A 114696-nucleotide genomic window follows, 5' to 3' on the forward strand; every position below is an offset into this window, starting at 1 on the left:
TGGCCAACTGTATGTCACGCGCTTCCTGAACAATGCTTTTCTCGCTCATTGCTAGGCCCTTTTCTTACGGGCTACGTCATCAGGCTGGCTGATTTCGTTAAGCAAGCGAGTGGAAAGAAGAATACCGGTATGGATCTGTTGAAGATCGTCCACACGGGACTCCTGCGTCAGACGCGTTATTGTCTGTGAATCATTGAAACGGAACTGGCAAACCAGTTGATTCGTTTCAGCCAGTTTAACCATCTGCGGGAGGGTTAAGCCGCCCAGCATGGTTGCCATTTCTTCGTTAATACCCAGACGAAACATCGCGGACGCCTTGTCCTGACTAATCAAACGCTGCGCGAGCAGTAAATACGACAAATTGATGTCATAGATATGTTTTAGCAACTCGGATGTATGCATTGTTCCCATCCCGAATAACCAACTATTATTTTTATGCGGAAAGACCGCACCCCGTGATGTCGCCGGGAAATCACCCGGTATAAAAAAGAAAAGGCTAAATGCATAGTTGAATTTAGGTTTGTATTCACTGAAACCGTAAGAGAGAAACCGCGAATGCGTCTCTTACATGATTTATCATTTCTTACAAATAACTAAGATTTTTCCTAATTCGACGCAAACTCTACTCGTCAGTTTTGCCACATACAATCCAGCTACCCTCAAATTTAAAAAAAATGTGATCTGCGTCACACAATTTAAGTGAATATGACCCATAAATCCATCAGTATGACTTGTAATTTGCTCACTTATTAGCCAATTGGAACTGTTTTGTATTCTTAAATGACGAATACTCATGCAGATGGCTTAAAAGAACTGGCACGTTACATGCTTGCTCTGTCATGAACCTCTGTCTGAAACATTCACGCCAGTTGACTCTGCGTAAAACATTTTTCTTACCGTGAAAAAACAGAGAGTTATGAGGGCAGTCTCAAAACACTGTTTCACACTGAAATTATTAGAAATGACTTTGTAACGCTTAAGAAGGATTAAACATTGAAAACATGCATTTGTGTGATGTTCGTTAAGTTGTTAATTTTTTTCATTTAGGCGCATTTTTCAGTTATTCTTCTTATAAGAATAATTAATGAATAATTATGATAAGCTTCACACTAATGTCGCATTCAGCTCTTGCAGAAGTGGAGATTTCGCGGTAAAGGTGGTTAAACGCTGTCTTTCAGACATCTAAGGAGTGCGCCATGAGTTACTCCCATCTTCTTGTTTCCGTAGCAGTTTCTCCCGAAAGCCATCAGCTCGTCGCCAGAGCCGTTTCCATTGCCAGGCCCCACAATGCCCGCATCAGCCTTATTACACTGGCCGCAGAGCCTGAGATGTATAATCAGCTGGCTGCCCCCATGCTGGAGGATATTCGTGAGGTTCTGCAGGAAGAAACGCAGCAATTTCTGCGTGAATTAGTGGAAAAGGCACAATATCCGGTTTATGAGACAATTATTGCGACCGGGGAGCTTAACGCCCATATTCTCGACATGTGTCACAAACAAAATATTGATTTAGTGATTTGCGGGAATCATAACCACAGCTTTTTTTCGCGCGCAGCCTGCGCGGCGAAATCTATTGTCGCATCAAGCCAGGTCGATGTTCTGTTAGTGCCGCTTGGGGGGAATTAACCCCCCAGCGGAAAATCAGGCAAGTTTAGGGAAGGTCGCGATCTTTTTTTGCAGATCGCCTTCATGGCTTTGCGGAGCGATGTCCCGGAGATCCTGAATAAAACGCGCCTGCCAGTGGTTAATGTCGTTCTTCCGGATCGTCTCCATCATGTCGGCATGGCGGGAAATACGTTCCGTGAGCGGCATTGTCAGGGCACGATTCAGCGCGTTAGCCACGTCATCCCTGTCGTAAGGGTTAACAATAAGCGCAGACGTGAGCTCATTTGCAGCCCCGGCAAACTGGGAAAGCACCAGAACCCCCGGGTCGGCAGGATCCTGGGCCGCCACATACTCTTTCGCCACCAGGTTCATCCCGTCGCGCAGCGGCGTGACCAGCCCAACGTCCGCATAGCGGAAAACCTTCATCAGGATCTTACGGTCAAAGTGCTGATTCAGGTAAAAGAGCGGCGTCCAGCCCAGCTGGCCGTAGCGGCCATTTATGCGCCCTGCCTCTGTTTCCAGCTGGTGGCGAATATCCTGATAGGCCTGAACCTCACCGCGCGACGTCGGCGCGATCTGGGTATAGCGGATTTTACCGTGGTGCTGCGGATATTTATCCAGCAGCGTTTCATACGCCAGGAAGCGTTCCGGCAGCCCTTTGGAATAATCAAGGCGCTCAACCGAGAAGATATTTTTCACGTGCTTAAGTTCATTCTTAAGCTGCGCAAGCTTCGGCGGCAGCGGACCTGAGGCCTGCTCCGCGATCTCGTCTGGTTCAATTCCTATTGGATACACCTCAGTGTGGAAGGTTTTGCCCCAGGCCGTGTGAGTTTTTCCGCCTTTTGTCACCAGACGGGCTTTCCCTGAGACGGAGTCAAGGAATGCCAGGCGGTCATTTTCCGTCTGGAAGCCAAGCAAATCGTAGTCACACAGCGCCTCCAGCAGCTCTTCATGCGGCGGCAGCGCGGTAAAAATTTCCGGCGTCGGAAAAGGAATGTGCAGGAAGAAGCCAATCCGGTTATTCACCCCCCTCTTTCGCAGCTCTCTCGCGAAGGGTAGCAGGTGATAATCGTGGATCCATAAAATATCGTCTTCTTCTATTAATGGCAGCAGTTTATCCGCCAGCAGCGCATTCACGCGCGAGTAGCCTTCGAAGGATTCACGCTGGAATTTGACCAGGTCAAGACGATAGTGAAACGCAGGCCACAGGACGGCATTCGAGAACTGCGAGTAATACTCGTCATAGTCTTTCTCTTTTAATGCAAATGAAGCCCACGTAATGTTTCCGCGCGTCACCTTTTTAAGCGGCTTCTCTTCTTCACTGATTTCCCCACTCCAGCCAAACCACAGCCCGCCAGCGGCTTTCAAGGCACCTAACACCCCTACCGCCAGGCCACCTGCACTGGCTTTTTTGTCATCAGGCGGTGCGATTCGGTTAGAGACGACGACTAAGCGACCCATAATGGTTTCCCCCTTTGCTTTGCGCTATTTGTTGTTGTTGCTGGTTAGCGATGTCAGATATCCACTGCCAGACGCTGGCGACATCCGCCAGTCGCCATTCGGCAACGGTGTCACCAGGCCCCACCTTGACGGCGATACCTCCGGCCTGATTCACCACGCGAAACCCGGCCTCATCGGTCAGGTCATCCCCTAAGAAAACAGGCGTCCGGCCCTTAAATGGTGCCTCCGCCATAAATGCGGCGATGGCTGCACCTTTATTAATCCCCTTCGGTTTTAACTCGACTACGCATTTGCCCGGCTGCAGCGCCAGCTGTGGATGCGCATCCGCAACCGTATGAGCAAGCGCGAGCACGGCATCTTCGTGCTGCGGCGCCTGACGATAATGCAGGGCAAAGGCCATGCCTTTGGCTTCCAGCTCGGTGCCGGGCAGTACGGCCAGCGCTGCAGAGAGCTGCTTATGCAGCGTTTGCGTGAGTGCGTCGGGGAGTGAAACAATATGCGTGTGATCATGGATGTCGCGGCGCTCCGCTCCGTGTACACCGGCCAGCGGAAAGTGGTAAGGACTGGCGAGCATATCCAGCTCGGCCATTGAGCGCCCTGATATCAATGCCAGTGCTCCCTCGTTCATGAGCGAGAGCTGATGCAAATCCTGTAACACCGCCTCCGGAATAGACACCTGATCGGGGTGCGGTTTTATCCCGGCGAGCGTGCCGTCGAGATCAAAAAAGAAAGCATAATGTCCGGGCAGTACAGGCGGTGCGGTTAACATGTCAGCCACCCTTTTCCTCCTTACGGTTTACGAGAGGTAAACGCCTTTACCTCTGTCATAGCCATGTAAGTATAGACAGTGTGACGTGGCTCGCCATTTGACAACCGCCCCGCCAGTTTTACTGGCGGGGCGGTTCAGGGGTCAACTATGGTTATAAGTTGAGCAATAAAAGACGGAAAAAAGGGTTACACGGTACGCTTCGCTTTTTGCTTGTAACGGTCGAAAATCACCGCTGCCAGCAGGATCAGGCCACGTACCACGTACTGAGAGAACGGCGAAATATTCAGCAGGTTCATGGCGTTCTCCACCGTGCCTAAAATCAGGATACCGGCCACAACATATGAGATTTTTCCGATGCCTCCCTTGAGGGAAACGCCCCCTAAAACGCAGGCCGAAATGACGATCAGCTCATAACCGATAGAGGTCATCGGCTGGCCGCTGGTCATACGCGAAGCAAGAATAATCCCCGCGGCGGCAGAAACCAGCCCTGAGAGCACAAAGATAATAATCTTGGTTCGCACCACCGGTACCCCTGCCAGGCGTGCCGCCTCTTCATTACCGCCGATCGCCAGCGTGTTACGGCCAAAGGTGGTTCGGTTAAGCAGGAAGCCGAACAGGATCAGGCAGGCCACGGTCAGCCAGATAGGCGCGGGCAGACCCAGCCAGTTGGCGTAACCCAGGGTAAAGAAGCGCTCGTCTTCAATCCCCACGGCTTTACCGTCGGAGATGATGTAGGCCAGCCCGCGGACAATTTGCATTGTCGCAAGCGTGGTTATCAGGGCGTTAATCTTCAGGCGAGCGATAACAAAACCGTTCACCAGACCGCTGATGACGCCGAGCAGCAGTCCGGCCAGGACGCCAATCCACAGGCTCTCCGTCATGTTGATTACCACGGCCGTCGTGACGCCCGCACAGGCAATCACCGACGCCACCGACAGGTCAAAATCGCCGGAGGCCAGACAGAACAGCATACCGCAGGCCACCATCCCGGACATGGAAATAGCCAGCCCCAGCCCCTTCATATTAATGAAGGTGGCAAAATTAGGGACGAAAATAGCACAGGCGAGGAACAGCGCGGCAAAGACGACCAGCATGCCGTACTGATCCCAGATACGCCCAAAACTCAGCGCCGATTTCGATTTCGGCGCCCCGGATGTAGTAACAGAGGACATCATTAACTCCTTACTCAGGCGACAGCCTGGCTGACTTTAGGCATGGCGAGGTTCAACGCCTGTTGTTCATTCGCCTGTTCATGAAGTAATTCACCGGCAATTTCGCCTTCACGCATCACCACAATGCGGTCGGCCACGCCAAGCACCTCCGGCAGATCGCTGGAGGCGAAGAGCACCGCCACGCCGCGCTTTGCCAGTTCATAGATCACGTTATAGATCTCGTGTTTCGCCCCCACATCGATACCGCGCGTCGGCTCGTCCAGCAAAATCACCTTCATATCCTCTGACAGCCAGCGGCCTAAAATGGCTTTCTGCTGATTTCCGCCGGAAAGATTCATGATCAGCTGTTCCGGACCCGGCGTTTTTATATTCAGCGAGCGAATATGGTGGTCGGCGTTGCTCGACTCCCAGCTATCGTTTATCAGGCAGCCAGCGCGAATAAACTTGCGGCGAGCGGAAATATTGATGTTGTCGCGTACCGAATGCACCGGAATGATCCCCTCTGCTTTACGGTCTTCCGGGCAGAGCATCATGCCCGCCCCGATCGCGTGGGCCGGTTTCTGAATATCTACCCGTTCGCCGTCAATGGAGACCTGGCCATCGGTAATACGGGTACCGCCGAACAGACCTTTCATCAATTCGCTGCGCCCCGCCCCCACCAGACCAAACAGGCCGACGATTTCACCGCTGCGAACGGATAACGAAATCGGTGTTCTGACGCCCGGCGCTTTGACGTTATCCAGGCGCAGGCGTTCCGGGCCGTACGGGCGCGGCTGCCAGTGATAAATATCGCCCAGATCGCGTCCGACCATTGCCTGAACCAGCTGGTCATGGTTCACCTGCGCCATGTCGGTAAAGGTGCGCACATAGCGTCCATCTTTAAACACGGTGATGGCATCGCTCAGGGCAAAAATCTCTTCCATTCGGTGCGAAACGTACAGGATCGTACGGCCTTCCTGACGCAATTCGCGGATCACGCGGAACAGATTTTCGATTTCACGCTTAGAGAGCGAACTGGTGGGTTCATCAAAGGCAATAATTCTGGCGTTACGCGCCAGCGCCTTGGCAATTTCAACCATCTGCCACTGGCCGATGGAGAGATATTTCAGCGGCGTCTGGGGATCGACGTCCAGACCCAGGTGTTTAAGCTGCAGCCCCGCTTCATAATTAAGTAGCGAACGATTCACCACGCCGCCTTTATGCGGGAGCTGTCCTAGATAGATATTTTCCGCCACGGTCATCTCGGGAATGAGGTGCAGCTCCTGGTAGATGATCGCCACCCCGGCATTGAGCGCCGCCGTGGTATCGGCAAACGCCATCTCTTCGCCGCGAATGGCCAGCGTGCCGGTCGTGGGCGCGTAGTTGCCGCTGAGGATCTTCAACAGCGTGGATTTACCCGCGCCGTTTTCCCCCATCAGGGCGTGAACCTGGCCGGCATAGCAGTCGAAGCTGATATCGGTCAGCGCGTTAACACCGGGGAAGGTTTTCCCGATGCCGCGAAAAGAGAGATACGGATCAGACTGTCGCATAACGTCTCCGTGATTCCTGTAGTGTGTACGTCTGGCCCCTCGCGATGCGTGAGGGGCACAATCACAGCGTATTACTTACCGCCCAGTCCTTTTTTCGCCAGCTCCTCTTTGAAGTTGTCGCGGGTGATCAGCACCACGTCGGTCACTTCGGTAAATTTCGGCGGTTCGGCCCCTTTGGTGACCCAGTTGTAGAGCATCTCACTGGATTTGTAGCCGTGAACGTCCGGGCTTGGCAGCAGAGAACCGTAGAAACCGGTAGCCTGCGCTTTGGACAGCTCGCTGACGGCGTCAACGCCGTTGATGCCAATCCCGATCACGTCAGGCGCTTTGAAGCCCTGGCCTTCCGTCGCGCGTACCCCGCCCAGCACGGTGTTGTCGTTCATACCGACCACCAGCCAGTGTTTGACCTCCGGATGCTGGACGAGCATAGAGTTCGCGGCGTCGAAAGCGCCTGGGATATCGTTGGATTTGGTTGGGACCTTATAGATCTGTTTTTCCGGGAAGCCGGCTGCTTTTAGCGCATCCATTGAACCGGTAGTACGACGACGTGCGGTGTCCAGCTCGTCAGCCGTGATAGCCATCACCGCGGTCTCTTTGACATCCCAGCCGCGCTTTTGCATCTCTTTATAGAGCTCCTGGCCCTGGCGTTCGCCAATTTTTGTCGCCGCCATCATGACCAGCGGGACGGTATCCATCGGCTTGCCTTTAGCGTTGACGAACTGATCGTCAACCGCGATGACCTTCATGTCATAACCGCGCGCCTTCGCCGCAATCGCCGATCCCAGCTTTGGATCAGGGGTACAGATAACGAAACCTTTTGCACCGCTGGCCGCAAGGCTGTCGATGGCGTTCAGGGTTTTTTCGCCGTCAGGCACGGCGATTTTAATGACTTCAAAACCTAAATCTTTCCCGGCTTTATCTGCGAATTTCCACTCAGTCTGGAACCAGGGCTCTTCGGGCTGTTTTACCAAAAAACCGAGTTTTAAATTCTCAGCGATAGCGGATTGTGACATAACGGCAGCCAGACCGATGGCCGCCAGCGCTTTAGTAAATTTGTGCATGGTAAACTCCAGCTTTAGCATTCTTTTCTGTAGGGAATATGTGCGTGCTTCTAATTTAATCGGACTTAAAACAAGGCATTAGCGCTTACCTCGTCATAAGCGTTATTGCTGGTGATAGTTTTAGCGGGAAATTAATCATCCATAAGAGAGCCCCATCACACCGCAGAATTACAGTAATTGCGTACATAAATTCAGCGAAAAATGACATAAAAAAGGCAGGATTTGTCAGACAAATGGAAGGGGGTTAAGCAGAATTATCCATAAGATTAGCTAAGATATCCCTGATGCCCCTCAGCGGGCAAAACGCAGCTGGCGTTAAAGGGGTTCAACATGTTTTTCATCAAGAATGTACAACGCACCTGTAAAAACGTTATTTCGCAGAAATTGATTTAGCGCAGTTTTATTGGCACATCATATATTCGAAACGATTAAACCGTATTTCTCTTTTTCTCGGAGTAATATTCCAACTTAACATCCCCGAAAGAGTAACAGTGTGCCTTAACGGTAAAAACCCTTGATTATTAGCTTATTAAGTCACATTCAATTCATGGCGAGCTAATTGTATTTATGTACTATATTAAACTTTGTAATGTATGGTAAATACAGTCTGATTAAGAGTTTTCTTAGACTCAAGACAAGGGTATGCTTATTTATATCGAACACAGGAAGTGTATTTCGGTCGACTTCGGTCACGGCAGAATGTGTATTTCTGCTTTTTTCTTCGTATTTGCCTGGCGCTCAGGTTAAGCAACGGACATCACGTCCCACAGTCAATAAGGATATGAGTATGGCTACCCAAACGATGATGCAAAAACTTAACGCGCAGATGAACCTTGAGTTCTACGCCTCGAATCTGCACCTACACTTAAGTGCATGGTGTGCCGAGAATAGCCTCACGGGATCTGCCACATTCTTTCGCTCTCAGGCGCAAAGTAACGTCACTCATATGATGCGTGTCTTTAACTTCCTGAAAGCCGCAGGGGCAAATCCTGTCGTTAAAGCTCTTGATGGGATCAACGAGAACTACTCTTGCCTGGAAGAACTGTTTCAGAAAACGCTTGAAGAGTATGAACAACGCTGCAGCACCCTCAGCAAACTGGCCGATGAAGCCAAAGCGCAGCAGGACATTACGACGCTCAGATTCTTACGCGATATGGATAAAGAGCAGCAGCAGGATGGCCTTCTGCTGAAGACGCTGGCGGATGAGATCCATAATGCCCAGCAGGCGGGTTTATGTCCTGAGCAAACCGACCGTCATCTGCTCGACATCGTGGCGGTGCAGCACCACTGAGTTTTTGGCCTGCTCCCATCCGGAGGAGCAGGCTCCCTTCACGTCTCCAACCTTCTGCTTTTGCTGAAATTTAACAAATCAGATCTGGCTCCCAATGATTAACCACACAACGTGTGATGATTTATTTAGTTACATAATCATTGACGAGGGAGCATCATGGTCACCATTGAGTTTGTTGTCATTCTCCTCTGCCTGCTAACGGGTACGCGTTTCGGCGGAATGGGGCTTGGGTTAATCAGCGGTATTGGTCTTTTTATTTTATGTTTTGTCTTTGGTCTGCAACCGGGTAAACCGCCGGTTGACGTTATGCTGACCATTCTTGCGGTAATTGGCTGTGCGGCTACGCTGCAGACTGCGGGCGGCCTCAACGTCATGATGCAGTTTGCTGAACGTCTGCTGCGCAAACACCCGCAGCACATCACCCTGCTCGCCCCTTTCACCACCTGGATGCTGACCTTTCTGTGCGGCACCGGGCATGTGGTCTACACCATGTTCCCCATCATTGCGGATATCGCCCTGAAGAAAGGGATCCGCCCGGAGCGCCCTATGGCCGTGGCATCGGTCGCGTCGCAGATGGCGATCACGGCCTCCCCCGTTTCCGTTGCCGTCGTGTCGCTGGTGTCCATCCTGGCGGCCCAGCATGGGATCGGCCACGCGTGGGGGATCCTGGAAATTCTCGCCGTGTCTGTTCCCGCTTCGCTTTTCGGCGTAGCCATTGCGGCCCTGTGGAGCTTACGCCGTGGGAAAGATCTGGCTGACGACATAGAGTTTCAGGAAAAGCTGAAAGATCCTAAGCAGCGAGAATTTATCTACGGCGGTACGGAGACGTTAATGAATCAACGTTTTCCTAAACAGGCCTACTGGTCCACGTGGATTTTCTTTGCCGGTATTGCCGTGGTCGTTTTGCTGGGGGCATTCCCTGAACTGCGCCCTGCCTTTGAAGTGAAAGGTAAAATGACGGCGCTGTCGATGAACCTTGTCATTCAGATGATGATGTTAATTGCGGGCGCGGTGATGCTGATGGCCTGCAAGGTCAATGCGTCGGCCATTTCCAACGGCGCGGTGTTCAAAGCCGGTATGGTCGCGATCTTCTCGGTGTTCGGCGTGGCGTGGATGAGCGATACCTTTTTTCAGGCACATCTCGAGGAGTTAAAGCTGGCGCTGGAAGGCGTGGTGAAAAGCCACCCGTGGACGTATGCCATTGTACTGTTTCTGGTGTCAAAACTGGTGAACAGCCAGGCGGCGGCGCTGACGGCCGTTGCGCCTATGGGCCTCATGCTGGGCATCGACCCGAAAATGCTGATCGCCTTTTTCCCGGCATCATACGGCTATTTTGTGCTGCCAACCTATCCAAGTGATTTGGCCTGCATCGGCTTTGACCGGTCAGGCACGACCCGCATCGGGAAATTCATAATCAACCACAGCTTCATTTTGCCAGGGCTGATTGGGGTGAGCTGCGCGTGCGCGGCGAGCTACCTGCTGGTCCAGACGTTCTTCTGACAGCATCAAAGGGCGACACGTACCGTCGCCCATTTCCCTGCTTAGTGGGATTCACCCTGCGGCGTGAATCGCAGCTCGATCAGCGCGATGGCTTTCTGGATCGCACGAAGCGTTACCGGATCAGCGGCAGCAGGATGGCTGGCGAAATCGATGTTTTTGAGCTGGGTAGACATCTTCTCGCGCACTTCAACCGGCGCAATCACGTCCAGAACATCAAGGATTTGTTTGATAACCAGCTGACAGGCAACAACGTCAGAGACCAGTTCCTGATCGGCGCTCAGGTTTTGTGACATGGGGCTTTCTCCTTATTTAAAGGCCGCCATATTAGCAAAACACGCCCCCTGACATCTCCCCTTCAACGCCTGCAGGTATAAAAAAACCTGCCGAAGCAGGTTTTTTATCAGAACATGGCGCCCGGCGGCACGTCTTTGAACGTGCGGCAGTAATTGGCCCACATGCTTTTGAGGATTTTGCGCAGTTTCACGATGAGGCTCCATTAACTTGTTATACAACTTTATTGTCAACGTGCCTATAATATGACCATTGTCACAAAAATCAATATTTTTGTGACATGCATCACAATTTTATCCGCATGTGGCCTGACAGCGTTCATCCCGGACCCGTTGCAAAGAGTGAGGGCAGATTGTCCGGCTATTCCAGGCATTGCAGCGGGCATCTGCGGGTACGATAACGTATTTCCATCCACTCAGAGCGAACCATGAAAAGAGTCATTGTAGCCGGCACAATCCTGCTGCTCGCGGGGTGTAGTATTAACCGCCAGGCTGAAGTCAGTAGTCTCGATGCCCCAAACGGCATCGTCCGCCTCGACTACGGCCAGGCAGCGCTGCAAAATGCATATTCCGATGAGTATGTGAATAACGGCACGGCGGCAAAAGCGTGTCAGAGCATGGGGTATGCCACCGCCTCAGCCTATGGTCAGCCCATTAAAACCTGTACCCTGACAAGCGGTTCTCTGTGCCTGAACGAGAGCGTGACTATCCAGTACAAATGTATGGGTTACGCCGTTAATCCTAAGTCAAATAATCCGTGGTATTAATCGAAGCTGCCAGCGTGTGCTGGCAGTTTATTTCATTACGAACAAAAATAATTCTCATTAATACATTATAAAAATCGCCAATGCGTTTTATTCCCATTCGTATTTTGAATAAATAAAATAAAAAATTTACGTTTTGCAAATAATTAAATAACAAATTATAGTGTCGCTCATTGTGAACCAGAAATAATAATCCGGAGCGTCACCATGCTGAAAACTGAAATGATCGACAAGCTCAACGCACAAATGAACCTTGAGCTTTTTTCATCCCTGCTCTACCAGCAGATGAGCGCCTGGTGCAGCTATCACAGCTTCGAAGGTGCGGCCGCGTTTTTGCGTCGTCACGCTCAGGAAGAGATGACCCACATGCAGCGTCTGTTTGATTATCTTACGGATACGGGCAGCCTGCCGCGCATTGAAACCGTGGCTTCACCTTTTGCTGAGTATAATTCTCTCGATGAACTCTTCCGCGCCACCTACGAGCACGAGCAGCTGATCACCCAGAAAATTAACGAACTGGTCCACGCCGCGATGACCAGCCAGGATTATCCAACATTTAATTTCCTGCAGTGGTACGTCGCTGAACAACACGAAGAAGAGAAGCTGTTTAAATCCGTGCTGGATAAATTATCGCTGGTGGGGAAATCCGGTGAAGGTCTTTACTTTATTGATAAAGAACTTTCCACGCTTGATACGCAGAATTAATATCAGCGCGGTGTCGGTTCCCTGCACCGCGTTAATTTACATACACCCCGCACAGCTGGTACAGCGCCAGTCGTGGGGATTCACGGCCTGGTAGAAATAGCGGTAACTGGCCGTCTCCAGCGGAATACCCACCTCGAAGAACAGATCCGTTAACCAGTCGACATTCTCGATGATCCACTCATCTTCCTGTAAGCCTTGCGCAAAGGTTTCATCTTCAGGATCGATAACCGAATAGATCCCCCAGGTGCCCATATCCTTTTCGCAACGGGACTCGGGAAGATTCAGGGGCTGGTTCTGCCAGCTGATTATCCAGTGGCCATGGCACAACAGGTTACCTCCCCGACTCCACGCCGCGGTAAAAGGATTCTCACCTGCCATAAAACCCTCACTTAATTTGATAATTTATACTTATTGTTTACGTTACGCCGGAACGTCGCGCAGCAACATTGCCCTTATGAAGTAGGCAGAGGCCTATAAAGGATCAGAGGGTCATCATTTCGTAAACCATTCATTACACTAGTTGTAACGGTGATTTGACGAACTACGGCTTTTCCCTTACTCTGCGCCGCAGATTTTGTCGCGGTTAAGCATCGTTGTAGAGGAAAGCGTGAAAAACAGAACCCTGGGAAGTATTTTTATCGTCGCCGGAACGACGATTGGCGCAGGAATGCTGGCAATGCCACTGGCGGCCGCGGGCGTGGGATTTGGCATGACCCTGCTGCTGCTGGGAACGCTCTGGGCGCTGATGTGTTACACCGCCCTGCTGCTGCTTGAGGTTTACCAGCACGTCCCCGCTGACACTGGTCTGGGTTCGCTTGCGGCGCGCTATCTGGGACGCTACGGCCAGTGGATAACCGGCTTTAGCATGATGTTCCTGATGTACGCCCTGACCGCCGCCTATATCAGCGGCGCCGGGGAACTCATCGCCTCCAGCGTCAATGACTGGTTTGGCTCTGACATTACCCCGGCGACGGGGGCTATCTTCTTTGCGCTCATCGGCGGCGGCGTGGTCTGCGTGGGGACATCGCTGGTCGATCTGTTTAACCGCTTTCTGTTCAGCGCCAAAATTCTCTTCCTGATTATCATGCTGGTGCTGCTGGCGCCGCACGTGCATAAGGTCAACCTGCTGACGCTGCCGCTGGAAAAAGGGCTGGCGCTTTCCGCGATCCCGGTCATTTTCACCTCGTTTGGCTTCCACGGCAGCGTGCCGAGCATCGTCAGCTATATGAACGGCGATATCCGCAAGCTGCGCCGCGTCTTTGTTATCGGCAGCGCGATCCCGCTGATCGCCTATATTTTCTGGCAGCTGGTGACGCTGGGCAGCATTGACTCCTCAACCTTTATTGGGCTGATGGCGCAACATGCTGGCCTGAACGGTTTTTTGCTGGCGCTGCGCGAAGTCGTCACCTCCCCGCACGTGGAGCTGGCGGTACACCTGTTTGCCGACCTGGCGCTGGCAACCTCGTTCCTGGGCGTGGCGCTCGGCCTGTTTGATTACCTGGCCGACCTGTTCCAGCGTCGCAATACCGCGGCCGGACGGTTGCAGACGGGGGCCATCACCTTCCTGCCGCCGCTCGCTTTTGCGCTGTTTTATCCACGCGGGTTTGTGATGGCGCTGGGGTATGCGGGGGTAGCGCTCTCTATCCTGGCCCTGCTGCTCCCTTCCCTGCTGGCGTGGAAAAGCCGCCAGCAGCATCCTCAGCAAGGGTATCGCGTGGCGGGAGGAAAACCGCTGCTGTGCGTGGTGTTTGGCTGTGGGGTGGTGATTATTCTGGTGCAGATGTTGATTGCAGCCGGGATGCTGCCGGAAGTGGGATAAAAAAGGGTTTAAGGGGAAACTACCCGCTTTCATAGGGAGAGATTCCCCTTTAATCAATCCCTTATATTACGATTATCACCATCTGGAATGCTGTCGTTAAAATTATTGCTTCATTCATCATCACATCCCCATGTGCTCATAAGCTTTGTCACCATAATACCAGGTAAACAATGCCCCCATCCCAAGGAATAAACCTATTAACAGAACCGCCATTATCGTTATAAACCAGCCGGACAGAGTTTTACCGGCTTCATCAACGCTGGCAATGCTTAACATCAGCCCAAAAAACAACATCAGACCGCCAATCCCGCCAGCTTGCCACGGCAACGTATATCTTTTTTCTTCGGGGTAATCGGGTTGGCAGGTCAACCGGGAGGATAGCGCGGCCATGGCAAAATGGTTCTGTGCGGACGCGGCCACAAGCTGATCGCCCTGACCATACATAACCGCATCAGCGGCCAGCGCCAGCATCAGCCACTGATAACCGGCAGAGCGCTCGCCGAGCGAAGCCTCAAGCTCCAGCCTGTCCGGCACCACTTTGTTCTCGTCCAGCACTTCCAGCAGCGGATACTTCTCTGTGCGGGATAACCCGGTATACCAGAGTTGCTTAGGCTTGCTGACGGTTTCTGTCCTCATATAAACGGGCACTTTGATTTCTACGTCTGTGACACCCGTCATCGGCTGATAAAAATAAACCGGTTTTTCTCCTGCTGTTTTGACGTAGTCGTTCGTGAAGAGAAGTGCCGTAACATTTTCCATCTGTTTAGATGCTTCTTCGTCAGAATGCAGATCGACGCAGATAAGCAGCCGTTGAACGACGTAGCTTTTCGACAGATTTATCCATTCCGTGACTTGCGTATAGTCCGGGCATTCAGGTAAAAAAGTGATTTTCTTCGTCGCGATCGCAGAACGTTCAAGCACGCGCAGGAGTTCATCGCTAAAGGATTCATCCCCGCCCCGAACCCACACCAGCGCTTCAATCTGCTGGTACCGAGAAAGTTTCACTGCCATGGGCTCCAGAACGCGGGATACTGCCTGCCCGGCCCTCGTGAAATCGAACGATTCTTCCAGCTCGATTTTCAACGGCATTTTAGCGGCCAGCGGAAACTCTCCCTCAAGTTTCAGCATTCTCAGTGCCAGTTCCTTTGTTGCCTTTGGTGGAGTGAGTACGGACCAGCCACCAAGGGTAATGTTCCCCCTGGCGAAGCTGACAACCTTGTATTCCTGCCGGGCGGCAATCAGCAGCCTCGTTTCCATGTAGTGCCTCATGCCGTGATAAACGACAGACCACATCTGAACGAACCCCGTCAGAAAAACAACCGGAATAACCGCGGACTGGGCAAGAAAATCGAGATCTACATGTTTATTACCCGGCCAGGTGACTGTCCGAACAGCAATACAGATAATCACGACGATCACATATAAGATAAAAACTGCCAGATAGGGGTAGTCTTCTTTAAATTCGTCCTGCTTAGGATACAACCACCAGTTCATCACACAGCCCCCGCAACAGGTAGCGTGGTCCGGATAGCACAACCACACGCCGCTTTACAGCCGTCCACGACCACGCCGCGGCCGTTCATCGTCCAGGTTGGGTGACAATCGTTAATAGGGAACGTGCCTTTATGCTCCGTACACTTCACTTCATCGCCTTTCAGAGCCACAGGCAGGCCCATAAATTGCGCGCCTGACGCCTTAATTACTTTCCCGCCGCTCACCAGTGGGTCATTGAGTCGAATTACGCCGTTCATTAGTATCCTTTCCTTCCTGCATCCATATCGCAACGCATGTGGTCCCAGCCGGTATAGCCTTTTACTTCCGGGACTTCATCGGGGAGGTCCTGATAGTTCGTTTTAAACTGGACAGTGTCTTCTTTTAGACCTTGTTTGGTGATGTAATCCAGCCCCCAGGCAGGACCAGAAGAATTAGGCTTTAGGTGATGTATAGCGCCATCTGACGCGGTATATGTAATCCCAGATCCACCGGGCAGAGTACGCTGGTCATCAAACGGCTTTGACGACATATACAGCCGGTGTTTCGTCTGTAAAAAACCCTGATCGTTGACGACGGTAAAAGAAAGAACATCTTCCTGCTGTGGGGCATTCATTCCATTAAGATCATTTTCACCAGGGGAAAACAGTGCATCATGCCAAGTCTGACCGTAATCTTTCGAAACAAGAAAACCACTTACATCCCAGGTCGGAAGCGCAATGTAACGTTCTGATGGATGCACATATTTTTTGGTAAATATCCGGTAAAACTGACTGACTGGCTCCGTGTGGATACCCCGCTGTGTATCCGTGTACCAGAGTTCACCCTCGCAGTCCCATCCCTTCAGCTCCAGATAACGATGGTCATCGAACCGGTACACCACCTGCGTCGGTGGCTCTTTCGCCTGGCAACCAACTGCCATAAATACAGCTGCAGCTGTCAGACCTGTGCATAATCCTTTCATGCTTTATCGCCCCGCATCCATATCGCACCGCATGTGGTCCCATCCGGTATAACCTTTTACTTCCGGCACTTTATCGGGGAGGTCCTGATAATTGGCCTCACGGCGCATAACCTTTCCTTGTAAACCTTCCTGCGTAAAATAAACCATCCCCCAAGACCACCCTGGGGCATCTGGCGTAATTTCATCCATTTCACCGCTGTCTAAACGATATTTAATCCCCGACCCACCAGGCAAAATGCGCGGGTCATCAAACGGCTTTGACGACATATAAAGCCGGTGTTTGGTCTGCAAAAAACCCTGATCGTTGACGACGGTGAACGAAAGAACATCATCGTACGGTGGCGAAGAATCACCGTTAGGCTCATTTTCTCCAGGAGAGAATGCTGAAGGAAACCAGGTTTGCCCATAATCTTTCGAAATCATGGAGCCGGGAGAATCCCAAGTGGGAATTGCAATATAACGTTCTGAGGGATGAATAAATTTTCGGGTAAATATCCGATAAAATTGACTCACAGGCTCGGTATGAATGCCCCGTTTTGTATCCGTATACCAGAGTTCGCCCTCGCAGTTCCAACCTTTCAGCTCCAGATAGCGATGATCATCAAAACGGTAAACCACCTGTGTTGGCGGTTCTGAAGCCTTACAAGCTGCCGCAAATAAAACAGCAGTAGTAATAATCCCTATACATAACCCTTTCATGTTTATCCTTTAGCTAACTGGCTGTCACTCATAGGCTTTGGCATTTCCCATTGCAGCAGCTTTATTTCCTGAAAATCTCCCGGCCTGACAGTTCCCGTCTCAATATCCATAAGATTACGCGGACGAGGCCGGATACCTGCATAATCGTTTTCCACCCCGAAATCACCTTTTGGTAGAATGTCATCAGGCTTGTTCATGAAAAATTTTGTTGTCACGTTATCTAACTTACCGGTTCGGTAATATTCTTTGGCGAAAGGATAGCCATTCTGCGGGTCACGCCAGTCAGCGCGGTGTAACAGGCTTTCCCAGAATTTACCGGCTTTGTAGTCAAACGACTTACACTGACCAATTGCAAGGTCGAACGCCATCGCGTGCGATGGTGCAAACTCGCTCATGACAATTGACGAATGCTGGCTGTAGCTTACCGGGTCAACTTTTTTCCATTCTTTTTCAAGTTCTTCACGGGTTTTCAGCCAGGTAATGGACAACACAGGGTAATCTTTTGAACCAGTTACTTCCCCGTGAATAACGGTATGCCCCCGGTCAAGGCTTTCCCCCTTCAGCTCATCTGGTGTTAAAACATGCCCAGGCTTCCAGCTAATACGCTGATAACTGTTAAGCATATACATCGCAGAATCCGTGCGCTTAATGGCACTGGCTTTAGCTGAATAGGATATGTAGGCGTCTGGGCTATCCGGGTCGATATAATACGTATACGGCTTGTCACTCGTTTCAGGGTCATTATCAGGATGGTTATCCTGACCCTGTAGTTTGAAAATAAAGGGCTCTGGCAATTCTTCACCGTTTATCACTACGTCATGGGCTCGGTAGCTGGCATTCGGGAGAAACGAATATTTTGCATCCCCATCTTTTCGTTGTGGCAACGCAAAGGGTTTAGTGTCAGGTGCTTTTCCTACTTCGCCATGCTGATAAAAAACTCGCTGGAACAGGTTAGGAATAACACTGGCTATTTTTTGGGGGATACCACCCCAGCCGAACCCCTGCACATTCTCAAGTGACACAACACCATCGTTCGGGCAGAAGTAGTTGTACACTTTGCCGTTGTTGTTCCGACAATATCGATCATCACCCCGCAGCGGGTTATCTGAAGGTTTACGCAACGTACAGGAGGCTTCCAGGGTCAGTAATTCATCCTCGTCTAATTTTCCTCCCCCTTTCCACTGGGTATACATCAGGCTACAGAAATTTTTGAATGTCTTCTGTCTGGCGGCATCCGTCTGTTGGTATCCGGGCTGAATATTTTCAGCCACGCGGGACTCCAGTGAATAAGGGGAATGATTCAGAATGACGCAGTTCACCGGATTCTGTCCTGCCTGTTTTACCAGCATATTTGCCAGCATGGTGATGATGGTCCCCTGGCTGTGCGCCACGATGTTAATAACATCATGTTTAGTTGCCTCTTCGGTTCGGATTTGTAAAATCAAATCAGCGAGGCGCTGGGCAGCAAAAAACTGATAGATTCGGTGGGGGTTTTCATAGATAGGGTGAGTGTAATCCCCGTCATTCATATGCAGTGATGCAAATCCCGCAGCCGCCAGAGCCACACCACCCGCCCCCGGCCCAAGCATGTCGGGAATATTGGTTGTGGCGTTCGCGAAGGTGCCGCCCCCTTTGGCAAAGTTCGCTTCCAGCGCATTACCAAAGTTATCGTTCTGGTACTTATACGCGCCTTTTCCGTCATTACCCAGATCGGCTTTTTTATCAGGGTTATCTTCCTGATAGGCATCGTACGGCAGGTGAGCCTGGTCCTTCAGCTTACCCACTTCATCCCGGTACCGCTTCTGATCTGCAACATAATCCGCATGGGTGACGGGCTTATACCCCCAGTAAAACGGGATAACCGGTGAACGGCCGGGACGGGTGATTCTGTATTCCCCCCATTCATGGGTGTAAAAATCTGTGCGGCCAAGACGTTTACTCAGGCCCGCGATAATGCCCTTCTCCTGATTCTGGTACGCTTCGCCTACATCATTCACGCCGTGGACCAGAATAACGATCCCCGGCATCGGGCGCGGTACGCCCACACGGCAGGTCTGAGCGACTTCCCCCAAATCCCTGTGTACAGGAATATCCCCTTCTGATATTACCCGTGGCGCATACGGGCTTTTCCTCGCTTCCGTCATTACAGTAACTCCATTTTGTAGGTATCCAGGTCATCGGCATCGAGTAACGATGAATGACCGTTGCTGTCCGTAACACCCTCAACCACGTTTCCGGCCGAGCTGGTCAGCCTGAATTTTTTGTTTGCGAGAATTTGCTCCGGGTCGTCTCCGGCGTGCAGCTGATAGCGGAGTTTAAATGCGCCCTTATTGAACGGCGGGACCGTGACCTGCGAGCTTTCCGGACCGTCATACTTCAGGTTGGGTCCTTTCAGTTCGATTCCCGTTGGCGAGAAGATGGTAACCAGTCCGTTCGGACTGACACGGATCCCGCCGCCGCCACAGACCAGCTGTATGCCCTGTTTGGCGCTGCCGTTCAGCTTCCCGGCAGTGCTCGCCATCGTGAAATCTTTCTGCGAGAGCATGTGCATGGCACCACGCTGGGCCTGCGTCGTGATATCCCCGGCACCGGCAATTATCTTGATGCCGAGCTTGCGGACGAACAGCGAGAGTTTTTCCCCCACGGCCAGCGAGAATTTTTTCACCACGTTCACGCTGGCATCCTGTCCTGCTGTTGCGATCAGGTCTTTCCCGGCGGACAGCTGCAGGCTCTGCGGGGTGACGTGTGCGGCACCTTTTTCGGCATACGCCAGAATGCCCGGCCCTGTCAGCTGGTTCATCACCTGAGCCAGCTGGTTTTGCCGATCGGTATCCACATTCCCGGCACCGGCCGTTAAGGCGCTTTGTTGCAGCGTCATCGCCAACGACAATGCTTTTTCCAGCTGCGCGATGGCGGCCGTCATATCCAGCTGTTGGCCCTGCGCGCGGGACTGGGCCTCTGTGGTAATGAGCACCCCTTTGGCGGCACGCAGCGCCATCCAGTCATCGGTGCGGGCCTCCACGCCCTGCCCGCGTTTTTTCCCCGTGGCATCGACCAGGTGGCCGACGCTGACCTGTCCCTTGCCGTGCTCCGTGGAAATCTTGATATGTTCCTCACCCCGGCGATCCTCAAGGCGGATTTTGTTCGAGGCGGCCGTGCGGATCACGTTGCGGGTATCGTTGCGGTTTGTGACCAAATCCGGATGGCTGCCGTCATGCATGACGTGCGCGATATACGGCCTGTCCGGGTCGCCGCCTTCAAAGGCGACTGCCACCTCCGTCCCGTCCAGCAGCGGGAAGTGAAAACCAAACACATCCCCGCCGTACGGTCTGCCCAGACGCATCAGCGCACTTTCAAAGCCGTCACGTTTTTCATCAAGGTCAAAATCAAACTTCACGCGGTAGCGGCCCTGCGCATCGACTCCGGCATACGTGGGATCGCGATTAATGGCCGCCACGCGGCCGGGCACGGTTCCGGCTATCACCGGACGCGGCAGATAGTCCGGACGGTAGCTGTAGCCGTGCATATAAGGAATGCCCTTCAGGATGGCGCGATAGTGCTCCGCGCGGCTGCCGGAGAGCGTCATCGTGGTGACAACGAATCCGGGCTTAAACCCGGCAGGAATATCTCCTGTCAGGTTAAACATCACGCCCGGCAGCAGTTCCGGATCGCTGGTCGTCACCCCCAGCACGCTCTGATTGTTCAGCAGACGCTCATAGCGCAGGCGCGCGTAAAACGTAGCCGTTTCCGCCTCCTGCCCATAAAAGTCGCCTTCACTCAGAAAGTGATCGGCGTAGTGGTACTGTTTGCCGCGGGTTATCCCGTCAGGAATGTCGTTGTCGGTAATGGTTTTATCCGCCTGTGGAGAAAACGGATCGCGATAGTTATAGGTGCGGACCAGCACGTTTTCGGGAATGAGCTGGTAGCGCTCTTCGAGCCCGGTAACGTACTCTTCATGACTGGTCATGCCCGAATTACGGACATATGGCAGCTTTTTATCGCTGAAAACGTAGCGACGGCCCCCGTCACCAAAAATCACCACCGTTTCGGCCGGTACCTTGTCGTGATTTTCAAAGCGAAACCAGATCCCGACTTCGGCCAGCAGGCGGCGGATAAACTGGAGATCGGTTTCTTTCCACTGGATAACCATTTCCCGCAGCGGGTAGCTGAAGCCCAGCTGGTCGAAATCGATGTTGTAACCCTGAAAATGTCCGCTGTCCTTCATTAACTTCGTGACGAGCTCAGGCACCGTCATATCCATGTACACGGCCGAACGGTAATTTCGGTCCATCAGCGCCAGTTCATGCTCCAGCACACATTCATACAGCGTTTCATCGGCGGACGACTTCAGACGGGAAAATGACGTGATTACGCCATTTATCTGCCGCACCGGCAGCCAGGGATCCTGATGATGCCAGCCTGCTCTCGGATTCGGGGCACGCAGAATAAACTCGGCTATCTGGTTAAGGACGTCTTTAACCGCGATGTTCGGTGTTGGGCTGGTAAAGCGAATAGTATAACGGTAAGGTTTACTGAGTTCTTCTTCCCCGCTAAACGAGTGAACATCAGATAAAACGGTTTTATTTCTGGGAAAATAAAGTAAATAACGATTCAGTGTATCCTGATATTGAACCGTGTCTGATTGTCCTGCCATCGTCAATTATCCTTTTGAACAACCGATAAGGTTAATCAAAATATACGCCTGGAGACCGAACATTAAAACCTTATTTCACAGAAAGGGATAAAGAATTTAATTTATTCAACACGCAAATAATCGCAAAATAAACATTCATGAATTAAATGAAAAGATAAAATAAATACCAGAAAGATATATGACAATCCAAGAATACAACTAAGCACTTCGGGGTGTAGAGATCAAAGATATTCGATGAGCAACAATAGACATTCAGCTTATTCACGGTCTGATACGCCTTGCCATATAAGGGGCCTCGACGGCCCCTTATCTCGTTCACAGGTTAAGAACGTATTACCTTCTACTGGTCTTAAGGTGAACGAACAAAGCCACAAAAATGTTTCAGTGCAAACAGCAGCTCTTAAACTTCTTCCCGCTGCCGCAAGGACACGGATCGTTACGCCCGACCTTCGTGCCGTTCACCGTCGGCTTCTTCGCTTCCGGCTGCTGCGGGTTGTTTACCCAGTAGTTATACAGGCGCAGCGCCGCAGGCTGGATGCTTTCGATGCTGGACATGTACTCCTCTTCGGACAGTTCATCCAGCTTCTCGCTGTTCTCTTCCGTCCCGTGCAGGGCAATCACGTCAAGATCGGCCTTCAGGGCTTCCGGCAAGGCTGACCAGTCCGTCAGAGCCACGCCGCGCATATAGCCATAGCACCACTCTTCCACCACGGTATAGCTCTCACCGTCCACGTCGTTATAACCGAACATCGGTTCAAACTGATCCGGGTACTCGCTCAGGCGCTCGGCAATATCGTTCATGTGCTTAAAGCAGAGATCGATAAAACGGTTCATCTCACGATCGTTTTTCCAGCGCGGAATGTACTTCTCGCCACCCCACACCGCCACCAGCCAGGCATCTGGCTCAACGACAACAGGACCGGAAAGCACTGCGGTAAGCATGCCGTCCAGTTCGGACACGTCAATCACGGACGCGTCATCATGACCGTAAGACATTAACGTCTCTTCAAGCCACGCCATTTCGCTTTCATTCAATGGGCCTTCAGTCATCGCTGATACTCCTGCAAAAAAGAAACGATCCTAACACATATCTCACGCCTCTCCGGGCTGAAGTTTAGGTCTTTATTGCTGCAAAAACGTGCAAATCGTGACCTTTGCACAACTTATGGGCTTTATTGTTAACGATATGTGATCTCCGCTGTAATTTCTTCTCCTCCCGCAAGGCGGCATAACGCGGCGCTCTATACTCAAACATGTCGCAAGCTCGTCAATGGGTTAACCATTCTGGCAACGTTTTTGCTTAACGTTCTTCGCGCGCCTCTGCGCAGGGAAATCTCGCCGTAATATGCAGGATGCCGTCTGTATCTTGTTCGTTTAGTGCATTTTGTTCTTGCTCGTGTTTCGGATTGGCTGCGCCGTCGGTCGTTCGGGTTTACGCCGTGTCGCAAAAACCTCTTTGCTAAGGAACATAATAATGTCGCTGAAATTAATCAGAACTCCTCTTTCTCTTGTGTTGGCCGGTTGCCTGGTGACGGCGTTTTCCGCCCGGGCAGATATTGTGATTGGCGTGGCCGGGCCTTTCACGGGTCCCAATGCGACCTATGGCGATCAGTACTGGCATGGCGCAACGCAGGCCGCTGAAGACATTAATGCCGCAGGCGGCATTAACGGCGAGAAGATCAAACTGGTTCAGGGGGATGACGCCTGCGAGCCCAAGCAGGCCGTCGCCGTCGCCAACCGTTTAGTTGACCAGGATAAAGTCAACGCCGTGGTCGGTCATTTCTGCTCCTCTTCCACCATGCCCGCCTCCGAGGTGTACAGCGATGCGGGGATTATCGCCATCACCCCGGGCTCAACTAACCCGCTGATTACCGAACGCGGTATGAGCGACATGTTCCGCATGTGCGGCCGCGACGACCAGCAGGGCCAGGTTGCCAGCGACTTCATCATCGACAAGCTGAAAGCCAAGCGCGTGGTGATTATTCACGACAAAGACACCTATGGTCAGGGTCTGGCTGACGCTACCAAAGCGGCGCTGGCGAAACGCGGGGTTCAGGATGTGATGTACGAAGGGTTATCCCGCGGTGAAAAAGACTTTAACGCGCTGGTCACCAAGATCGGCGCGCAAAAACCGGACGTCGTATTCTTCGGTGGCTGTCACCCGGAAGCCGGTCCGCTGGTTCGCCAGATGCGTGAACAGGGCGTGCAGGCCAAATTCTTCTCCGGTGACTGTATCGTCAACGAGGAGATGGTGACCGCGGCGGGCGGCCCGCAGTACACCAACGGCATTTACATGACCTTCGGTAAAGACCCGCGCCTGATCCCGGACGGTAAAGCGGTAATCGAGAAATTCCGCGCCGGTAAATTCGAGCCGGAAGGTTACACCCTTTACTCCTATGCCTCCGTACAGGCCATTGCCGCGGCCTTCAAGGCCACCGGCGGCAAGGACTCTGCCAAAGCCAGCGAGTGGCTGAAGGCCAATTCCGTCGACACGGTGATGGGCAAAAAAGCCTGGGACAGCAAAGGCGATCTGAAAGTGTCTGACTACGTTGTTTACCAGTGGGACGACAAAGGAAAATATAAGGAAGTGCAGTAACGGGACGGAGTCACGCTCAACGTCGGCGGGCCTGCCCGTCGGCGCGTAATAAACATCAGGCTGCGCGTCTCGCGCGGCCTATAAAACGAGCGCGCTAAGATGAGTACATTCTTCCTGCAACAGTTAATCAATGGCTTAACGCTGGGTTCCGTCTACGGCCTGATCGCCATCGGCTATACCATGGTGTACGGCATTATCGGCATGATTAATTTCGCCCACGGCGAAGTGTATATGATTTCCGCCTATCTCTGCGCCATTGGCCTGGCGCTGCTCTCGTTCTTCGGACTGCAGTCCTTCCCGCTGCTGATCCTCGGGACGCTGGTGTTCACGATTGTGGTCACCGGGGTGTACGGCTGGACCATCGAGCGTATCGCCTACAAGCCGCTGCGTAACTCCACGCGCCTGGCGCCGCTGATCTCCGCCATCGGGATGTCGCTTATCCTGCAAAATTACGCGCAGCTGAGCCAGGGCCCGCGCCAGCAAGGGGTGCCGACCATGCTGGACGGCGTGATTCGCCTGCATCTGGGCGACGGGTTCGTGCAGATAACCTACACCAAAGTGTTTATTCTGTTGGCCTCGTTTGCCGGCATGCTGGTGCTCACCTGGATAATCAATCGTACCCGGCTGGGGCGAATGTGCCGCGCGGTCCAGCAGGATCGTAAGATGGCCTCCATTCTGGGGATTAACACCGACCGGATTATTTCGCTTGTCTTTGTTATCGGCGCGGCGATGGCGGGCCTGGCGGGGGTACTGATCACCATGAACTACGGCACCTTTGATTTCTACGTCGGGTTCGTGATCGGCATTAAAGCCTTTACGGCGGCGGTACTCGGCGGCATCGGCTCCCTCCCTGGCGCCATGCTCGGTGGCCTTATCCTGGGCGTGGCGGAAGCCCAGTTCTCGGGCATGGTGAACTCGGACTATAAAGACGTCTTCTCGTTCGGCCTGCTGGTCATGATCCTTATTTTCCGTCCCCAGGGACTGCTCGGGCGCCCGGTTGTGGCCAAGGTGTGAAGGAGAGAATGATGACATCACACGGCTTTTCACTTAAACGCTGCATGCTGGACGCGATCTTTTCCGGGCTGGTTGCGCTGATTATCTTCGGTCCCATCGCGGGCGTGGTGCTGGACGGGTACAGCTTTACCTTCGCCGGGCAGCGCCTGGCCTGGATGGTTGGCACCGTAATGCTCGGACGTTTTCTGTTGAGCGCCTTTTTAGGTACCGCCGCGGGCGCCCGTTTCCAGGCACGCTTCGAAGCCGATAGCGCAGGCGTATATGTCCGTCCACCGGAATACAAAAGCCGCATGCGCTGGATTATTCCTCTGGTGATTGCTCTTGCGATTTGCTTTCCGTTTGTTGCCACTAAATATGTGCTGACCGTCGCCATTCTCGGGCTGATCTACGTGCTTCTCGGTCTGGGGCTGAACATCGTCGTGGGTCTGGCCGGTCTGCTGGATCTGGGATATGTCGCGTTCTACGCGATTGGGGCGTACGGTCTGGCGCTGGGGTACCAGTATCTCGGCTTAGGCTTCTGGAGCATGCTGCCGCTGGCGGCGATCATGGCCGCCGCCGCAGGCGCCCTGCTCGGTTTCCCGGTACTGCGCATGCACGGTGACTATCTGGCCATCGTCACCCTCGGGTTCGGGGAGATTATTCGCCTGATACTGAACAACTGGCTGACCTTCACCGGCGGACCCAACGGCGTGTCGGCCCCTCCCCCCACTTTTTTCGGCCTGGAATTTGGACGACGCGCGAAAGAAGGCGGCGTGCCCTTCCACGAATTTTTCCACCTGACCTACAACCCGAACATGAAGTTTATTTTTATCTACGCGGTGCTGTTCCTGGTGGTGATGCTGGTGCTCTACATTAAGCACCGCCTGACGCGAATGCCGATTGGTCGGGCGTGGGAAGCGCTGCGTGAAGACGAAATTGCCTGCCGCTCAATGGGGCTGAATCATGTTCTGGTTAAGCTTTCCGCCTTTACGCTGGGCGCGTCGACCGCGGGCATTGCCGGGGTGTTCTTCGCCACCTATCAGGGGTTCGTGAATCCTACCTCGTTTACCTTCTTTGAATCGGCACTGATCCTCGCCATTGTGGTGCTGGGCGGTATGGGCTCTACGCTTGGCGTGGTGCTGGCCGCCTTTGTGCTCACGGTAACGCCGGAACTGCTGCGCAGTTTTGCCGAGTACCGCGTCCTGCTGTTTGGCATGCTGATGGTGGTGATGATGATCTGGCGTCCACGCGGTTTGATCCGCATCAACCGCAGCGGGTTTGCCGTGCGTAAGGGCGTCGCACCATGAACGGAACGATACTACGCGTTGAACATCTGATGATGCACTTCGGCGGGATTAAAGCGCTAAACGACGTCAACCTGGACGTGCAGCGTGGCTCCATTACCGCCCTGATTGGGCCAAACGGGGCGGGAAAAACTACCGTGTTTAACTGCCTGACGGGCTTCTACAGAGCCTCCGGCGGCAACATTTTATTTAATACCCGCCATAAAACGACCAACGTCATTCAGGTCCTCGGGCAAAAATTCCAGCCCGGCGACTGGATTAACCCCGCGCAGCTCGGGCAGCGTCTTTTCTACAAAATGTTCGGCGGAACCCATCTGGTCAACCGTGCCGGGCTGGCGCGCACGTTTCAAAATATCCGTCTTTTTCGCGAGATGTCGGTCGTGGAAAACCTGCTGGTGGCGCAGCATATGCGCGTTAACCGCAATCTGCTTGCCGGGATCCTGAATACGCCGTCCTACCGGCGGGCAGAAAGCGACGCCCTGGACAGAGCCTTCTACTGGCTGGAAGTGGTAGATCTGGTGGAGTACGCCAATCGCCTGGCGGGAGAGATGTCCTACGGCCAGCAGCGGCGACTGGAAATCGCGCGGGCAATGTGTACCGGGCCGGAAATGATCTGTCTGGATGAACCCGCAGCCGGACTGAACCCGGTTGAAACGCATAAGCTGAGCAGCATTATTCGCTTTCTGCGGGATCATCATGACATCACGGTATTGCTGATTGAGCATGATATGGGGATGGTGATGGAGATTTCGGACGACATTATCGTGCTCGACCACGGCGATGTGATTGCCAGAGGAAAACCTGAACAGATCCAGCATGATGAAAAGGTCATTGCCGCCTATCTGGGCACGGACGAAAGCGAGGTCTCCCTATGAGCGAACCGCTGCTGGCATTTCGCGAGGTGGATGTGTTTTACGGCGTCATTCAGGCGCTGAAGCAGGTCTCCCTTGAGGTGAATAAGGGGGAAACCGTGGCGCTGATTGGCGCAAACGGCGCGGGAAAATCGACATTGCTGATGTCCATCTTTGGCCAGCCGCGTATTCGCAGCGGGCAGATCCTTTTCGGCGGTGAAGATATCAGCCATAAATCCACCCACTACGTCGCGTCCGGCGGCATTGCGCAGGCGCCGGAAGGCAGACGAATTTTTCCGGATATGACCGTTGAAGAGAATCTGCTGATGGGGACCATCCCCATCGGCAGCCAGTTTGCGGCTGAAGATATGCAAACCATGTTTGACCTTTTCCCCCGCCTGAAAGAGCGGCGCAAGCAGCGCGCGATGACCATGTCCGGTGGCGAACAGCAGATGCTGGCGATCGCCCGGGCGCTGATGAGCCGTCCGAAGCTGCTGCTGCTGGATGAACCGAGCCTCGGTCTGGCGCCGATTGTGGTGAAACAGATCTTCCAGAATCTGCGCGAGCTGGCCCGTAACGGCATGACTATCTTTCTGGTGGAGCAGAATGCGCATCACGCGCTGAAGCTCTCTGACCGCGGGTATGTGATGGTAAACGGACAGATCAGGTTGACCGGCAGCGGCGAGGAGCTGCTGGGGAATCAGGAGGTGAGGAAGGCGTATTTGGGCGGGGTGTGATTTGATACCTGCCGAATGCGCTTATACAGTGATGGACCATTTCGGCACATACGGAATAGAAGAACTGGAGGATACCTTAGTCGATATCGCCTCTTTATTTAAATTGCTTCCGGCAATTCTTACAGGTTTGCTAGTAAGGAAAGTAGTAAAACGAATCTAATTTATGAGCCTTCAGGGGTAGCGTCGAAGGATTCTTTTGACCCGGAAACGCAAAACCCCTAATCGTAGGATATCCAACTTTCGGGGTTCACTTCATTTCGGTAGTCACACGATAACGTCGTTAAATAAAACTGTCGTCGTCATTGCTGTAGTCGTCATCTACATCGTCGTTCTGCCAGGCGTCGTTATTATTACCGAGCGGATCGTTCTGGTTGAGGAAACGGGTGTCAGAGACGTTATTGAAGTCGCCGTATTGATTACCGACAAACGGTTCACCACCGACGGGTATTATCGGTTCTTCGATGATGTTCACTATCTCTTCCGGCCGCGACTGATGGAACATGCTGGTAAGCATCTCGGCCAGCGCGATGCCACCGGCCACGCCAGCGGCTGTCTGGAGCGCGCCAGCCATAAAACCGCCGCCGCGAGTAGCCGGCGCTGGCGCCCGAGAGTAATCCTGCGCCGGCGGCTGTTGCGGCTGGGCATTCCAGCTGTTTTCAGGCTGCGGGTTATTTTTCCCGCCACCAAACAGGCCGCCGAGGAAACTGCCGCCCGTCGAGGGTTTGCTTTTTTGCGCGGCTAATTCGCTTTCCAGCTCCTGAACCCTGGACTGCAGGCGTTTCAACGCCGCTTCCTGAATCAAAATCGATTGCGCCATATAGTAGGGGGCCGCAGGCTGCTGTCTGACGAATTCAGCGATCTGACGCTCCGCATCTGCATCCCGTTGGCTGTTTTGTTGTCCGGCCTGTTTAAGACGCTCGAAAAGGCCGTTGATAAGCTGCTGTTCTTCATATTGCATGACAATAACCTTCCGCTCTCCGGGGTGGATACCAACCAGTTTATCAGCGGCGGCAACCTGTGTCTGACGAGTGAAATGTTTGTTTAAGATTGGTTGCAGGTTAGCTGAAAATCGCCCTGCTTTCCGGGCTTGATATTAGAGAATTCCGGCTTCCTGGTTTCTGTAGCGCAGGGAATGCTCTCTTTTCCGGTTAGCATGTATTACCTCGGTTATGACTTTATAGACACAGCTCATCGCCACGCTAATTTTGATGATCGTGTGAGGATGGCGAACATGCTCAAACGAGGAATATCGGTTAATCAGGAAGCTCAAAAAATAGTTAACGCCGTTATCAGAGAGTTCATGTCAAAAGTGAACATTGATAATATTCAGGGCATTGCACAAAATTTTACTGGCGTAATGGCTGGTAAATTCATATTCGCTGAGTTAACCGGAGTAAAACTAGGCCTGCCGTATCGTCACGCATTATGACCTCGTTCGCCGCTGGCGTGGTCATCGGAAGCGCTCTCACGATTGGCGCAGAAACATCGAGAGCTATCTATACGGCTAGAAAGCTTGAAAACCAGAACCCTGTACTCTACTACCGACTTAAGAGTATGGGTGATTTAGATCTTCTGTATTTTCTTGTTGAAGAAAAATTGAAACCTTTTCTTGACGCATGCAGCGTAGCAGATGTAAACAAGCATGAATTTAACGAAGTATGTAAATACTTTTTTGGTGGATTATGAACACTCAGGACATTATCAAATTAATAGCATCCAGAATTCTGCGCGGGTTGGGGATGGGAATTGCTTCTGCGGGCCTATTGTCCTGTATTTATTTCTTTTCATTTTCAAAAGACGAATCCCGTTTTATCTGGGGTGCAGCGTCTGGTGCTCTCATTGTCCTTGGTTACTTTATATACCGAATCGCGATACTTAAGGTTTTTGACGAACGTTGAAGACCTCAATTGCTCATACTCCATCAAAAAGCCCACCGATTGGTGGGCTTGATGTTAAAGACTTAGTCTTAACGTCTTCCTGTCATAATAGAATGACGGAATGGCATCAAATAGGATGAAATCAACCGCAACTTTTCGCGTGATCCACATTTGAGTGGTGGTCGCTGGGCAGTAGTGCCCTCTTGTTGTGGCGAAGTTGAATGGCGAAAGATAGGCACAAAAAAACCACCTTTCGGTGGTTTCACGACACTGCTTATTGCTTTGATTATTCTTTGTTTCCCATGGTAGCCGGAGTGGGACTTGAACCCACACAGCGCGAACGCCGAGGGATTTTAAATCCCTTGTGTCTACCGATTCCACCATCCGGCCAGGGAAGAAAGTGGAGGCGCGTTCCGGAGTCGAACCGGACTAGACGGATTTGCAATCCGCTACATAACCGCTTTGCTAACGCGCCGTAAAACTTTTTAAACTGACACCCGCTACTGCGCATGTCTTTAATCTGGAGCGGGAAACGAGACTCGAACTCGCGACCCCGACCTTGGCAAGGTCGTGCTCTACCAACTGAGCTATTCCCGCATGTCATCAAGTAAATGTCTAACCACTTGATTTCATTATCGTCCGGCTGACTGTGCCGCCGTTCGATGCGTTGCATTCTACTGATATGACGTTATGAGTCAACGTTATTTTTTGCATCCCCGGATCGTTTGCTGAAAATTACGGCGATACGATCACTGATCAAGCAAATCCCCTCGGGCAGCGTTCAAATATTGCAGCATTGACCACAGCGTCAGCACTGCCGCTACCCACAGCAGGCCAATTCCCGCCCACTCAACCCAGGCGTTCGGACGCCAGAGCATCCAGACCAGCGCCGCCATCTGCGCCGTCGTTTTCACTTTACCAATCCACGAGACCGCCACGCTGCTGCGTTTTCCCAGTTCCGCCATCCACTCGCGAAGCGCAGAGATAATAATCTCACGGCCAATCATGGTTGCCGCAGGCAGCGTCACCCACCAGGTATGATAGTGCTCGGCCACCAGCACCATGGCAATCGCGACCATCACTTTATCCGCCACCGGATCGAGAAAGGCGCCGAAACGGGTGCTTTGATTCCAGCGGCGCGCCAGATAGCCATCAAACCAGTCTGTTACCGCTGCGATAAGGAAGATCAATGCGCACGCAAAGGGTGCCCAGACAACCGGCAGGTAAAACGCCAGCACAAAGAACGGGATGAGTACAACACGAAAAAGAGTGAGCAACGTAGGGATATTATATTGCATAGTGACGGTAACTATTTGTTGTCAGTAAAATTTAGCTCTATGTTGCTACAGAGCCCTCAATGTTTCAACGAGTAGTAGATCTTTTCTGCCAGCCCTTGCGAAATACCCGGCACTTTTGCAATTTCCTCCATGCTGGCGTTGAGTAATCCTTGCAATCCGCCCATATATTTCAGCAGCATCTGGCGACGTTTTGGCCCCACGCCTTCAATCGTTTCCAGGCTACTGGTATTTTTCACCTTCGCCCGTTTTTTGCGGTGACCGCTGATGGCATGATCGTGTGATTCATCGCGAATATGCTGGATGACGTGAAGCGCCGGTGAATCCGGCGGCAGGCTGAAGCCCTCACCTTCCGGCTCGAAGAACAGTGTCTCCAGCCCGGCCTTACGATCGGCCCCTTTTGCGACACCCAGCAGCAGCGGATGGTTTTTATCCCAGCTGACATCAAGCGATTCAAATACCGCTTTCGCCTGCCCGAGCTGCCCTTTCCCACCGTCAATCAGGATCACATCCGGGATTTTGCTCTCTTCAATGGCTTTACCATAGCGACGACGCAGCACCTGATTCATCGCCGCATAGTCATCGCCCGGCGTGATGCCGGTGATGTTATAGCGACGATACTCGGCGCGCAGCGGGCCGTTAGCATCGAACACCACGCAGGAGGCCACCGTCTGTTCCCCCATCGTATGGCTGATGTCGAAACACTCCATCCTTTTCACTTCCGGCAGCTTAAGCAGCGTTGCCAGGGCCGTTAAACGCTGGTGCACCGTCGACTGCTGCGATAGCTTAGTGGTGAGCGCCGTCGCCGCGTTGGTGCGTGCCAGCTTCAGATAACGCGCACGATCGCCGCGCGGTTTGGTTTGTACATTGACCCGACGCCCCGCCAGCTCAGAGAGCGACTCGCCCAGCAGGGTTTTATCGTCAAGATTAAAATCGAGCAGGATCTCAGAAGGCAGCGTGCGCATCTGGCTCCCCTGCAGATAGAACTGGCCGACAAAGGTTTCCACCACTTCACCCAGTTCGGTACCGCCAGGCACTTTCGGAAAATAGCTGCGGCTGCCGAGCACTTTGCCCTGGCGAATAAACAGCACGTGCACGCAGGCCATCCCGGCGTCAAAGGCTACGCCGATAACGTCGAGATCGTCACCGGTATTCGAGACAAACTGTTTCTCAGTGACTCTGCGCACCGCCTGGATTTGGTCGCGGATCCGTGCGGCCTCTTCGAACTCGAGTGCGGCACTGGCTTTTTCCATCCGCGCGATAAGCTGCGTTAAGACCTGATCGTCTTTTCCAGCTAAGAACAGGCGCACATACTCCACCTGCTGAGCATACTCCTCTTCACTCACCAGCCCGGCTACACACGGCCCCAGGCAGCGACCAATCTGGTACTGAAGGCACGGGCGCGAGCGGTTACGGTAAACGCTGTTTTCACACTGGCGGATTGGGAAGATTTTTTGCAGCAACGCCAGCGTTTCACGCACGGCATAGCCGTTAGGGAACGGCCCGAAATATTCACCCTTTGCATGTTTCGCACCGCGGTGCATGGCGAGGCGCGGATGGGTGTCGCCGCTCAGAAAAATAAACGGGTAGGATTTATCATCACGCAACAGGACGTTATAGCGCGGCTGGTAGAGCTTAATATAGTTGTGCTCTAACAGCAGCGCTTCTGTCTCCGTGTGCGTGACGGTGACATCAATATTCTGAATGAGTGAGACCAGCGCTTCGGTCTTACGGGAGGCCAGGTTGCTGCGAAAATAGCTGGAGAGACGTTTTTTAAGATCTTTTGCCTTCCCCACGTAGATAACCGTACCGCCAGCGTCATACATGCGATAGACGCCAGGCTGGCTGGTTACGGTTTTCAGAAATGTTTTTGAATCGAACACATCACTCACTGACTTAACAACGTCTCCGCATTACACAAACCATGCCGGATGGCCAGATGCGTCAGTTCCACATCACCATGAATGTTCAGTTTACTGAACATACGGTAACGATAGCTGTTGACCGTTTTCGGGCTGAGATTCAGCTGTTCCGAGATCTCATTCACCTTCTGACCTTTAGTGATCATCAGCATAATCTGCAATTCACGCTCGGACAAACTGGCAAACGGTGATTCGGTTTTCTCGGGCTCGATCTGGCTCAGGGCCATCTGCTGTGCGATGTCGGAAGCAATGTAACGCTGTCCTGCATACACGGAACGGATCGCATTGACGACTTCCTGCGGCGCCGCTCCTTTGCTCAGATAGCCCGCTGCGCCCGCCTGCATCACTTTCGCGGGCAGTGGGTTTTCGGTATGCACGGTCAGCATGATGACTTTTGTATCAACAAAAGTACGCGCGATTTTGCGTGTTGCTTCAAGACCACCGATACCGGGCATGTTCATATCCATCAGTACCACATCTGCCGAGTTTGTGCGGCACCATTTTACCGCATCTTCGCCACAGCACGCCTCACCGGCAACTTTAATACCTTTAATATCTTCAAGAATGCGTCGTATCCCTGCGCGCACCAGTTCGTGGTCATCAACAAGAAGGACGTTGATCAAAGGAAATGTCTCCAGAATAGGGATAACGCTACTGAGTGATAATTTGGTTTATATTAACGGTTTTCCTCACAAGATTAAAACGTTAAAAAACCGGCTATTCGATTTTGCTCTCGTTTTTGGAAATTAGGCTGTACAGTCCGTGGAAAGAGAGACCATGCAGTCAGTGCTTTTGCAGCTTTTTTTAAGCATCTGTATTCAAAAAGTTACAAAAAACTTGCAGGCTTTTCCTGCAAAAAAACAGATCTCAAATTTTTGTAACAATAATTAACGGCAAGCGAACCGGGCATAAACAATTAATAGCCTTTAACGGCGGTTAAGTTTACCGGTACGTTCTGTTTACGCAATTAAACCTCCACGTAAAAGTACAAAAAACAACCACTGCATTTTTTGCTTCAGCTTGTGGTATACTCCGCCGCCTTGACTTTCGTCGTCGCGCTTAAGCGCCGTTTAATAATGAGGAAAATAAATGAGCACACCTGAATTTGCCACTGCGGAGAATAACCAGGAACTGGCACAGGAAGTAAACTGCCTGAAAGCATTGCTAACGTTGATGCTGCAGGCGATGGGCCAGGCTGATGCCGGTCGTGTGATCATTAAAATGGAAAAACAAATCGCGGAGATGGAAGACCAGGCTGAATCTGCGGTATTTGCTAACACCGTTAAGCAAATCAAACAAGCCTACCGCCAGTAACAAAAAACGGCTGGATGCAGTGCATTCAGCCGTTCCCTCGTCTGTCACGCAGAACGTATTATCCTGTCAGATCAGCCCCGTTGCCGCCGCGTAACACGCAATCTGGGTTTTGTTAGGCGCATTGAATTTCTTCTGCATATTTTTCTGATGGAAGTTAACGGTATTCTCTGAGATAGAGAGAATGATCGCTATTTCCGCTGACGTCTTCCCTTCCGCAGTCCATTTCAGAATTTCGCGCTCGCGTTTACTGAATTTCATTTCTGGCGGCATGACCATCTCATCTTCAAAACGCGTCAGAGAGGTTAAAGCCATTTGCACCAGCATTTGCAACCGCAGTTCTATTTCCTCACGGGCAAATGGCCCTTCCTTAAGACTCGTACGAGATACTGACAGGAAGCCAAGCGCGTGGTTAGGCAGCATCAGGCACTGCGTTATTCCCGCGCGTAAACCGTGGTCCTGGGCGCTATGCCATAATTCCTGCGCCTCGGCAAATAATGCGTCTGTCCAGGGTAGATGACCCTGGATGAAATTTTCCGCTTTTAAAACCGGATCGATAGCGAAATAGTTCGCGGAATGATATTGCGCCATCCACGGCTTTGGATAAGTAGTCTGCAAAGAGATTTTAGGGCGCGTAAAGGGCACGGGATGCCGCACGCAGAGCGCGTAATAATCGAATTCCAGCGCCTGAGTTTGCCGCTCTAGCTCCTGATATACCTCATCGGTACTCGTCAATTGCTGAAACCGGAGTGAGCAGTCCCGTCGCCAGTTGAAAAAGTCTGAATCCTTCATACTTACTAAATGAAGCCTCTGAAAAGATAATCATTATTATGGTGAATATAAACTAACACATAAAACTTTTTTCTAACTGCAAAATATCGGCAATAGCCCAATTAACTTTAGTATTCATAAGGTTTATCCGAGCAGGGCGGAATAAAAAATCAAAGGACGGCGCCCGTAGGGAGAATAATTTGCTCCAGCCTAAATTTCTGGAGCAAATTAGTGCATAAATGCTACTGCATGAGGAATTTTTCAAGGAACTGACGGGTTCGCGGCTGTTGAGGATTGGCGAACAGACTTTTCGCCGGCCCCTGCTCAACAATCCGACCCTGATCCATGAAGATGGCTCTGTCAGCAACATCGCGTGCAAAGCTCATTTCATGCGTTACGATCACCATCGTCCTTTTTTCCTGCGCCAGCTGGCGAATGGTGTTCAGCACTTCACCCACCAGTTCAGGATCGAGCGCGGAGGTCGGTTCATCAAACAGGATCACGTCAGGACGCATCGCCAGCGCGCGCGCTATCGCCACGCGCTGCTGTTGGCCGCCCGACAGACGGCGCGGATAGCTGGTCTCTTTTCCCGCCAGCCCGACTTTGGCGAGCAGTTCGCGCGCGCGCGCCGTCGCCTCCTCTTTTGGCTCACCTTTAACGATAACCGGCCCTTCGATAATGTTCTCCAGCACCGTACGGTGCGGGAAGAGATTAAAGTTCTGGAAAACGAAACCGACATGCTGACGCAGGCGGCGAATTAAACCTTTCTGCTGGCTGATGGATTTCCCTGTATCAATCGTTATCTCGCCTACCCGGATGGTGCCGCCTTCCGGCTGTTCAAGCAGGTTAATGCTGCGCAGCAGCGTCGTCTTTCCCGAACCGCTCGGTCCGATAATCGCCACCACTTCCCCCTGCTCTACTTCCAGATCGATCCCGTGGAGCACCGTTTGACCGTGGAATTTTTTCACCAGGTTTTTGACGTCGATAGCACTCATTTTGGATCACGCTCCTGGCGGTTAAGCTGGTTTTCGAAGTAGTTTTGCAGAGCAGACAGTACCGTCGCCATCACCCAGTAAATTAGCGAGGCGGCCAGATACATGGTAAAGACTTCAAGCGTGCGCGAAGTAATAAGCTGTGCCTGACGGAAAAGTTCCGGAACCTGAATCGTTGCTGCCAGGGAAGTATCTTTCACCAGGCTAATAAAGCTGTTGCTGAGCGGCGGTAGCGCCACGCGCGCCGCCTGAGGCAGAATGGCCCGGCGCAGCGTCTGCCATGGCGTCATCCCGATACTGGCCGCCGCTTCCCACTGCCCTTTGTCAATGGAGGAGATGGCCGCACGCAGGGTTTCAGAGGTGTACGCCGCGGTATTGAGAGACAGACCAATCATCGCTGCCGGAATCGGATCCAGCTCGATACCAAACTGCGGCAAGCCGTAGTAGATCATAAAGAGCTGGGCGATGAGCGGCGTACCGCGAAACACGGAGATATAAAAACGCGCCAGCCAGCGCACCGGCAGGATGGGCGACATGCGCATTAAGGCCAGCACAAATCCCAGAACCAGCCCAAAGAACATCCCGCCGATACTGAGCTGTAACGTAAATACCGCACCTTTCAGCAGAAACGGCAGAGAATCAATAACCAGTTGAATACTTTCTTGCATTATTATTTTTCGACCTGATTTTTAGACATGAGGATGGTAGGCAAACAGAGCAGGCGCCCCGCCGGTATGGACAAATAAAATCGGCCCTTCATCCTTAAAGCGTTTCTGCGCAATGCCGTCAATCAGTCCGGCCATCGCTTTGCCGGTATAGACCGGATCGAGCAGTATGCCCTCGAGGCGCGCCAGCAGCTTCACCGCTTCCATGCCCTCTTCGTTAGGCGTACCGTAACCCGGCGCAAAATAGTCATCCCAGAGCAGAATATCGGCCTTTGCCTTCAGCTCCAGCTGCTCTGCGACCGCCTGCTGTAACGTAACCACTTTTGGCTTTTGATCCGCGACGCTGCGGGACACCGTCACCCCAATAAGCTCGACGTCCGGCAGCAGTTGTTCGAGCCCCACCGCCAGCCCGGCATGCGTGCCCGCGCTTCCGGACGCGACAACCACGGAGGAGAGGCTCACTGCGCCCTCGCACTGCTGCGCAATTTCCAGCGCACTTTCCACATACCCCAGCGCGCCCAGTGCGTTCGAACCGCCGACAGGAATAACGTAGGGGCGGAACCCCTGCGCTTCCAGACGCGTCGCCAGCTCGTCGAGCTGGGCGGCCGGATCGGTCAACGCATCCACCATTTCTACCTGCACATTAAACAGATCCAGCAGCAGACGGTTACCGTTGGTGAGATAGTTTTCTGCCCGCGTGCCAATCGGGTTTTCCAGCAACGCCACGCAGTGGAGCCCAAGCTTTGCCGCCACGGCCGCCGTCTGGCGAACGTGGTTGGACTGGATGGCCCCGGCGGTAATGAGCGTATCCGCGCCTTCGCGCAGGGCGTCAGCAGCCAGAAACTCCAACTTGCGCAGCTTGTTGCCCCCCATCGCCATCGGCGTCACGTCATCACGCTTAATAAAAATATCGCGCCCTAAATAATCAGAAAATCGCGGCAGGTACTCCAGCGGCGTCGGCGCGCCGATGAACTCCAGGCGGGGAAAGCGCGTTAAATTCTGTAGTGACATGGGTTCTCCGGTAACTCTGACAAAATGTGATATTTTTCATTATGCACGCAGACGCGAAAGAAATAAAAAAGGCGCTTTTAAAAGCGCCTTTTTTTACGGCAGAAACTTATTTCGTGACGTCTGCACCGAACCACTTCTCGGAGAGCGCTTTCAGGCTACCGTCTTTTTGCATGTCAGCAATCGCTGAATCAATCGCTTTAACCAGGTCTTCGTTACCTTTACGAACGGCAACGCCTGATTCCTGACGAGAGAACGCATCACCCGCTACCGCCAGGGTATTGTTGGTTTTCTTCACCAGATCCAGCGCGGCCAGGCGGTCAACCAGAATGGCGTCGATACGGCCCACGCGCAGATCCTGGTATTTCGTCGGGTCATCATCATAGGTGCGGATATCAACGCCCTGCACGTTCTGGCGCAGCCACTCTTCATAGTTAGTACCCAGACCAACACCGACTTTCTTCCCTTTCAGGTCCGCGGCAGTTTTAATTCCGCCTTCGTTGCCTTTCTTCACCAGCGCCTGAATACCGGACACGGTGTACGGCGTAGAGAAGTCATATTTCTTCTTACGCTCGTCAGAAATGGTCACCTGATTGATCACCACATCAATACGTTTGGAATCCAGCGACGCCAGCATACCGTCCCACTTGGTCGGTTTCAGGGACGCTTTCACGCCGAGGTGCTTCGCCAGCTCTTCAGCAAACTCCACTTCAAAACCGGTCAGCTTACCGTCATCGCCCTGGAAGCTGAACGGAGGATAGGTTCCTTCCAGCCCGACCAGCAGCGTACCGCGCTCTTTTACTTTATTCAGCAGGTTTTCTGCGGCGAACGTTTTCACGCTCATGCCCGCAACCAGCGCAACGGCCATAACACCCATCAGCGCCTGACGACCCAGAAGTGCAAATTTCATAAATACCCCGATATAGTGGAATTTTTACGTAGTGTAGAGAAATCGCCTGCAACGTCAAAGGCGACTGCGCTACATCTTATTCTTTTTTAATATATATCAGAAGTTGTTCCGGCGTGGGCTTTCTGCTTTATGGCACCCGGCATTTGTACCTTGTATTGCGCATACTTGCGCAGCGCAATTCGGTAGTTGTTGGTGCTGGTCGCAGGCAGCCACGGCTCAAGATTTTCATCCAGATAACCGGTTTTCAGCAGATCGCGAGAAATATTGTTTACGGTCAGATGTTGCCCAAGGCGGCGCAGGCGAACGACATATTCGCGAACGGTGCCGTGGCTCATCTCCGTTTGTTCAAACAGGAACTGTTTGAAGCCGATAATATCGAAGAAGTCGCTTTGCTCTTTGCAGTGGAGATCCCCACAGAAACGGCAAAGCGCCACCCACTCTTTTTGCTCTTCGAGCCATGCTGCTTCGTCCATCAACGTGTCGAGACGCGAAATCGCAATCTTATTGACGATTTCGCCCCGGCGAACCAGCGTGATACGATCGAGTAACTTGTTACAGTGGGCGCAATGCGTCTGGCTGTGTTTAAAGTCTTTCAGGTAGCGGCTTAAAGGCCGTCTTTTAGATTGCTGCACCGTCATGATAACTCCTGGTTGTCAATACGTTGTGCGGCATTTTTAAGGTGAATCAATCACCTATAACTTACCCAGCTTGGTTCGTAAGCGTTTAATGGCCTGGCTGTGCAGCTGGCTCACCCGCGACTCTCCCACCTCCAGAACAGCGCCAATCTCTTTGAGGTTAAGCTCTTCCTGGTAATAAAGGGTCAATACCAGCTGTTCGCGTTCAGGCAGAGCTTCAATAGCCTCCATGACGCGCTGGCGTAAATTCCCTTCCATTAAATGGTGTAACGGGTTCTCCTGCTGGTGCTCGTCCGTCACCAGCTCGATGCTATCGCCATGCTCTTCGCGCCACTCATCATAAGAGAAGAGTTGGCTATTATTGGTATCGAGCAACATCTGACGATACTCTTCAACAGCAATGCCAAGACGTTCCGCCACTTCGGTTTCCGTTGCGTTACGTCCCAGTTCCTGTTCCAGCTGCCCCATCGCATGCGCCACTTCGCGCGCGTTGCGGCGAACACTGCGCGGCACCCAGTCGCGGCTGCGCAGCTCGTCCAGCATCGCACCACGAATACGCTGAACTGCGTAAGTCGTAAATGCCGTTCCTTGCAGAGCGTCGTATCGGTCAACTGCATTCAATAACCCGATACCGCCCGCCTGTAGCAGATCGTCGAGTTCCACGCTCGCCGGCAAGCGCACCTGGAGGCGCAATGCTTCGTGACGCACCAGCGGGACATAACGCTGCCACAGCGAGTGTTTATCCATTACACCTTCAGCGGTATAGAGTGAATTCACGATAAACAGCCCTGCGTTAGTTGAGTTATCGGCATGATTATCCGATTCTGCAGGGCGTTCAATTGGATGAAAAAGGGGGATAAAGTGAGGTTATTCTGAGGTTGCCCACAACAGGGGCAACTTTTCTGCCTAAATTAACAGTTGTAACAATGAAAGATCGTCGCCCAGTTTGACGTTATCTATATGTTGATGAAAGAGCTTTCCTGCTTCCTGATTATGCTGGCTAAGGGAGTGGAAGCTGTAAATAACATCAATGATATTATCTTGTTCAATTTTCCCCGCCACGAGTGCCTGACCGGCAAGTAACGTTTTAAGGAAATAGAACTCCGCAACGATTAAATAAAGGTTATTCAACATGCTGCGGCCGTTGTTCTGCGGGAAGCCCTGCTCCCACAGTTTGTATTTAAAAAAGTTCTTGAATAAATGGTCATTGGTCGCCAGATAACTGCCCGCCAAATCGCGCCAGACGGACTCGATGTTTTCCATGACCTTCTCTGCCGGCACGCTGTCACCCGCAGACTCAAATTGTTGATAAAGCTGGGTAAAATAACTGTTTAATACCGCACCGCCGCGGGCTGTTACTTTCTTCGTGAAGTAGCTCTGGATGAGCGAAATTAACGCGAACTTCAGGCTGTAGTTCTGATTAAAGCCGCCTAATTCCGTTTTGATTTTACCGCTCACCAGTTCGTTAACCAGTGAGAAATAGACCGTTTCGAGCGTGCCGATATTCTCTGCGATATTATCGAGCTTTTCCGCCACCATGAGGAGTTTCACTACGGCGTAAACCTGTTCTTCAACGCTGACGCCCTCAACGCTGAAAATATTCTGGCAGAAGAGATTGATGACCTTGGCCTTCAAATCAATCATCGGCGCATTATTGATGTCCTGCTGAACAATGACAGATTCCATCAACGACATAGACTCCCGATCGTTCAACAGAAGTCGGGTCACTTCCGGACACGACAGGTTCAGCGATTTTTCGATTTCATTTTTATAGACCCGGCTTGTCCGTGGAAATGTCGAACAGGTTGGGCTTAAGGCCTGGACGCCCATGGCGCCATGAACAGAACAGAGTTTTTCCGTATCCATAAACGGGCAGTTTTTACTTTCCGTATGGAAAATCACTTCACCCCAGTGGTCATAGTTTTTTTTGGTGACTTTTATCGCCGTTTTCGCCGTCTGACGAATAGCGGCATTTTTACTGTTCAGATAGCGATTAACGGAGGATTTATCAAACGCGATGGTCCAGCCCTGACAACAATGTTCACGGCATTCCCCACCGACACATGAAAAATCTGCGACCAGCTTTGGTTGAGTGACACTGATTTGTTTCACAGGCGGATTCTCAAATAGCAGAGATAAAAAAACCCCGCCGAAGCGGGGTTTCACGCGTAAAATTAACGCAGCAGAGACAGAACGGTCTGTGGAACCTGGTTTGCCTGAGACAGAACAGAAGTACCAGCCTGCTGCAGGATCTGCGCGCGGGACATGTTGGAAACTTCAGTTGCGTAGTCAGCGTCCTGGATACGGGACTGAGCAGCAGACAGGTTGTTAGAGGTGTTGTTCAGGTTGTTGATTGCAGAAGTGAAACGGTTCTGCACAGCACCCAGGCCAGAACGTGCTTTATCAACTTTAGCGATAGCTGCGTCGATGGTGCCCAGGTCGGTAGCAGTCATAGTTTTCAGGTCGATAGCGTTCACGCCCAGAGTGGTGGTGTCAGCTTTAGCACCGCTCAGGTCCAGATCGATGGTGTCGCCGTCGTTAACGCCAACCTGAATTTTAACTACGCCAGCAGTACCAGCAGTGCCGTCCAGCAGTTTGATGCCGTTGAAGTCAGTTTTGCCCGCAACGCGGTTGATTTCAGCCAGACGAGCGGTAACTTCATCCTGCAGAGAAGCCAGGTCAGAGGTGCTGTTGGTGCCGTTGCTTGCCTGAACAGCCAGCTCACGAACGCGCTGCAGGTTGTTGTTGATTTCGTTCAGAGAGCCTTCAGCAGTCTGCGCCATGGAGATACCGTCGTTGGCGTTACGTGCTGCCTGGTTCATACCTTTAATCTGAGCGGTCATGCGGTTTGCAATCGCCTGGCCAGCAGCATCGTCTTTCGCGCTGTTAATACGCAGACCGGAAGACAGACGCTCGATAGCAGTGCCCAGAGAAGACTGAGATTTGTTCAGGTTGTTCTGAGTGGTCAGGGACAACAGGTTAGTATTGATAACTGCCATAATTTTCTTTCCTTCAAAAATTGGGTTTTAGGTCCGGTGCCTAACACTCACAGCGTCTCTCACCGTCAACAAGGTTATCGACGGGTCCCCAAAAGACTTTAGAATCAATTTTGAAAAAATTACAACCAATTGATTATTAAGGGTTTTATTTTTAAAAAATCAATTAAGGTCCAACAGAGCGTTATTATTTATGCTTTTTTAACGCGCAAAGAGATGACAAAAAAGGCACACACTTATTCGTGTTTTCAAAGCGCAGATAATGATCCTAAAGTGCAATCCTTTCATTTACCCCGCCAGGACGCGTCTATTCTTTGGATTATTTTTTTCTCACCATCGTAAACTTTTACGTTGAGAGGCCGATAAGAGTCCTGAACTACTTTCGTATTTTAAGGAAAATATGCATGGCTACTATCAGTAACCTCGGGATAGGTTCTGCAGGACTCGGGGATTTATATAATCAGTTGGATGCAGCAGAAAGAACCAAGCTGACGACGATTACTTCCCAGCAATCAACGTATAACGCGCAGTTAAGCGCTTACGGCAAGCTGCAGAGCGCCATGACATCGCTGCAGACCGCGACCGCTGCGCTGGGTAAAGCAACCACCTGGAACTCAACGTCCGTTAGCAGTACCAATACGGCCTTTACCGCCACGACAACGGCTGACGCATCTGTCGGTTCCTTTGTTGTAAACGTCAACCAGGTTGCCAAGGCACAGGCACTCACTACCGGCTCCTATGCAAACAACACTGATCTGCTGGGCGATACGACAGGTACAACGCGCAAAATCACCATCACCCAGCCGGGCACGAAAACGCCTTTAGAGGTCACCCTGGCGGATGGCGATACGTCTCTGGCCGGGATCGCGAGCGCCATTAATAAAGCGAACGGCAACGTCACCGCCAGCGTCATTAAAGCGAAAGACGGTGATTATCGCCTGATGCTGTCATCTAAAACCACCGGTACGGATGGTGCGATGACGGTAAGCGTCACTGGCGACGCCAAGCTGCAAAGCGCCATTGGCTACGATTCCGCCACCAAAACGGGCGCGCTGACGGTGAACACCGACGCGCAGAACGCGATTGTGGTAGTGAACAACATCTCCATCGAGCGCCAGTCGAATACCATTACCGATGCCCTGCCTGGCGTGACTTTCTCGCTGAAAGCAGAAAGCAAGGCAGATGAAACATTAGAGGTGACTCGCGCAACGGATGCTAACCAGAAAGCGATCACGGACTGGGTCACGGCGTATAACTCGCTGCAGTCCACCATTAACAGCCTGACGAAATATGTTCCGGTTGATGCTGGCTCCGGCAGCCAGTCAGCCAGCAACGGGGCACTTGTTGGTGATGCGAACGTGCGCGGGATCCAGTCTCAGCTGCGCGGTCTGCTGACCGAAGTGCAGAGCGGCTCGGTACAGATCATGGCCCAGCTGGGAATTACCCAGGACCCGGTAAAAGGTTCTGACGGTACCGTCGGTAACCTGAAAGTCGATACCGATAAGCTGAAAAAAGCGCTGACCGATAACCCGAACGCCGTACAGCAGTATTTTGTCGGTGACGGAAAGAAAACCGGTATGGCCACCCAGATGAACAACACGCTGACCACCATGCTCAGCACCAGTACCGGCAGCGCCGGGGTGATCCAGAACGCGAAAGACGGGATCAACAAAACGCTAAAAACGCTGGGTGAGCGTTACGATGCTATGGAAGCCACTATTGATGCCACCATGGCGCGTTACAAAACCCAGTTCACCAGTCTGGACGTATTAGTCACCAAAATGACCAATACAGCCAACTACCTGACCCAACAGTTCTCACAAAAGTAGTCGTAGCCTTCAGGAGTGGATATGTATAAGACCTCTGGTGTTCAATCCTATCAGCAGATAGGAGTCGAAAGTGCAGTCATGAATGCCAGTCCACACCAGCTGATTGTCATGTTATTCGACGGGGCGCATAGCGCCCTTGTTCGCGCGCGTTTGTTCATGGAAGCCGGACAAATTCGTGAGAAAGGCGAAGCGTTAACGAAAGCCATCAACATCATCGACAACGGTTTAAAAGCAGGACTGAACATGGAGGTTGAGAGCGAGTTGTCCGGTAATCTTGCCTCCTTGTACGAATATATGGTTCGACGTTTGTTGCTGGCGAATGTCAGTAACGACGTAGACGCAATTGTTGAAGTCGAGGGTTTATTAAACAACATTGCGGATGCGTGGAAGCAAATCGGCCCCAATGCGTCCTCTATTTCAGGATAATTTTGATGAATAATCCCAGCGCAGCGCTTAGCCACTGGCAGGCGTTACATGCTCAGAGCATTGCTATGCTCAATCTCGCACATTCTGGTCAATGGGATGCGCTTATCGAGCAGGAAATGCATTACGTTCAACTGGTGGAAAAAATTTCGCAAACGCCCATCATGTCATGCCCTCCGGCTCAGGTTGAGCAAGCGCGTGCGCTGCTGGAAATGATCCTTGAAAATGAGAATGCGCTAAAGGCTCTGCTGAAAGTCCGGATGGACGAACTGCGTAATCTGATTGATCAAACCGGTAAACAGCAATCCATCACGTCTACCTATGGAAAGCTGTCCGGGAATATTCTTTATCCAGAAAGTTTGACCCGCGACACACAACTATGATTTCTTCATCCATACTCCAGAAGTCTGCCAATGGCTTCTGGAGCAAGGATGATGAAAAACCCCACCCTGTTACAATGTTTTCACTGGTACTACCCTGCTGGCGGTGAATTGTGGCGAGAGGTCACGGCGTTAGCTCCCAATCTTAACGAAATCGGCATCAACATGATCTGGCTGCCGCCCGCCTGTAAAGGGGCATCCGGCGGGTATTCTGTCGGCTATGACACCTATGACCTGTTCGACCTTGGCGAGTTTGACCAGAAAGGCAGTATCGCCACGAAATATGGCGACAAAGCACAGCTGCTGGAGGCCATTGATGCCCTCAAGAGCAACGACATTGCCGTGCTGCTGGACGTGGTGGTCAACCACAAAATGGGCGCCGATGAAAAAGAGCCCGTGCGCGTTCAGCGCGTGAACGAGCAGGACCGCACGCAAATCGATGACGAGGTCATCGAGTGTGAAGCCTGGACCCGCTACACCTTCCCTGCCCGCGCCGGGCAGTATTCCCAGTTCATCTGGGACTACAAATGCTTCAGCGGCGTAGACCATATTGAAAATCCCGATGAAGACGGCATCTTTAAAATCGTCAACGACTACACCGGCGAAGGCTGGAACGATCAGGTTGATGATGAGATGGGTAACTTCGATTATCTGATGGGCGAAAATATCGACTTTCGCAATCACGCCGTGACCGAGGAGATCAAATACTGGGCCCGCTGGGTCATGGAACAGACGGGCTGCGACGGTTTTCGTCTGGACGCCGTCAAGCATATTCCCGCCTGGTTCTACAAAGAGTGGATTGAGCACGTCCAGGAAGTTGCCGACCAGCCGCTGTTTATCGTGGCGGAGTACTGGTCCCATGAGGTGGATAAACTTCAGGCCTATATTGACCAGGTCGCAGGCAAAACCATGCTGTTTGATGCCCCCCTGCAGATGAAATTCCACGAGGCGTCACGTCAGGGCCGGGATTATGACATGAGCCAAATCTTCACCGGCACCCTGGTAGAAGCCGATCCGTTCCATGCGGTCACCCTCGTCGCGAACCATGACACTCAGCCTTTGCAGGCGCTGGAAGCACCGGTCGAAGCCTGGTTTAAGCCGCTGGCCTACGCGCTGATCCTGCTGCGGGAAAATGGCGTGCCGAGCGTCTTTTATCCGGATCTCTTCGGCGCCAGCTATGACGACGCGGGAGGAGACGGTGAAACGTACCATATTGATATGCCGGTGATTGAGCAGCTTCACGAGCTGATTCTCGCGCGCCAGCGTTTTGCCCACGGCGTGCAAACGCTGTTTTTCGACCATCCAAACTGCATCGCCTTCAGCCGCAGCGGCACGGAAGACGATCCCGGCTGCGTGGTGGTGATGTCGAACGGGGATGACGGCGAGAAGGTGATTTGTCTTGGGGAAAACTACGGCAACAAAACGTGGCGGGATTTTCTCGGCAATCGCGAAGAAACCATCACCACGGCGGCGGATGGCGAAGGGACGTTTACATGCAAAGGCGGAAGCGTGAGCGTGTGGGTAATAGAGGATGCGTTGTAAAACGGGAAACGTGCGGCCTGATGCCCTCACCCCGTCCCTCTCCGACAGGGAGAGGGCGCAAACACCAAAAACGGCAACGATGTTGCCGTTTTGCTTTTACCCTTAGGGCAGCTTACTCTCCAGCGGATTCTTGCTCAGGTAGTCGGCACACTCAACCGTTGGGCGATCGACCTTCTGCAGCTCCAGCCCGTCGTACTCAAGCGTCGAGCCATCGCGCTCCAGCGGATAGATATCCAGCTTACGCGTCACGTTGTAATAACTGTCTGAACGCAGCATGATTTTACCCGGAACGGCAATCACGCGCTGCCACTGACGGCAGTCCAGCGTATCGCCCTCCTCCGTCACCACCAGCGTGGCAATCGCCTTCGGGCTGACCATGTTGCTCTGTGGCCCTTTCGACTGCCAGTATCCCGCCAGCTGCGCCGGGACAGGATGCTTGATCACGTCTTTATAATTATCGACCTGAACGCACCCGGTCAGTGCCAGCAGCGCGCCAGCAATTGCTATTTTTTTCATCATCTTTCCTGCATTCGAAGAAAAAAATATTGTGGCATTAAAGCGCTGCGGCTGCCAGCGGAGATCGACAGGTCTTAAACCTGCATCCCCATGACTTCCTGATAGGCCGACACCAGTTTATTACGCACCTGGATCCCCATCTGCAGGGAAACCGAGGCTTTTTGCAAATCGGTCATCACATCATTCAACGCCACGCCCGGCTCGCCGAGGGTGAACTTCTCGGCCTGAGTGCGCGCAGCGGTCTGGGTATCACTGATACGGTCAAGAGCGGCATGCAGTTGCCCTGCGAAGCTGATGCTCGGCTGCTGATCTGCCACATTCTGATTACGGGCCGTCATTGCCGTTGCCTGCAGCTGACTGATTACCCCTTCAATGCCCTGTATAGCCATGACTCTCCCCTGGATGGTTTTTTACGCGGTCAAGACTAACAGCTTGTCAATAAGATAATGGCGGTAAATAGCATGAAAAAACCAGGTTATTTGACGCATAGAAAATCACGAATCATCAAATAATGGCAGGGCCATCAATATGGAACTTTTGTCGTGTTTGCCGACCCGGGAGTCAGTTTTGTTTCTCTACACGAATAACGTAAACCACCAGGATTTAAGAGGTGCGCAATGAGTGCAACAGCATCGACAGCGCCGCAGAATAAATCACTCGAGTGGATGAACCGCCTTCGCGCGAATCCTAAAATCCCGTTGATCGTGGCAGGCGCTGCCGCAATTGCGATCCTTGTAGCGATGGTCCTGTGGGCGAAAAGCCCTGATTACCGGACGCTCTACAGCAATCTTTCCGATCAGGATGGCGGCGCCATCGTCACCCAGCTTACCCAGATGAACATCCCTTATCGCTTTGCCGATAATGGCGGTGCGCTTGAGGTACCGGCAGATAAGGTGCACGAACTGCGTCTGCGTCTGGCTCAGCAGGGGCTGCCGAAAGGCGGCGCGGTGGGCTTTGAGCTGCTGGATCAGGAAAAATTCGGTATCAGCCAGTTCAGCGAGCAGGTGAACTACCAGCGCGCGCTGGAAGGTGAACTGGCCCGCACCATTGAAACATTAGGCCCGGTGAAGAGTGCCCGCGTGCATCTGGCGATGCCTAAGCCTTCCTTATTTGTCCGCGAACAGAAATCACCTTCGGCTTCCGTGACCGTGAACCTCGAACCCGGCCGTGCGCTGGACGAAGGGCAAATCAGCGCGGTGACGCACCTCGTCTCCAGCGCCGTGGCCGGTCTGCCGCCGGGTAACGTGACGCTGGTTGACCAGAGCGGTCACCTGCTGACGCAATCCAATACCGCCGGTCGCGATCTGAATGACGCGCAGCTGAAATATGCCGCCGATGTCGAAAGCCGTCTCCAGCGTCGTATCGAAGCGATCCTGGGCCCGGTAGTGGGCAACAGCAACGTGCACGCGCAGGTAACCGCCCAGATCGACTTCGCGAATAAAGAACAAACTGAAGAACAATACAGCCCGAACGGCGATGCGGCTCAGGCGGTGATGCGTTCGCGCCAGATCAACACCAGCGAGCAGATTGGCGGTGCAAACCCGGGCGGCGTGCCGGGCGCACTGTCTAACCAGCCTGCCCCGGCTAACGCGGCGCCGATCTCTACGCCGCCGGCTAATCAGCAGAACGGTCAGCAGACTAACCAGCAGACCACCTCAACGGCGAATAACAGCGGCCCACGAAACACCAGCCGTAATGAAACCACGAACTACGAAGTGGATAGAACGATTCGCCACACTAAGCTGAACGTGGGCGATATTCAGCGTCTTTCCGTTGCGGTGGTGGTGAACTACAAAACGCTGGCGGATGGCAAACCGTTGCCGTTGACCGCCGAGCAGATGAAGCAGATTGAAAACCTGACCCGCGAAGCGATGGGTTACTCCGAGAAGCGCGGCGATACCCTCAACGTGGTGAACTCACCGTTCAACTCGGTTGACGAGACCGGCGGTGAACTGCCGTTCTGGCAACAGCAGGCGTTTATCGATCAGCTGATGTCCGCAGGACGCTGGCTGCTGGTGCTGATTGTCGCGTGGCTGCTGTGGCGTAAGGGCGTTCGTCCGCAGCTCCAGCGCCGTGCTGAAGCCGAAAAAGCGGCTCGCGAGCAGATGAATGCGCGTCAGGAAACGGAAGAAGCGGTTGAAGTGCGCCTCAGCAAAGATGAACAGATGCAGCAGCGTCGTGCTAACCAGCGCATGGGCGCTGAGGTCATGAGCCAGCGCATTCGCGAAATGTCAGATAATGATCCGCGCGTCGTGGCGCTGGTCATCCGCCAGTGGATGGGTAACGAACATGAGTAATACGCTTACGGGCACCGATAAAAGCGTCATCCTGCTGATGACCATTGGCGAAGATCGCGCGGCAGAGGTGTTTAAACACCTCTCCCAGCGAGAAGTGCAAATTCTCAGTGCGGCCATGGCCAACGTGCGTCAGATCTCCAACAAGCAGCTGACCGAAGTGCTGGCAGAGTTTGAACAGGAAGCCGAACAGTTTGCCGCGCTGAACGTCAACGCCAACGACTACCTCCGTTCCGTGCTGGTCAAGGCGCTGGGCGAAGAGCGTGCCTCCAGCCTGCTGGAAGACATTCTGGAAACCCGCGATACCGCAAGCGGTATCGAAACACTCAACTTTATGGAACCGCAGAGTGCCGCCGACCTTATTCGCGACGAGCACCCGCAGATTATCGCCACCATCCTTGTCCACCTCAAACGTGGTCAGGCGGCCGATATTCTGGCGCTGTTCGAAGAGCGTCTGCGTCACGATGTGATGCTGCGTATCGCCACCTTCGGCGGCGTCCAGCCGGCCGCATTGGCGGAGCTGACCGAGGTGCTGAACAACCTGCTCGACGGTCAGAACCTCAAGCGCAGCAAAATGGGCGGCGTGAGAACGGCGGCGGAAATCATCAACCTGATGAAAACGCAGCAGGAAGAGGCCGTCATTACGGCGGTTCGCGAATTCGACGGCGAGCTGGCACAGAAAATCATCGACGAGATGTTCCTGTTCGAAAACCTCGTCGAAGTGGACGATCGCAGCATCCAGCGCCTGCTCCAGGAAGTGGATTCCGAGTCGCTGCTTATCGCCCTCAAAGGCGCCGAGCAGCCGCTGCGCGAGAAGTTCCTGCGCAACATGTCTCAGCGCGCGGCCGATATCCTGCGCGACGACCTTGCCAACCGCGGCCCGGTTCGTCTTTCTCAGGTGGAAAACGAACAGAAAGCCATTCTGCTTATTGTTCGTCGTCTGGCGGAAACCGGCGAGATGGTGATTGGCAGCGGAGACGACACCTATGTCTAATGAGCTGCCGTGGAAACGCTGGACGCCGGACGATCTGGCTCCTCCCCTCTCCGAGTTCACGCCAGCCGTGATACCGACCGAGGAGCTTGACCCGGACGTCGAGCAGCCCGAGCTGAGCGAAGAAGAGCAGCAAGCTCAAATGCTGGCTCAGCTGCAAATGCAGGCGCACGAGCAGGGTTACAATGCCGGTCTGAACGAAGGCCGGCAGAAAGGCCACGAGCAGGGATATCAGGAAGGTCTGGCGAAAGGGTTAGAGCATGGTATCGATCAGGCGCGCCAGCAGCAGGCGCCGATCCATGCCCGCATGCAGCAGCTGGTCAGCGAGTTCCAGCACACTCTTGACGCGCTGGACAGCGTGATTGCCTCACGACTGATGCAGATGGCGCTGGAAGCCGCGCGTCAGGTGATCGGCCAGACGCCCGTGGTGGATAACACCGCACTTATCAAACAAATTCAGGGTCTGCTTCAGCAGGAGCCGCTGTTCAGCGGGAAACCTCAGCTGCGCGTCCATCCGGACGATCTACAGCGCGTGGAAGAGAGCCTGGGCGCGACGCTGAACCTGCACGGCTGGCGTCTGCGCGGCGACCCGTCGTTACATCACGGCGGCTGCAAAGTCTCTGCCGATGAAGGCGACCTGGATGCCAGCGTTGCTACCCGCTGGCAGGAACTGTGCCGCCTGGCGGCACCGGGAGTCGTCTGATGACCGCTCGCCTCACCCGCTGGCTCACCACGCTCGACAACTTTGAGACGAAGATGGCGCAACTGCCATCTGTTCGTCGTTATGGACGACTCACGCGCGCCACCGGGCTGGTTCTCGAAGCCACCGGCCTCCAGCTGCCGCTGGGTGCGACCTGCGTGATTGAGCGTCAGGATGGTCTGGAAACGCGCGAAGTTGAAAGCGAAGTGGTCGGGTTTAACGGCCAACGCCTGTTCCTGATGCCGCTTGAAGAGGTGGAAGGCATTCTGCCCGGCGCGCGCGTCTATGCCAAAAACATTTCTGGCGATGGGCTGCAAAGTGGGAAACAGCTGCCGCTTGGCCCTGCCCTGCTGGGCCGCGTGCTGGACGGCAGCGGTAAACCGCTCGACGGCCTTCCCTCCCCGGACACCACCGAAACCGGTGCGCTGATCACCCAACCGTTCAACCCCCTGCAGCGTACCCCTATCGAGCATGTACTTGACACCGGCGTGCGCCCGATTAACGCCCTGCTCACCGTGGGACGTGGACAACGTATGGGCCTGTTCGCCGGGTCTGGCGTGGGTAAATCCGTTCTGCTCGGCATGATGGCGCGCTATACCCAGGCCGATGTGATCGTCGTGGGGCTGATTGGCGAACGTGGTCGTGAAGTAAAAGACTTTATTGAAAACATTCTGGGTGCGGAAGGCCGTGCCCGCTCGGTGGTAATTGCCGCGCCGGCGGACGTGTCGCCGCTGCTGCGTATGCAGGGTGCCGCGTACGCCACCCGCATCGCCGAAGATTTTCGTGACCGCGGCAAGCACGTGCTGCTGATCATGGATTCCCTGACCCGTTACGCGATGGCGCAGCGTGAAATCGCGCTGGCCATCGGTGAGCCACCGGCGACCAAAGGCTACCCGCCTTCGGTATTCGCCAAACTTCCTGCGCTGGTGGAACGCGCGGGGAACGGCATCAGCGGCGGCGGCTCCATCACCGCGTTCTACACGGTTCTGACGGAAGGCGATGACCAGCAGGACCCGATTGCCGACTCCGCGCGCGCAATTCTTGACGGTCACATTGTGCTGTCGCGTCGTCTGGCCGAAGCTGGACACTATCCGGCCATTGATATTGAAGCGTCTATCAGCCGCGCAATGACGGCGCTGATTACCGAGAAGCACTACGCTCGCGTGCGTAACTTCAAACAACTGCTTTCCAGCTTCCAGCGCAACCGCGATCTGGTCAGCGTGGGGGCGTATGCCAAAGGCAGCGACCCGATGCTCGACAAGGCGATTAGCCTGTGGCCGCAGCTGGAAGCATTTTTGCAACAAGGCATTTTTGAACGCGCCGACTGGGAAGATTCAATTCAGGCACTGGAGCTGATTTTCCCGCAGGTGTAACACAGGTGGAGGGCGAAGGTCATGGCGCAAAACAGCGCGTTATCAACGCTGAAAGATCTGGCTGAAAAAGAAGTTGATGATGCCGCATTGCAGCTTGGCGCAATGCGACGCGGGTGCCAGCAGGCTGAAGAACAGTTGAAGATGTTAATCGACTATCAGCATGAATATCGCACCAACCTCAATACCGATATGACACAGGGCATTGGAAGCCAGCGTTGGATTAACTATCAGCAGTTTATCCAGACGCTGGAGAAGGCGATAGATCAGCATCGCCAGCAGCTTAACCAGTGGACCCAGAAAGTCGATACCGCGCTGAATTTCTGGCGCGAGAAGAAGCAGCGGCTGCAGGCCTGGCAGACTTTACAGGACCGACAGATCGCGGCAACGACCCTGGCGGAAAACCGTCTGGATCAGAAGAAAATGGATGAGTTTGCCCAGCGCGCATCAATGAGGAAACCGGAATGATCACACTGCAACAACTGCTGATGAGCGACAGCGACCTGTCAGGCGGCACGCAAACAGGGAAAGGCACCGACGGTGCTCAGGACTTTCTCTCTCTGCTGGCGGGCGCCCTGTCGGACGCAACGGGCAAGGGCAAAGATGCGCCGCTGACCCTGGCTGACCTGAAAGCCGCCGGCAGTAAACTGTCAAAAGTGGCCCAGGACGCAAAAGGTGATACCACCCTGCAGGCCAAAATTGCCGACCTGCTCTCGCGCCAGACGGCGCTGAATGGCGATGAAACGTCGCCCGTCACGTCGCTTGATACGCTGGTTTCCGGGCTGGTGCCGCTGTCTAAGGGCGACGCGCTGAAGACGCTCAATGCGGCGAACAGCAAAGATGACGGTAAAAGCGAGCTGAGCGAAGAAGAACTGGCCGGATTAAGCGCCCTGATGGCGATGCTGCCTCACCAGCAAACTACCGCCTCTCGCGCGGCAGGCAGTGAGGGCGTTTCCGCCACCTCAACGCTGAGTTCCGCGACGCTTTCGCAAAACGGTGTGGGCCAGCCGTCCCTGAACGCGTCCGCGGGAAGCCACGATAAAGCGCAGAGTTCTACGCCTTATCAGAGCCAGGCGAAAACCAACGAACCCGCTCTGTCGGGCAACGTGCCTGCTACACCGGCCGTGGCCGCAGCAGCAGAGAAGCAGGAGCTCGCCAGTTCGTCCTCCTCATCATCACCAACGGCCACCCTGGCACCGATTATGTCCAGCCATACGACCAGCCAGACGGCCGCTACCGTTGCCACCGCGCCGGTGTTAAGCCAGCCTCTGGGAACCCACGAGTGGCAGCAGTCTCTGAGCCAGCACATCACCCTGTTCACTAAGCAGGGCCAGCAGACGGCAGAGCTGCGCCTGCACCCGGAAGATCTGGGTCAGGTGCAAATTTCGCTTAAGCTGGATGATAACCAGGCGCAGTTACAGATGGTCTCAGCGCACAGCCATGTTCGTGCAGCGCTGGAAGCCGCGCTGCCGGTACTGCGGACCTCACTGGCGGAAAACGGCATTCAGCTTGCACAGAGTAGCGTCAGCAGCGAGAGCTTCGCCGGGCAGCAGCAATCCTCATCCCAGCAGCAGCACCAGGCTTCGCGTTCCGGCAACACCGGCGGTTTTAATGAAGAGAGCGATGAGTTGCTGCCTGTTCCTTCCGCCCTGCAGTCCGCAGCGCGCGGTAACAGTGCCGTAGACATCTTCGCCTAAACGCCAGAGGTAGCGTGATTATCCCCGTCTTTTCCACGCTTTGACGACAGCAGGACACGGGATAATCACCTTATTAAGCTGTACCGAAACAGGAAGCTCGTATCAGATGACTGACTCCGCTATCACCAAAAAAAGTAAGCGTTCCATCTGGATCCCGCTGCTGGTGTTGATCACGCTCGCCGCCTGCGCTACCGCGGGCTATAGTTACTGGCGTATGCAGCAGGAACCGACCACCGCTGCGGCCAAAGCTGAAGCACCTCCTCCGCCGGCTCCAGTGTTCTTCCCGCTGGATACCTTCACCGTCAATCTCGGTGATGCGGATCGCGTGCTTTACGTTGGCATTACGCTGCGCCTGAAAGATGAAGCCACCCGTTCACGTCTGAACGATTACCTTCCTGAAGTGCGTAGCCGTCTGTTGCTGCTGTTCTCTCGTCAGGACGCTTCGGCGCTGGCCACCGATGTGGGTAAGCAAAAGCTGGTCGACGCTATTAAACAAACGCTGGCGACCCCGCTGGTAAACGGCCAACCTAAGCAGGAAGTCACTGACGTTCTGTATACAGCATTCATTCTGCGGTAACGACATGGGCGACAGTATTCTTTCTCAGGCAGAAATCGATGCGCTGCTCAACGGCGACAGCGATAAAAGTGATGATCCGCAACCGGGTATTGGCGGCGATAGCGATATTCGTCCCTATGACCCGAATACCCAGCGTCGCGTGGTACGTGAACGTCTGCAGGCGCTGGAGATCATTAACGAACGTTTTGCACGTCAGTTCCGTATGGGGCTGTTTAACCTGCTGCGTCGTAGCCCGGATATTACGGTCGGTGCGATCCGCATTCAGCCGTACCATGAGTTTGCCCGCAACCTGCCGGTGCCAACCAACCTTAACCTGATTCATCTGAAGCCGCTGCGCGGCACCGGTCTGGTGGTGTTTTCGCCAAGCCTGGTGTTCATCGCGGTGGATAACCTGTTCGGCGGCGACGGGCGTTTCCCGACCAAAGTAGAAGGTCGTGAATTCACCCACACCGAACAGCGCGTTATTAACCGCATGCTGAAGCTGGCGCTGGAATCATACAGCGACGCGTGGAAAGCGATTAACCCGCTGGAAGTGGAGTACGTCCGTTCTGAGATGCAGGTGAAATTTACCAATATCACCACCTCCCCGAACGATATCGTTGTTAACACGCCGTTCCACGTGGAGATCGGTAACCTGACCGGCGAGTTCAACATCTGCCTGCCGTTCAGCATGATCGAACCGCTGCGCGAGCTGCTGGTTAACCCGCCGCTGGAGAACTCCCGCAACGAAGACCAGAACTGGCGTGAAAACCTGGTCCGCCAGGTCCAGCATTCGCAGCTTGAACTGGTGGCGAGCTTCGCCGATATCCCGCTGCGGTTATCTCAGATCCTGAAATTACAACCCGGCGATGTTTTGCCGATAGAAAAACCCGACCGCATTATTGCCCATGTGGATGGTGTCCCCGTGCTGACAAGCCAGTACGGCACGATTAACGGTCAGTATGCGTTACGCGTTGAGCACTTGATCAACCCGATTTTGAATTCGCTGAATGAGGAACAGCCCAAATGAGTGACATGAACAATCCGTCCGATGAAAACAGCGGAGCACTGGACGATCTGTGGGCTGACGCGTTAAACGAGCAAAAAGCGACCCCGGCCAAAAGCGCAGCGGATGCCGTATTCCAGCAGCTCGGCGGCGGTGACGTCAGCGGCACGCTGCAGGACATCGACCTGATCATGGATATCCCGGTTAAGCTGACCGTTGAGCTGGGACGCACCCGTATGACCATTAAAGAGCTGCTGCGCCTGACGCAGGGTTCCGTGGTGGCCCTTGACGGTCTGGCCGGTGAGCCGCTGGATATCCTGATCAACGGCTATCTGATTGCCCAGGGTGAAGTCGTAGTGGTTGCCGATAAATACGGCGTACGCATCACCGACATCATTACCCCGTCTGAACGTATGCGTCGTCTGAGCCGTTAAGCATGAAAACCCAGGCAACAATATCACAGCCTTCTGCCGTTCCCGGCTCACCTCTGCTCCAGGTGAGCGGGGCGTTGTTCGGTATTATTGCCTTTATTCTTATCGCCGCCTGGCTGGCAAAACGCTTTGGCCTGGCGGGTAAAACCGCCGGTGCCCGCGGCCTGAAGGTCAGCGCCAGCACCACCCTGGGTCCACGCGAACGCGTGGTCATCGTCGAGGTGGAAGATGCGCGTCTGGTTCTGGGCGTAACGGCCTCAAACATCAGCGTATTACACAAGCTGCCGCCCGCCCCTGTTGTGGTGGACGAGCGCGCAGAGGCCCCTGCGGATTTTCAGTCCGTCATGAAGAGTTTGCTTAAGCGTTCCGGGAGATCCTGATGCGCCGTTTGTTATCCCTGACGCTTGCGGGCGTTGCCCTGTTTGCTCCCGCGGTCTATGCACAGCTGCCCGGTCTGGTCTCAACCCCTCTCGCGGGCGGCGGACAAAGCTGGTCACTTCCCGTTCAGACGCTGGTGTTCATCACCTCGCTGACGTTTATTCCGGCCATCCTGCTGATGATGACCAGCTTCACCCGCATCATCATCGTTTTCGGTCTGCTGCGAAACGCGCTGGGCACCCCTTCCGCTCCGCCAAACCAGGTTCTGCTCGGGCTGGCGCTGTTTTTGACCTTTTTCATTATGTCGCCGGTGATCGATAAGATTTATACCGACGCCTATCAGCCGTTCAGCGAAGACAAAATCTCCATGCAGGAGGCGCTCGATAAAGGCGCACAGCCGCTGCGGGAATTTATGCTGCGCCAGACGCGCGAAGCCGACCTGGCCCTTTTCGCCCGCCTGTCCAACACCGGTGAGCTGCAAGGACCGGAAGCGGTGCCAATGCGTATTCTGCTGCCCGCCTATGTCACCAGCGAGCTGAAAACCGCGTTCCAGATTGGCTTTACCATCTTTATTCCGTTCCTGATTATCGATCTCGTGATCGCCAGCGTCCTGATGGCGCTCGGGATGATGATGGTGCCGCCCGCGACCATTGCCCTGCCGTTTAAGATCATGCTCTTTGTACTGGTCGACGGCTGGCAGCTGCTGGTCAGCTCGCTGGCGCAGAGTTTCTACAGTTAAGGAACGGCAATGACACCCGAATCGGTCATGATGATGGGCACGGAGGCGATGAAAATCGCGATTGCCGTTGCCGCGCCGCTGCTGCTTGTCGCGCTGGTTACCGGTCTGATTATCAGTATTCTGCAGGCCGCCACCCAGATAAACGAAATGACGCTGTCATTCATCCCGAAAATCATCGCCGTGTTCGTGGCGATCATCGTAGCCGGGCCGTGGATGCTGAACCTGTTGCTGGACTATATGCGCAACCTGTTTACCAACCTGCCGTACATCATCGGCTGACCTGACGATGCTGCACTTCACCAGCGACCAGTGGGTTCAGTGGCTCGGCGTCTACTTCTGGCCGATGCTGCGCATCATGGCGCTGATCTCCACCGCCCCCATTCTCAGCGAGAAATCGATACCCAAGCGCGTCAAGGTGGGACTGGGGATTATTATCTCCATTATCGTCGCGCCCTCTCTGCCCCCCGTGGATATTCCGATCTTCTCGGCGAACGCGGTGTGGGTGGCCTTGCAGCAGGTTATGATTGGCGTCGCCGTCGGCTTTACCATGCAGCTGGCCTTTGCCGCCGTGCGTACCGCGGGGGAACTGATTGGCCTGCAGATGGGGTTATCTTTTGCCACGTTTGTCGATCCCGGCAGTCATCTCAACATGCCCGTTCTGGCGCGCATTATCGATCTGCTCGCCATGCTGCTGTTCCTGTCGTTCAACGGCCATCTGTGGCTAATCTCCATGCTGGTGGACACGTTCCATACCCTGCCGATTGGCGAAAACCCGGTGAACAGCAACGCTTTCCTGGCGCTCACCCGAGCGGCGGGGCTGATCTTCCTGAACGGGCTGATGCTGGCGTTACCCATCATCACCCTGCTGCTGACCGTCAACCTGGCTTTAGGTTTACTCAACCGAATGGCGCCGCAGCTTTCGGTGTTTGTCATTGGTTTTCCGCTGACGCTGACGGTCGGAATTTTATTAATGTCATTACTGATGCCACTGATCGCTCCCTTCTGTGAACATTTATTCGGCGAGATATTCAACCTGTTAGCGGATATTGTCAGCGAGCTGCCACGTAAATAATATCCCTCACTGTTGCTATTGTCTTTCTGAGGATATTCCTAAAATAAAATGCGAAAAACATCTTCCAGGATATATCTGACGCGGTTTAATTGTTTCTAACCACCTCACAATACTTAATATTTACTTTACTTTAAGAAGATTCCTGGCAAATTATACGTAACTTTACGGGATAGTGAGTCCGCCTGAAAGTCTTTGTCATGCTCACAGGTTTATTATTTTTTTCCATCCCGTATGGCTGTTTTGAGCTCTCAGGCAGATGGTGAATTATCGTTACGCATTGAGTGAGGGTATGCCATGTCAACGATCATTATGGATTTATGCAGCTACACCCGGCTAGGGTTAACCGGGTACCTGGCAAGCAGAGGGGTAAGAAAGAGAGACATCAACGATGCACACACCGTTGACGAACTCGCAGCCGCTTGTGACGAACTAAAACCAGGCGTGGTGTTTATTAATGAGGACTGTTTCATTCACGATCCAGCCAACAGTCAGCACATTAAGCAAATCATTAATCAGCATCCAAAAACCCTGTTTATTGTTTTTATGGCGATCGCGAATATCCATTTCGATGAGTATTTGTTGGTCCGTAAAAATTTATTGATCAGTTCTAAATCGATTAAACCCGAGTCGCTGGATGACATTTTGGGTGATTATTTGAATAAAGAAGTTAAAAATGTAGGAGCGGTTAACTTACCCACCCTATCATTAAGCAGGACTGAATCAAGTATGCTGCGAATGTGGATGGCGGGACAAGGAACTATTCAGATCTCCGACCAGATGAATATTAAAGCGAAAACCGTTTCGTCACACAAAGGAAATATTAAACGGAAAATTAAAACGCATAATAAGCAAGTGATCTACCATGTGGTACGCCTGACCGATAATGTGACGAACGGGATTTTCGTTAACATGCGTTAGTCGCTTAAGACCCTGTGCACCCTACCTTTGATCTCTGGCCTGGCCAGAGATTTTTGCTTCTGCAGAGGATGTCGGGCCGCGATGCGCTACCCGACGCCATGTTAGTCTGCTTTCTCAACAAAGATACCGTCAGGATGCCCCAGTTCGTTAAAAAACCAAATGCCGAGCGGGTAGTCTTCCAGTGATACCAGGTACATTGTCCCTTCACTAAACTCTTCAATTGCCAGCACCACACCCGGGCGGCGCGGCCCACCGTCCGTTTTAACGGTTACCCGATCGTTGACCTTCATACATTCCTCCTCTGGTTTTGAGCCAGTGTAGAACAAAACGCAAAAACACACATCGCCGCCCGGCGTGAATGGCGTTTTTATACACAGGCTATACTTAACCCTGGACACGTTTGCAGGTTGAAAGAGGAGTCCCGCAATGAAGACCGATAAAGAGTACAGCGACACCATCAAGCGCGAAGTCGAGGTGGATGTCGATGCCCTGCTGGCCGCCATCAATGAGATCAGTGAGTCAGAAGTCCGCCGGTCGGACGACAATTCGGACCGCGTCATTGTCAACGGAAGGGATTATCACACCTATCGTGAGCTGGCGGAGGCCTTCGAGCTCGATATTCACGACTTTAGCGTGTCTGAAGCCAATCGTTAGGGCGAAAAAAATCCCGGTCATGGGGATGACCGGGATCAAAACTTGCTTATGCAAGAAGCACTTGAAAATTCGTTACACCAGGAAATCTGATGTACAAGCCACACTATCCCCAACGAATTTGTCTGACAAGCATATATTCTTATGATGAATATAATATTTTTAACATAATGCTTTTCGCTATGAGCAATAACATATGCCGAATGCGGGTTTGCCAGGGAATACTCTCATTTCTCCTGTTAACAATTCGGTTATTTTTAGGAATTTTCTTAGATAAGGACGCAGCCGTTACCGGGAGCCACTATGCCTTCACTGCGGGATAACTTGCTGATTTTTTCTGACCTGGACGGCTCGTTGCTGGATATTCATACCTATGAGTGGCAACCCGCCATGCCCTGGCTGGACAAACTGCTGGATAATCAGATTCCGGTCATTCTCTGCAGCAGCAAGACCGCGGCGGAGATGCTGGATATCCAGCAGGATCTTGGGCTTGAAGGCTTGCCTTTTATTGCCGAGAACGGCGCGGTGATTCAGCCTGACGTGCGCTGGGATAAGGTTCAGCGCCAGACCAGAGGGATGACGCACCGGGATATCCGTCCGCGGATCGAGCAGATTCGTCTGCAGACGGGCTTTAAATTCACCACCTTTGACGATGTGGATGAGCACGTTATCAGCGAGTGGACCGGGTTGACGCGCTACCGTTCGGCGCTTGCCCGCAAGCATGAAGCGTCCGTCACGCTCATCTGGCGCGATACCGACGAGAAAATGGTTCAGTTTGAAGAGGAACTGGCGAATATCGGCCTGAAATGCCTGCAGGGTGCGCGGTTCTGGCATATTCTGGACGCCCGCTGCGGCAAAGACGTAGCGGTGAACTGGCTGATTGAACAGTATCGCGAGCAGGACGAGATCGAGCCCACCACGCTGGGGCTCGGCGATGGCCCTAACGATGCGCCGCTGCTCGACAGCGTTGACTTCGCGGTGGTCATCAAGGGGATTAACCGCCAGGGCATCACGCTACGGGATGATAACCCTGCCCGCGTTTATCACACCCAGCAGCCCGGCCCGGCAGGCTGGCGGGAGGGGCTGGATCACTTCCTGTCCTGATCTCGCCACACGACCCGGTTACGCCCGCTCTGCTTGGCCTCATAGAGCCGGACGTCCGCCACGGACTGCAGCTGCTCAAAATCGTAGTTACCCGCTTCATCCGCGCTGCTGACCCCCAGCGACGCGCTGATGCGCAGGGTCGTGCTCTTCTTCACCAGGATCTCCTTACTGTTGATTCGGCAACGAATGCGATCCGCGACGCCTCTCGCCTCCTCCAGACCAATCCCCGGCAGGACGACGCAAAACTCTTCCCCGCCCACACGCCCTGCCACATCATTCTTGCGTAACGCGCTGGCAATCAGTCCTGCCGTGTGGGAGAGCACCTTATCACCGGCCTGATGGCCGAACCGGTCGTTGATGTTTTTAAAATGGTCGAGATCGATCTGAATCACCGAGAACGGCAGCGACTGCTGGCGACAGGTTTCTGCCAGCATTTTTGCGCGGTCGAACAGCGCGCCGCGATTATTCAGCCGCGTAAGCGGATCGTGCCAGGCCTGCCACTGGAGGGAGTGCTGAAGCGTATACATGTTACTCACCATCCGGCGGATCACCAGCCACGAGATCAACAGCATGGCGGTAAAGAGCGCCCACAGCAGCGCCAGTACGATACTGATGCTACCGAAGTCGTCCTGTACCCCTTGATGCAGAGTGTGGATCCGCAGGACGACGCCATCGAAGTGATCGAGCCGCTCCCAGGTAATAAACCGGCTCCCGAGGCGGATACCGCCGCCGGTATCATGCTCAATCGCCTGGGCAATCTGCGCCGCTTCGCGTTCGTCAAAATGGTTAACCGGGCTTCCCGCGTGGGCTGAGGTGGCGATCATATTTAGCCGGGTATCGTACAGCTGATACTCTCCCTCCGTTCGATCTTCCGTCGCATCGGCCAGCAGACGCTGCATCGTGCTCAATGTAAAGTCCATCGCCACGACGCCGTACCAGTAACGATCGAAATAGATGGGGACGCTGGCGGTGATCGTTCGTTCATCCCCGGTCCAGGATGAAGGCGTGGAGATAAACCAGCGCACGGCGCGGGCGCGGTTGTTACGTTCTGACTGCTGGGTAAACCAGGACTGCGTGACCAGATTATAATAGCGGGCGGTAATATCACCCGCCCGATCCGGCGTATCCGTGGAAAGGAAAAATCCGGCGCGGGAGACGTAGATCACTCGCGCTTCCGTTTGAGCTCTCGACGACGCCAGTCTGAGCAAATAGCCCACTTCGAGCGCGGCAGAAATTTCATGGCTTATGCGTTCAGCGTCCCGATTGAGAAGCGTGGTTTTTTCGACAAAGGCGTCCGAGACCCCGTTAATGGGAAGGGTACGTTTTTTATCAACGGCAAGCTGCCAGGTGGGGAGCATGCGGACGGTATTAAAGCGTGACACCGCATCCTGTAAGACTTCAAAGGCCAGCGGCGTCTCGATTGCGTCATGCATGCCCTGGCGAAATAACAGCAGCCTGTCGATGCTGTTCTGTAACTGCCTGTCCAGAGAACTGGCCACCGTATCCAGATGATTGCGCTGGCTGGAGATGTATGCCTCTTCCAGCACCACCACCTCACGCCAGGTAAGTAGAGTGGAAAATACCAGAACGATCATAAAACAGAGATTAACAATCCGCCCCGGATTGCTACGCTTATGCAGCCATTGCAAAAAAGATTGTCTTACAACAAAGGTATCGCGCTGCACACACACTCCATGATCGCTACCTAACACCCAGTACTTGAGATAAAAACGCCCGGCAAAGCCGGGCGTTATGTGATTAAGCCTTGTCCCGCTTGTGCTGCCCGTCACCCGGCTGAAGCTCATCTTCACGAAATGCTTCCCGCTTGATGCTATAGCCATCGTGCCACCGGCATTCCACCATTCCGCTGGAATACCCGGTGACGATCATACGTGGGCCGCCCTTTTTAGGCTTAACTTCATCACTGACCAAAAAGACCATACCTGCCTCCTGTATCAGGGTGAAACTGTTTCAATTTAGACGAGGAATGGTCTTTTTGCATCCTGCCACGGGTAACAATTAGTGCGACGTGCCGCGAATTTTCTCAACCAGCTTCACCGCCGCAACGACGATAGCGCCAATGATAAAGCCCAGCACCAGATTCAGCAGGGTGGGCAGAATCGCCGCGATAACGGCCCCCTGCGTGGAGGAGAAATGCTCGATGGCATGGTGCAGGGGCGCAATACCGTGAACCACAATTCCGCCGCCCACGAGGAACATCGCCAGCGTGCCCACCACCGACAAACTCTTCATCAGCCAGGGCGCCAGCACCAGCAGGCTTTTGCCGATGCCTCTTGCTACCGCGCTCGACTTTTCTTCCAGCCAGTAGCCAATATCGTCCAGCTTGACGATTAGTCCCACCAGACCGTACACGCCCACGGTGACCAGAATCGCAATGCCGGAGAGGATCAGCACCTGGTTCAGAAGCGGCGCGTCAGAGACAATCCCCAGCGTAATCGCGACGATTTCCGCAGACAGGATAAAGTCGGTCCGAATGGCGCCTTTGACCTTATCGCGCTCGAAGGTTTTCGGATCCTGCGCGGCCAGCGCTTCTAGACGCTGCTGGCGCACCTCCGGCGTATCGCTCTGCTTGCGCGCGCTAAAGGAGTGGAGCACCTTCTCCACACCCTCGAAGCAGAGAAATGCCCCACCAATCATCAGTAACGGCGTGATGGCCCAGGGGATAAAGGCGCTGATCAGCAGCGCCAGCGGCACCAGGATCACCTTATTCAGGAAAGAGCCTTTCGCCACGCCCCACACCACCGGCAGTTCACGGTTTGCCCTCACCCCACTCACCTGCTGGGCGTTCAACGATAAATCATCGCCCAGCACGCCTGCGGTTTTTTTCGCCGCCAGTTTCCCCATCACTGAAATGTCGTCCAGTAAGGTGGCAATATCATCCAGCAATGTTAATAAGCTACTTCCTGCCAAAATCTTAATCCTTCATTTTTTGGTAATTAAGTGAATAGTATGGAGCAAAAGCGCCAACCCGGAAACAGGCACCTTACGTCAACAAAAAATTCACATCTGCCACACAATTAAAGGGCTCGCCAGCGAGATAGTTTTCGCGTTTACTATCAGCGAACTTTTTATTTCGTCGTGAGGGATTATGCGTTTCCGGCAATTGCTACCGCTCATCGGGGCACTCTTTTCGCTGTACATCATCTGGGGGTCAACCTACTTTGTCATTCGCATCGGCGTGGAAAGCTGGCCGCCATTGATGATGGCGGGCATTCGCTTCCTCTCGGCGGGCATCCTGCTGCTGGCCTTCCTGCTGCTGCGCGGGCATAAGCTTCCCCCGCTGCGTCCGATGCTGAATGCTGCCCTGATCGGCCTGCTGCTGCTGGCTGTGGGGAACGGATTTGTGACGATTGCCGAGCACCAGAACGTACCGTCCGGGATCGCCGCCGTGGTCGTTGCCACCGTACCGCTGTTTACCCTGTGCTTCAGCCGCCTCTTTGGTATCCGCACCCGCAAGCTGGAGTGGCTGGGTATTGGGATTGGCCTTGCTGGCATCATTCTGCTGAATAGCGGCGGTAACCTGAGCGGGAATCCGTGGGGTGCAGTCATCATCCTGATTGGCTCGATGAGCTGGGCGTTTGGTTCCGTGTACGGTTCGCGTATCGAACTGCCTACCGGCATGATGGCGGGCGCAATCGAGATGCTTGCCGCCGGGATTGTACTGCTGCTCGCCTCCATGCTTACGGGAGAAAAGCTGACAACCCTGCCGCCGCTGTCGGGCTTGCTGGCGGTAGGCTACCTGGCGCTGTTCGGCTCTATCATCGCCATTAACGCCTATATGTTCCTGATCCGCAATGTCTCTCCGGCTGTCGCCACCAGCTACGCTTACGTCAACCCGGTCGTGGCCGTGCTGCTCGGGACAGGACTGGGGGGAGAAACGCTCTCTCCAGTGGAATGGATTGCATTAGGGATCATTGTGTTTGCCGTCGTGCTGGTCACGCTGGGCAAATATTTGCTGCCGGCAAAACCGGTGGTCACGCCTTGCGAGGCGGAGAAATCGTAAGCAGGTGAATGCCCTGCGTGTCGATCTGCGCGGTCTGGCCGCCGCCGCAGATCCACTCTTCAAGCCGTTCGGTCAGATCGGTATCATTCAGCTTTAATCTGCCTCTCAGCGCACACTCCCAGACAATCAGCACCCGCCAGCCTTGCTCAATAAGCGTCGAGAGGTCCCGCTCGTCGCGCTCGACGTTTTTAGCAATCTTATCCAGCCAGAAATCGGTGCGCGTCGCGGGGACTTTAAACAGGTAGCAGTCGTGATGGTGCCAGAAACAGCCGTGAGTAAAGATGATGCACTGCCAGGCGTCGATGACGAAATCGGGACGCCCCGCCAGGGCGGCATCCTGGACGCGGAAGTCAAACCCCGCCTGCGTCAGCAGCGCGGCCAGGCGTTTTTCAATCGCGGTGTCACGCGTGCCGATGGCACGCATGTTTTTGCTGCGCGTCGCCTTATCGTGAACGTCCGTCATTGACGGCCTCACTCTGGCGGAGCGCCACCGCCTGCCTGATGCGCGAGGCCAGCAGCTTTGCGACCGCCGCAAACGCGGGAACGACCACCGAATTACCAAACTGGCGGTACGCCTGGGTATCCGAAACCGGAATCCGGAAACCGTAGCCTTGCGGCGTTTCAAAGCCCATCAGCCGGGCGCATTCCCGCGGCGTTAAGCGTCTCGGACGGTGACGCTGGTTGTGCGGATCGTCGAAATCTTTTTCACCCAGCGCCTTGTCCCATCCTCTGTCGATCAGGATTTCCGCGCCGTCTTTATAGTAGCGAGCAGACAGCGTGCGGGTGACGCTGTGCGGATCGTTAGGGTTTACCATCCCAAAGCCGAAGCCGTTGCCTTTGGCCTGGTGCTTCTTGGCATAGCGGTAGAGGTATTTCCACAGCACCGGGGTCAGGATAAATTTCGCGTCGACGACCGGTTCCAGCAGGTCGGCCACGGTGGGGCGGCGCTCGGGATACAGGGAAGGAATATCCCGAAGGGTAAAATCGCCTTTCAGATTGAGATCGCGTCGGAAGCCCACCAGCACGATACGTTCGCGATGCTGGGGCAGGAAATGTTTCCCATCAATAATTTTAGGATCGTCCGCTCCCATGTCCTCTGAATCGGCCACGTCATAACCCAGCTCATCCAGGGTTTGCATAATAATGCGGAAGGTTTTCCCGCCGTCGTGGCTTTTTAAATTTTTGACGTTTTCCAGCACAAAGATGGGCGGGCGGCGGGCGTCAATAATGCGCGCCACATCAAAAAAAAGCGTTCCCTGCGTATCGCAGGCGAAACCGTGCGCGCGTCCAAGGGCATTCTTTTTGGAGACGCCCGCCAGCGAGAAGGGCTGACAAGGGAAGCCTGCCAGCAGCACGTCATGCGCCGGGATCGTCTGACGAATGTGCTCGGCGGCCTGTTCATCGCTCACGCCGCTTTTATGGCTCAGGGTCACATCGCGAATATCCGCGTTGAAATGATGCTCGTTCGGATCGCAGTACCAGTTAGCCTTGTAGGTGCGTACGGCATGTTTGTTCCACTCGCTGGTAAACACGCACTGTCCGCCGATGGCTTCAAAACCGTGCCGAATGCCGCCGATACCGGCAAAAAGATCGATAAACCGGAAGGCGTAGTTCGGGTGCGCGGCAGAAGGACGCGGAAGCAGGTTTTGCAGATAACGATACTCGCCTTCACTCAGGCGACGCCCTGCTCGCTCGCTGGTGAGCAGGCGTTTAAGGATCGCCGGGCTCCAGTGGCTCTCGCCGTGCGCCATCAGCAAACTGGCCAGCGTTTTAGCATCATAGATATCCAACAGCTGGCGCAGTAATGCCTGCACCGTTGCCGTTGTTTTCTCAGCCTGCGCGGGCGCGGGCTCTGTCACTGATCGATTTTCCTGCATTCTTTTAACCGGAGAATAAAGACTGGGAACAGATTACCACAGTTCAGTTGCGCAAACTGCGACGGAAACGGCTCAGCACCTGGCTATCCAGCCCGAGGCAGTCGCCGTGTAATTCGGCGCTGAGTTTCGCCATAAACTGGATCAGGAAATCGGCATTGTGACGTGCCAGTTCGCGGCCCATGTCCGTTTGCATTGTATCAGGCAATCGCAGCAGCTTGGTCTGAAAATGGTCGAGGGCAAACGCACGGTCGTCGAGGGGACGCGCATCGGCGAAGGGATCGTTAGCATCAAAAAGCGACACGCCCAGCGCGCCCGAGACGGCAAAAACGCGCGCCAGGCCGATAGCGCCTAACGCTTCCAGCCGGTCTGCATCCTGCACAATTTTGGCCTCCATGCTCTGCGGCGCAATCCCGGCGCTGAAGCTGTGCGCCTCAATCGCGTGCCCGACGGCGGCAATATGCTCTGGCGGAAAGTCCGGGAAGTCGTGGCGCAAAATGTCGCTCGTCTTAAGCGCCGCGAGCCGTGACGACCGGCTGCGTTCAGGATGGTTTTTCGGCAGGCTGACAATATCGTGAAAATAGCATGCGGTCAGAATCACCAGCGGCTCGACCATGTGGTGAACCATGATTTTTTGCGCCGTCATCCAGACCCGACGAAAATGCGAAATATCATGTGCGGTATCGTCGGTGCTGTGATTCTCCTCGAGCCAGTGCTCAAATCGTTGCTGCCACCGGGCAAGTTCCATCGTCATGTCCTGTCGTCTAAAAGAGAAAGAATTATAACACAGGCAAATTAAACCAATTAAAAAATAGAAGCTCGAAATACTTAATAATAATTACACCATATAAATTCAAGTAACTAATTCACAGGAAAAATAAAGAGACCAATTGAAATATTTAGCAATATTTAAAAGGTTTTAATTACATTTGTTTTTAGAACTAAATAACACATCCTGGAATAGTATCCATCCTGTAATTGCGGAGAGTGATTACATATATTCATATAAATTATCTTTCAAGGGAATATATAATGAAAAGAAAAGTTTTGGCAATTATTGCACCTGCATTATTAATTGCAGGCATAGCAAATGCGGCTGAAGTTTACAACAGCAATGGCAATAAACTCGACCTGTACGGTAAAGTAGATGGTCTGCATTATTTCTCTGACGACACGGGATCAGATGGCGACGTAAGCTACGTTCGTCTGGGCTTCAAAGGCGAAACGCAGATCAACGACCTGCTGAGCGGCTATGGCCAGTGGGAATATAATATTCAGGCTAACAAAACAGAGAACTCAGGCAATCAGTCATGGACACGCCTTGGCTTCGCTGGTCTGAAATTTGGTGAATACGGTTCATTCGACTACGGTCGTAACTACGGCGTGGTTTACGATGTTGAAGGCTGGACCGATATGCTGCCTGAGTTCGGCGGAGATTCCTATACCTATACCGATAACTTTATGACCGGTCGTACAAACGGTGTTGCAACCTACCGTAATAACGATTTCTTTGGTCTGGCTCAGGGCCTGGATTTCGCTATTCAGTATCAAGGCAATAACGAAAGCGCCTCTAACGATCAGGAAGGTACTAACAATGGTCGTGATATCCGCAAAGAAAACGGAGACGGTTGGGGTATTTCAACCTCCTACGATTTCGGTATGGGATTCAACGCCGCCGCTGCATATGCTTCATCTGACCGTACCAACGACCAGGTTACCAAAACAACAGCCGGTGGTGACAAGGCTGACGTCTGGACTGTTGGCTTGAAATACGATGCCAACGATATCTATCTGGCAACCATGTATGCAGAAACCCGCAATATGACGCCTTACGGTGACTTCGGCGTTGCTAATAAAACTCAGAACTTTGAAGTGACAGCGCAGTATCAGTTTGATTTCGGCCTGCGCCCTGCGATCTCTTTCCTGATGTCTAAAGGTAAGGATCTGAATTCCTTCTACGGAAGTGATAAAGATCTGGTGAAATATGCTGACGTGGGTGCGACCTATTATTTCAACAAAAATATGTCCACCTATGTTGACTACAAAATCAACCTGCTGGATGAAGATGACGATTTCTACAACGCGAATGGCATCAGCACCGATGACATCGTAGCAGTCGGTCTTGTTTATCAGTTCTAATCCCCAAAATACCAAAGGCCGCAATTGCGGCCTTTTATATTTCTTCATTTTTATTATGGCGCTTCCTGCAGCGCCACCCGAATAAACCCGTTATTCTGCGCCAGCAGTTCATGGGCCTTCCACGCATCCAGCCCTGTCAGCACCATCAATACCGCCGTTTTACAGTGATGGTTACAGCTCTCCAGCGCGGCTTTTGCCTCCGCCCGGGAGCATCCCCCCGCTTCCATCACAATGGCGATTTGGCGTTCGGCCCATTTGGTGTTGCTTGCCTCAAGATCCACGCGCAGGTTGCTGTAAACCCGTCCGGTCCGAACGGCCAGCCCTGTAGCGATCATTGAGAGGATCATTTTCTGCGCAATCCCCGCTTTGGTGTTGATATAGCCTGCGACGACATCGGCACCCAGCTCCGGAGCGATAATCATGCTCGCCAGATGCGCGGCTTCACTTTGCGCATCGCCGGTAATGATGGCCACCGGCGAACCCAGCGACCACGCATGGCGCATTGCCCCCCAGACCCACGGCGTTTTTCCGCTGACGGTCACGGCCAGCATCATATCGTGTTCACCAAACTTAATGGCCTGCAGATCGGCGACGCCGCGCTCGTAGCTCCCCTCCCCTTCTTGTGCCGTAACGGCAATCACCGGGGTTTTGCCCGGCGCATACTCATCGGTAACCTGTTGCGCAACGCGCCCAGACGGCCCCGCGCCAACGATGACCAGGCGACCGCCGTGGCTGAGCGAGGCGGCAGCGTTGTCTACCACGCGTGCAATAGTATCTAAACAGGGGGTAATAGCAGCAGAAATGAGTGCATCATCCTGGTGAATGACTTTCAGCATGTCCAGCGTGGACAATCTATCAATATTCATCGTGCTGGCGTGCCGTCTTTCCCTGACCGAACCGGTAAGCATAACGCTCATAAACAGCCTCCTTATTATGAGTACCCATACACTATAAAGTGTTTTATATAGATGACCTGCGAGGAGAGTCACGAAAAGAGGACCAAATCCACGCCTTTACATGGCTTTAAGAAAAGCGCGTCATCGGCGATAATTACCCCTTTCTTAATCATCGCGGAGTGTTGATGAGCGATTTGCAGCCTTTCCTTCCGACGCGCAAGCGCCCCATGAAACTCAATACGCTGGTCACGCTGATGGTGTGCGCGATTATTGCCTCTGTGCTGCTGGTGGTCTTTGCGCTCTACTCCGTACAAATCACCCGGGCGACCCGCGATGATGTTAAAGACACTGCGCTCGGCATTGCCCGCACCCTCGCCGACAGCCCCGAGATACAGCGCGGCCTGATGCAGGCACCGCAGGAGAATATTATTCAGCCCATCGCCCAGGCGGTGACGAAGCGAAACGATCTGCTGTTCACCGTGGTCACCGATATGCGCGGGATCCGCTATTCACACCCGAACGAGGCGCTGCTGGGGCTGCATTTTATCGGCGATGATTTAACCCCTGCGCTGGAAGGCAAAGAGAACGTATCGGTTAACCGGGGCGCGCTCGCCGAAGCGCTGCGCGTTTTTACGCCCGTCTACGACGGCCAGCACGAGCAGATCGGCGTGGTGGTAGTCGGTATCTCCCTGAATAAGGTTGAAGAGCAGATTGCCCGCGGGCGGCTAAACGCCGTCTGGACCATTTTATTCAGTATTTTTATGAGCTCCATGGCAATTTGGGGTCTGGTGCGGGTACTGAAACGCATCCTGTTCGGGCTCGAACCTTACGAAATTTCCGCCCTGTTCGAACAGCGTCAGGCAATGCTGCAGTCGCTTCGCGAAGGGGTTCTGGCCGTCGATATTCACGGGCGCGTGACGATGATCAACCAGACCGCCAGAGAAATATTGCTTCTCCCCTCCGGCAAGCAGACCGAAAACGCCAGCGCGCCCCTGCTGGCCAGCCTGCGTGACGTCTCGAAGACGGGCGTTGCGCGCCAGGATCAGGAGATCAGCTGCAACGGTAGGCTATTGCTGTGCAACATGGTCCCCGTGAAAAGTCAGGATCGGGTGATCGGCGCCATCACCACCTTTCGTGATAAAACGGAAATCAGCCAGCTGATGCAGCGTCTGGACGGCATGGTTAACTACGTCGATGCCCTGCGCGCCCACACCCACGAGTTTATGAATAAACTGCATGTGATACTCGGCCTGCTGAATATTAAGCGCTACGACAAGCTGGAAGAGTACATTCTCCAGACGGCACATCATTACCAGACGGATATCGGTACGATACAGAGCAAGGTAAAATCCCCGGTGGTTGCCGGGTTCCTGCTGGGTAAAATCAACCGGGCGAAAGAAGCGGGCGTCACCCTGACGCTGGCGGATGAAAGCCAGATACCGGATACCGCAAGTGAAGAGCAGGTCGCGGTGCTGATCACCGCGCTGGGCAACCTCATTGAAAATGCGCTCGACGCGATGGAAGGACAGCAGGAGGGCGAGATCGGCCTGCTGCTGCATTATCAGAACGGCTGGCTCAGCTGTGAAGTCAGCGACGATGGCCCCGGCATTGATCCCACTCAGCTGGAGTCTATTTTTACAAAGGGCTTCTCAACAAAAGGTGAAAACCGCGGCGTTGGGCTGTTCCTTGCTCGCCAGCAGATTCAGAACCTTGGCGGCGATATCTCCGTCGAGTCTGAGCCCGGCGTATTTACCCAATTTTTTGTTCACATCCCCTGGGATAGCGAGAGGAAAATCGCGTGATAAATGTGTTAATTGTCGATGATGACGCCATGGTGGCCGACCTCAACCGTCTGTACGTCAACCGCGTTGAAGGCTTTACCTGCTGTGGCGTCGCCTCCACGCTAAACCAGGCCGAGGCCATCATTAATGACCCCAGCCATCCTGTCGATCTGGTGCTGCTGGATGTCTATATGCAGCAGGATAACGGGCTGGATCTGCTGCCCGTCATTCGCGCATCCGGCCGCCCAATCGACGTGATCATGATCACCTCGGCCGCCGACGCCGCCACGATCCAGACCTCCATTCACTACGGCGTGGTGGATTATTTGATCAAGCCGTTCCAGTTCCCGCGCTTTGAAGAGGCGCTGAACGGCTGGAAGGCAAAGCACAGCCTGATGGGGTCGCATCAGTATTACGAGCAGGCGGACGTCGACCGTCTGATCCACGGCGGGGCACCGGAACTGGCGGACAGCAAAAAGCTGCCGAAAGGGTTAACGCCGCAAACGCTTCGCACGATTTGCCAGTGGATTGACGCACACCCGGAGACGGAGTTTTCTACCGACGATCTGGCAAACGCGGTCAATATTTCCCGCGTGTCCTGCCGCAAATATCTGATCTGGCTGGCGCAAATCAATATTCTGTTCACCAGCATTCACTACGGCGCCACCGGGCGTCCGGTGTATCGCTACCGCCTCCAGCCGGAGCAAACGGGCCTGCTCAAGCAATACTGTCAGTAACGCGGTAGGTATCATCCAGCAGGGTAAAGCGGAAGTGGTGTGCTGAAGAGAACACCACTTCTTTTGTTTTGGTCACAAAGATCGCTTCTATGTCGGGACGCGCGCGCAGCGCAGCGCGGCCCTTCTCCACGCCCATGCCGTACATCAGCGTGGTCCAGATATCGCCGTCGATGGAATCTTTTGAAATGATGGTCACGCTGTCCAGTTCGTTATCGAGCGGGTAACCGGTGCGCGGATCGAGAATATGGTGATAGCGTTTGCCGTTTTGCTCAAAGTAGCGCTCGTAGGTTCCCGACGTCACGACGGACAGGTTCTCTACGGTCATCGTGCCGATCAGCGCATCCCCGGCGAACGGTTTTTTCAGCCCCACGCTCCAGCCCCCTTCCGGCGAGCCTAACGTCTGAATGTTTCCACCGAGGTTGATCAGCCCCAGCTCAGCGCCCTCTTTATGCAGGTAATCCCGCACCCTGTCGGCGATATAGCCTTTGGCAATCGCCCCCAGATCGATCTCCATCCCCGCCCGGGTCAGAAACACGCTGCTGCTGGCCTCATCAAGGAGAACATCCTCGGGGCGGGTAATCGCCAGCAGCGAGGCGATATCATCGGCAGGCGGAACGCTGTCCCCCTGAAAGCCAATTTTCCAGCGCTTCACCAGCGGACCGATCGCCAGGTTAAAGGCGCTGTCCTTGAGCAGGCTTGCCGCTTTTGCACAGCGGATCAGATCAAACACCGGCCGACTGACGGTGACCGGATGCTGGCCCGCCGCATGGTTGATGTCCATCACCTGCGAGCGCGCGCGGTTGACGGTGAGCAGGTCTTCATACTGTTTGATCAGGCGAAACACGCGGGACGCGAGGGCTTCGTCATGGGAGAAGAGCTTCAGGAGGATGGGAGACCCCATCAGGACGGCGGAGTAGCTGTAAACGCGATGGCTATCAGGCATGGCAGGAGTCCTCAGCTGTAGCCCCCGGCTGGCACCGCGCCGCCGGGGAAAATGCCGGATAGCGCTGCGCGTATCCGGCCTGGGAAGCAGGTGCCTTACATCTTTTTCGAACGCAGAGCCGCCTGATGTCCTGCAAGGGTACCAAAAATGATGATATCTGCCACTGCGTTACCGCCGATACGGTTAGCGCCGTGGATCCCGCCGACCACTTCACCGGCCGCAAACGCGCCTGGCAGCACGTTGTGGTTGCTATCCAGCACGCAGGTTTCGGTGTTGATAGTCACGCCGCCCATGGTGTGGTGCACGCCCGGTGCAATCTGAATGGCGTAGAATGGCCCTTCATTGATTGGCGCACGCAGCGCGGTGGTACGACCAAAGTCGTCATCGTGCTGTTTTTCAACGAAACCGTTATAACGTTCCAGGGTCGCCAGGAAAGCGTGGTGATCCATACCGAGCGCTTCCGCCAGGGCTTTCGGCGAGCTGGCGCTGGCCACGAAGCCTTTGGCGATGTACTCATCAGCGGCTTTGTTTTTGGCGCGTACGTGCTCGTCAAAGACGATGTAAGCGTATTTCTCCGGCAGCGCGATGATTGACGCCGAGACTTTATCGCGGGTCGACATTTCGTTGTAGAAGCGCTCCCCTTTCTGATTGACCAGAATCGCCCCGCCCCCGCGGATGGATTCGGAAATCAGGTACGAGGTTTTCTGCTCAACGGTTGGGTGAATTTGAATCTCGCCCATATCGACAGTGCCAGCCCCGATGCGCTCCAGCAGCGCGATACCGCCACCGGTCGCCCCTTTATGGTTGGTGGTGACGAAACCTTCCAGATCCGGACGGTATTTCACGACCATCTGGCTGTTGGCGCTGAAGCCGCCTGTGGCCACAATCACGCTTTTCGCTGCCACGGTGACAGTTTCATTCTCTTCGGTGGTCAGGCGCACGCCGGTGACTTCACCGTTTTCGAAGATAATGTCGCTGACGGAGGTATCCAGCATTACCTCGATGTTGCGTTTGTTGACGTTACGCACCAGGCCGCTAATCAGGTAACCGCCCACCGCAGAACCGTCTTTTGGACGGTGAGTACGGTCAATGCTCATCCCGCCGGTGGTGGTGATGTCGTTCAGCATGATGCCGCGGGTTGCCAGCCACTCAATCGCCTGCGGCGCGTTCTCGACGAAGCGGCGCAGCAGTTCCGGGTTGTTCTTGTTGCCGCCGCCTTTCAGGCTTTCCTGGTAGAACAGCTCTTTGCTGTCCTGAATGCCCTTCACGCGCTGGAAGCGGGTTTCTGCGGCGTTCATCCCGGCAGAAGCTTTAATGGTGTTCCCGCCGATGGTTGGCATTTTCTCAACAATCAGCACGCTCGCGCCTTCGTCGTGAGCCTGAATCGCCGCCGCCAGCCCGGCGCCGCCGCTGCCGACAACCACCACGTCCACGCTGCGGGTTTCGTTCGGGTCAACACCCTCTTCCGCGGCCAGCGCTTTGCTGGATTTCAGCATCGCTTTAGAGACCGCTTTCTTCACCGCTTCACTCTGGCTGGTGGCGCCGGTGATGGCATCCACGTGCGGAGTATTAGCATCCAGAATGCGGGTACGGATCTCTTCAAAGCTGGTGACGAACTCAACGTCTTCGCTCGGGCCGGAGGCCAGCTCGATGTCCGCAATGCGGTCGGTTTCCAGGCTGACGTTAATCACCAGTTCGTTAGCGTCATCCTGCACTTTCTCAGCAAAGGTACCCGGTTTGAATTTTGATTCGCCCATGCTCATGTCGCGGATCATCGCTTCCACCAGCGAGAAGCGCCACAGCGGTTCAGGAATGTTCAGCGCCTCGCGCTGGGTGCTGTCCATAAACAGCTCAAGGCTTTCGCCGGACGCGATGCGGTCTGTCCAGTCCGGATAAGCGATGGTGGCGCGGCCAACGGCAATCAGGTCGTAGCCGTGGTCGAGTGCTTCATTGGCATCGGCGGCATTCACTACGCCGCCCACGCCCATGACCGGAACCTGCGCCAGCGTTTCAGAACGCATCGCGCAGTATTTTTCGATAAGCGGCGTCGGGTCCTGGGTGTCAACAATGGAAGGACGCAGGGTCGCGCCGACGGAGAAGTGCAGGTAATCCACGCCGCGCGCCGCCAGTTTTTCCAGCAGGTACATGGTGTCTTCAAAGCGGATGCCCGGCACTTCAAGCTCTTCAGGGGAGAAGCGATAGCCAATAATAAAGGCGTCGTCCGCGTACTGGCGCACCATTTTGTGGGTGATGTCCAGAACTGCCAGCGGGAACTTCGCGCGGTTATCGCGGCTGCCGCCCCACTCGTCGTCACGCTGGTTAGAGTTTGGCGAATAGAATTGCTGAATCAGATAGGTGTTTGCCCCGTGGATTTCCACGCCGTCGAAGCCGGCCTGGATGGCGCGGCGCACCGCTTCACCAAACTTGCCGATCATGCCTTCGACTTCTTCGCCAGTCAGCGCCACTGGCGTTGCTGCGCCCTCACGCGGCGCGGCAACAGCGCTTGGGCCAACCGGCGTACGGCCACCGATCAGTTTCGGGTCAACCATGCGGCCGCCGTGGTAGATCTGCAGCAGGGCCTTAGAGCCTTTGGATTTAATCGCCTCCGCGATTTTCGCCAGCCCGGCAATTTTCTCGTCATTATCAATCCCGATCGCGCCCGGGAAGGCCAGACCGAGCTCGTCGACGAAGCAACACTCCACAATGATGGTGCCGATGCTGCCGGAACGGGCACGATAGTACTCCACCAGTTCACTGGTAACGGTGCCGTCGTAATAGCCGGTGCAGGTGGTCATAGGGGCCATTAACAAACGGTTTTTCAGTTCAGTGCCATTCGGTAATGTGAAGGGGCTAAGAATGCGTTCGTTAGTGCTCATAATAGAAACTCCAAACTTTTAAAAAATTAAGAATTCGTTATCGGAGTGATTTTTTTGTTCGTCGTTATTTGCCGATGTCATGATATTAATATACTGATTTTTTTAGTTTCTAAAGTTATTACGTTAGTTAATAAACTATTTAATCCCTGCAATAACACAAATAACACATTGGTGTTAGCGAATGTAATTTAGTCATTCACAATAATTTAAAATTCGTTAAATAAAAATTGGTAAAACCAATTTCCATATCACATACAAAACCATAAAGAACAAGAATATAAAAAAACAAAGAAAGCATAAATGTTACGAAAATGATAAAACAAACCAATAAAACAGGTAATACCCACATACGCCTGAGTGGTTATTAATAAAAGCATAAAAATAACGCTGCAATTCTGTTTTTTTGATCGCGATCAATAGTTATGGCATCCAAAGGCGCAATATAAAAACATCATCAATTTTTAATTTAGCGCATCTACAAAAGCGTTAAATTGCTATTACTGAAAATACAAATCCGCACCTTTAATAACTAAAAAAAGCAAAGAAACTTAAGAAAGTGATTTTGTTTTTTCAGTACGACCGAATCTTTGACAACTTAAGACGTGAAACTATGAATACAAAAACTGCTGTAACGCCCCCTGCGGCGAACCAGGCATCAAATGGAAACGCAAAACGTCTGCTGATGATGGCACTGCCCGTCATCGTCGCCGTACTGCTGCTGTTTGTTCCGGTACCGGAAGGACTGCCTCCTTACGCGTGGCACTACTTCGCAATCTTTGTCGGCGTGATCGTCGGTTTGATCTTCGAACCCCTGCCAGGTGCGGTGATCGGTCTGACCGGCGTGGTCGCCATTGCCCTGTGCAGCCAGTGGGTGCTGTTTAGCCCTGAACAGCTGGCCGATCCGAAATTCAAGCTGGCAGGCGCCTCCTTTAAGTGGGCGGTGAGCGGGTTTGGTAACTCTACCGTCTGGCTGATTTTCGGTGCCTTTATGTTCGCCGCAGGCTATGACAAAACCCGCTTCGGCCGCCGTCTGGCGCTGATTCTGGTGAAATACCTCGGCCGTCGGAGCCTGACGCTCGGTTACGCAATTACGTTTGCTGACCTGCTGCTGGCACCGTTCACCCCGTCCAACACCGCACGTAGCGGCGGGACCATCTACCCGATCATCGCTAACCTGCCGCCGCTGTACGGTTCAAAACCTAATGACCCAAGCGCGCGTAAGATTGGTTCGTACCTGATGTGGGTGGCGATCACCGCGGCCTGTATCACCAGTTCAATGTTCCTCTCCGCCCTCGCGCCAAACCTGCTGGCCCTGGCGCTGGTGAAAAGTACGGTTGGGATTGATATCTCCTGGGGCACCTGGTTCCTCGCCTTCCTGCCGCTGGGTATCCTGCTGATTCTGACCATGCCGCTGCTGGCCTACTGGTTCTACCCGCCTGAAGTGAAGGTCAACAACGAAGTGCCGCTGTGGGCGACCCGCGAACTGGAAAAACTCGGCAAACTGTCCCGCAATGAAATTCTGCTGCTGGTGTTCGTGTGCTGCGCGCTGCTGATGTGGATCTTCGCCGCCGCGTGGATTGAACCGGCTATGGCTGCCCTGCTCATCGTCGGCCTGATGCTGTGGACCGGCGTGCTGGAGTGGAACGACATCACCGGTAACAAAGCCGCGTGGAACACCTTCGTCTGGTTCGCCACCCTGGTGGCGCTGGCGGACGGTCTCTCCTCTACCGGCTTTATCAGCTGGCTGGGTAAAGAAGGCGGTCTGCTGATGAGCGGTATCTCTCCGGGCGTGGCGACCATCGTCCTGCTGCTGGCGTTCTACCTGCTGCACTACCTGTTTGCCAGCACCACCGCGCACACTACGGCGCTGCTGCCAGCGATGCTGACCATCGCCTCCACCATCCCGGGCATGAATATGGAAGTGTTTGTTCTGCTGATGGTGACCTCGCTGGGCGTGATGGGGATCATCACCCCGTACGGTACTGGCCCAAGCCCGATCTACTACGGTAGCGGCTACCTGCCAACCAAAGACTACTGGCGCCTCGGCACCATCTTCGGTGCCATCTTCCTGGCGGCCCTGCTGCTGATTGGCTATCCGTGGATGTCCATGATGTTCTGATTCCTGACCGCCGGACTTCTCCTCCGGCGGTTTTATTTTTTGTGGAGCAATACGCTATGTCAAACAAACCGTTTATCTACCAGAACCCCTTCCCTCTTTCGCATGACGACACCGAATACTACTTGCTGACCAAAGAGCACGTCTCCGTTGCCGAGTTCGAAGGCCAGGAAATCCTGAAGGTGGAGCCGGAAGCCCTGACCCTGCTGGCGCAGCAGGCCTTCCACGACGCCGCATTTATGCTGCGTCCTTCCCATCAGAAGCAGGTTGCCGCCATTCTCAACGACCCGGAAGCCAGCCAGAACGACAAATACGTTGCCCTGCAGTTCCTGCGTAACTCTGAGATCGCGGCCAAAGGCGTGCTGCCGACCTGCCAGGATACCGGCACGGCGATCGTCATGGGTAAAAAAGGCCAGCGCGTCTGGACCGGCGGCGGTGACGAAGCGGCGCTGAGCCAGGGGGTTTACAACACCTACATTGAAGACAACCTGCGCTACTCCCAGAACGCTGCGCTGGACATGTATAAAGAGGTGAATACCGGCACCAACCTGCCCGCGCAGATTGACCTCTACAGCGTGGACGGCGACGAATACAAATTCCTGTGCATGGCAAAAGGCGGCGGTTCTGCCAACAAAACCTATCTCTACCAGGAAACCAAAGCGCTGATCACCCCGGCTAAGCTGAAAAATTACCTGGTTGAGAAGATGCGTACCCTGGGGACAGCAGCCTGCCCGCCGTACCACATTGCCTTTGTTATCGGCGGAACCTCGGCGGAAGCCACGCTGAAAACCGTGAAGCTGGCCTCCACGCGCTACTACGACGCCCTGCCAACGGAAGGCAACGAACACGGCCAGGCGTTCCGCGACGTTCAGCTCGAACAAGAGCTGCTGCAGGAAGCACAGAACCTCGGCCTCGGCGCGCAGTTTGGCGGTAAATACTTCGCCCACGACATCCGCGTGATCCGCCTGCCGCGCCACGGCGCGTCCTGCCCGATTGGCATGGGCGTCTCCTGCTCCGCGGACCGCAACATCAAAGCGAAAATTAACCGCGACGGGATCTGGATTGAGAAGCTGGAGCACAACCCGGGCCAGTACATTCCGGAGTCACTGCGCCAGCAGGGTGAAGGCGACGTGGTCAGCATCGATCTGAACAAGCCGATGAACGAGATCCTGGCGCAGCTTTCCGCACACCCGGTCTCTACCCGCCTGTCGCTGAACGGGACCATCATCGTGGCGCGCGACATCGCCCACGCGAAGCTGAAAGAGCTAATCGACAACGGTGAGGAACTGCCGCAGTACGTCAAAGATCACCCGATCTACTACGCGGGCCCGGCCAAAACGCCGGAAGGCTACGCGTCTGGCTCGCTCGGCCCGACCACGGCGGGACGCATGGATTCATATGTGGACCTGCTGCAGTCCCACGGCGCGAGCATGATCATGCTGGCAAAAGGCAACCGCAGCCAGCAGGTAACCGACGCCTGCCATAAGCACGGCGGCTTCTACCTGGGCAGCATTGGCGGCCCGGCGGCGGTGCTGGCGCAAAACAGCATTAAGAGCCTGGAGTGCGTCGCGTATCCGGAGCTGGGAATGGAAGCCATCTGGAAAATCGAAGTCGAGAACTTCCCGGCGTTTATCCTGGTGGATGACAAAGGCAACGATTTCTTCCAGCAGATCCAGAACCAGCAGTGTAAAGGCTGTTCACAGCGCTGAGTGCTTCCATACGTTCGGCAGGAGCGACAGCGTTTCAGCGATTGTGCTGCGCTTGTCGCTCCCCGGCTTCCAGATGGTGACCATCGTCTGACCAATTCCCTGGCTGCCCACTTCGGTGTGCAGCCTTTTTACGTTTTGCCACTGCCCGGCGTGAAAATGCGTCGGTAAGAATCCCCAGCCGCAGCCGCGCTCCAGCAGACCGCGCAGCATCTCCGGCTCATTGGTAAAGAGGGTATGCCCGGAAATCTGCAGGCGGCGCGCCACCGGCTCGTCCGAGGCGGGGTGCATGACGACCTGGGGCACAAGGGAAAGATCGAGCAGCGTCAGAGGTGAAGCACTGTCCGCAAACAGCCCGCTGGCGGCATAAAAATCCATATCGATGGCACCCAGGGCACGCCACTCCATATCGTTGCCCACGCTGCGGTTGCGTGCCTGGCAGATGGCCAGATCCGCGTCGTTGTTCGCCAGCAGCCGTTCCGATTCATCCCGCGAGGCACAGATAAGGCTCAGGCGGATTTTTCGCACCGCCATTTCAGCAATCACCCCGTGCAGAAAGGCTCTGGGCGTAAAAGGATCGTAGGCCAGCGTCAGGTCCTGCGTGGCACCGTGCGGCACCTCTCTGGCAAACGCCTCAAAGGCTTTTACCTGCCGCATCAGCAGGTGCGCCTGGCGCTGAAGCTGTTCCCCTTCGGGCGTGAGCCGCAGGGTGCGGCCGTCGCGAATAAACAGCGCGTAGCCCAACCCATCCTCAAGAAAATCAACCAGATCGCGAAGCGTCGTTCGGTCCTTCTTCAGCGCCACCGCGGCTTTACTCAGGCTCCCGTTCTCGGCCACAGCGGTAAATGCCTCGAGCTGTGCAAAAGAGTAAATCAGTCCCGCCACGCTACGCTCCCTCTGTTTTTTGGGGGGATTTTCCCCCGCTATGCGTTTTTTATTATAGCTCCGGGGTTTTTAAACTGAAGCCGTTCCTAACCTGTAAGAGACGGATATGAAAAACAGAAAAGTAAACCATGCCCTGCTGGCGGGCCTTATCTTCAGCACCCTGATCTCCCCTGCGGCAGTGGCCGCCTGTAAAGGCACCGACCTCAGCGCTTGCCCTGCCCCCTTCGACACCACCCTGCCTGACACCCATAAGATGCTCACCTGGAGTCAGGCCGATCGCGTGGTGGGCTTTCGCAATGACTACCGCAACTACGCCGGGGACGTTTTCCGCCACGGTAGCGCCGTGCCGCTGGAAATGTCGGACAAGCCGCTCACGGACGCACACTATCAGGTCAACGGCAGGCGCTACGGCCTTAAGGACTACCTCCAGCGGCAGAACGTCAGCGGCATGCTGGTGCTGAAGGACGGCAAAATCGCCTGGAAGTATCTTGGAGAGGGCAATACCGACTCGACGCTCTGGACCTCGCGCTCGGTTGGGAAATCGGTGGTATCGGCGCTGGTGGGCGTAGCCCTCAAAGAGGGAAAGATCCACTCGCTTGACGATCGGATCACGCGGTATGAACCCGATCTGAAAGGCACCGCGTGGGACGGCGTGACGCTCAGACAGCTGATCACCCATACGTCCGGCGTGGCCTGGAACGAGGATTACACCAACCCCCACTCCGACTTTGCACAGCTCACCGAGTGCGAGGCGAAGCCGGGTACCTATGACTGCGTGCGCAAGCTGGTGAAGGGGCTGGGCAGAGCGCATCCGGCCGGAGAGAACTGGTCTTACTCTTCGGGCGGTGCCTGGCTGCTAGGTGACGTGCTGGAGCGGGCCACCGGCATGACGCTCGCAGCCTATCTGGAGAAAAGCATCTGGCAGCCTTACGGCATGGCGAGCGACGGCGTGTGGCATGCCTACAGCAAAGGCCAGCACGACGTCGGCGCGCACGGCTTTAACGCCACGCTGGAGGACTGGGGACGCTTCGGGCAATTTATCCTGAACAACGGTACGTTACCGAACGGTAAGACCATACTGCCGGAAAACTGGATCAGGCAGTCGTCAGAGTGGACGAAGGCCAAAGGCTCGGTCTCAGACGCCCATCCCGAGGGGCTGTACGGCTATCAGTGGTGGAACAATGAAGTGCCCGCCAACGCCACGGGCGTAGAGCCGACGGCACAGGATTCGCTGAAAGGTTCGCTCTGGGCGCTGGGCATTTTCGGGCAGATGATCGTGGTGAACCCAAAGGAAAATCTGGTCATCGTCCAGTGGTCTACCTGGCCGCAGGCGGAACCGTCCTTCAGCGCCCAGCCGCTGGAAGCCTCTCTGATGTTTAGCGCGATTGCCAGGGCGCTGCGCTAAATTGCATCCGCCGGGTAATGAAGCGGTTACCCGGCTCATTCTGAAACGCGCCTCTGCGCCACATCACAAAATCGCAATATCAGAGACTTACAGAATATTGGTGAATAAAAAGCCAACGGCTTGTTAAGTTATTGTTGCCATTAATTGTATTTATTCGTCGGATTATATTCATGCAAGAAATGCATCAGTCGATGCGGCATTTGCGCTTATCTAATTCCTCATCCTGATCCAGTTTTCAGAAACAGACGCGTAAAACGTCAACAATAAAACTGGAGATAACCATGTTTTCCTCAACCTCACCTGCAACCGTACGTTCGAAGGCGGGCGCCATACTTCGCGTCACGTCCGGCAACTTTCTTGAGCAATTCGATTTCTTTCTGTTCGGCTTCTATGCCACCTATATCGCCCACACGTTCTTCCCGGCAAGCAGTGAATTTGCGTCGCTGATGATGACCTTCGCGGTCTTCGGCGCGGGCTTTTTGATGCGTCCCATCGGGGCCATCGTGCTTGGCGCCTATATCGACAAGGTGGGGCGCAGAAAGGGGCTGATCGTCACGCTGTCCATCATGGCGGCGGGGACGTTCCTGATCGTGCTTATCCCCTCTTATCAAAGCATCGGTCTGTGGGCGCCGCTGCTGGTGCTGACGGGCCGTCTGCTGCAGGGCTTTTCCGCCGGCGCGGAGCTTGGAGGCGTGTCGGTCTATCTGGCTGAAATCGCCACGCCGGGCCGCAAGGGTTTTTACACCAGCTGGCAGTCCGGTAGCCAGCAGGTCGCCATTATGGTCGCCGCGGCGATGGGCTTTGCGCTGAATGCCCTGATGGCGGAGAGCGCCATTCGCGAATGGGGCTGGCGCATCCCGTTCCTGTTCGGCTGTTTAATCGTGCCGTTTATCTTCTTCCTGCGCCGCAAGCTGGAAGAGACGGAAGAGTTCAGCGCGCGCCGCCAGCATCTGGAGATGCGTCAGGTCTTTAAAACGCTGCTTGGCAACTGGCAGGTGGTGGTCGCGGGCATGCTGATGGTAGCGATGACCACCACCGCGTTCTACCTGATCACCGTCTACGCTCCCACCTTTGGCAAAAAAGTGCTGATGCTGAGCGCGTCGGACAGCCTGCTGGTCACGCTGCTGGTGGCGGTTTCTAACTTCATCTGGCTGCCGGTGGGCGGTGCCCTGTCGGATCGTTTTGGCCGCAAGCCGGTGCTGATTGCCATGACCCTGCTGGCGCTGGCGACCAGCTACCCGGCCCTGACGCTGCTGGCGAACGCGCCCAGCTTCTCCATGATGCTGAGCGTGCTGCTGTGGCTCTCCTTCCTCTACGGCCTGTATAACGGCGCGATGATTCCGGCCCTGACGGAGATCATGCCTGCCGAAGTGCGCGTGGCGGGCTTCTCGCTGGCTTACAGCCTGGCAACGGCGGTCTTTGGCGGCTTTACCCCGGTGATGTCCACCGCGCTGATTGAATACACCGGTGACAAAGCTTCGCCTGGCTACTGGATGAGCTTCGCCGCGGTGTGTGCCCTGCTGGCCACGCTCTACCTCTACCGCCGCCGTGCGGTATCGCTGCAAAACACCGTCAAGTCACAGGGGGCAGTATGAAACGCACTTATCGCTATACCGCCAGCGCGCTGGTGCTGATGTTCCTGAGCGTCAATGCCTTTGCCCAGGACGTAAAGGTCATGATCTCAGGTGGCTTCAAAGCCGCCCTTGAAAAACTGGCTCCGGAATATGAACGCCAGACCGGGGATAAAATCGTGATCATCCCCGGCCCCTCAATGGGCGCTACGCCGCAGGCGATCCCAAACCGCCTGGCGCGCGGCGAGAAGGCCGACGTGGTGATTATGGTGGGCGATGCGCTGGAGAAGCTCGAAAAGGCCAGCCAGACCCAACCGGGTTCGCGAACTGAACTCGCGGACTCTCCCGTTGGCATGGTGGTGAAAAAAGGTGCGGATGTCCCTGATATCAGCAGCGATGCGAAACTGCGTGAAACGCTGCTGCAGGCCAGCTCCATCGCCTACTCTGACAGCGCCAGCGGCAGGTACGTCAGCCAGACGTTGTTCAAAAAGCTGGGGATTGAAAAAGAAGTGGCGGGTAAAGCGACAATGGTCGAGCGTATCCCGGTCGCCTCTGAAGTGGCGAAAGGAAAATACGCCGTGGGCTTCCAGCAGGTTAGCGAGCTGCTGCCCGTTCAGGGCGTCACCTTTATCGGTAAAATCCCGGATAATCTGCAATACATCACGCGCTTCGCGGGTGCAGTTACCCGCCATGCAGAACATCCCGGGGAGGGGAAAGCACTGCTGACCTATCTCGCCTCACCGCCCTCACGCGCCGTCATCGAGAAGACGGGGATGATCCCCGTTACGTCCGGCGATACTGCTCGGTGATCTGCTTTTCCAGTTCAGCCGCGATATAAGACTGGATGCGCCCCCGGCGCCGGATAAGCCCTACGGTGCGTTTGACCTCCGGCGCCACCAGCGGCAGATGCGTCAGCAGCGTGTGCTCTGAGGTCGGCATCGACATGGCGGGAACGGCAGCGATGCCGATCCCCGCCTCAACCATACCGAGCATCGTGGTAACGTGACGTGTTTCGCAGACGCTGGGCCGCTCGGGAACGATATCCCCCAGCATCCGATCGAGCAGATTGCGGTTACCTGACGTTTTATCGAGAGAGATATAATCCTGCTGATAAAATGCCTGCCACGTCAGGTGACTCTTCTGCGCCAGCGGATGATCCTTTCTGCACGCCGCGACGTAGACATCCTCCACCAGCGGGAAAAATTCGATTTCAGACGGCAGGTTTCCTGCGAAGCAGATACCAAAATCCGCCTGGCTTCGGGCCACGGCGTCAATCACATTCCCCGCGCTGCTGTCGATGAGCTTAATGCGCACGCGCGGATAGCGAGACTGAAAGCGACGGATCACATCAGGCATAAAGTAACAGGCGGCGGAAGGTACCGTGGCAACCGTGATCAGCCCCGTCCGCTCTTCGCTGGCTTTATCGACATCCGCCAGCATTGACTCAACGTTGTCGAGCAGCTGCGCGGAGCGCTCGGCAAAATTTTGCCCGTATAACGTTAAGGCCACGCGGCGGGTGGTACGATCGAACAGCCTGTTTCCCAGCGCGGCTTCCAGCTTTTCAATCCTGCGGCTCAGCGCCGACTGGGATAAGCAGATAGATTCAGCGGCGACACGGAAGTTACCGTATTCCACTAACGCTCTGAAAGCATAAAGATCGTTAAGGTCAAAATTCACGGGCATAGCGTCTGGATGTCCTGTCGGGGAATACGCAACAAAGTCAAAAATAATAGCGTCTTACTGAACCACCGCAACCTGTACGGCGATGAAATAGGTCAGAGGTCGTTGAGATGCAGGCGAACATACCCTGCACGATCGGCAATGGCCTGCCGCTCCTCTTCCTTCATGTCCGCAAGCTGTTTAAAGACAATGCCCAGGCGGGGATTGTTACCCAGACGCGCCTGATTGCGCGCAAAGAAATCCCAGTAAAGGGCATTAAAGGGGCACGCCAGCTCCCCAGTGCGCTGGTTATGTTGATACCGGCACCCCTGACAGTAATTACTCATCTTATGAATATATGACGCGCTCGAGACGTAGGGTTTACTCGCCAGTAACCCGCCATCGCCAAACTGGCTCATGCCGAGGGTGTTGGGCAGCTCCACCCATTCGAAGGCATCAATATAGACCCCCAGATACCATTCATGAACCGCCTGCGGCGACAGGCCGCTGAGCAGGCTAAAGTTCCCGATGACCATCAGGCGCTGGATATGGTGGGCGTAAGCCTCGGTGAGCGACTGCCCAATAGCATGTGACAGGCAGCGCATCTGCGTCCTGCCGGTCCAGAACCAGTCCGGCAGCGGAGCGTGCTGGTCTAAGGCATTCAGATCCCGATAGCCCGGCATCTGCGACCAGTAAATCCCACGCACGTACTCCCGCCAGCCGAGAATTTGTCGGATAAACCCTTCAACGGCGGGCAGCGGCGCATGGCCCGAACGCCATGCCTGCTGGGCGGCTGCGACCACTTCCCGCGGATTAAGCATTTTGGTGTTTAGCGCGAATGAAATTAACGAGTGGAAAAGAAAAGGTTCCTCCGCGTGCATCGCGTCCTGCCAGGCGCCAAAATGGGGGAGCACGTGAGTGATAAATTCCTCAAGCCTGGCTTTGGCTTCCGAACGGTTAAGCGGCCAGCGAAAATTGTCGGCCTGCGGTTCGCCGAAGGTCTTTACCCCACAGCGTTGGATCTCCACCCATAAGGCTGAATAATCGTGGCCGGGACGCGAGTCGCCCGGCGCGGGCGGCTCGCCGGACCAGCGCTTGCGGTTTTCAGCATCGAAGTTCCATTTCCCCCCTTCCGGCTCGCCTTCTGATGTCAAAAGAATGCCGTGCTGACGACGCATTTCCCGGTAAAAGTACTCCATTCGCCAGCTTTTGCGTGAAGCAAAGAACGCGCTGACCTGTTCCCGCGTGGTGAAAAAATGCTCGCTGCTGACGCAGGCCGTTTCAACGGAGGCCGTCTTCGCCCACGCCTGCAGCTGCGTATCCAGACGCCATTCGTCGGGCTCCTGCCATATCACCCTACCCGCGCTGTAATGCGCGACAAGCGCGTTGAGATTGTCTTCCAGCGCGCCGCGGTTTGAGCCGTCAGAGAGCCGGACATACCTCACCCGATGCCCCTTCTCTTTTAATGCAGAGGCAAACGCGCGCATGGCGGCGAAGATAGCGATAACTTTCTGGGCGTGATGAAGCACATAGGCGGTTTCGGCCCGGAGTTCCAGCATCACGTAAATGACGTTCGGACTGCAGGTATCAAACCAGCTGTGATGCGGATTAAGTTGATCGCCCAGGATCAGACGCAGCTCGGTCAACGGTGGCTCCTGCGACAGCGCTCGGAACAGTATTTAACCTCATTCCAGCATTTCGCCCATTTCTTGCGCCACATCATGGGTCGCTGGCAGTGCACACACAGCCGACTGGGCAGGTCCTGCTTGTTACCTTTGAAATCGCTCATCTTTTCAATACCGTACTGATTTCTTCACTGAACCTGTGGATGAAGGCTACGACAGACTTCACAAAATGAAGGTGATGCCCGCAAACCGCTACCCACCGCTACGTACGAATGATAGTTTATTCAGGCTGGAATTGTCGCAGTGCGCGATTTTCTGGCATCTTAACCGAACCTGACTTTCCCATTTTTGTTCAAGTAACGAGTTTGCGAGCAAAGCGATGATAAAGTGGCCCTGGAAAACGAATGAAGCTGGCCGGGATATGGCGCTGCCATGGAATGACGCGCTGACAATCCCTGTTCTGGCTAATCTTAAGCCGGATGAACAAGCGAAACTGGTTCAGCTTGCGGATCGTTTTTTACAGCAAAAACGCCTGGTTCCACTGCAGGGTTTCGAGCTCGATCCGCTTAAAAACGCCCGCATCGCCCTGCTTTTCTGTCTTCCGGTGCTTGAGCTCGGCATTGAGTGGCTGGACGGTTTCCACGAAGTGCTTATCTATCCCGCACCTTTCGTGGTGGATGACGAATGGCAGGACGATATCGGGCTGGTGCACAACCAGCGCGTGGTGCAGTCCGGACAAAGCTGGCAGCAGGGGCCGATTATTCTGAACTGGCTCGACATTCAGGACTCGTTCGACGCCTCCGGTTTTAACCTGATTATCCATGAGGTAGCCCACAAGCTGGATACCCGCAACGGCGATCGCGCCAGCGGCGTTCCATTTATCCCGCTTCGCGAAGTGGCGGGCTGGGAGCACGATCTGCACGCGGCGATGGATAACATCCAGGATGAAATAGACCTGGTCGGCGAAAGCGCGGCCAGCATTGACGCCTATGCGGCAACCGACCCGGCCGAGTGCTTTGCGGTGCTCTCGGAGTATTTCTTCAGCGCGCCCGAGCTCTTCGCGCCCCGTTTCCCGGCGCTGTGGCAGCGTTTCTGCCAGTTTTATCAGCAGGATCCCCTGCAGCGTCTGCGGCAAAATGAGGAGTCTGGCGGCCATTCCTCCCGCCAGATCCATTAAGGTTTTTCAGCAGGGGGACGCTCGGTTGATAGTACCCCTATGCTCAACGCTAAAAACAGCAATGCCATTCCCCATGCGGCTACCGTTAAAGACTGCTCGCCGTAAAAACGCGTCACCACGGGCACCAGCAGCGCGCTGACGCCGTAGCCTAACGTGTGGCTGGTGGCGATGACGCCCGCCCCTTTCCCGGTGGTCAGCCTGTCGTTAAGCAGCAGCTGGTAGCCCGGCGTGGCCATCGCCGCCCCGAGTGACGTGATAACAATCCCCACGTAGAACAGCGCTAAACCGGCGACAGTCATCAGCCCTAGTCCTGCCACCATCAACACCGCCGCTACGCAGAGCAACGTCATCGGGGTGAAATGCTGCGGGCGGACCACCAGAAACTGTGCCGCGAGCGTGGCCAGCGCGGCAAGGCTCAGCAGAAACGCGACATGATGGCTGATCTCCCGGGCGTTGCCGTCCAGCAACGGGCTAAGATGCGGCGACAGGCCAAGCTGCATCAGGCTTACCAGCGCCGCCAGCAGCAGCGCCAGCAGCAGGAACGGCAGCATGGAGGCCTGCAGGCGGGTTGCCTGGTGGGCTACCGGCGGTAGCGGCGGATCAGCGACTTCGCGAAGCACCAGCAGCAGAGCGATAAGCGGCGCAACCGCCATCAGCCAGAGCGGCGCCACCGGATTAACGCTGAGCATCAGCGCCGCCAGCGGCGGGCCGAGCAAACGCCCGCAGCTCAGGCCGGAGCTTATCGTCGCCAGCGCGGCCATTCTTTTCTCCAGTCCCGCACGCTGAATTGCCCACGTCTGGGCTGCAGGCACCAGCCCCGAGACCGTCAGTCCGTAGAGCAGGCGCGAGAATATAAGCCCCGCCAGTCCCCAGACCGTATCCAGCCTTCCGGCCGCCATCGCCCAGACCACCAGCGCCATCACAACAAAACTGGCCAGATAGCCGCTTAGTGAGGTCAGCATGACGGACTTACACCCCTTCCGCTCGCTCTGACGCCCCCACCAGGGTGATGCCGGTAAAAAGAGCATGGATCCAAACATCAACAGCCCGGCCCAGACCGAGAGTGACAGCCCGGTCAGGGTGACCAGCTGCGGGAGCATCACCAGCAAACCGTTTTGCCCGATGCCCAGTAAACCCGCAGATAGCGCCAGGGGCCAGTTAGCTTTTGAGGTGACGTTTTCCGTCAAGGTTTCAGAGTCAGCGCGCATGAGAATGTGAACATAGTGTCAATAAATGTGTGGAAATTATGAAGTTTATGAAAACAAATATTGCAAAAATGGTTGCGACTGTAAACAGAATGAATATCATAACGAGAATTATTATCAATCATGGAATGAGGTACATCTATGCGTGCTCTGCTCCGCGCCGCCGGTACAGACGTTGCAGCCCAGTGTTTTTTAAACGCCCTGTTGCGCGAAACGAAGGACTGGCGCTATCACTCCGCTACCGATGCGGATGCGCTATCTGAGATCCATATCCCGCTTTCCCAAACCCAGGCGCTTCGGGTGCCGGTACGCTATTTCTCTCCCACCCAGCATCATCAGTACCGTTTCCCGGCAACGCTTATTCAGAGCAACAGCGACCGCAGTGACGCTGTCACATTCTCTCAACTGGTTGATTTAATTCTTGAAAAACCGTCCGTAAAAGGCTCGCTGGATGCCGATACGCTGGCGCGTTTTAAGCAGCGCGTTCTCGAAAGCCATGCCCACACCTGGCAGGCGATTGATTTACGCCACAACTGGGCAACACTGCGCGATAAGCCGCTGACGTTTGCCGACGCGGAACAGGCGCTGCTGGTCGGCCACGCGTTTCACCCGGCACCAAAGTCGCACGAGCCGTTCAACGAAGCCGAGGCGCGCCGCTACCTGCCCGATTTCGCCTCCCGCTTCCCGCTGCGCTGGTTTGCCGTTGAGAGCACGCTCGTTGCTGGCGACAGCCTGAACGTCTCCCTGCGCGAACGTCTGCTGCGCTTTGCGGCCCAGAGCGCGCCCGAGCTGCTCGGCCATTTCACCGACACCCGCTGGCTGCTGCCCATGCATCCGTGGCAGGCCGACTATCTGCTGGAGCAGGACTGGTGCCAGCGTCTGGCAGAAAACGGTTCACTGCAGGACCTGGGTGAAGCGGGCGCGCAGTGGCTGCCCACCAGCTCGTCACGCTCGCTTTACAGCGAAACCAACAGCGACATGATTAAGTTCTCTCTCAGCGTGCGCCTGACCAACTCCGTGCGCACGCTGTCGGTGAAAGAGGTGAAGCGCGGCATGCGCCTGGCGCGTCTGGCAAAAACGGAACGCTGGCAGGAATTACAGGCGCGCTACCCGACCATGCGCGTGATGCAGGAAGACGGCTGGGCAGGACTGCGCGATGACAACGGCGCTATTCAGGAAGAGAGCCTGATGGCCCTGCGCGTTAATCTGCTGTTCGATACGCCAGACACCCAGACCAACGTGCTGGTGAGCCTGACGCAGGCCGCGCCGGACGGCGGCGACAGCCTGCTGGCCGCGGCGGTGCGCCGTCTGAGCCAGCGTCTCGATTTAACGCTCGCCCAGGCCGCCCGCTGCTGGCTGGACGCCTACTGCGACCGCGTATTAATCCCGCTGTTCAGCGCCGAGGCGGACTACGGCCTGGTCCTGCTGGCGCACCAGCAAAATATCCTCGTTGAGATGCAGCAGGATTTCCCGATCGGACTTATCTACCGCGACTGCCAGGGCAGCGCGTGGACCGAAAGTGCCGACGCGTGGCTGAAAGATGCTGGCGAAACTGAGGTGGAAAACCGCTTCGGCGAGAGCCAGCTGCTGCGCTACTTTCCTTACTACCTGCTGCTGAACTCTACCCTTGCCGTCACCGCCGCCCTCGCTGCCGCGGGTTTCGACAGCGAAGAGAGCCTGATGTCCCGGGTGCGTGCTGCGCTGGCCCAACTGCGCCGCACGGCGAAGCAGACCCGCTGCCTCGACTACGTTCTCGACAGCCCGACCTGGAACTGCAAAGGCAACTTCTTCTGCTACCTGCACGATCGCAATGAAAATACCATCGCCGATCCGGCGGTGATCTATTTCGACTTTAGCAACCCGTTTTACAAGGAGAAGGCGTGATGGCCATCGCGAATATTGTCCATTCCGGCTACGGCTTTCGCTGCACCGCAACGGATCGCGCGCTGCCGCTGGCGTTGGGTCTCGACGGCAGCGCGGTGCTGGAGCGTCTGAAGGGGCTCCCGGACGGCTGGCTGGTGCAAGCCCTGGATCAGCTGTTTGTGGCCGCCCCCGCGCTGACCGGCATTACGTTGCCGTGGGCGGACTGGCAGGATGAACCCCAGGCTCGGGCGCTGTTTGGCCTGGCCCACGGAGATTATCTGGCGCGCGACGCCTTCTGGCAGCTGCCGCTGTGGCTGAAAGGCGAACGGCCGCAGGCGAGCGGCGGAATGCAGTTTGACGAGAGCCGTCAGCTGTACTTCCCGCTGCGCCCTCGCCGCCCGCAGGGTGAAGTGTATCGCCGTTACGATCCGCAGATTAAGCGCACCCTCAGCTTCCGCGTGGCCGACGTGGCGCTGGACGGCGAGCGTTTTACCCGCTGGATGAACAACCCGCGCGTGAACGCCTTCTGGGAGATGGCGGGCCCGCAGGCCGAGCAGGAAAACTACCTGCGCCGTCAGCTCGACTCGACCTACTGCTACCCGGTTATCGGCTGCTTCGACGACCAGCCGTTTGGCTATTTTGAACTCTACTGGGCGGCGGAAGACCGCATTGGCCGCCACTATCGCTGGCAGCCGTTTGACCGCGGGCTACACATGCTGGTGGGCGAAGAGAACTGGCGCGGCGCGCAGTACATCCGCAGCTGGCTGCGCGGCCTGAGCCACTATCTGTATCTCGATGAACCGCGCACCGCGCGCATCGTCGCCGAGCCGCGCTTCGACAACCAGCGCCTGTTCCGCCATCTGGCCTCTGCCGGTTTCGACACCGTGAAAGAGTTCGACTTCCCGCACAAGCGCTCGCGCCTCATCATGAGCCAGCGTCACCGCTTCTTCAGCGAGGTGGGCCTGTGAACGCGCTCTGGGAAAAAGTGAACCGCGAGATGGTGGCGAAGATCCTCGCCGAGCTGGAGTATGAACGCACCCTGCGCGCCGAGCCAGTTTCGTCTGACGCCTGGCGCATCACCATGGGCAACGAGTCATGGCAGTTTCGCGCCGCGCGCGGGATCTGGGGCTGGCTGCATATCGACCCGGACAGCCTGATCGCCGCCAGCGGTGCCGCCGTGGAGGCGGAGAGCGCGCTGCTGCAGCTGGCAGCGGTGCTGGAGATGAGCGACGCGCAAACGGCGGAGCACATGGAAGATCTCTACGCCACGCTTCGCGGCGATATGCAGCTGCTGCAGGCGCGTGACGCGCTGGACGCGGACGCGCTGATCCACCTCGACCCGGACGAATTACAGTGCCTGATGCGCGGTCACCCGAAGTTTATTTTCAACAAAGGTCGCCGCGGCTGGGGTCTGGACGCGCTGCGTCAGTACGCGCCTGAGTATCGCGGACGTTTTCGTCTGCACTGGGTTGCCGTTCAGCGGGAGCATCTGGTCTGGAGCAGCGACGCCGATTGCGATATCAGCGCCCTGCTGGCCAGCGCCATGGACAACGCCGAGCGCGCCCGCTTTGACGCCCGCTGGCAGGCGCTGGGTCTCGACGAGAGCTGGCTGCCGGTGCCGCTGCACCCGTGGCAGTGGCAGCAGAAGATCGCCATTCATTTCCTGGCGCAGCTGGCACGCGGTGAGATGGTTGAGCTGGGCGAGTTTGGCGATGAGTACCTGGCGCAGCAGTCCCTGCGCACGCTCACCAACGCCAGCCGTCGCGCGCCGTTTGACATCAAGCTCCCGCTGACGATCTACAACACCTCCTGCTATCGCGGTATTCCGGGCAAATACATTGCCGCCGGGCCGCTGGCCTCGCGCTGGCTGCAGCAGCAGTTCGCCAGCGACGCCACGCTTGCCCGCTCTGGCGCGAAGGTGCTGGGTGAGCCCGCTGCTGGATACCTGTCGCACCCGGGCTATGCGGCGCTGCCGAAAGCGCCCTATCGCTATCAGGAGATGCTGGGCGTGATCTGGCGGGAAAACCCGTCCTGCTATCTGCAGGACGGCGAACAGGCGGTGCTGCTGGCGGCGCTAATGGAAACCGACAACGCCGGGTGTGCGCTGATCGACGCGTGGATCAGTCGCTCCGGGTTAAGCGCCGACGCATGGCTGGAAAAGCTGTTTGAGGCATCGGTGATCCCGTTCTATCACCTGCTCTGCCGCTACGGCGTGGCGCTGATCGCCCACGGCCAGAACGTGACGCTGGTGATGAAGGACTATATCCCGCAGCGCATCCTGCTGAAGGATTTCCAGGGCGATATGCGCCTGGTGGATGAAGATTTCCCTCAGGCCCAGAGCCTGCCGGAACAGGTGAAGGCCGTCACGGCGCGCCTGAGCGCGGATTACATCATTCACGATCTGCAAACCGGCAACTTTGTGACGGTGCTGCGTTTTATCTCACGCCTCACGCTGCAAAGCGGCGTCAGCGAAACGCGTTTCTATCAGATCCTCGCCGGGGTTCTGCACCGCTATATGGCCGCGCACCCCGAGCTTGCCGATCGCTTCGCGAAGTTCGACCTGTTTAAGCCGCAGATTATTCGCGTGATCCTCAACCCGGTCAAACTGACCTTCTCCGAACACGACGGCGGCAGTCGCATGCTGCCGAACTACGTCACCGATCTTGATAACCCTCTTTTTCTGGCCTCCCGGGAGTCAGCGCAATGAAAACCTATGATTTCATCGGCATTGGTATCGGCCCGTTTAACCTCAGCATCGCCGCGCTGGCGGAAGGGCTGGACGGCTTTAGCTCGCTGTTTCTTGAGCGCAAACCGCACTTCTCCTGGCACCCGGGGATGATGGTGCCGGACTGCCACATGCAGACCAGCTTCCTGAAGGATCTGGTCAGCGCCGTGGAGCCGACCAACCGCCACAGCTTCCTGAACTACCTGGTGCAGCGTAAAAAGTTCTACCGCTTCCTGACCACCGAACAGCGCACCGTTTCGCGGGAAGAGTTTGCCGATTACCTGTGCTGGGCGGCGGACAACCTCACCAACCTGTCCTTTAGCCAGCAGGTGCAGCAGGTGAGCTTTGATGAGAAAAGCGGCCTGTTTGAGGTGGTGACCCAGCGCGACCGCTTCCTGGCGCGCCACGTCTGCGTAGGGATCGGTAAGCAGATCAACCTGCCGGACTGCGTCACCGTGCAGGACGATACCTGCTTCCACGCCAGCGAGATGATGCTGCGCACGCCGGATCTTACGGGCAAGCGCGTCATCGTCGTCGGCGGCGGCCAGAGCGGCGCCGACCTGTTCCTGAATATTTTCCGTGGCGAATGGGGCCAGCCGCTGAGCCTGAACTGGGTCTCGCGCCGCAACAACTACAACGCGCTGGATGAAGCCGCCTTTGCTAACGAGTATTTCACGCCGGAGTACGTGGACAGCTTCTCTACGCTCGGTGAAGAGGCGCGTCGTCAGATGCTGCACGAGCAGAAAATGACCTCCGACGGCATCACCACCGAGTCCCTGCTGGCGATTTACCGCGCCATGTACCACCGCTTTGAAGTGCTGCGTGAAAAACCCTGGGCTCACCTGATGCCGTCCCGCTCGGTGACGGCCCTGACGCGCCTGGAAAACGGCCAGCGCCTGAGCATACAGCATCACCTCGACGGCGGACGCGAGCAGCTGGAGAGCGACGTGACGATCTTCGCCACCGGCTATCGCGCCGTGCAGCCTGCGTTCCTCGCGCCGCTGTCTCACCGCCTGCATCTGGATACGGACGAAGCCTTCTGCATCAACAACGATTTCACCCTCGAATGGGACGGCCCGCAGAGCAACCGCCTGTTTGCCGTGAATGCCGGGATGCACCGTCTCGGCATTGCCGAACCCCAGCTCAGCCTTATGGCCTGGCGTGCGGCGCGAATTCTGAATCGCGCGCACGGCGACGAGCCGTTTGAACTGGCTACCACACCTGGCGTTATCCACTGGCGAAGCACCACCAGCCCGGAGAACAGTCAGGTTTTTAAATCCTTAGCAAAAACCACCGAGTACTGACACACACAATCAGGGTCAACATAACAATGAAACGTTCTCATCTTTGGGTTTTAAATCCTTGCTTGCTTGCAATGCTTTCTACCTCTGCGTGGGCGGAAGAACAAAAGGAAGAAAATATCGTTGTCTCCGCCAGCCGCGCGCACCGCAGCGTGGCGGAGATGGCGCAGACTACCTGGGTCATTGAACGGGCTGAAATTGAACAGCAGGTTCAGGGCGGGAAAGAGATTAAAGAGGTGCTGGCACAGCTGATCCCGGGCATGGACGTCAGCAGCCAGGGGCGTACCAACTACGGCATGAACCTGCGCGGCCGCTCCATGATGGTGATGGTGGACGGCGTGCGCCTGAACTCGTCCCGCAGCGACAGCCGCCAGCTGGACTCTATCGATCCGTTCAACATTGACCGTATCGAAGTCATCTCCGGCGCCACGTCACTCTACGGCGGCGGCAGCACCGGCGGTCTGGTGAACATCGTCACCAAAAAGGGCCAGCCGGAGACCGAGGTCGAGTTCCAGACCGGGACAAAGAGCGGCTTTAATAGCCATAACGACCACGATGAGAACGTGTCGGCAGCGGTCAGCGGCGGCAACGATAACGCTTCCGGTCGTCTGTCGGTGTCGTATCAGCGCTACGGCGGCTGGTATGACGGCAACGGCAACGAGGTGATCATCGATAACACCCAGACCGGATTACAGTATTCTGACCGTATTGACGTGATGGGCACAGGCACCATTAACATCGACGATCACCAGCAGCTGCAGCTGACGACCCAGTACTACAAGAGCGAGTCCGACGGTAAGCATGGTCTGTATCTCGGGAAGAACTTCTCGGCGGTCACGGGGGATGCGACCGCGTACAACAAAGGTAATCTGGATTCTGACCGCGTACCGGGTACCGAGCGCCATCTGATCAACCTGCAGTACTCCAATACCGACTTCTGGGGCCAGGATCTTGTTGCGCAGATTTATTATCGCGACGAGAGCCTGACCTACTATCCGTTCCCGACCCTGACCAAAGGCGTGGTGAGCAGCATCGGCGCGTCGCAGCAGAAAACCGATTTTTACGGCGGCAAGCTGACGCTGAACAGCAAGCCGGTGGACGATTTAACGCTGACCTGGGGTGTGGATGCCGACCACGAAACCTTCGACGCCAACCAGCAGTTCTTTAACCTGAGCAAGGCCGCGGCGAGCGGCGGCATGGAGCTGGATAACGCCTACAACGTGGGCCGCTACCCGGGCTACAGCATCACCAACCTCGCCCCGTTCCTGCAGGCCAGCTACGATATTGACGCCATCACCCTGAGCGGCGGCGTGCGCTACCAGTACACCGAGAACAAGGTAGACGATTTTGTCGGTTACACCCAGCAGCAGGCCATCGCCACCGGGAAAGCAGCCTCCGCCGACGCGGTGCCGGGCGGTAAAACCGATTACAACAACTTCCTGTTTAACGCCGGGATCCTCGGTCGCCTGACCGAACAGCAGCAGCTGTGGTTTAACTTCTCCCAGGGCTTCGAAATTCCGGACCTGGCGAAGTACTACGGCTCCGGCACCTATCAGCTCAGCAACGGTCACTATCGCCTGCTGAACAGCGTCAATGTCAACGACTCGACGCTGGACGGTATCAAGGTCAACGCTTATGAGCTGGGCTGGCGCTACACCGGGGATAACCTGCGCACCCAGGTCGCGGCATATTACTCGCTCTCGGATAAAACCATCACCATCAACAAGACGGATATGACCATCAACCTGGAAGACGACAAGCGTCGTATCTACGGGGTGGAAGGTCAGGTGGACTATTTCTTCACCGACAGCGACTGGAGCACGGGCGCGAACTTTAACGCCATCAAGTCAGAAACCCGCGAAAACGGGAAATGGGAGAAGCTGACGGTTGACAGCGCCAGCCCGTCGAAAGCCAGCGCGTGGGTCAACTGGGCGCCGGGCGACTGGACCCTGCGCGTGCAGAGCACGCAGACCTTTGACGTGTCAGACTCCGACGGCAAGAAGATTGATGGCTATAACACGGTCGACTTCCTGGGCAGCTACGCCCTGCCGGTGGGTAAAGTCAGCTTCAGCGTGGAAAACCTGCTGGACAAAGACTACACCACCGCCTGGGGCCAGCGCGCGCCGGGGCTGTATAGCCCAACCTACGGTGCACCGGGTCTGTATACCTATAAAGGCCGTGGACGGACGTTTGGTCTGAACTACTCCGTACTGTTCTAATCCTGCGCGCCGCCTGCGGGCGGCGCATTTCGCTGTGTGATTTCGAAGCAAATTTACTATAAAATCAGCGATTTGCTGAAATTGTCGACAAACGAATGAAAAGTGCGTTTTCACCCTTTGACAAGGCGCAGTGAGGTCGCTACTATGCGCCTCGTTCACACGATTCCTCTGTAGTTCAGTCGGTAGAACGGCGGACTGTTAATCCGTATGTCACTGGTTCGAGTCCAGTCAGAGGAGCCAAATTTGAAAAGCCTGCTTTTAAAGCAGGCTTTTTGCTTTTCTGCGTTCGGATAATTTGCCGTATGGCAAAAAGCTCCTGTCGCTCAGGGCAGCCTGGCAATCACCTTAATCTCAAACTGGAATCCGTACAGCCACGTCACGCCGACCCCGGTCAGCGTAGGGTAAGGCGCTTCCCCCCAATATTCTGGCAGGATACTCCAGATTGCGTCGAGGTTTGACTCGGGATCGACGACAAAGAGGGTCACGTCAACCACGTCATCGAACGTGCAGCCCGCAGCCGCGAGGACAGCAATAAGATTATCGAAGGCCAGCCTGACCTGCGCTTTCAGATCGGGCTCAGGCGAACCATCCTCGCGGCTACCCACCTGCCCCGAAACAAACAGGAAACCGTTGGATTTGATGGCCGGTGAATACCGATTGCGCTCATAGAGCGCCTGGCGTCCGAGGGGAAAAACAGCTTCGCGTGTTGTCATGTTTGTACCTTTGAAATAGGGCGAAATCAGCCCGTTGAACATCAAGACACTTTACAGGTGCAGGTTCGGGCGGATAAACAAGCGACTTTGTCCATCATTGTTTGTAATATCCAAACAATCGGTGAAAAGAGAGGATAAGGAATGGATCGTTTCGACGCGATGCGCGCCTTTGCTCGCGTGGTGGAGGCAGGTAGCTTCACAAAGGCTGCCCAAACGCTTCATATGAGCAAAACTACAGTGACGCAGCTCATTCAGCAGCTGGAAGCGCGCCTGCGCGTCAAATTGCTCCATCGCACCACCCGCAGGCTCGGCGTTACTCCTGATGGCGCGGTCTACTACGAGCGCGTCATCCGCCTGCTGGCGGACATGGAAGATGCTGAAAACAGCCTGTCCAGTGCGACGATGACGCCCAGGGGACGCCTGCGGGTAGATGTGCCGACTCCTCTCGCCTGCCTGGTGCTGGTGCCCGCGCTACCGGCTTTTCACGCGCGCTACCCTGATATCCAGTTCGACATGGGCGTCAGTGACCGGGTTGTGGATCTGATTGGCGACAACGTGGATTGCGTCCTGCGCGGTGGCGAAATCAACGACCAGTCCCTGATCGCACGCCACGTCGGCGATTTGCAAATCGGTGTTTACGCCGCACCGAGCTATGTGGAACGCCTTGGCGCCCCTGCGCATCCGCGAGAGCTGGAAAACACCGACCATCGCATAGTGGGGTTCTTATCCTCACGCACCGGTAAGATTGATCCTCTGGTACTGCACGGTGAGAGTGAACATATTGAAATCACGGGCAACTATGTACTTGCCGTGGATGATGGTAATGCTTACCTCGAAGCTGGGCTAGCGGGATTGGGCGTGATTGCGCTGCCGGTCTATATGGCGGCAGCGCATCAGACTGCTGGCTCTTTAATTCCGCTATTTGAAGACTGGCGTATTAAGCCAATGCCCCTGTATCTGGCATTTCCGCCGAACCGCCATGTCAACGCCAGACTGCGTGTTTTTATTGACTGGATCGTTGAGTTGATGCAGCAGCATATCCCCACTACTTACAACAAGTGACGACATCCCTGCCCTCTGATTCGGTCAGCGCAGCGCTGCCGGGCAAGCCAGCAGCTATATCTGATAATCAATCGCCACTTCTTCCGGCTCCATGACCTGACGTTTAATCTCATCCACCGACAGCCCGGCATTGCACAGCTCGATAAAACGCCACACATAGTTGCGCTGCAGCTGTCCGCGCTTCAGGCCAAGCCATACGGTGTTGGCGTCAAACAGGTGACGCGTGTCAAGACGCACCAGGTTACCGTCTTCGCGTTCTCCGCTGGACTGTTCCGCCACCAGCCCAATGCCCAGCCCCAGCTCGACGTAGGTTTTGATCACGTCAGAATCCTGCGCGCTCAGCACGATGTCCGGCGTTAATCCTTTACGGTTGAAGGCTTCATCAATACGCGAGCGTCCGGTGATCCCCTGGCGGTAGGTAATGAGCGGCCATTTCGCAACGTCTTCCAGCGTCAGGGGAGAGACCTGATTGAGCGGATGATCGACCGGGAGTAATAAGCTGTGGTACCAGCGGAACCAGGGGAACGCCACCAGCAGCGGGTCGTTGCTCAGGCGTTCGCTGGCGATACCGATATCCGCCCCACCGTTTTGCAGCAGCACTTCAATTTCCTGCGGCGTGCCCTGAATAAGCTCCAGACGGACGTCAGGGAAAAGTTCGCGGAACGCTTTGATCACCGGCGGCAGGCTGTAGCGCGCCTGGGTGTGGGTGGTGGCGATGGTGAGCACGCCCGAAGCGTCATTGGTGAAGAGATCCGCCAGACGACGCACGTTGCTGGCCTCGTTGAGGATCCGCTCTGCGATGGTGAGCAAAGCCTTACCCGGCTCCGTCATGCCGAGCAGCCGCTTGCCGCGGCGGATAAAGATCTCTATGCCCAGTTCCTCTTCGAGCTCGCGGATATGGCGGCTGACGCCGGACTGGGAGGTATAAAGCATATTGGCGACCTCGGTCAGGTTGTAGTCCCGCCTGGCCGCCTCACGGATAATTTTAAGTTGCTGGAAATTCACGATTCACTCCGGCGCATCTGACATAGCTCTATTGTTAGAGTCTGCCGCGCTGCAGAACAAATAATAAAAACCAGCATCTTATGCTTTTATGGAATATCAGCTCACGAGCTGGAGTTCACGGTTCTCAAGCGACGGCTTGCTGACCAGCGACATCAAAATTTCTTTTACCGCCTGCGCCTGCGGCGACAGCGAACCGCGAGCAGACATGTTCAGCGACAGCGGCAGGCTCATGGAAGGCGTGGTGATCCGCGCCATCCAGCCGTTTGCCGCGCTGCACAGCGAGCGGGCTGCGGATTCCGGCAGCACGGTCACCCCCATCCCGCTGGCAATGGCCGCGGTGAGCGTGGAGATTGAGTCAATTTCACCGATGATTTTGGCCGTCAGGCGGCGCAGGGAGAACGCTTCGTCCACGCGCACGCGCACGGCGCTGTAGTCGCGCGGCAGATAGAGGTTCATCTCTGCCACGGCGGTAAGGTCTACGCTCTGACCCGGACAGTCGCGGGTGCCCACGAGGTAGAGATCTTCTTTCAGCAGCGGCTGGCTGGTGATCCCGGCGACCGGGGAGCGATCGTAAAGAACCGCCATATCTAACTGGCCGTTGAGCAGTTTTTCATTCAGTACGGAACCGCTGTTTTCGTGCAGATAGACCAGAACTTCAGGCAGCTCGGCGCGGACGGCCTGCAGCAGCGGCATGGTAATAGAGGACGCGGCCGTTCCCGGCGCCAGGCCGATAGAAACGTGCCCGCTCAGCGTCTGGCCTACGTTGTTCACCGCCAGCTGCGCCTGTTCACACTGACGAAGAATGGTGCGCGCGTGGGTATAGAGGATTTTGCCTGCTTCCGTTGGCGTAACGCCGCGTTTGGTACGAATCAGTAGCTGCTGATCCATCTCGCCTTCCAGAGTAGCCACCTGCTGGCTCAGCGCAGGCTGCGCGATATGCAGCACTTCTGCCGCTTGAGTCAGGCTGCCGATATCGACGATTTTTACGAAGTATTTCAGTCGTCTTAAGTTCATTTTGCCCCCTGTTCGAAATGCTGTGCCGGAACCGGCTGTCGTTGTTGAACAGGTTTTGCAATATGAATGCCACTTTTACCAGGCGGTCTGAATTGGGCGCTAAGCGCCTGAAAATAAGGAAACCTAATCATGGAGGGGGGTTTTATTACCGAAACAGCAGTTTATGATCTGCCCCATTAGGGGTATACCCGCACCATGACGGTGCATTCCGCTGCCAAAAACATCACTTTGCCGATTTTGTCAGCAAACGATCAAAAGGCGTAGATCCACCCTTTGACAAGGCGAACGCAGGTCGATAATATGCGCCCCGTTCACACGATTCCTCTGTAGTTCAGTCGGTAGAACGGCGGACTGTTAATCCGTATGTCACTGGTTCGAGTCCAGTCAGAGGAGCCAAATTTGAAAAGCCTGCTTTTGAAGCAGGCTTTTTGCTTTCCTGCGTCGGGTAAAATTGTCGGGTGGCGGCTTCGCCTTACCCGCCCTACGGGACTCGTGTGTCCCCGCACTATGCCTTTACATGCCAAGCTTCACCGGCATCCCGGACCGCCGTTCCAGTTCGGCTCCTGCCCCCTCGTTTATCAGCTGCGTCCGCTGCGCGGCGGAGATGGGCAGCGGCACTTTCCGGGTCGATTCAAATTCCGCGCGGTTGCGTGATAATGGCTCGTGAACTTCCACCCAGCGGCTGCCGTCCGGCTCGGTGGTGACTTTAACCGGCCTGTCGATAAGCTGCACGCGGGTTCCTACGGGAACGTTATCGAAAAGGTATTTGATGTCGTTATTGCGCAGACGGATACAGCCCTGGCTCACCCGCAGCCCGATGCCGAAATTCGAGTTTGTGCCGTGAATGGCATACAGCCTGCCAATATAAATCGCATAGAGGCCCATCGGGTTATCCGGCCCGGCGGGTACGAATGCCGGAAGCGTTTTCCCTTCTGCCGCATAGGCACGACGCGTGTTCGGCGTCGGAGACCAGGTTGGCCCCTCCTGCTTACGCTCAACGGCCGTCACCCAGTTACGCGGAGTTTCGCGTCCGGCCTGACCGATGCCGATGGGCAGAACTTCAACGGTATTACCGCCAGGCGGATAATAGTAGAGACGCATTTCCGCAGCATTCACGATAATGCCCTCGCGGACGGTGTCGGGCAGAATCAGCTGCTGAGGGATCGTCAGCCGGGTGCCGGATTTAGGCAAAAAAGGATCTACGCCCGGGTTCGCTTCCAGCAGATTGCTTAGCCCCTGCCCGTACTGCGCGGCAAAGGCTTCCAGAGGCAGCGTGTTACCTTCAGGAACGGTGATGATAATCGGGGTTCCCACCAGACGACTTCCTTCCGGCGGTAGGGTATAGGTTACGGCAAACGCGCCGGGTATAGCGGCACACAGCGCAAGGACGAACCAGGTAAGTCGCATCATAATATCCTGTGCTCAAAAAAGAGAAAGCCCGGGCTCAGGCAGGCTTTCTCAGTTTACGCTATTACGCTTCGGTTTTGCGCCACCTGCGCGTCAGCACTTTCTCCGCCTCGACAATAAGGAACATCACAAAACCAATCAGCAAGGTGATGACCCAGTAGCGGAACGGCAGCGCTTCGGTGCCAAACAGCATCTGCATGAACGGTGCGTAGATGATAAGAAGCTGTAGCGCCAGCAGTACGCCGCTCACGATCCAAATCCCTTTATTCGCCAGCAGGCCTTTGCTCAGCGAGAAGCCATCATTAACGCGGCAGTTAAGCATGTAGAACCACTGCGCGGTCACCAGGGTTTGCAGCAGCACGGTACGGATAAATTCCGCCGAATAGCCGCGCGGCTGTAGCCACGCTTCCAGCACGAAGGCGCTAATGGCAATCATCAGACCGACAAACACCACGCGCCAGATGGCATAGCCATCCATCACATGCAGATTCGCCTTACGCGGTGGGCGGTTCATGATGTCCTTCTCACCCGCTTCAAACGCCAGGCCAAACGACAGCGTTGCCGACGTCGCCATGTTCATCCACAGGATAAGGACCGGGGTGAGCGGGATCAGGTTCCCCGCCAGCAGCGCGATGATGATCAGCAGGGCCTGCGCGATGTTGCTCGGGATAACGAACAGAATGGTTTTTTTCAGGTTATCGTAAACCCGACGTCCCTCGTGCACCGCACTGGCAATGGTGGCAAAGTTGTCATCCGTTAACACCATGTCGGCGGCTTCCTTGGTGACTTCCGTCCCCTTAATCCCCATGGCGATACCCACATCCGCCCGCTTGAGCGCCGGGGCATCATTTACGCCATCCCCGGTCATGCCCACCACTTCCTGTTTACTTTGCAGGGCCTGCACGAGGCGGAATTTATCCTCCGGGCTGGTTCGGGCGAAAATATCGTACTGCTGCGCGGCGTCGCTCAGCTGACGATCGTCCATTGCCTCCAGCTCGCGTCCGGTGATAGCGCTTGCGGCGTTACCAATCCCCAACATTTGCCCAATGCTCATGGCCGTTTGCGGGTGGTCGCCGGTGATCATTTTCACGCGGATCCCGGCCTGCAGACAGTCGGCAATCGCGGTTATGGCCTCCGGACGCGGCGGATCCATCATTCCTGCAATACCCAGCAGGATCACGCCATCATGTAGGTCCGGGTGATCCAGCTCGCGCTGTCCCTCGCGGGCAGGTTTCCAGGCCGCAGCCACCATACGCAACCCTTCCCGGGCATACTCTTCAATCTTCCCTTCCCAGTAAGGCTGATCGAAAGGCTGCAGTCCGTCATTCGTCTGCTGGTACTGGCAGAGGCGGAACAGGACGTCCGGCGCGCCGGTGATTAAAATCGCCTCTTCTTCGCCCAGCCGGTACAGGGTGGACATGTATTTATACTGCGAATCAAACGGGATTTTACTGCGCATTTCGGTATCAAGCGGTGGAAGCGGAATTTTCGCCGCCAGCACCTTCAGCGCGCCCTCGGTCGGACCGCCGGTGATTTTCCACAGCCCCTGCTCGTCTTTGATCAGCTGGCTGTCATTGCAGAGGTCGATTGTACGCAGGTAGCGTTCCAGCAGGGAACCCTGCGTCACGCTGACGGGCGTCGGGTCATCTACGGGGTGAATATTCCCCACCGGTTCGTAGCTGTCGCCCTCCACGCGATAGGTCGTGTCAGCGGTAATCACCGCTTTGACCGTCATTTCATTCATCGTCAGGGTGCCGGTTTTATCCGAGCAGATGACCGTCATTGCGCCCAGCGTTTCCACCGTAGGCAGCTTGCGAATGATGGCCTTGCGTCGCGCCATGGCCTGTACGCCAAGCGAAAGGATGATGGAAATGATGGCCGGCAGGCCTTCCGGCACGGCGGCAACGGCGAGGCTGATAAGCGACAGCACCAGTTCAGAAACCGGCATATCCCGGAACAGGAGGCTAAAGACAAACAGCGCCACCATCATCACCAGGATAGTAATAAAGATGGTTTTACCGAGCTTATCCATCTGCACCATCAGCGGCGTGCGGTGCTTTTCAATGTCGGACATCATCTGATTGATGTGGCCAAGCTCGGTCTCGCCCCCGGTTGCCACCACCACGCCTTTACCGCCGCCGGAGCTAACGGTGGTGCCTGAGTAGAGCAGATTATACCGGTCACCTAACGGCCGTTCCCCGCTTAACGCATCGCTGTTTTTCTCAACAACGGTGGATTCGCCGGTCAGGATGGCCTCCTCCACGCGAAGGTTATGCGCTTCAATGACGCGCAGATCCGCAGGGATACGATCCCCGGCACGGATCACCACGATATCTCCCGGGACCAGCGCCGTGGTGGGGATCGTTTCATGATTCCCCTGTCGTACCACCACGGCTTCGCTGGAGAGCATATTGCGAATACTCTGCAACGATTTTTCAGCATTGCTCTCCTGGATATGGCCAATCAGGGCGTTAATGATGGCAACCCCAAGGATCACAAACATGTCTACCCAGTGGCCCATAAAGAGCTTAAGCAACGCGGCCACCAGCAGAACGTAAATCAATACATCGTTAAAATGCGCAAGGAAGCGCAGCCAGGCGGGTTTGCCCTTTTTTTGCGGCAACGCATTCTCACCATGCTGCTGAAGTCGGGCTGATGCCTCAGTGCCGCTAAGTCCTTCCAGAGTGGAGTGGATATTCGACAGGGTTTCGTCAACGGTTTGTTGATAATACGGACGTTCAGGTTTTCCTGTTTTCATCGTTCCTTCCTCAGGTTCTATTCAGAAATCACCTTGCTTTCATGTAATTAACGAATAACGAAAACAGGAACATGGGCGTAACGGACAATACTTGCCGCCTCCGAACCTAACAAATGGGTTTGAACATTGGGATTTCGAGAGCCGACAATAATCGCGCCAGCAGCAAGTTCATCCGCCAGCTTAATAACCTCATCACGAACATTTCCGCTACGAACATGGAGATGGACACGATCTTCCGGCAGATTCAATTTTTTGACCAGGTCAGACAGTTTTTCTTTCGAATTATTAATCATATATTCATCCATCTTGCGCGCATCTGAAATAAAACCGCGCGTCAGTTCGGCTGAAAATTTGGGCATGACGTGCAGCAAATGAATGTCACCCGATGCGCTTTGCGCCAGAAACTGTGCATGCTGCAACGCTTTATCCGCCAGGCTTGTCTCGTAGACATCCACCGGAACGAGAATGTTTTTATACATATCGAGCATCCTTTTTATAACCAACACGAGAGTGAATGAAGCAAAAAATCGCATTAAATGCAGGGGGTTGCCCTTAATGCCAGTTACGGTAAAAAGAGATGGATGATATTAAACGTAGCACAGGAATATCAGGTTTAGCGCTTGCCCACTGATAATGGTTATTTAACATTTATCTTTTCGCAGACTATGCTCATAGTCAGCCACCGCTTCCGGCTCATGGAGGAATTTATGTATGGTTTAAGCCTGATCCGCCTGGGTATGTTTATCGCGCTTGCTATTATCGCCAGCACGGCGATTGGTTTATTTACCTATATGGTCGTCACTGTTCTGGCTGAATAGTGTCACCCCTGTCCAGGTTATGGAATAAATAAAACAGTTTTTTATTAGGGGAATACAGTGAACCGCTACCTCTCTCTTTTACCGTTCGTTTTGTTAACGCTCACGGCGTGCGACCCGAAACCCAAGCAAGCGTCCCCCCTGCCCAGGATGGTAAAAGTGGCGGAGGTGACGGTTCCCGGTCACGCCCAGCAGCGCGTTTTCCCCGCCCGCATTGAATCGGGCGATGCTACAGACCTTTCCTTCAAGCGCGCAGGCCAAATTGAAGCGCTCGATGTACGTCAGGGCGCAGCCGTTAAACAGGGACAACAGCTTGCCAGACTGAACGCCCGTGAAGCCCAGCAGCGGGTTAACGACAGACAAACGGCGGCGACGCTGGCCCAGAGGCAATTCGATCGCTTCCAGACGCTGGCGGGCCGCCAGGCGATTTCGAAAGCAGAAATGGACGTGCAGCGCGCGAACCGTGATTCAGCGAATGCGGCGCTACAAATTGCCCGAGAAGAGTTGAATCAGATGACGCTCGTCGCCCCCTTTAGCGGAACGGTGGCCAGCGTACATGTCCGAAACCATCAGGTGGTGTCAGCCGGTCAGCCCATCGCGACGTTAACCCGCACCGACCTGCTGGACGTTGTGTTTAGTATTCCTGAGAACCTGTTTAAGACCTTTGATATCCGCAACGCGCAGTATCGCCCCGTGGTAAGAATTAACGCCATTCCGGATCGGGAATTTACCGCCGTCTACAAAGAGCACTCGGGCAGCAGCGACAGCAATACCCTGACCTGGCAGGTGATACTGACCATGCCGCGACCAGATGATTTTCCCGCCGTCGGTGGCGTAAGCGGTACGGTGACCATCAATTTAACCAACCTCCCTGCTGGCGCAGGCGCTCAGGCGCTGGTCGTACCGGTTGAGGCCGTCTTTAATCCAGACAACAGCCCGCGCAATGAGCCGCACGTCTGGGTCGTGGCAGGAGAAGGCGACGCGCTCCATCTTGAAGACCGCAAGGTCAGCGTAGGTCAAGTGAGTAGCGAAGGCGTGACGATCGTCAGCGGGCTTAAAGCGGGCGAACGCGTGGTGGCCGCAGGCGTTGGGGAACTCCATGCTAACCAGCCGGTGCGTATCTGGACGCGTGAACGGGGACTGTAATGGATATTTCTCGTCAATTTATTAATAACCCCGTACGCGTCTGGCTAACGATTCTGCTGCTGGGCATCGGGGGTATTTTCGCCCTGTTAAATATCGGCAGGCTGGAAGACCCCGCTTTTACCATCAAAACCGCAGTGGTGGTCACCCACTACCCCGGCGCATCCGCTCAGCAGGTTGAAGAAGAGGTGACGCTTCCGCTGGAGAATGCCCTCCAGCAGCTGCCTTATCTGGACAACGTGAGCTCCATCTCTTCAAACGGTCTGTCGCAAATCACCGTTAACATTGCGTCACGCTATCACTCGAACGAACTGCCGCAGATTTGGGATGAACTGCGCCGCCGCGTGGGCGACGCCTCGCGTCAGTTCCCGCCCGGCGTCGTCACGCCCTTTGTAAATGACGATTTCGGCGACGTATTCGGCTTCTTCTTCGCCATTTCCGGGGATGAATTCAGTAATCCTGAACTGGTGAGATATGCGGAACAGCTGCGCCGCGAGTTAATTCTGGTTCCCGGGGTTGCGAAGGTCGCCATCGGCGGGGCCATTAGCCAGCAGGTCAACATCGATATCTCTCTGACCAAAATGGCCGCGCGCGGCATTACGCTGAACCAGCTTTCCGCTCTGCTCAGCAGACTTAACGTCGTTTCCAGCGCCGGAGAAATCACCTCCGGCAGCGAATCCATTCGTCTGCACCCGACCGGTGAATTCGAGAATCTTGATGAACTGGCGGATCTTATCATCACGCCTTCCGGCACCGGGGCGGCGACGCGTCTGCGGGACATCGCCACGCTGTCGCGCGGGCTAAACGAATCGCCGGCCAGTATCTACCATGCCAACGGCAAAAAAGCCGTCACCATGGGCGTCTCGTTTATTCCCGGCGTGAATGTGATCGACGTGGGCCACGCGCTGGAGGCGAAGCTAAACCAGATGTCGGCGGAAAAACCGGCAGGCATACAGATAGACCTGTTTTACGATCAGGCAGCCGAAGTGGGCCACTCTGTTAACGGTTTTATTATTAACTTCCTGATGGCGCTGGCGATCGTCATCGGCGTGCTGCTGATCTTTATGGGGGTGCGCAGCGGGATAATCATCGCGGTTTCTCTGGCCCTTAACGTGCTGGGCACGCTGCTGATTATGTATCTCTGTGGCATTGAGCTGCAGCGGATCTCGCTCGGGGCGCTGATTATCGCCCTCAGCATGCTGGTGGATAACGCCATCGTGATTGTCGAAGGGGTGTTGATTGCCCGGCAGCAGGGCTCACCGCTGTTAACCGCCGTTAATAATATCATCCGCCGCTCCGCCCTGCCGCTGCTGGGGGCGACGGTGATCGCCATCCTGGCTTTTGCGCCTATCGGGCTGTCGCAGGATTCCACCGGGGAATACTGTAAATCCCTTTTCCAGGTGCTGCTGATTTCCCTGATGCTGAGCTGGTTCTCGGCGCTCACCCTCACCCCGGTGCTGATTAAGTGGTGGTTGTTTAAAAACGACAGCGCGCCGGACAACGCCGACGAGTCAGATCCTTACGACAAACGTCTCTACCGCCTCTACCAGCGCCTGCTTAACACGCTGCTGCACCATAAGGCACCGACGCTGGTAGTGATGGCCGCCCTGCTGGCCGCGTCTGTCTGGGGGTTTGGCGCGGTGCGGCAAAACTTTTTCCCGTCGTCCAACACGCCGATTTTCTTTGTCGACCTGTGGTTACCCTACGGGACCGATATCAAATGGACCGAGAAAATGACCGGTGATATTGAGAAAACCATCACGGGCCAGCCCGGCGTGGAAACCACCGTCTCTACCATCGGTCAGGGGAGCATGCGCTTTATTCTGACCTACAGCGGACAGCGGCAGTACAGCAACTACGCGCAGATCATGGTGCGCATGGATGACCAGCGCAACATCGCCGCTCTGACGCGCTACGTGGATGAGTACATCGCGCGAAACTACCCGCAGGTCAACGCCAGCACGAAGCGGGTGATGTTTGGTCCCTCCGGCGACAGCGCCATTGAAGTGCGTATCAAAGGCCCGGATCCTGACAGGCTGCGCCTGATTGCCAGCCAGGTGGACGATATTCTGGCGCGCGACCCGGCCACGGGGAGCGTCCGAAACGACTGGCAAAACCGCAGCAAAGTGATCCGTCCGCAGTACGTCGCCGCGCTGGGACGCGAGCTTGGCGTGGATAAGCAGGACGTCGACAACGCGCTGGAAATGAATTTCTCCGGCAGCCGGGCGGGGTTGTATCGGGAAGGCAGCGACCTGCTGCCCGTGGTGGTGAGGCCCCCGGAAAGTGAAAGGCTGGATGCCAGTCACCTGAACAACGTGCTGGTGTGGAGCCAGGCGCGGCAGCAGTATATCCCGCTGAGTAACGTCGTCAGCAGCTTCTCGCTGGAGTGGGAAGATCCGCTCATCCTTCGACGCGACCGCTCGCGGGTACTGACGGTTCAGACGGACCCGGACCCGCTGAGCCAGCAAACCTCCGGCGATATTCTCGCCCGCGTGAAGCCGCAGGTGGATGCCCTTACCCTGCCACACGGCTACAGCATCGAGTGGGGAGGCGATGCGGAAAACTCCAGCGAAGCGCAGCAAGGACTATTCACAACGCTGCCCCTCGGGTATCTGGTGATGTTTGTCATTACGGTGCTGATGTTCAGCTCTGTAAAAAATGCCGTCGCAATCTGGCTGACCGTACCGCTTGCGCTGATTGGCGTCACGCCAGGATTTTTAATTACCGGCATTCCCTTTGGCTTTATGGCGCTGATAGGTCTGCTGAGCCTGAGCGGAATGCTCATCCGCAACGGCATCGTGCTGGTGGAAGAGATTGAACAGCAGAAAATGCAAAAGGATCAGCACAGCGCGATCGTTTATGCCGCCACCTCGCGCCTGCGCCCTATCCTGCTCACCGCGTTCACTACCGTACTTGGCCTGGCTCCGCTACTGCTGGATGTTTTCTTCCAGAGCATGGCCGTTGTGATTATGTTTGGACTGGGGTTTGCTACAATCCTGACGCTGCTGGTACTCCCCGTGATCTACGCGTGTTTCCATCGTAAGGACGAAGCCAAACAACAATGAATGCGACAGGGCTGAACATTATCAAGACGCTGGGCTGTATGACGGCGGTGACCTTCTTTACCATCTACAACACCTGGGATCATTATGATTATGACTATCACTGGATCCTGGGGTTTTTAACCTTTATCTCGACCATCGCCACGCCGCTGTTTTTTGTGGTGTCGGGCTATCTCGACGGACAATCCCGGCACGGCACGCGCTGGCAGCTGGGTAAAATTAAAAGCCTGGTGATTGTTTTTCTGTTCTGGATAACGATCTACTACCTGTGGGAGCCTTATCAGCGCGGGTATTTAATCCAGCCCTGGTTCGTGTTCGCCTTTGTCGTAATTTACACCTTCCACCCGGTGGTGGAGTGGCTTAGCCAGCGGAGATCGCTGCTCAGCGGCACGATTGCTGCCCTGCTGTTCTTTTCCTACGGATACGATCTGCTATCGGCGCTTTATCCTGAAACGCACGTCCTTTCTCTTTCACCGCAGTATCGGCTGTGGACGTGGCTGCTGTTTTATCTGACGGGGCAACTTTTCTGCGACCCTAAAATCGCCGAGTGGATAAGCCGCAAAAATGTAGTCAGGACGGCGGTTATCGCCATCCCGTTTATCTATCTCTTCACCTGGTTTTACGAGCGCCACTTCTTTTTTGCCCTGTTTAAGGCCGACAGAAACGCCTTTATTCTCACCGGCTCGCAGATCTACATCCTGATTATTGCCCTGGTGATTGCGGCGAACGGCGTGCGCTTTCGCCGCAATGCTGAATTCAAGGAGTCCATTCTTGCCGCCATCAGCAAAACGATGACCGGCGTGTATATTGTGCACTACTCGGTGTTTCATCTGCTGACGGCGCTGATACCGGTGACCTCTCTCGGAATGAAGCTGGCGCTGATTGTGCTTACGTTCGTCACCTCTGTTCTCTTTTCCATGCTGGTATTGTCTAACGCCGTGGCAAAAAAGGTGATCACCCTTTAAAAGCCTAAGCGCAGCCAGGCAAAAAGCACGTTGCCGTTGTTATAGGTTCCAGGAATATAGGTGAACTGGACGGTAACGCGCTTGTAGCCGGCAGAGAACAACGGGAAAATGAACGGTAGCGGGACATAGTTTGCAAAATCATCTCGCGCCGTGATGCCCGCTGCAGCACCGAGCCCAAGGCGGAAATCTTTGGCATTATCCAGATACCAGCCCTTCTCCCAGCCATAGCCCATCGCGGGCTGCCATTCGTTGTGCGAGTCCTTGAACATCATCGCGAAAAGCGCGCTCCAGTTGCCCTCTTCGTTATAGCGGGAAACGCCCAGGCCACCGCCCCACGGCATTTCGTTGTACTTATCGGTTTTTTCTTTGTCGTACATAAAGCGAGCGTGCCAGCTCAGAAACGGCAGGTACAGATCGTAACGTTGAGGCTGCTCCCAGGTTTGCGAAATATCGTCCGTCAGCGCGTTCCACCAGCCGCTGATACGCTGTTCACCATAGACGTTGGGCTCCGCATGAAGCGGTGCGACGAATAAAAACAGAATCATCCAGAATGCCGAAAAGGTGCGTTGCATCGTTATTCCCTCAGCTTAACTCACGCGCGGTCACTATTACTGTAAACCATTCAGCCTGTAACGGAGCCAGAAGACACAATTATCTCGCTGCAGGCGAAGATGAAATTTATTTATTCAGCACCTTCAGGAAAGATAAAAACGTTTTCTCGGGCGTTTTGTCGCGGTAGTCTCATAGGTTCCGTTTATATGACGGCGCAATGTGAGTGACCTTTTCTTATACCAATAATTAAAAATTAGTACGGACAGGACAACTATGGACTCCACCCTCATCTCCGATCGTCCCAACGAGGAGACCCCTTCGCTCAATCGTGCCCGCCGCGCCGCACTCGGCAGCTTCGCGGGTGCCGTCGTCGACTGGTATGATTTTCTGCTTTACGGCATTACCGCCGCGCTGGTGTTTAACCGCGAATTCTTCCCCCAGGTCAGCCCTGCGATGGGCACGCTCGCCGCGTTTGCTACCTTCGGCGTTGGCTTTCTGTTTCGCCCGCTGGGGGGTGTGATCTTCGGCCACTTCGGCGACCGTCTCGGCCGCAAGCGCATGCTGATGCTCACCGTCTGGATGATGGGGATCGCCACCGCGCTGATTGGCATTCTCCCTTCGTTTTCCGCCATTGGCTGGTGGGCACCGGTGCTGCTGGTGACATTACGCGCTATTCAGGGCTTTGCCGTGGGGGGCGAATGGGGCGGCGCGGCGCTGCTATCCGTTGAGAGCGCGCCAAAAAATAAGAAAGCGTTTTACAGCAGCGGCGTGCAGGTCGGGTACGGCGTAGGGCTGTTGCTTTCCACAGGGCTGGTGTCGCTCATCAGCCAGCTCACCACCGACGAGCAGTTCCTGAGCTGGGGCTGGCGCATTCCGTTCATCTTCAGCATCGTGCTGGTCATTGCCGCGCTGTGGATCCGTAACGGAATGGAGGAGTCGGCAGAGTTCGAAAAGCAGCAGGAAAAACCGGCCGCTAACAAAAGACTTCCTGTCATGGAAGCCCTTGTCCGGCACCCTGGTGCTTTTCTGAAAATTATCGCCCTGCGCCTGTGCGAGCTGCTGACGATGTATATCGTCACCGCCTTTGCCCTGAACTACTCGACGCAGAATCTCGGCCTGCCCCGTGAACTGTTCCTCAATATTGGCCTGCTGGTCGGCGGGATCAGCTGCCTGACTATCCCCTGCTTCGCCTGGCTGGCGGACAGGTTTGGTCGCCGTCGCGTTTACATCACCGGCGCGCTGATTGGGACCTTCAGCGCCTGGCCGTTCTTTATGGCGCTGGAGGCGCAGTCTGTTTTCTGGATTGTTTTCTTTGCCATCATGCTCGCGAACATCGCTCACGATATGGTGGTCTGCGTGCAGCAGCCGATGTTTACCGAGCTGTTCGGCGCCAGCTACCGCTACAGCGGCGCGGGCGTGGGCTACCAGGTCGCAAGCGTGGTTGGCGGCGGGTTTACGCCGTTTATTGCCGCTGCGCTGGTGACCTTCTCCGGCGGCAACTGGCACAGCGTGGCGATTTATCTTCTGGCCGGTTGCCTGCTGTCGGCGGCAACGGCGCTGCTGATGAAAGAGACGAGCCACCGCTGATCTCACTTTTGTTTCACAGGCGTGTGACATACTATCGGGTAGAGTCGCACACCTGTGGAACAAGGAGACAGAGATGAATAATAAGGGCTCCAGCCTGACCCCGGCTCAGGCGCTGGAAAAACTCGACGCGCTGTATGAACAGTCCGTCAACGCGCTGCGCAGCGCCATCAGCGAATACATCGAAACAGGGAAACTCCCCGACCAAAAGGCCAGAACCGAGGGCCTTTTTGTTTATCCATCGCTCTCTGTGACCTGGGACGGCAGCGCCAGCAGTAATCCCAAAACCCGCGCCTACGCGCGCTTTACCCACTCCGGCTGCTACAGCACCACCGTCACCCGCCCTGCGCTGTTCCGCCCGTATCTTGAAGAACAGCTTACGCTGTTGTATCAGGATTACGGCGCGCACATTTCCGTTGAGCCCTCGCAGCATGAGATCCCTTATCCGTACGTGATTGACGGTTCGGCGTTAACTCTTGACCGCTCCATGAGCGCGGGGCTGACCCGCCACTTCCCGACCACCGAGCTTTCGCAGATTGGCGATGAAACGGCAGACGGGATTTATCACCCGGCCGAATTTTCTCCTCTGTCGCACTTTGACGCCCGCCGGGTCGATTTCTCCCTGGCGCGCCTGCGCCACTACACCGGTACGCCAG

At 55.0% G+C, this 114696-nt stretch carries 108 protein-coding genes, 5 tRNA genes and 1 pseudogene (2 of these 114 only partly in view); 57 read left to right on the top strand and 57 right to left on the bottom strand.

From position 1 onward, the window contains the following. Together flhC and flhD are read right to left on the bottom strand one after the other, a co-directional pair. A protein-coding gene (flhC, locus tag ACW9E7_RS11990; protein WP_013096051.1) for a flagellar transcriptional regulator FlhC crosses the window boundary here: on the bottom strand, positions 1 to 49 show its 5' end (the start). The gene continues 530 nt to the left of window position 1, outside the view; only the first 49 of its 579 coding nucleotides appear in the window; the start codon lies at positions 47 to 49; the stop codon falls past the left edge of the window. 2 nt (positions 50 to 51) lie between these two features. Then, positions 52 to 402 (bottom strand): flagellar transcriptional regulator FlhD, encoded by a 351-nt coding sequence (flhD, locus tag ACW9E7_RS11995; RefSeq protein ID WP_458727818.1) that lies wholly within the window; start codon positions 400 to 402, stop codon positions 52 to 54. Between the two features lie 794 nt (positions 403 to 1196). On the opposite strand from flhD, the gene uspC reads away from it, so the two are divergent. Then, positions 1197 to 1625, top strand: coding sequence for a universal stress protein UspC (gene uspC / locus ACW9E7_RS12000; RefSeq protein ID WP_133294702.1), 429 nt, complete (start codon positions 1197 to 1199; stop codon positions 1623 to 1625). A gap of 15 nt (positions 1626 to 1640) precedes the next feature. On the opposite strand, the gene otsA is transcribed toward uspC, so the two are convergent. The 5 genes from otsA to araF all read right to left on the bottom strand — a co-directional run bounded on the left by otsA (position 1641) and on the right by araF (position 7596). Continuing rightward, positions 1641 to 3065 carry an alpha,alpha-trehalose-phosphate synthase gene (gene otsA, locus ACW9E7_RS12005; RefSeq protein WP_029741334.1) on the bottom strand — a complete coding sequence of 475 codons (1425 nt, stop codon included), beginning with the start codon at positions 3063 to 3065 and terminating at the stop codon, positions 1641 to 1643. Beyond that, positions 3040 to 3843: a trehalose-phosphatase gene (gene otsB, locus ACW9E7_RS12010; RefSeq protein WP_115875709.1), complete on the bottom strand. Its 804-nt coding sequence runs from the start codon at positions 3841 to 3843 to the stop codon at positions 3040 to 3042. Before otsB ends, otsA begins: the two co-directional genes overlap by 26 nt. Before the next feature lie 176 nt (positions 3844 to 4019). Next, a complete protein-coding gene (araH, locus tag ACW9E7_RS12015; RefSeq protein ID WP_023312268.1) occupies positions 4020 to 5006 on the bottom strand; it encodes an L-arabinose ABC transporter permease AraH in 987 nt (328 codons plus the stop codon). Between the two features lie 14 nt (positions 5007 to 5020). Next, entirely contained in the window at positions 5021 to 6535 is a 1515-nt protein-coding gene (gene araG / locus ACW9E7_RS12020) for an L-arabinose ABC transporter ATP-binding protein AraG (protein ID WP_252093196.1), read from the bottom strand. Positions 6536 to 6606: 71 nt separating this feature from the next. Next, the gene (gene araF, locus ACW9E7_RS12025; protein ID WP_003859687.1) at positions 6607 to 7596 is read right to left on the bottom strand and encodes an arabinose ABC transporter substrate-binding protein AraF; all 990 of its coding nucleotides are present in this window, start codon (positions 7594 to 7596) and stop codon (positions 6607 to 6609) included. A 787-nt stretch (positions 7597 to 8383) separates the two neighbouring features. On the opposite strand from araF, the gene ACW9E7_RS12030 reads away from it, so the two are divergent. Both ACW9E7_RS12030 and ACW9E7_RS12035 read left to right on the top strand, forming a co-directional pair. Continuing rightward, on the top strand, positions 8384 to 8887 hold the full coding sequence (locus tag ACW9E7_RS12030; protein WP_111964842.1) for a non-heme ferritin-like protein: 504 nt from the start codon (positions 8384 to 8386) through the stop codon (positions 8885 to 8887). A gap of 156 nt (positions 8888 to 9043) precedes the next feature. Next, on the top strand, positions 9044 to 10387 hold the full coding sequence (locus ACW9E7_RS12035; RefSeq protein ID WP_458727819.1) for an anaerobic C4-dicarboxylate transporter: 1344 nt from the start codon (positions 9044 to 9046) through the stop codon (positions 10385 to 10387). 41 nt (positions 10388 to 10428) lie between these two features. On the opposite strand, the gene ACW9E7_RS12040 is transcribed toward ACW9E7_RS12035, so the two are convergent. Then, positions 10429 to 10680, bottom strand: a complete 252-nt coding sequence (locus tag ACW9E7_RS12040; RefSeq protein WP_008500405.1) for a DUF2766 family protein — start codon at positions 10678 to 10680, stop codon at positions 10429 to 10431. 107 nt (positions 10681 to 10787) lie between these two features. Continuing rightward, the gene (gene azuC / locus ACW9E7_RS12045; RefSeq protein WP_014884364.1) at positions 10788 to 10871 is read right to left on the bottom strand and encodes a stress response protein AzuC; all 84 of its coding nucleotides are present in this window, start codon (positions 10869 to 10871) and stop codon (positions 10788 to 10790) included. A gap of 234 nt (positions 10872 to 11105) precedes the next feature. Here azuC and yecR point away from each other — a divergent pair, with 234 nt between their 5' ends. Then, the gene (gene yecR, locus ACW9E7_RS12050; protein ID WP_023336145.1) at positions 11106 to 11444 is read left to right on the top strand and encodes a YecR family lipoprotein; all 339 of its coding nucleotides are present in this window, start codon (positions 11106 to 11108) and stop codon (positions 11442 to 11444) included. Positions 11445 to 11648: 204 nt separating this feature from the next. Beyond that, the gene (gene ftnA / locus ACW9E7_RS12055; protein ID WP_014884366.1) at positions 11649 to 12146 is read left to right on the top strand and encodes a non-heme ferritin; all 498 of its coding nucleotides are present in this window, start codon (positions 11649 to 11651) and stop codon (positions 12144 to 12146) included. A 36-nt stretch (positions 12147 to 12182) separates the two neighbouring features. Here the strand turns inward: ftnA and ACW9E7_RS12060 are convergent, their stop codons facing one another. Continuing rightward, a complete protein-coding gene (locus tag ACW9E7_RS12060; protein WP_325813622.1) occupies positions 12183 to 12524 on the bottom strand; it encodes a hypothetical protein in 342 nt (113 codons plus the stop codon). Positions 12525 to 12753: 229 nt separating this feature from the next. On the opposite strand from ACW9E7_RS12060, the gene tyrP reads away from it, so the two are divergent. Further along, positions 12754 to 13965, top strand: a complete 1212-nt coding sequence (gene tyrP, locus ACW9E7_RS12065) for a tyrosine transporter TyrP (protein WP_458727820.1) — start codon at positions 12754 to 12756, stop codon at positions 13963 to 13965. A 120-nt stretch (positions 13966 to 14085) separates the two neighbouring features. Here the strand turns inward: tyrP and ACW9E7_RS12070 are convergent, their stop codons facing one another. The 7 genes from ACW9E7_RS12070 to ACW9E7_RS12100 form a co-directional block, all read right to left on the bottom strand. Further along, complete coding sequence (locus ACW9E7_RS12070; protein ID WP_458727821.1) at positions 14086 to 15462, bottom strand: hypothetical protein; 1377 nt, start codon at positions 15460 to 15462, stop codon at positions 14086 to 14088. Beyond that, positions 15459 to 15716: a PAAR domain-containing protein gene (locus ACW9E7_RS12075; RefSeq protein ID WP_458727822.1), complete on the bottom strand. Its 258-nt coding sequence runs from the start codon at positions 15714 to 15716 to the stop codon at positions 15459 to 15461. Before ACW9E7_RS12075 ends, ACW9E7_RS12070 begins: the two co-directional genes overlap by 4 nt. Then, a complete protein-coding gene (locus ACW9E7_RS12080; protein WP_458727823.1) occupies positions 15716 to 16420 on the bottom strand; it encodes a T6SS immunity protein Tli3 family protein in 705 nt (234 codons plus the stop codon). Before ACW9E7_RS12080 ends, ACW9E7_RS12075 begins: the two co-directional genes overlap by 1 nt. Before the next feature lie 3 nt (positions 16421 to 16423). Continuing rightward, positions 16424 to 17119 (bottom strand): T6SS immunity protein Tli3 family protein, encoded by a 696-nt coding sequence (locus ACW9E7_RS12085; protein WP_458727824.1) that lies wholly within the window; start codon positions 17117 to 17119, stop codon positions 16424 to 16426. Between the two features lie 2 nt (positions 17120 to 17121). Continuing rightward, on the bottom strand, positions 17122 to 19263 hold the full coding sequence (locus tag ACW9E7_RS12090; protein WP_458727825.1) for a T6SS effector phospholipase Tle3 domain-containing protein: 2142 nt from the start codon (positions 19261 to 19263) through the stop codon (positions 17122 to 17124). Continuing rightward, a complete protein-coding gene (locus ACW9E7_RS12095) occupies positions 19263 to 21773 on the bottom strand; it encodes a type VI secretion system Vgr family protein (RefSeq protein WP_458727826.1) in 2511 nt (836 codons plus the stop codon). Before ACW9E7_RS12095 ends, ACW9E7_RS12090 begins: the two co-directional genes overlap by 1 nt. Positions 21774 to 22154: 381 nt before the next feature. After that, a complete protein-coding gene (locus ACW9E7_RS12100; protein WP_458727827.1) occupies positions 22155 to 22823 on the bottom strand; it encodes a YecA/YgfB family protein in 669 nt (222 codons plus the stop codon). Positions 22824 to 23247: 424 nt separating this feature from the next. Between ACW9E7_RS12100 and ACW9E7_RS12105 the strand changes: the two genes are divergently transcribed. The 5 genes from ACW9E7_RS12105 to ACW9E7_RS12125 all read left to right on the top strand — a co-directional run bounded on the left by ACW9E7_RS12105 (position 23248) and on the right by ACW9E7_RS12125 (position 28254). Continuing rightward, the gene (locus ACW9E7_RS12105) at positions 23248 to 24369 is read left to right on the top strand and encodes a branched-chain amino acid ABC transporter substrate-binding protein (protein ID WP_033145885.1); all 1122 of its coding nucleotides are present in this window, start codon (positions 23248 to 23250) and stop codon (positions 24367 to 24369) included. 99 nt (positions 24370 to 24468) lie between these two features. Continuing rightward, positions 24469 to 25383 carry an ABC transporter permease subunit gene (locus ACW9E7_RS12110; RefSeq protein WP_115875715.1) on the top strand — a complete coding sequence of 305 codons (915 nt, stop codon included), beginning with the start codon at positions 24469 to 24471 and terminating at the stop codon, positions 25381 to 25383. An 11-nt stretch (positions 25384 to 25394) separates the two neighbouring features. Further along, positions 25395 to 26669, top strand: a complete 1275-nt coding sequence (gene livM / locus ACW9E7_RS12115) for a high-affinity branched-chain amino acid ABC transporter permease LivM (protein ID WP_149366619.1) — start codon at positions 25395 to 25397, stop codon at positions 26667 to 26669. Next, positions 26666 to 27541 (top strand): ATP-binding cassette domain-containing protein, encoded by an 876-nt coding sequence (locus tag ACW9E7_RS12120; protein ID WP_133294714.1) that lies wholly within the window; start codon positions 26666 to 26668, stop codon positions 27539 to 27541. Before livM ends, ACW9E7_RS12120 begins: the two co-directional genes overlap by 4 nt. Beyond that, positions 27538 to 28254: an ABC transporter ATP-binding protein gene (locus ACW9E7_RS12125; protein WP_458727828.1), complete on the top strand. Its 717-nt coding sequence runs from the start codon at positions 27538 to 27540 to the stop codon at positions 28252 to 28254. The genes ACW9E7_RS12120 and ACW9E7_RS12125 overlap by 4 nt, the downstream gene beginning before the upstream one ends. Before the next feature lie 280 nt (positions 28255 to 28534). On the opposite strand, the gene ACW9E7_RS12130 is transcribed toward ACW9E7_RS12125, so the two are convergent. After that, on the bottom strand, positions 28535 to 29212 hold the full coding sequence (locus ACW9E7_RS12130) for a DUF2076 domain-containing protein (RefSeq protein ID WP_458727829.1): 678 nt from the start codon (positions 29210 to 29212) through the stop codon (positions 28535 to 28537). 273 nt (positions 29213 to 29485) lie between these two features. On the opposite strand from ACW9E7_RS12130, the gene ACW9E7_RS12135 reads away from it, so the two are divergent. Continuing rightward, the gene (locus tag ACW9E7_RS12135; protein ID WP_458727830.1) at positions 29486 to 29683 is read left to right on the top strand and encodes a hypothetical protein; all 198 of its coding nucleotides are present in this window, start codon (positions 29486 to 29488) and stop codon (positions 29681 to 29683) included. Positions 29684 to 30434: 751 nt separating this feature from the next. Here the strand turns inward: ACW9E7_RS12135 and ACW9E7_RS12140 are convergent. The 6 genes from ACW9E7_RS12140 to uvrY form a co-directional block, all read right to left on the bottom strand. After that, positions 30435 to 30521 (bottom strand) — tRNA-Leu (locus ACW9E7_RS12140). An 11-nt stretch (positions 30522 to 30532) separates the two neighbouring features. Beyond that, a tRNA-Cys gene (locus tag ACW9E7_RS12145) sits at positions 30533 to 30606 on the bottom strand. A gap of 46 nt (positions 30607 to 30652) precedes the next feature. After that, positions 30653 to 30728: transfer RNA gene (locus ACW9E7_RS12150), tRNA-Gly, on the bottom strand. 152 nt (positions 30729 to 30880) lie between these two features. Beyond that, positions 30881 to 31429 carry a CDP-diacylglycerol--glycerol-3-phosphate 3-phosphatidyltransferase gene (pgsA, locus tag ACW9E7_RS12155; protein WP_008500348.1) on the bottom strand — a complete coding sequence of 183 codons (549 nt, stop codon included), beginning with the start codon at positions 31427 to 31429 and terminating at the stop codon, positions 30881 to 30883. A gap of 56 nt (positions 31430 to 31485) precedes the next feature. Further along, entirely contained in the window at positions 31486 to 33318 is a 1833-nt protein-coding gene (uvrC, locus tag ACW9E7_RS12160; protein WP_115875721.1) for an excinuclease ABC subunit UvrC, read from the bottom strand. Further along, positions 33315 to 33971 carry a UvrY/SirA/GacA family response regulator transcription factor gene (uvrY, locus tag ACW9E7_RS12165; protein ID WP_111964857.1) on the bottom strand — a complete coding sequence of 219 codons (657 nt, stop codon included), beginning with the start codon at positions 33969 to 33971 and terminating at the stop codon, positions 33315 to 33317. Before uvrY ends, uvrC begins: the two co-directional genes overlap by 4 nt. A gap of 399 nt (positions 33972 to 34370) precedes the next feature. Between uvrY and ACW9E7_RS12170 the strand changes: the two genes are divergently transcribed. Together ACW9E7_RS12170 and ACW9E7_RS12175 are read left to right on the top strand one after the other, a co-directional pair. Next, the gene (locus ACW9E7_RS12170; RefSeq protein ID WP_432442649.1) at positions 34371 to 34451 is read left to right on the top strand and encodes a hypothetical protein; all 81 of its coding nucleotides are present in this window, start codon (positions 34371 to 34373) and stop codon (positions 34449 to 34451) included. After that, positions 34438 to 34662: a DUF2594 family protein gene (locus tag ACW9E7_RS12175; RefSeq protein ID WP_008500345.1), complete on the top strand. Its 225-nt coding sequence runs from the start codon at positions 34438 to 34440 to the stop codon at positions 34660 to 34662. The genes ACW9E7_RS12170 and ACW9E7_RS12175 overlap by 14 nt, the downstream gene beginning before the upstream one ends. A gap of 66 nt (positions 34663 to 34728) precedes the next feature. Here the strand turns inward: ACW9E7_RS12175 and sdiA are convergent, their stop codons facing one another. The 9 genes from sdiA to ACW9E7_RS12220 form a co-directional block, all read right to left on the bottom strand. Continuing rightward, positions 34729 to 35451: a transcriptional regulator SdiA gene (gene sdiA, locus ACW9E7_RS12180; protein WP_127731506.1), complete on the bottom strand. Its 723-nt coding sequence runs from the start codon at positions 35449 to 35451 to the stop codon at positions 34729 to 34731. 221 nt (positions 35452 to 35672) lie between these two features. Further along, the gene (tcyN, locus tag ACW9E7_RS12185; protein WP_008500343.1) at positions 35673 to 36425 is read right to left on the bottom strand and encodes an L-cystine ABC transporter ATP-binding protein TcyN; all 753 of its coding nucleotides are present in this window, start codon (positions 36423 to 36425) and stop codon (positions 35673 to 35675) included. Then, entirely contained in the window at positions 36422 to 37090 is a 669-nt protein-coding gene (tcyL, locus tag ACW9E7_RS12190) for a cystine ABC transporter permease (protein ID WP_028013677.1), read from the bottom strand. The genes tcyN and tcyL overlap by 4 nt, the downstream gene beginning before the upstream one ends. Positions 37091 to 37111: 21 nt before the next feature. Next, positions 37112 to 38098: a D-cysteine desulfhydrase gene (gene dcyD / locus ACW9E7_RS12195; RefSeq protein WP_111964859.1), complete on the bottom strand. Its 987-nt coding sequence runs from the start codon at positions 38096 to 38098 to the stop codon at positions 37112 to 37114. A 106-nt stretch (positions 38099 to 38204) separates the two neighbouring features. Beyond that, on the bottom strand, positions 38205 to 39005 hold the full coding sequence (tcyJ, locus tag ACW9E7_RS12200) for a cystine ABC transporter substrate-binding protein (protein ID WP_023336163.1): 801 nt from the start codon (positions 39003 to 39005) through the stop codon (positions 38205 to 38207). A gap of 86 nt (positions 39006 to 39091) precedes the next feature. Further along, on the bottom strand, positions 39092 to 39643 hold the full coding sequence (gene fliZ / locus ACW9E7_RS12205; RefSeq protein WP_008500339.1) for a flagella biosynthesis regulatory protein FliZ: 552 nt from the start codon (positions 39641 to 39643) through the stop codon (positions 39092 to 39094). A 54-nt stretch (positions 39644 to 39697) separates the two neighbouring features. Next, positions 39698 to 40417: an RNA polymerase sigma factor FliA gene (locus ACW9E7_RS12210; protein WP_014170714.1), complete on the bottom strand. Its 720-nt coding sequence runs from the start codon at positions 40415 to 40417 to the stop codon at positions 39698 to 39700. A gap of 129 nt (positions 40418 to 40546) precedes the next feature. Continuing rightward, positions 40547 to 41806 (bottom strand): flagellin lysine-N-methylase, encoded by a 1260-nt coding sequence (fliB, locus tag ACW9E7_RS12215; RefSeq protein WP_458727831.1) that lies wholly within the window; start codon positions 41804 to 41806, stop codon positions 40547 to 40549. 8 nt (positions 41807 to 41814) lie between these two features. Continuing rightward, entirely contained in the window at positions 41815 to 42639 is an 825-nt protein-coding gene (locus ACW9E7_RS12220; RefSeq protein WP_111964862.1) for a flagellin N-terminal helical domain-containing protein, read from the bottom strand. 401 nt (positions 42640 to 43040) lie between these two features. On the opposite strand from ACW9E7_RS12220, the gene fliD reads away from it, so the two are divergent. From fliD to amyA, 4 genes are read left to right on the top strand one after another with little or no spacing between them, the layout of a single operon-like run. Continuing rightward, positions 43041 to 44465 carry a flagellar filament capping protein FliD gene (gene fliD / locus ACW9E7_RS12225; RefSeq protein WP_133294722.1) on the top strand — a complete coding sequence of 475 codons (1425 nt, stop codon included), beginning with the start codon at positions 43041 to 43043 and terminating at the stop codon, positions 44463 to 44465. A gap of 21 nt (positions 44466 to 44486) precedes the next feature. Next, positions 44487 to 44891 carry a flagellar export chaperone FliS gene (gene fliS, locus ACW9E7_RS12230; RefSeq protein WP_033145898.1) on the top strand — a complete coding sequence of 135 codons (405 nt, stop codon included), beginning with the start codon at positions 44487 to 44489 and terminating at the stop codon, positions 44889 to 44891. Positions 44892 to 44896: 5 nt separating this feature from the next. Continuing rightward, on the top strand, positions 44897 to 45271 hold the full coding sequence (gene fliT, locus ACW9E7_RS12235) for a flagella biosynthesis regulatory protein FliT (RefSeq protein ID WP_033145899.1): 375 nt from the start codon (positions 44897 to 44899) through the stop codon (positions 45269 to 45271). A gap of 51 nt (positions 45272 to 45322) precedes the next feature. Beyond that, complete coding sequence (amyA, locus tag ACW9E7_RS12240) at positions 45323 to 46810, top strand: alpha-amylase (protein ID WP_458728393.1); 1488 nt, start codon at positions 45323 to 45325, stop codon at positions 46808 to 46810. A gap of 102 nt (positions 46811 to 46912) precedes the next feature. On the opposite strand, the gene yedD is transcribed toward amyA, so the two are convergent. Both yedD and fliE read right to left on the bottom strand, forming a co-directional pair. After that, positions 46913 to 47326, bottom strand: coding sequence for a lipoprotein YedD (yedD, locus tag ACW9E7_RS12245; protein ID WP_115875725.1), 414 nt, complete (start codon positions 47324 to 47326; stop codon positions 46913 to 46915). Between the two features lie 74 nt (positions 47327 to 47400). Continuing rightward, a complete protein-coding gene (gene fliE, locus ACW9E7_RS12250; RefSeq protein ID WP_008500329.1) occupies positions 47401 to 47715 on the bottom strand; it encodes a flagellar hook-basal body complex protein FliE in 315 nt (104 codons plus the stop codon). Positions 47716 to 47943: 228 nt separating this feature from the next. Here fliE and fliF point away from each other — a divergent pair, with 228 nt between their 5' ends. The 14 genes and pseudogenes from fliF to rcsA all read left to right on the top strand — a co-directional run bounded on the left by fliF (position 47944) and on the right by rcsA (position 59478). Further along, the gene (fliF, locus tag ACW9E7_RS12255; protein ID WP_133294723.1) at positions 47944 to 49623 is read left to right on the top strand and encodes a flagellar basal-body MS-ring/collar protein FliF; all 1680 of its coding nucleotides are present in this window, start codon (positions 47944 to 47946) and stop codon (positions 49621 to 49623) included. Then, positions 49616 to 50614, top strand: coding sequence for a flagellar motor switch protein FliG (gene fliG / locus ACW9E7_RS12260; protein ID WP_059346984.1), 999 nt, complete (start codon positions 49616 to 49618; stop codon positions 50612 to 50614). Before fliF ends, fliG begins: the two co-directional genes overlap by 8 nt. Further along, on the top strand, positions 50607 to 51314 hold the full coding sequence (gene fliH / locus ACW9E7_RS12265; RefSeq protein ID WP_111964865.1) for a flagellar assembly protein FliH: 708 nt from the start codon (positions 50607 to 50609) through the stop codon (positions 51312 to 51314). The genes fliG and fliH overlap by 8 nt, the downstream gene beginning before the upstream one ends. Further along, on the top strand, positions 51314 to 52684 hold the full coding sequence (gene fliI / locus ACW9E7_RS12270) for a flagellar protein export ATPase FliI (protein ID WP_023336182.1): 1371 nt from the start codon (positions 51314 to 51316) through the stop codon (positions 52682 to 52684). Before fliH ends, fliI begins: the two co-directional genes overlap by 1 nt. Before the next feature lie 21 nt (positions 52685 to 52705). Then, the gene (gene fliJ / locus ACW9E7_RS12275) at positions 52706 to 53149 is read left to right on the top strand and encodes a flagellar export protein FliJ (RefSeq protein WP_023312304.1); all 444 of its coding nucleotides are present in this window, start codon (positions 52706 to 52708) and stop codon (positions 53147 to 53149) included. Then, positions 53146 to 54378 (top strand): flagellar hook length control protein FliK, encoded by a 1233-nt coding sequence (fliK, locus tag ACW9E7_RS12280; RefSeq protein WP_115875728.1) that lies wholly within the window; start codon positions 53146 to 53148, stop codon positions 54376 to 54378. Before fliJ ends, fliK begins: the two co-directional genes overlap by 4 nt. Positions 54379 to 54484: 106 nt before the next feature. Next, positions 54485 to 54955 (top strand): flagellar basal body-associated protein FliL, encoded by a 471-nt coding sequence (gene fliL / locus ACW9E7_RS12285; protein WP_023312306.1) that lies wholly within the window; start codon positions 54485 to 54487, stop codon positions 54953 to 54955. Between the two features lie 4 nt (positions 54956 to 54959). Next, positions 54960 to 55964 (top strand): flagellar motor switch protein FliM, encoded by a 1005-nt coding sequence (gene fliM, locus ACW9E7_RS12290; protein ID WP_008500320.1) that lies wholly within the window; start codon positions 54960 to 54962, stop codon positions 55962 to 55964. After that, positions 55961 to 56374, top strand: a complete 414-nt coding sequence (gene fliN / locus ACW9E7_RS12295) for a flagellar motor switch protein FliN (RefSeq protein ID WP_008500318.1) — start codon at positions 55961 to 55963, stop codon at positions 56372 to 56374. The genes fliM and fliN overlap by 4 nt, the downstream gene beginning before the upstream one ends. 2 nt (positions 56375 to 56376) lie before the next feature. Next, entirely contained in the window at positions 56377 to 56751 is a 375-nt protein-coding gene (fliO, locus tag ACW9E7_RS12300) for a flagellar biosynthetic protein FliO (protein WP_127731516.1), read from the top strand. Continuing rightward, positions 56751 to 57488, top strand: coding sequence for a flagellar type III secretion system pore protein FliP (fliP, locus tag ACW9E7_RS12305; protein WP_023619313.1), 738 nt, complete (start codon positions 56751 to 56753; stop codon positions 57486 to 57488). The genes fliO and fliP overlap by 1 nt, the downstream gene beginning before the upstream one ends. Before the next feature lie 9 nt (positions 57489 to 57497). Further along, a complete protein-coding gene (gene fliQ, locus ACW9E7_RS12310) occupies positions 57498 to 57767 on the top strand; it encodes a flagellar biosynthesis protein FliQ (RefSeq protein WP_008500315.1) in 270 nt (89 codons plus the stop codon). 7 nt (positions 57768 to 57774) lie between these two features. Beyond that, positions 57775 to 58567: pseudogene (gene fliR / locus ACW9E7_RS12315) on the top strand (flagellar biosynthetic protein FliR); the annotation flags it as partial. A gap of 287 nt (positions 58568 to 58854) precedes the next feature. Beyond that, the gene (gene rcsA, locus ACW9E7_RS12320) at positions 58855 to 59478 is read left to right on the top strand and encodes a transcriptional regulator RcsA (protein WP_008500313.1); all 624 of its coding nucleotides are present in this window, start codon (positions 58855 to 58857) and stop codon (positions 59476 to 59478) included. A 101-nt stretch (positions 59479 to 59579) separates the two neighbouring features. On the opposite strand, the gene dsrB is transcribed toward rcsA, so the two are convergent. Then, positions 59580 to 59768 (bottom strand): protein DsrB, encoded by a 189-nt coding sequence (gene dsrB / locus ACW9E7_RS12325; RefSeq protein ID WP_008500312.1) that lies wholly within the window; start codon positions 59766 to 59768, stop codon positions 59580 to 59582. Positions 59769 to 59904: 136 nt separating this feature from the next. Here dsrB and yodD point away from each other — a divergent pair, with 136 nt between their 5' ends. Next, positions 59905 to 60132 carry a YodD family peroxide/acid resistance protein gene (gene yodD / locus ACW9E7_RS12330; RefSeq protein ID WP_008500310.1) on the top strand — a complete coding sequence of 76 codons (228 nt, stop codon included), beginning with the start codon at positions 59905 to 59907 and terminating at the stop codon, positions 60130 to 60132. A 300-nt stretch (positions 60133 to 60432) separates the two neighbouring features. Next, complete coding sequence (locus ACW9E7_RS12335) at positions 60433 to 61233, top strand: mannosyl-3-phosphoglycerate phosphatase-related protein (RefSeq protein ID WP_325849456.1); 801 nt, start codon at positions 60433 to 60435, stop codon at positions 61231 to 61233. On the opposite strand, the gene dgcQ is transcribed toward ACW9E7_RS12335, so the two are convergent. The 3 genes from dgcQ to ACW9E7_RS12350 form a co-directional block, all read right to left on the bottom strand. Next, complete coding sequence (dgcQ, locus tag ACW9E7_RS12340; RefSeq protein WP_458727832.1) at positions 61218 to 62918, bottom strand: cellulose biosynthesis regulator diguanylate cyclase DgcQ; 1701 nt, start codon at positions 62916 to 62918, stop codon at positions 61218 to 61220. The two genes, ACW9E7_RS12335 and dgcQ, sit on opposite strands and share 16 nt — an antisense overlap. A 73-nt stretch (positions 62919 to 62991) precedes the next feature. Beyond that, entirely contained in the window at positions 62992 to 63174 is a 183-nt protein-coding gene (locus tag ACW9E7_RS12345) for a YodC family protein (RefSeq protein ID WP_008500307.1), read from the bottom strand. A 78-nt stretch (positions 63175 to 63252) separates the two neighbouring features. Next, positions 63253 to 64164: a DUF808 domain-containing protein gene (locus ACW9E7_RS12350; protein WP_008500306.1), complete on the bottom strand. Its 912-nt coding sequence runs from the start codon at positions 64162 to 64164 to the stop codon at positions 63253 to 63255. A 178-nt stretch (positions 64165 to 64342) separates the two neighbouring features. Between ACW9E7_RS12350 and yedA the strand changes: the two genes are divergently transcribed. Next, positions 64343 to 65257 (top strand): drug/metabolite exporter YedA, encoded by a 915-nt coding sequence (gene yedA, locus ACW9E7_RS12355; protein WP_149366553.1) that lies wholly within the window; start codon positions 64343 to 64345, stop codon positions 65255 to 65257. Here the strand turns inward: yedA and ACW9E7_RS12360 are convergent. The 3 genes from ACW9E7_RS12360 to ACW9E7_RS12370 form a co-directional block, all read right to left on the bottom strand. After that, positions 65229 to 65720, bottom strand: a complete 492-nt coding sequence (locus tag ACW9E7_RS12360; protein ID WP_458727833.1) for a very short patch repair endonuclease — start codon at positions 65718 to 65720, stop codon at positions 65229 to 65231. The two genes, yedA and ACW9E7_RS12360, sit on opposite strands and share 29 nt — an antisense overlap. Continuing rightward, positions 65701 to 67116 carry a DNA cytosine methyltransferase gene (locus ACW9E7_RS12365; RefSeq protein ID WP_458727834.1) on the bottom strand — a complete coding sequence of 472 codons (1416 nt, stop codon included), beginning with the start codon at positions 67114 to 67116 and terminating at the stop codon, positions 65701 to 65703. Before ACW9E7_RS12365 ends, ACW9E7_RS12360 begins: the two co-directional genes overlap by 20 nt. A gap of 61 nt (positions 67117 to 67177) precedes the next feature. Beyond that, a complete protein-coding gene (locus ACW9E7_RS12370; RefSeq protein WP_127731528.1) occupies positions 67178 to 67879 on the bottom strand; it encodes a phosphohydrolase in 702 nt (233 codons plus the stop codon). Between the two features lie 284 nt (positions 67880 to 68163). On the opposite strand from ACW9E7_RS12370, the gene ompC reads away from it, so the two are divergent. Then, positions 68164 to 69270 carry a porin OmpC gene (gene ompC, locus ACW9E7_RS12375; RefSeq protein WP_252093204.1) on the top strand — a complete coding sequence of 369 codons (1107 nt, stop codon included), beginning with the start codon at positions 68164 to 68166 and terminating at the stop codon, positions 69268 to 69270. A gap of 53 nt (positions 69271 to 69323) precedes the next feature. Here the strand turns inward: ompC and ACW9E7_RS12380 are convergent, their stop codons facing one another. Further along, complete coding sequence (locus ACW9E7_RS12380; protein ID WP_458727835.1) at positions 69324 to 70187, bottom strand: N-acetylmuramic acid 6-phosphate etherase; 864 nt, start codon at positions 70185 to 70187, stop codon at positions 69324 to 69326. Between the two features lie 164 nt (positions 70188 to 70351). Here ACW9E7_RS12380 and ACW9E7_RS12385 point away from each other — a divergent pair, with 164 nt between their 5' ends. After that, on the top strand, positions 70352 to 71968 hold the full coding sequence (locus tag ACW9E7_RS12385) for a sensor histidine kinase (protein WP_115875739.1): 1617 nt from the start codon (positions 70352 to 70354) through the stop codon (positions 71966 to 71968). Beyond that, the gene (gene dcuR, locus ACW9E7_RS12390) at positions 71965 to 72684 is read left to right on the top strand and encodes a two-component system response regulator DcuR (RefSeq protein ID WP_045908149.1); all 720 of its coding nucleotides are present in this window, start codon (positions 71965 to 71967) and stop codon (positions 72682 to 72684) included. Before ACW9E7_RS12385 ends, dcuR begins: the two co-directional genes overlap by 4 nt. On the opposite strand, the gene ACW9E7_RS12395 is transcribed toward dcuR, so the two are convergent. After that, positions 72665 to 73627 (bottom strand): FAD:protein FMN transferase, encoded by a 963-nt coding sequence (locus ACW9E7_RS12395; RefSeq protein ID WP_458727836.1) that lies wholly within the window; start codon positions 73625 to 73627, stop codon positions 72665 to 72667. The genes dcuR and ACW9E7_RS12395 overlap by 20 nt on opposite strands. A gap of 95 nt (positions 73628 to 73722) precedes the next feature. Continuing rightward, entirely contained in the window at positions 73723 to 76503 is a 2781-nt protein-coding gene (locus ACW9E7_RS12400; RefSeq protein WP_458727837.1) for a flavocytochrome c, read from the bottom strand. A gap of 610 nt (positions 76504 to 77113) precedes the next feature. Between ACW9E7_RS12400 and ACW9E7_RS12405 the strand changes: the two genes are divergently transcribed. Next, positions 77114 to 78622 (top strand): anion permease, encoded by a 1509-nt coding sequence (locus tag ACW9E7_RS12405; protein ID WP_274240302.1) that lies wholly within the window; start codon positions 77114 to 77116, stop codon positions 78620 to 78622. Positions 78623 to 78678: 56 nt separating this feature from the next. After that, a complete protein-coding gene (gene fumA / locus ACW9E7_RS12410) occupies positions 78679 to 80328 on the top strand; it encodes a class I fumarate hydratase FumA (RefSeq protein WP_458727838.1) in 1650 nt (549 codons plus the stop codon). Here the strand turns inward: fumA and ACW9E7_RS12415 are convergent. Next, entirely contained in the window at positions 80317 to 81210 is an 894-nt protein-coding gene (locus tag ACW9E7_RS12415; RefSeq protein ID WP_458727839.1) for a LysR family transcriptional regulator, read from the bottom strand. The two genes, fumA and ACW9E7_RS12415, sit on opposite strands and share 12 nt — an antisense overlap. A gap of 106 nt (positions 81211 to 81316) precedes the next feature. Between ACW9E7_RS12415 and ACW9E7_RS12420 the strand changes: the two genes are divergently transcribed. From ACW9E7_RS12420 to ACW9E7_RS12430, 3 genes are all read left to right on the top strand, one after another. Beyond that, on the top strand, positions 81317 to 82615 hold the full coding sequence (locus ACW9E7_RS12420; protein ID WP_458727840.1) for a serine hydrolase domain-containing protein: 1299 nt from the start codon (positions 81317 to 81319) through the stop codon (positions 82613 to 82615). 281 nt (positions 82616 to 82896) lie between these two features. Next, complete coding sequence (gene tcuC, locus ACW9E7_RS12425) at positions 82897 to 84210, top strand: MFS transporter (RefSeq protein WP_115875746.1); 1314 nt, start codon at positions 82897 to 82899, stop codon at positions 84208 to 84210. Beyond that, a complete protein-coding gene (locus ACW9E7_RS12430; protein ID WP_458727841.1) occupies positions 84207 to 84995 on the top strand; it encodes a substrate-binding domain-containing protein in 789 nt (262 codons plus the stop codon). Before tcuC ends, ACW9E7_RS12430 begins: the two co-directional genes overlap by 4 nt. Here the strand turns inward: ACW9E7_RS12430 and ACW9E7_RS12435 are convergent. The 3 genes from ACW9E7_RS12435 to ACW9E7_RS12445 all read right to left on the bottom strand — a co-directional run bounded on the left by ACW9E7_RS12435 (position 84970) and on the right by ACW9E7_RS12445 (position 87634). Next, entirely contained in the window at positions 84970 to 85869 is a 900-nt protein-coding gene (locus ACW9E7_RS12435) for a LysR family transcriptional regulator (RefSeq protein WP_111966038.1), read from the bottom strand. The two genes, ACW9E7_RS12430 and ACW9E7_RS12435, sit on opposite strands and share 26 nt — an antisense overlap. A 92-nt stretch (positions 85870 to 85961) precedes the next feature. Beyond that, positions 85962 to 87491 (bottom strand): cryptochrome/photolyase family protein, encoded by a 1530-nt coding sequence (locus ACW9E7_RS12440; protein ID WP_458727842.1) that lies wholly within the window; start codon positions 87489 to 87491, stop codon positions 85962 to 85964. Continuing rightward, positions 87488 to 87634: a DUF2256 domain-containing protein gene (locus ACW9E7_RS12445; RefSeq protein WP_458727843.1), complete on the bottom strand. Its 147-nt coding sequence runs from the start codon at positions 87632 to 87634 to the stop codon at positions 87488 to 87490. The genes ACW9E7_RS12440 and ACW9E7_RS12445 overlap by 4 nt, the downstream gene beginning before the upstream one ends. Positions 87635 to 87849: 215 nt before the next feature. Between ACW9E7_RS12445 and mtfA the strand changes: the two genes are divergently transcribed. After that, positions 87850 to 88647, top strand: a complete 798-nt coding sequence (gene mtfA, locus ACW9E7_RS12450) for a DgsA anti-repressor MtfA (protein ID WP_111966040.1) — start codon at positions 87850 to 87852, stop codon at positions 88645 to 88647. Here the strand turns inward: mtfA and ACW9E7_RS12455 are convergent. Then, a complete protein-coding gene (locus ACW9E7_RS12455; RefSeq protein WP_458727844.1) occupies positions 88644 to 89855 on the bottom strand; it encodes an MFS transporter in 1212 nt (403 codons plus the stop codon). The two genes, mtfA and ACW9E7_RS12455, sit on opposite strands and share 4 nt — an antisense overlap. A 138-nt stretch (positions 89856 to 89993) precedes the next feature. On the opposite strand from ACW9E7_RS12455, the gene ACW9E7_RS12460 reads away from it, so the two are divergent. The 6 genes from ACW9E7_RS12460 to ACW9E7_RS12485 all read left to right on the top strand — a co-directional run bounded on the left by ACW9E7_RS12460 (position 89994) and on the right by ACW9E7_RS12485 (position 98200). Continuing rightward, on the top strand, positions 89994 to 91736 hold the full coding sequence (locus ACW9E7_RS12460) for an IucA/IucC family protein (RefSeq protein WP_458727845.1): 1743 nt from the start codon (positions 89994 to 89996) through the stop codon (positions 91734 to 91736). Beyond that, positions 91736 to 92683 carry a GNAT family N-acetyltransferase gene (locus ACW9E7_RS12465; protein ID WP_248174556.1) on the top strand — a complete coding sequence of 316 codons (948 nt, stop codon included), beginning with the start codon at positions 91736 to 91738 and terminating at the stop codon, positions 92681 to 92683. The genes ACW9E7_RS12460 and ACW9E7_RS12465 overlap by 1 nt, the downstream gene beginning before the upstream one ends. After that, positions 92680 to 94422, top strand: coding sequence for an aerobactin synthase IucC (gene iucC, locus ACW9E7_RS12470; RefSeq protein ID WP_458727846.1), 1743 nt, complete (start codon positions 92680 to 92682; stop codon positions 94420 to 94422). Before ACW9E7_RS12465 ends, iucC begins: the two co-directional genes overlap by 4 nt. Further along, the gene (locus ACW9E7_RS12475; RefSeq protein ID WP_458727847.1) at positions 94419 to 95744 is read left to right on the top strand and encodes a lysine N(6)-hydroxylase/L-ornithine N(5)-oxygenase family protein; all 1326 of its coding nucleotides are present in this window, start codon (positions 94419 to 94421) and stop codon (positions 95742 to 95744) included. Before iucC ends, ACW9E7_RS12475 begins: the two co-directional genes overlap by 4 nt. Before the next feature lie 26 nt (positions 95745 to 95770). Further along, positions 95771 to 97960 (top strand): TonB-dependent siderophore receptor, encoded by a 2190-nt coding sequence (locus ACW9E7_RS12480; protein WP_115875755.1) that lies wholly within the window; start codon positions 95771 to 95773, stop codon positions 97958 to 97960. A 164-nt stretch (positions 97961 to 98124) separates the two neighbouring features. Continuing rightward, positions 98125 to 98200: transfer RNA gene (locus ACW9E7_RS12485), tRNA-Asn, on the top strand. Between the two features lie 83 nt (positions 98201 to 98283). Here ACW9E7_RS12485 and ACW9E7_RS12490 read toward each other — a convergent pair. After that, positions 98284 to 98673, bottom strand: coding sequence for a RidA family protein (locus tag ACW9E7_RS12490; protein WP_111966047.1), 390 nt, complete (start codon positions 98671 to 98673; stop codon positions 98284 to 98286). Between the two features lie 141 nt (positions 98674 to 98814). Between ACW9E7_RS12490 and ACW9E7_RS12495 the strand changes: the two genes are divergently transcribed. Beyond that, positions 98815 to 99735, top strand: a complete 921-nt coding sequence (locus tag ACW9E7_RS12495; protein WP_458727848.1) for a LysR family transcriptional regulator — start codon at positions 98815 to 98817, stop codon at positions 99733 to 99735. Between the two features lie 54 nt (positions 99736 to 99789). Here the strand turns inward: ACW9E7_RS12495 and cbl are convergent, their stop codons facing one another. Together cbl and nac are read right to left on the bottom strand one after the other, a co-directional pair. Beyond that, positions 99790 to 100740: an HTH-type transcriptional regulator Cbl gene (gene cbl, locus ACW9E7_RS12500; RefSeq protein WP_111966052.1), complete on the bottom strand. Its 951-nt coding sequence runs from the start codon at positions 100738 to 100740 to the stop codon at positions 99790 to 99792. A gap of 96 nt (positions 100741 to 100836) precedes the next feature. Further along, positions 100837 to 101754, bottom strand: coding sequence for a nitrogen assimilation transcriptional regulator NAC (nac, locus tag ACW9E7_RS12505; RefSeq protein WP_111966053.1), 918 nt, complete (start codon positions 101752 to 101754; stop codon positions 100837 to 100839). Positions 101755 to 102074: 320 nt separating this feature from the next. Between nac and ACW9E7_RS12510 the strand changes: the two genes are divergently transcribed. Beyond that, a tRNA-Asn gene (locus ACW9E7_RS12510) sits at positions 102075 to 102150 on the top strand. 117 nt (positions 102151 to 102267) lie between these two features. On the opposite strand, the gene ldtA is transcribed toward ACW9E7_RS12510, so the two are convergent. The 3 genes from ldtA to ACW9E7_RS12525 form a co-directional block, all read right to left on the bottom strand. Then, the gene (gene ldtA / locus ACW9E7_RS12515) at positions 102268 to 103164 is read right to left on the bottom strand and encodes a L,D-transpeptidase (protein WP_115875759.1); all 897 of its coding nucleotides are present in this window, start codon (positions 103162 to 103164) and stop codon (positions 102268 to 102270) included. A gap of 61 nt (positions 103165 to 103225) precedes the next feature. Further along, positions 103226 to 105919, bottom strand: a complete 2694-nt coding sequence (locus ACW9E7_RS12520; RefSeq protein ID WP_458727849.1) for a cation-transporting P-type ATPase — start codon at positions 105917 to 105919, stop codon at positions 103226 to 103228. Positions 105920 to 105966: 47 nt separating this feature from the next. Beyond that, entirely contained in the window at positions 105967 to 106398 is a 432-nt protein-coding gene (locus ACW9E7_RS12525) for a universal stress protein (RefSeq protein WP_458727850.1), read from the bottom strand. 396 nt (positions 106399 to 106794) lie between these two features. On the opposite strand from ACW9E7_RS12525, the gene ACW9E7_RS12530 reads away from it, so the two are divergent. Genes ACW9E7_RS12530 through ACW9E7_RS12540 form a run of 3 tightly spaced genes read left to right on the top strand, consistent with a single transcriptional unit; the run spans position 106795 to position 111904 of the window. Next, positions 106795 to 107880, top strand: coding sequence for an efflux RND transporter periplasmic adaptor subunit (locus ACW9E7_RS12530; protein ID WP_455507970.1), 1086 nt, complete (start codon positions 106795 to 106797; stop codon positions 107878 to 107880). Then, positions 107880 to 110942 (top strand): efflux RND transporter permease subunit, encoded by a 3063-nt coding sequence (locus ACW9E7_RS12535; protein WP_458727851.1) that lies wholly within the window; start codon positions 107880 to 107882, stop codon positions 110940 to 110942. Before ACW9E7_RS12530 ends, ACW9E7_RS12535 begins: the two co-directional genes overlap by 1 nt. Further along, positions 110939 to 111904: an acyltransferase gene (locus ACW9E7_RS12540; protein WP_271369717.1), complete on the top strand. Its 966-nt coding sequence runs from the start codon at positions 110939 to 110941 to the stop codon at positions 111902 to 111904. Before ACW9E7_RS12535 ends, ACW9E7_RS12540 begins: the two co-directional genes overlap by 4 nt. Here ACW9E7_RS12540 and pagP read toward each other — a convergent pair. After that, positions 111901 to 112476 (bottom strand): lipid IV(A) palmitoyltransferase PagP, encoded by a 576-nt coding sequence (pagP, locus tag ACW9E7_RS12545; RefSeq protein ID WP_045403108.1) that lies wholly within the window; start codon positions 112474 to 112476, stop codon positions 111901 to 111903. The genes ACW9E7_RS12540 and pagP overlap by 4 nt on opposite strands. A 253-nt stretch (positions 112477 to 112729) precedes the next feature. Here pagP and shiA point away from each other — a divergent pair, with 253 nt between their 5' ends. Continuing rightward, positions 112730 to 114043, top strand: coding sequence for a shikimate transporter (gene shiA, locus ACW9E7_RS12550; protein ID WP_458727852.1), 1314 nt, complete (start codon positions 112730 to 112732; stop codon positions 114041 to 114043). A gap of 73 nt (positions 114044 to 114116) precedes the next feature. Continuing rightward, positions 114117 to 114696: the 5' portion of an AMP nucleosidase gene (locus ACW9E7_RS12555; protein ID WP_111966061.1), read on the top strand. It continues 875 nt past the right edge of the window; the window shows 580 of its 1455 coding nt (coding positions 1-580); the start codon lies at positions 114117 to 114119; its stop codon lies off the right edge, out of view.

Source organism: Enterobacter sp. H2G27 (assembly GCF_054403075.1).

What these genes read in the sequence shown, in the direction of transcription:
- flhD (WP_458727818.1), bottom strand. Translation starts at nt 402, where the DNA reads ATGCATACATCCGAGTTGCTAAAACATATCTATGACATCAATTTGTCG.
- uspC (WP_133294702.1), top strand. Translation starts at nt 1,197, where the DNA reads ATGAGTTACTCCCATCTTCTTGTTTCCGTAGCAGTTTCTCCCGAAAGC.
- otsA (WP_029741334.1), bottom strand. Translation starts at nt 3,065, where the DNA reads ATGGGTCGCTTAGTCGTCGTCTCTAACCGAATCGCACCGCCTGATGAC.
- araH (WP_023312268.1), bottom strand. Translation starts at nt 5,006, where the DNA reads ATGTCCTCTGTTACTACATCCGGGGCGCCGAAATCGAAATCGGCGCTG.
- araG (WP_252093196.1), bottom strand. Translation starts at nt 6,535, where the DNA reads ATGCGACAGTCTGATCCGTATCTCTCTTTTCGCGGCATCGGGAAAACC.
- araF (WP_003859687.1), bottom strand. Translation starts at nt 7,596, where the DNA reads ATGCACAAATTTACTAAAGCGCTGGCGGCCATCGGTCTGGCTGCCGTT.
- ACW9E7_RS12030 (WP_111964842.1), top strand. Translation starts at nt 8,384, where the DNA reads ATGGCTACCCAAACGATGATGCAAAAACTTAACGCGCAGATGAACCTT.
- ACW9E7_RS12035 (WP_458727819.1), top strand. Translation starts at nt 9,044, where the DNA reads ATGGTCACCATTGAGTTTGTTGTCATTCTCCTCTGCCTGCTAACGGGT.
- ACW9E7_RS12040 (WP_008500405.1), bottom strand. Translation starts at nt 10,680, where the DNA reads ATGTCACAAAACCTGAGCGCCGATCAGGAACTGGTCTCTGACGTTGTT.
- yecR (WP_023336145.1), top strand. Translation starts at nt 11,106, where the DNA reads ATGAAAAGAGTCATTGTAGCCGGCACAATCCTGCTGCTCGCGGGGTGT.
- ftnA (WP_014884366.1), top strand. Translation starts at nt 11,649, where the DNA reads ATGCTGAAAACTGAAATGATCGACAAGCTCAACGCACAAATGAACCTT.
- ACW9E7_RS12060 (WP_325813622.1), bottom strand. Translation starts at nt 12,524, where the DNA reads ATGGCAGGTGAGAATCCTTTTACCGCGGCGTGGAGTCGGGGAGGTAAC.
- ACW9E7_RS12075 (WP_458727822.1), bottom strand. Translation starts at nt 15,716, where the DNA reads ATGAACGGCGTAATTCGACTCAATGACCCACTGGTGAGCGGCGGGAAA.
- ACW9E7_RS12080 (WP_458727823.1), bottom strand. Translation starts at nt 16,420, where the DNA reads ATGAAAGGATTATGCACAGGTCTGACAGCTGCAGCTGTATTTATGGCA.
- ACW9E7_RS12085 (WP_458727824.1), bottom strand. Translation starts at nt 17,119, where the DNA reads ATGAAAGGGTTATGTATAGGGATTATTACTACTGCTGTTTTATTTGCG.
- ACW9E7_RS12090 (WP_458727825.1), bottom strand. Translation starts at nt 19,263, where the DNA reads ATGACGGAAGCGAGGAAAAGCCCGTATGCGCCACGGGTAATATCAGAA.
- ACW9E7_RS12095 (WP_458727826.1), bottom strand. Translation starts at nt 21,773, where the DNA reads ATGGCAGGACAATCAGACACGGTTCAATATCAGGATACACTGAATCGT.
- ACW9E7_RS12100 (WP_458727827.1), bottom strand. Translation starts at nt 22,823, where the DNA reads ATGACTGAAGGCCCATTGAATGAAAGCGAAATGGCGTGGCTTGAAGAG.
- ACW9E7_RS12105 (WP_033145885.1), top strand. Translation starts at nt 23,248, where the DNA reads ATGTCGCTGAAATTAATCAGAACTCCTCTTTCTCTTGTGTTGGCCGGT.
- ACW9E7_RS12110 (WP_115875715.1), top strand. Translation starts at nt 24,469, where the DNA reads ATGAGTACATTCTTCCTGCAACAGTTAATCAATGGCTTAACGCTGGGT.
- livM (WP_149366619.1), top strand. Translation starts at nt 25,395, where the DNA reads ATGACATCACACGGCTTTTCACTTAAACGCTGCATGCTGGACGCGATC.
- ACW9E7_RS12120 (WP_133294714.1), top strand. Translation starts at nt 26,666, where the DNA reads ATGAACGGAACGATACTACGCGTTGAACATCTGATGATGCACTTCGGC.
- ACW9E7_RS12125 (WP_458727828.1), top strand. Translation starts at nt 27,538, where the DNA reads ATGAGCGAACCGCTGCTGGCATTTCGCGAGGTGGATGTGTTTTACGGC.
- ACW9E7_RS12130 (WP_458727829.1), bottom strand. Translation starts at nt 29,212, where the DNA reads ATGCAATATGAAGAACAGCAGCTTATCAACGGCCTTTTCGAGCGTCTT.
- ACW9E7_RS12135 (WP_458727830.1), top strand. Translation starts at nt 29,486, where the DNA reads ATGCTCAAACGAGGAATATCGGTTAATCAGGAAGCTCAAAAAATAGTT.
- pgsA (WP_008500348.1), bottom strand. Translation starts at nt 31,429, where the DNA reads ATGCAATATAATATCCCTACGTTGCTCACTCTTTTTCGTGTTGTACTC.
- ACW9E7_RS12175 (WP_008500345.1), top strand. Translation starts at nt 34,438, where the DNA reads ATGAGCACACCTGAATTTGCCACTGCGGAGAATAACCAGGAACTGGCA.
- sdiA (WP_127731506.1), bottom strand. Translation starts at nt 35,451, where the DNA reads ATGAAGGATTCAGACTTTTTCAACTGGCGACGGGACTGCTCACTCCGG.
- tcyN (WP_008500343.1), bottom strand. Translation starts at nt 36,425, where the DNA reads ATGAGTGCTATCGACGTCAAAAACCTGGTGAAAAAATTCCACGGTCAA.
- tcyL (WP_028013677.1), bottom strand. Translation starts at nt 37,090, where the DNA reads ATGCAAGAAAGTATTCAACTGGTTATTGATTCTCTGCCGTTTCTGCTG.
- dcyD (WP_111964859.1), bottom strand. Translation starts at nt 38,098, where the DNA reads ATGTCACTACAGAATTTAACGCGCTTTCCCCGCCTGGAGTTCATCGGC.
- tcyJ (WP_023336163.1), bottom strand. Translation starts at nt 39,005, where the DNA reads ATGAAATTTGCACTTCTGGGTCGTCAGGCGCTGATGGGTGTTATGGCC.
- fliZ (WP_008500339.1), bottom strand. Translation starts at nt 39,643, where the DNA reads ATGACGGTGCAGCAATCTAAAAGACGGCCTTTAAGCCGCTACCTGAAA.
- ACW9E7_RS12220 (WP_111964862.1), bottom strand. Translation starts at nt 42,639, where the DNA reads ATGGCAGTTATCAATACTAACCTGTTGTCCCTGACCACTCAGAACAAC.
- fliD (WP_133294722.1), top strand. Translation starts at nt 43,041, where the DNA reads ATGGCTACTATCAGTAACCTCGGGATAGGTTCTGCAGGACTCGGGGAT.
- fliS (WP_033145898.1), top strand. Translation starts at nt 44,487, where the DNA reads ATGTATAAGACCTCTGGTGTTCAATCCTATCAGCAGATAGGAGTCGAA.
- fliT (WP_033145899.1), top strand. Translation starts at nt 44,897, where the DNA reads ATGAATAATCCCAGCGCAGCGCTTAGCCACTGGCAGGCGTTACATGCT.
- amyA (WP_458728393.1), top strand. Translation starts at nt 45,323, where the DNA reads ATGAAAAACCCCACCCTGTTACAATGTTTTCACTGGTACTACCCTGCT.
- yedD (WP_115875725.1), bottom strand. Translation starts at nt 47,326, where the DNA reads ATGAAAAAAATAGCAATTGCTGGCGCGCTGCTGGCACTGACCGGGTGC.
- fliE (WP_008500329.1), bottom strand. Translation starts at nt 47,715, where the DNA reads ATGGCTATACAGGGCATTGAAGGGGTAATCAGTCAGCTGCAGGCAACG.
- fliF (WP_133294723.1), top strand. Translation starts at nt 47,944, where the DNA reads ATGAGTGCAACAGCATCGACAGCGCCGCAGAATAAATCACTCGAGTGG.
- fliG (WP_059346984.1), top strand. Translation starts at nt 49,616, where the DNA reads ATGAGTAATACGCTTACGGGCACCGATAAAAGCGTCATCCTGCTGATG.
- fliH (WP_111964865.1), top strand. Translation starts at nt 50,607, where the DNA reads ATGTCTAATGAGCTGCCGTGGAAACGCTGGACGCCGGACGATCTGGCT.
- fliI (WP_023336182.1), top strand. Translation starts at nt 51,314, where the DNA reads ATGACCGCTCGCCTCACCCGCTGGCTCACCACGCTCGACAACTTTGAG.
- fliJ (WP_023312304.1), top strand. Translation starts at nt 52,706, where the DNA reads ATGGCGCAAAACAGCGCGTTATCAACGCTGAAAGATCTGGCTGAAAAA.
- fliK (WP_115875728.1), top strand. Translation starts at nt 53,146, where the DNA reads ATGATCACACTGCAACAACTGCTGATGAGCGACAGCGACCTGTCAGGC.
- fliL (WP_023312306.1), top strand. Translation starts at nt 54,485, where the DNA reads ATGACTGACTCCGCTATCACCAAAAAAAGTAAGCGTTCCATCTGGATC.
- fliM (WP_008500320.1), top strand. Translation starts at nt 54,960, where the DNA reads ATGGGCGACAGTATTCTTTCTCAGGCAGAAATCGATGCGCTGCTCAAC.
- fliN (WP_008500318.1), top strand. Translation starts at nt 55,961, where the DNA reads ATGAGTGACATGAACAATCCGTCCGATGAAAACAGCGGAGCACTGGAC.
- fliO (WP_127731516.1), top strand. Translation starts at nt 56,377, where the DNA reads ATGAAAACCCAGGCAACAATATCACAGCCTTCTGCCGTTCCCGGCTCA.
- fliP (WP_023619313.1), top strand. Translation starts at nt 56,751, where the DNA reads ATGCGCCGTTTGTTATCCCTGACGCTTGCGGGCGTTGCCCTGTTTGCT.
- fliQ (WP_008500315.1), top strand. Translation starts at nt 57,498, where the DNA reads ATGACACCCGAATCGGTCATGATGATGGGCACGGAGGCGATGAAAATC.
- rcsA (WP_008500313.1), top strand. Translation starts at nt 58,855, where the DNA reads ATGTCAACGATCATTATGGATTTATGCAGCTACACCCGGCTAGGGTTA.
- dsrB (WP_008500312.1), bottom strand. Translation starts at nt 59,768, where the DNA reads ATGAAGGTCAACGATCGGGTAACCGTTAAAACGGACGGTGGGCCGCGC.
- yodD (WP_008500310.1), top strand. Translation starts at nt 59,905, where the DNA reads ATGAAGACCGATAAAGAGTACAGCGACACCATCAAGCGCGAAGTCGAG.
- ACW9E7_RS12335 (WP_325849456.1), top strand. Translation starts at nt 60,433, where the DNA reads ATGCCTTCACTGCGGGATAACTTGCTGATTTTTTCTGACCTGGACGGC.
- ACW9E7_RS12345 (WP_008500307.1), bottom strand. Translation starts at nt 63,174, where the DNA reads ATGGTCTTTTTGGTCAGTGATGAAGTTAAGCCTAAAAAGGGCGGCCCA.
- yedA (WP_149366553.1), top strand. Translation starts at nt 64,343, where the DNA reads ATGCGTTTCCGGCAATTGCTACCGCTCATCGGGGCACTCTTTTCGCTG.
- ACW9E7_RS12360 (WP_458727833.1), bottom strand. Translation starts at nt 65,720, where the DNA reads ATGACGGACGTTCACGATAAGGCGACGCGCAGCAAAAACATGCGTGCC.
- ACW9E7_RS12370 (WP_127731528.1), bottom strand. Translation starts at nt 67,879, where the DNA reads ATGGAACTTGCCCGGTGGCAGCAACGATTTGAGCACTGGCTCGAGGAG.
- ompC (WP_252093204.1), top strand. Translation starts at nt 68,164, where the DNA reads ATGAAAAGAAAAGTTTTGGCAATTATTGCACCTGCATTATTAATTGCA.
- ACW9E7_RS12380 (WP_458727835.1), bottom strand. Translation starts at nt 70,187, where the DNA reads ATGAGCGTTATGCTTACCGGTTCGGTCAGGGAAAGACGGCACGCCAGC.
- ACW9E7_RS12385 (WP_115875739.1), top strand. Translation starts at nt 70,352, where the DNA reads ATGAGCGATTTGCAGCCTTTCCTTCCGACGCGCAAGCGCCCCATGAAA.
- ACW9E7_RS12395 (WP_458727836.1), bottom strand. Translation starts at nt 73,627, where the DNA reads ATGCCTGATAGCCATCGCGTTTACAGCTACTCCGCCGTCCTGATGGGG.
- ACW9E7_RS12400 (WP_458727837.1), bottom strand. Translation starts at nt 76,503, where the DNA reads ATGAGCACTAACGAACGCATTCTTAGCCCCTTCACATTACCGAATGGC.
- ACW9E7_RS12405 (WP_274240302.1), top strand. Translation starts at nt 77,114, where the DNA reads ATGAATACAAAAACTGCTGTAACGCCCCCTGCGGCGAACCAGGCATCA.
- fumA (WP_458727838.1), top strand. Translation starts at nt 78,679, where the DNA reads ATGTCAAACAAACCGTTTATCTACCAGAACCCCTTCCCTCTTTCGCAT.
- ACW9E7_RS12420 (WP_458727840.1), top strand. Translation starts at nt 81,317, where the DNA reads ATGAAAAACAGAAAAGTAAACCATGCCCTGCTGGCGGGCCTTATCTTC.
- tcuC (WP_115875746.1), top strand. Translation starts at nt 82,897, where the DNA reads ATGTTTTCCTCAACCTCACCTGCAACCGTACGTTCGAAGGCGGGCGCC.
- ACW9E7_RS12430 (WP_458727841.1), top strand. Translation starts at nt 84,207, where the DNA reads ATGAAACGCACTTATCGCTATACCGCCAGCGCGCTGGTGCTGATGTTC.
- ACW9E7_RS12435 (WP_111966038.1), bottom strand. Translation starts at nt 85,869, where the DNA reads ATGCCCGTGAATTTTGACCTTAACGATCTTTATGCTTTCAGAGCGTTA.
- ACW9E7_RS12445 (WP_458727843.1), bottom strand. Translation starts at nt 87,634, where the DNA reads ATGAGCGATTTCAAAGGTAACAAGCAGGACCTGCCCAGTCGGCTGTGT.
- mtfA (WP_111966040.1), top strand. Translation starts at nt 87,850, where the DNA reads ATGATAAAGTGGCCCTGGAAAACGAATGAAGCTGGCCGGGATATGGCG.
- ACW9E7_RS12455 (WP_458727844.1), bottom strand. Translation starts at nt 89,855, where the DNA reads ATGCGCGCTGACTCTGAAACCTTGACGGAAAACGTCACCTCAAAAGCT.
- ACW9E7_RS12460 (WP_458727845.1), top strand. Translation starts at nt 89,994, where the DNA reads ATGCGTGCTCTGCTCCGCGCCGCCGGTACAGACGTTGCAGCCCAGTGT.
- ACW9E7_RS12465 (WP_248174556.1), top strand. Translation starts at nt 91,736, where the DNA reads ATGGCCATCGCGAATATTGTCCATTCCGGCTACGGCTTTCGCTGCACC.
- ACW9E7_RS12475 (WP_458727847.1), top strand. Translation starts at nt 94,419, where the DNA reads ATGAAAACCTATGATTTCATCGGCATTGGTATCGGCCCGTTTAACCTC.
- ACW9E7_RS12480 (WP_115875755.1), top strand. Translation starts at nt 95,771, where the DNA reads ATGAAACGTTCTCATCTTTGGGTTTTAAATCCTTGCTTGCTTGCAATG.
- ACW9E7_RS12490 (WP_111966047.1), bottom strand. Translation starts at nt 98,673, where the DNA reads ATGACAACACGCGAAGCTGTTTTTCCCCTCGGACGCCAGGCGCTCTAT.
- ACW9E7_RS12495 (WP_458727848.1), top strand. Translation starts at nt 98,815, where the DNA reads ATGGATCGTTTCGACGCGATGCGCGCCTTTGCTCGCGTGGTGGAGGCA.
- nac (WP_111966053.1), bottom strand. Translation starts at nt 101,754, where the DNA reads ATGAACTTAAGACGACTGAAATACTTCGTAAAAATCGTCGATATCGGC.
- ldtA (WP_115875759.1), bottom strand. Translation starts at nt 103,164, where the DNA reads ATGATGCGACTTACCTGGTTCGTCCTTGCGCTGTGTGCCGCTATACCC.
- ACW9E7_RS12520 (WP_458727849.1), bottom strand. Translation starts at nt 105,919, where the DNA reads ATGAAAACAGGAAAACCTGAACGTCCGTATTATCAACAAACCGTTGAC.
- ACW9E7_RS12525 (WP_458727850.1), bottom strand. Translation starts at nt 106,398, where the DNA reads ATGTATAAAAACATTCTCGTTCCGGTGGATGTCTACGAGACAAGCCTG.
- ACW9E7_RS12535 (WP_458727851.1), top strand. Translation starts at nt 107,880, where the DNA reads ATGGATATTTCTCGTCAATTTATTAATAACCCCGTACGCGTCTGGCTA.
- ACW9E7_RS12540 (WP_271369717.1), top strand. Translation starts at nt 110,939, where the DNA reads ATGAATGCGACAGGGCTGAACATTATCAAGACGCTGGGCTGTATGACG.
- pagP (WP_045403108.1), bottom strand. Translation starts at nt 112,476, where the DNA reads ATGCAACGCACCTTTTCGGCATTCTGGATGATTCTGTTTTTATTCGTC.
- shiA (WP_458727852.1), top strand. Translation starts at nt 112,730, where the DNA reads ATGGACTCCACCCTCATCTCCGATCGTCCCAACGAGGAGACCCCTTCG.